This is a genomic window from Rhodopseudomonas palustris, from assembly GCF_003031265.1.
GTDB classification, from domain to species: domain Bacteria; phylum Pseudomonadota; class Alphaproteobacteria; order Rhizobiales; family Xanthobacteraceae; genus Rhodopseudomonas; species Rhodopseudomonas palustris_H.
The window spans coordinates 3,357,222-3,469,375 of sequence record NZ_CP019966.1 but is presented as its reverse complement, the minus strand read 5'-3'; the positions used below and the strand labels follow the sequence as shown (position 1 = coordinate 3,469,375).

Here is a 112,154-nt window from a genome sequence, read left to right as displayed (position 1 = left end):
ATCGCCATCGTTTTGAAGCCGAGGATCTTCATGAATTGAGTTGGGACCGAGCCCTGGCCGCTCATCGCAATGGTGGAGGAGCCGGAGCTGTCCTTCGCCGTATAGGTCGCGGTCACGGTCACGGCGCCGGACTCTTTGTTGGTGTAGAGGCTGTTGAAGTAAGTCTGCGCCTTGCTCGACACCTGGTCGGGGGTGATGGCGCCGACGCCGAGATCGCGGGACAGCATCAGGGCGGCCGAATCGAGCGCGTTTTGCAGCGAGGTGCGGGCGTTGTTGGCGCGCGAATAGTCCACAGCCATGCCGATGAAGCCGAGCAGCGGCACCAGCGCCAGGGCGAAGATCACAGCGATGTTGCCCCCGGTCGCCTGCGGGAAGCGGCGCGTCGCGCGCGTCAGTTGGGCCGCAAGGGAGATAATGGACATAACGGTACCGATCCTGGCTCTTCGCGGAGCAAGATCGGGCGGTATGGATAAACGCCGCGTAAAATGAGTCTCAGAAACTCGCTAAACTGCGCCATAAATGCCGCGAAGCCGGGCGTTTTGCTTGCTGGTCCGTCACCAAGATTGGCGGGATTTGCGGGTTTCTTCTAACGCGGGATTAACCCTGCGGCCTCCAGCGGCGGTGCTCAGCCTGCCGCCAGGCTAGGGTGTGCCTCCGGGATTTCCGCGCTTGCAGCAAAACCGCACTCGACCCATATTTACCGTATTCCGCCGCTGCGTCGTGCCGGGAGCCGCTGCGCTGTGGGCGTGGTCGGCATTTGCGCGCTGACCGCAGGTCGCGGTTCCGGCGCTGGGTTCCCTGGGGATTTAAATACCGAAAGCCATGCTGCAACCTTCTCTAAGCCACCCCGCTGCCGGCCCCGCCGGCGACCGAATGAGCCGGCCGCGCGCGATGGCAGGCGACGGAGGCCGTTCCGGCCCGAGCACGCCGTCGACCTCGGTCATCACCAAGACCAAGCCGCGCACCAAGCGCCCCAATCTCTATCGTGTGCTGATCCTGAACGACGACTACACGCCGATGGAGTTCGTGGTTCACGTGCTGGAGAAGTTCTTCCAGATGGACGTCGAGGCCGCCACCAAGGTGATGCTGCACGTCCATCATCACGGCATCGGGGAGTGCGGCGTTTTCACCTACGAGATCGCCGAGACCAAAGTGACGCAGGTGATGGATTTCGCCCGCAAGCATCAACATCCTCTTCAGTGCGTCATGGAGAAAAAATAGTAGCGGGCGTGTCGCCAAACTCGGAACAGGTTTTGCATTGGTCCAAGCTGGCGGGTTTTCCCGGACTTGCTGGGTGGACGGACTGATACGGAACCAGTCTTTCGCGATCAGGTTTGGACACTATATCTGGAAAGGTTGTTGTTGCGTCACGATGCAGCGGCGATCATGATCAGCGGGGGACACAGAGGACGAGATGCCGACATTTTCCCAAAGCCTTGAGCAATCCCTCCATCGTGCGCTCGCCATCGCCAACGAGCGTCACCACCAGTACGCAACCCTCGAACATCTGCTGTTGTCTCTGGTCGACGATTCCGACGCGGCCGCAGTCATGCGCGCCTGCAGCGTCGATCTCGACAAGCTGCGCACCAGCCTGGTCAACTATCTCGAAACCGAATTCGAGAATTTGGTGACCGACGGATCTGAGGACGCCAAGCCGACCGCCGGCTTCCAGCGCGTGATTCAGCGCGCCGTGATCCATGTGCAATCCTCGGGTCGTGAGGAAGTGACCGGCGCCAACGTGCTGGTTGCGATCTTCGCCGAGCGTGAAAGCCATGCCGCGTATTTCCTGCAGGAGCAGGACATGACGCGCTACGACGCGGTCAACTACATCAGCCACGGCATCGCCAAGCGTCCCGGCGTGTCCGAAGCTCGCCCGGTGCGCGGTGTCGACGAAGAGACCGAGACCAAGGGCGGCGACGACTCCAAGAAGAAGGGCGACGCGCTCGAGACCTATTGCGTCAACCTCAACAAGAAGGCCCGCGACGGTAAGATCGATCCGGTGATCGGGCGCAATGCCGAGATCAGCCGCGCGATCCAGGTGCTGTGCCGCCGGCAGAAGAACAACCCGCTGTTCGTCGGCGAAGCCGGCGTCGGCAAGACGGCCATTGCTGAAGGTCTCGCCAAGCGCATCGTCGATGGCGAGGTGCCGGAGGTGCTGTCTGCCGCCACCGTGTTCTCGCTGGACATGGGCACGCTGTTGGCAGGTACGCGCTATCGCGGTGACTTCGAGGAACGCCTCAAGCAGGTCTTGAAGGAGCTCGAAGCGCATCCGAACGCGATCCTGTTCATCGACGAGATCCACACCGTGATCGGTGCCGGTGCCACTTCCGGTGGCGCGATGGATGCCTCGAATTTGCTCAAGCCTGCCTTGGCTTCGGGCACCATTCGGTGCATGGGCTCGACCACCTATAAGGAATACCGTCAGCACTTCGAGAAGGACCGCGCGCTGGTGCGGCGCTTCCAGAAGATCGACGTCAACGAGCCGACGGTTGAAGATGCGATCGCGATCCTGAAGGGGCTGAAGCCTTACTTCGAGGACTATCACAAGCTGAAGTACACCAACGAGGCGATCGAATCCGCGGTACAGCTGTCGTCGCGCTACATCCATGACCGGAAGCTGCCGGACAAGGCGATCGACGTGATCGACGAGTCGGGCGCGGCGCAAATGCTGCTGTCCGAGAACAAGCGCAAGAAGACGATCGGCATCAAGGAAATCGAAGCCACCGTCGCGACCATGGCGCGGATCCCGCCGAAGAGCGTGTCGAAGGATGACGCCGAGGTGCTCAAACATCTCGAGCAGACCCTGAAGCGCGTGGTGTTCGGTCAGGACAAGGCGATCGAGGCGCTGTCGGCGTCGATCAAGCTGGCGCGTGCCGGCCTGCGTGAACCGGAGAAGCCGATCGGCTGCTACCTGTTCTCGGGCCCGACCGGCGTCGGCAAGACCGAAGTCGCCAAGCAGCTCGCGTCGACGCTCGGCGTCGAACTGCTGCGCTTCGACATGTCGGAGTACATGGAGCGTCATACCGTGTCGCGTCTGATCGGCGCGCCTCCTGGCTATGTCGGTTTCGACCAGGGCGGCCTGCTGACCGACGGCGTCGATCAGCATCCGCACTGCGTGGTGCTGCTCGACGAAATCGAGAAGGCACATCCGGATCTGTACAATGTGCTGCTGCAGATCATGGATCACGGCCGGCTCACCGACCACAACGGCAAGCAGGTCAACTTCCGCAACGTGATCCTGATCATGACCACGAACGCGGGTGCGGCGGATCTGGCTCGGCAGGCGTTCGGCTTCACGCGCAACAAGCGGGAAGGCGACGACCACGAGGCGATCAACCGGCAGTTCGCGCCGGAATTCCGAAACCGTCTCGATGCGATCGTGTCGTTCGCGCATCTCAATGCCGACGTCATCGGCATGGTGGTGGAGAAGTTCGTGCTGCAGCTCGAAGCTCAGCTCGCGGACCGCGACGTCACCATCGAGCTGTCCGAGCCCGCCAAGGCGTGGCTGGTGCAGCACGGCTACGACGAGCAGATGGGTGCCCGGCCGATGGCTCGGGTGATCCAGGAGCACATCAAGAAGCCGCTGGCCGACGAAGTGTTGTTTGGCCGGCTGAAGGGTGGCGGCCACGTCAAGGTCGTGCTGGTCAAGGACGACGCCGTCGCCGGCGTCGAGCTGGAGAAGATCGGCTTCGAATTCCTCGACGGCCCCGTGACGCCGAAGCCGGAAAATCTGCCCGGCAAGAAGCGTGGCGGCTCGGCCCGCAAGGCCAAGGTGAAGGATCAGGTCGAGAAGGCCTGATCTGAAACCGACGATCTCAATCAGCGAGGCCGGCGAGCGATCGCCGGCCTCGTCGTTTGTGGAGCTACCGAGTGCTATTCCGGTGGCCGTGTCGGTGACGGTCCGGCCGGCGACGGCTGCTCGTCGGTCGGCGCCGCGTTAGGCGCTTCCGGCTTTTCCGGTTCGGCCACAGGGGGCGGAGCAGATGGCTCCGTAGGTGCCGTTGCGGTCGGTGCAGCAGGCTCGGCTGCCTCGGGCGGAGCAGGCTGAGGTGCCTCTGGAGCGGCAACAGGCGGGCTAGCTGGGGCTGGCGCAGGGGCAGGTGAGGGCGGTGTCGGCGCTGGTGCCACGGTTGGCGCCGGCGGCGCCGCGGAGGCCGGAGGCGGCAGCACCACGCCCTCCGGCGGGATCATGGCCCAACCGTAGGCCTTCAGTTTGCCGCCGCCGAGCGGCAGCACCATGGTGCCGAATACCGGGGGCGCATTGCCGAGTGCCGTCCGATACGGCGCCGGCAGCTCGTCGGTGCGTTTGAACTCGTCCGTGCTCCACACCACCAGGGTGCCGGAGCGCTTCAGCCGGTCGGCCGTGATCCAGGGGCTCTTGGCAAAATCGGCGTCGATGAACACCGACGGACGCGGCGAAGCGTATGCTGCGACGAAGCCGGCCTCGCGCGTGCTGCCGGTGACGATATCGAGCGGATGGGTGGTCCGGCTCTTCCACACCGACTGCATCGCTTTGGACAGCGCCTTGGCCGGATACAGCTCGGTCGGCACCGGCCCGCTGCGGTAGGCACGGGAGTAGGTCGAGGTCGCGTAGCCGATCGGGACGCCGAACAGCACCAGCATCCAGGCGGCGATCGCAAGGCGCGGCGCGCGGATCGTCAGCCGGGCCGGCAGCAACGCCACCAGAGCCAGACCGGAGAACGCCACCAGCGCGCTGCCGGTGTAGGCGCCGATCGTGAACCAGCCGAACACGCTGCCGAGCCCGACTAGCATCGACGGCAGCACTGCCGCTGCGACCAGCAGCGAGCGATCGAACGCGCTCGGAGCAGTGAGTTCGAGGTCCGCCGGCTCGCCCTGCAGCGGCAGCCGCGGGATGAAAGCGAGGCCGGCGATCACGATCAGTCCGAGGTTGAGTCCGACTTGGCCGAACACGAAAGCGAACGCCGCACTGATCCGCGGCCACAACCCTGTCGCTCCGTCGTCGGCGACAGCCGAGGCGACATGCGCCTGCGCCAGCCACATCAGGTGCGGCAGCAGCACCACGAAACAGGCGCCCGCGGCGACCGCCACGCCACTGGTCGCCAGCCGGCGACGACCATCTGCGGTCAGCACCAAGTGTCCGATCAGCACGAGGACAAGTGCAGCGCCGGCATGGTTAGTGGAGATCAGAATCGCAGCGGCAATGCCGAGCCCGATCCAGCTCGACCGCATGCCGCCGAGTACGGCGCGGCGATAAAGTAACACGACAGCGACCGCAAAGGGCAGGCTGGCGATCGCCGGATCGTAGGCGGTGACCTGCGGGCCGAAGCAGCCGATCAGGATGGTGAGCGCCACAGCGAGCGTCGCTCCGCTGGCGCCAAAGATCGAGGCGCCAAGGCGCCACAGCAGCGCCAGCGTCATCAGCGCGGAGCCCAGCGCGAGCAGAAGCTGTGCGCCGTTCCAGCGTCCGGTGGCGAGCGAAACGAGTTCGGTCAGCCACGGCGCCAGCGGTGGATACTTCCAATAGCCGCCCTGCAGCTCGCTGCCGAACAGCGCCATTTCGTAGCCGACGGCGGGCAGTCCGGGGAAGCTGATGGCGCTGATGAACCACAGCGTGCCGTACAGGCCGAGCACCCACAGCAGCAGCCGCTGCGGACGGTTGCGCAGCATGTCGAAAAGACTGTCGCAGGCGCCGAGCAGCAGCGTCAGCGGCAGGAAGCTGGCGCGCGCGGCGGCGGGAGGCGCCGCCGCCGCAGGAGTCGCGGCCGGCGCCGGTGCAATCTGTCCGGTCCCACGTGCCGGCCTGGGCTGCTTGGTCTGCGGTTGCTTCGGCTTCGGGCCAGGAAGCGGCTTCGGCGCGGTTTGCGGTTTGACCGGTGGCGGCGCAGGCCGGGGCTCCGCGGTGGCCGGTGCCGGCTTGGCGGCCGCAGGCGCGGCGGAGACCTGAGCCTCGTCGGCGCTCGATGCGACAGCGGTCTCATCGTCCGGCGGCAACGCTCGTGCAGCGGCGGCCGGTCGCGGCTGACCGCCGTGATGCTTCTTCTTCGGCCGGCGCTGTTTTGGTTGTTTGCGCTTGATGGTCGTCGTCCCCTGGCGAGTCCGAACCTGCGGTATCGATGCCGCGGTTCGCGCGTGGCGTTTCGAATCGACGTTTTAGTCCAACGGGTCGACCAGGCAATTGCCGGAAAGACGAGGCGACAACGAGGCTTGCGGTATCGCTGCGCCGTTTCGACCCAGACTCTCGCACAGCTTTTGGCATCGGCCGCAGCGCTGGCATTCGGATCAGTTTCGGCCATCATGCGTTCCCGAAACTGCGTCGTTGAATTGCTAGTCCGTTGCCTGGGTGAGTCAAGGAATGCGGCCGTTGAAGGGAAACCGCGCATGATCCGGCCGCCTTGGCTCGCGCCCGTTGCGGCCGCGCTGACCTTGCTCGCCTGCGCTCCGGTGTATGCTGAGGATACGCCACAGCCAAAGACGGACGCCGCCGCACCGCCGGCTGCGGCCGAACCGAGCAAGCCAGCACCTGCCGCGGACCAAGCCAAGCCTGCAGCAGAGCCCAATCAAGCCATACCCGGCGACAAGCCGGCCGATGCCACCGACAAGGGCGGTGATGCGGGTACGCGGGAGTCGATCTGCCTGATGATCGAATCGGCCGCCAAGGCTCACGATTTGCCGCTGGAGTTTTTCGCCCGCGTGATCTGGCAGGAGAGCCGGTTTCAGCCGGATGCCGTGGGCCCGGTGACACGCAGTGGTAAGCGCGCGCAAGGCATCGCCCAGTTCATGCCCGGCACGGCCAACGAGCGCCGGCTGCTCGATCCGTTCGATCCGGTGCAGGCGCTGCCGAAGTCGGCCGAATTCCTCAAGGAGCTGCGCGATCAGTTCGGCAATCTCGGGCTTGCAGCGGCTGCCTATAACGCCGGGCCGCGCCGGGTGCAGGAATGGCTCGCCGGGACTGGCGGTATGCCGCTGCAGACGCGGGACTACGTGTTCGCGATCACCGGTAGTTCGGTCGACGACTGGGCCAAGGCGGGACGTGCCGCAAAGCTGCCGGAGACCAAGGCAGACACCGATTGCCGCACGCTGATGGCGCTGTTGAAGCGGGCGCCGAATCCGTTCGTCGCCGAGCTCGAACAACGTGTGAAGCTCGGCGCCGATCGGCCCTGGGGTGTGCAGCTCGCCGCCGGCTTCAATCGCAACCGCGCGCTGGCGAGCTACGCGCGAGCGATGTCGCGGCTGAGCGGCGTGATCGGCGAGCGCGACCCGACATTGCTGAGCGGCCTGTTCCGCAGCCGCGGCACCCGGCCGTTCTATCAGGTGCGGATTGGCGCCGACACGCGCGGCGAAGCGGACGATCTGTGCAAGCAGATCCGCCGGGCCGGGCAGGCGTGCCTGGTGCTGCGCAATCGAGGCTGACGGCCCGAGGCGGATCAGAATTGGGAGCGCAGGTCGCTGAGCTGCGTGCGGAGCTGCTGATTGACGCGCTCGGTTGCGCGCAGCCGGAGCGCGATGTCGAGTGGCAGCGAATCCACGTGGCGCCGCGGCGTCTCCAGGACGAGGCCGGCCATGTTCTCGAGGCGCCAGACGATCCGGCCGAAATAGGAGATGCCCTGACGGGGGATCATCAACTCGACGGTGTCCGGCACGGCCGCAGGATTGTCGACCTCGACCTGCGCGCCGTTCCCCGAGAAGTTGCGGACGATGCAGTCGAACGTGGATGCGCGAGCCTGAAACACCAGGCGGCCGCCATAGTAAACGCGCTGGCGAGCTGTGCACCTTCGATCGAACATCCCCGTCTCCTGTCGCGATGGTTGTGTTTTGCTATCACAGGTGGTGGCGATTCTCGAATTCGACTGAAGAGAAACCGATGGTTAAGGTAAACGCAGCGCCTTGACCGCAGCGCCCTGGGCAGCGCGTATGGGGCGTAACTCGCAGAGACCGCATGCCCGTTTCCTCCTCGACTTCGCCGCACTGGCACAGCCCCGGCCGTGCCTTTCTCCGCGGCCTGATTGCCGCTAGCGGCAGTGTGCTGACGCTGGTGCTGTTCGCGACCTTCATCGGCATCGGTGCGCTCGCCCATGACAGCCATTTCAGCCTCGGCTGGGTGCTGCTGAGCACCGTGCTGGTGTGGGCCGGCCCGGCACAGATCATCCTGATCTCGTCGCTCGGCTCCGGTGCGACGCCGGTGCAGGCGGCGATCGCCGTCACCGTGTCGGCGATCCGGCTGTTTCCCATGGTGGTGTCGGTGCTGCCGATGCTGAGGACCCCGACTACAAAGTTGCGGCATCTCGTGCTGCCGGCGCACTTCGTCGCGGTGACGATGTGGGTGGAGTGCTTCCGTCTGCTGCCGCAGGTGCCGCGCGAGCGGCGAGTTGCCTTCGCCAATGGTCTCGGCACCGGCCTGGTCTCGGTGTGTCTCGTTGCCAATGTGATCGGCTTTCTGCTCGCGGCGAACCTGCCGCAGTCGTTCGGCGCTGCGATCCTGCTGCTGACCCCGCTGGCGTTTCTGCTATCGACCGCGCGCAACTGCCGCGAACTCGCCGACGTCGTCGCGCTGCTGCTCGGGCTGGCGCTGTTTCCGCTGGTCGCGCTGCTGCATACCGGCGTCGACGTGCTGATCAGCGGCGTCTCGGCCGGGACGATTGCCTACGGCGTGCACTGGATGCGGCGACGGAGGCGGGCGTGAGCGACTTCATCGGCAATTGGCAGGCGCTGATGGTGCTGGTGCTCGCCGGCGTGCTGCCGAACGAAGCCTGGCGGATGCTCGGGTTGTGGCTCGGCGGTGGCATCGACGAAGGCTCGGAGCTTTTGATCTGGGTGCGCGCGGTCGCGACCGCGATCCTGGCGGGCGTGATTGCCCAGATCCTGTTCCTGCCGCCGGGCGCATTGGCGAGCGTGTCGCCGATGCTGCGCTATGGTGCGGTGGCGGCGGGCCTTGCGGTGTTTCTGGCCGCGCGCCGCTCGATCTTCGCCGGCGTGGTGGCGGGCGAGGCGGTGCTGCTGATCGGCCAACTTTGGTGGCGGTGAAACCTGTGCGGTTTCGCGCTACACCGGGCTGTCAGTGAGAAGGCGCATAATGATGGACAGAGGTGAGATCCGCGAAGGCGAGGTCGTGGTCGAGGCGCCGCCGCCGACCGATGCCGGTCTGGTGTTCATCGGCCGCATTCACACGCCCTGGACGTCGCGCGGCGAGACGCCGCGGCAGGGCAGTCACGACGGGCCGGTGTGCCGGCTCGAGATCTTCGAGCCGTGGATTCAGGCGCTCCAAGGACTCGACAAGTTCGCCCATGCCCAGGTGGTGTACTGGCTGCATCTCTCGCGGCGCGATCTGGTGATCCAGCGTGGCCACGGTATCGACGGACCGCGCGGCACCTTCGCGCTGCGCTCGCCGCTGCGACCGAACCCAATCGGGATTTCGTCGGTGGCGGTGGTCGGGATCGAGGGCGCGACCGTCTTGGTGCGCGGCCTCGATTGCCTCGACGGCACGCCGCTGATCGACTTGAAGCCGGATCGCTGCGTGCACTCGATGGTGAAGTAGCCGTCTCAGCTCTGTGACAGCGCCGCCTTCAGTTGTGCGGCGTGTTGTTCGAGCACCGCGGGCTCTTCCTTGCGCGAGGCCGGCGGCAGCAGCGGCACGCCTTCGTGGCGCAGCATCACGTGCATGTGCAGATGATAGACCACCTGGCCGGCGGCCGGTTCGCTGAACTGCTGCACCACGATGCCGTCGGCTTTGAACGCCTTCATCGCCGCGTGTGCGATCTTGTGTGCGCCGCGCGCCACATGGGCGAAATCCTCGGGCGTGATGTCGAGGATGTTGCGCGCCGGTGCTTTCGGGATCACCAGCGTGTGGCCGGTCGAACGCGGCATGATGTCGAGGAAGGCGAAGACGTGATCGTCTTCATAGATTTTGTGACACGGGATTTCGCCGCGCAGGATCTTGGCGAAAATGTTCTCGGGATCGTAAGCGGTCATGGTTGCTCCGGGCTTGGCGGCGCGATTGTCGTCACCGTGCATAGGCGGGTCAAGCCGGATCGGCGATGTTACCTTTTTTAAAAGGACCGGCTTCGGTCAGCTCGCGGCCCATCTCGTCAACATACATTCGTTCGCGCTTGAGATAATCGGCGATCGCGCGGCGCAGCGCCGGGTCTGCGATGAAGTGCGCCGAGTAGGTGGTCTGCGGCAGATAGCCACGTGCGATCTTGTGCTCGCCCTGTGCGCCGGCTTCGACCACCTTGAGGCCGCGCGTGATCGCAAAGTCGATCGCCTGATAGTAGCACACCTCGAAATGCAGAAATGGATGATGCTCGATCGCGCCCCAATGACGGCCGAACAGCGTGTCGCCGCCGATGAAGTTGATCGCGCCGGCGATCCACCGGCCGTTACGCTTCGCCATCACCAGCAGCACGTCCTCGCTCATGCTCTGGCCGATCAGGGAGTAGAATTCCCTGTTCAGGTAGGGCCGTCCCCATTTGCGCGAGCCGGTCTCGATGTAGAACTCGAAGAACGCGTCCCAAGCGTCCTCAGTGATATCCGCGCCGGTGAGGTGATGGATGGTGATGCCATTCGCCACCGCATCGCGCCGCTCGCGCTTGATGCCCTTGCGATGGCGCGAGTTCAGCGTCGCGAGGAAATCGTCGAAGCTTGAATAGCCGGCATTGTGCCAGTGAAACTGCTGATCGGTGCGTTGCAGGAAACCGCGCTCGGCAAGGAAGCGCCACTCGCTCTCTCGCGCGAAGGTGACGTGCACCGACGACGCCTTGCTGAGATCGCACAGCGCCATCAGACCGTTCACCAGCGCGCCGCCGACACGCGCCGGATCGACGCCATCGCGGATCAGCAGGCGCGGCCCGGTTGCAGGGGTAAACGGCACCGAGACTTGAAGCTTGGGATAGTAGCTACCGCCGGCGCGCTCATAGGCGTCGGCCCAGCCGCGGTCGAACACGTATTCGCCCTGCGAATGCGATTTCAGATAGCACGGCACGAGCCCGACGATACGTCCATCCTCGCGGGCGATCAGGTGCCGCGGCCCCCAGCCGGTGCGGGCACTTGCCGACCGCGACTGTTCGAGCGCGGCGAAGAACGCGTGGCTGAGAAACGGATTGTAGGCGGCTGTCGCGGCCGTGCGGGCGCTGCCGGCTCCGCCGGTCCGATCCGGATGAGGGACGATCGTCCCGGAGCGCGCGCAGGCATCCCAATCGGCGGCGGAGATCGCATCCACCGATGACACCGCTTCCAGCGTGATGTCGGATGTTGTCGTCAAACCGCCGAACCGGTGGAAAAAGCGCTGCTGACTGTCATTCCGCAGAGATTGGGCATTTGCCGCGCTTCGTTCAAGACCGGTTGCGGTCACGATTACGGAACAAAGCCCTCGAAGATCATTTGGTCGGCGTAGCGGGCGGCGCGGGCGCGCTGCTCGGGGGTGCGCACCGTCCAGCTCAGCAGTGCGCAGCCGAACAAATTGCGCGCGATCCACGGCGCCGGGGCAGGGAGGTCATCGACCCGGTAGGCGACGAAGTGCGGCTGGGTTCTGAGACCGTGCTTCAGCGCCACCATCGGGTCGCGCTGCGCCTCGTTGAGCTTGGCCCAATAGGCGTCGTCATAGCTACGCTCCGCGGTGATGCCACGCGGCAGCTTCGGCGCAAGCTGGCGGAGCGCCAGCACCTGGTCGGGATCGAACGACATTGCCGCGACCGGGCCCTTGTAGCTGTCCAGCACCTGGAGCAGCCGGCGCGCGAGCTTGCGGTCGCCGTCGAAATGGCTCTTCAGTTCGATCACCAGCGCCGCGCGGCCGGCGACGAGGTCGCACAGCTCGCCGACCGACATCATCCGCTCGGGCGTATCCTTGAACGGCACCTGGCGGAGCTGTGCTGCTGTCATGCCGAGCAGGGCCCCGTCACCGTCGGTCAGTCGGCCGAGATCGTCGTCATGGTGGACCATCGCTTCACCGTCGGCGGTGAGCTGGATGTCCACTTCGATACTGAAATTGCCGGCGATCGCTGCGTTGATCGCGCCGGGCATGTTCTCGACGATGCCGCGGGCGCGGTCGTGCAGGCCGCGATGCGCGACCGGTCGGGCGGTCAGCCAGTCGGGCGCGCGCATCGCTCTGTCTCCCGCGGGGTTACGCGACTTCGAACAGGCCTTCGACCTCGACCGCGGCATTGGCCGGCAGCGAGGCGACGCCGACAGTGGTGCGGGCGTGGCGGCCCTTGTCACCGAACACGGCGACCATCAGGTCGGAAGCGCCGTTCATCACCTTCGGCCCGTCGACGAAGTCCGGCGTCGAGTTGATGAAACCGCCCAGCCGCACCACACGCACCACCTTGTCGAGATCGCCCAGCGCCGCCTTGAGCTGCGCCAGCAGGTTGATCGCGCAAGCGCGCGCTGCGGCGTTGCCCTGTTCGATCGAGACGTCGGCGCCGAGCTTGCCCTGGGCGACCAGCTTGCCTGCGCCGTCGAAGCAAACCTGCCCGGATACCACCAGCAGATTGCCGGTGCGGACGAAGCCCACATAGTTGGCGACCGGGCTCGCCGGCTCGTGCAACACGATGCCCTGCGCGGTCAGTTTCTGCTCGATCACCCCGGTCATGCCGATCCCCATTGCTCGTCGCGTCTCCCGGCGCTCCGTTCGGCCGGGCGGTCTTGTTTGGCCGATTGCGCAGGCTGTGGCAAGCAAGCCGCTGCAACTCGCAAAGCCCGCTCCGCGTGCAGCCGTGTCGGCCGGCAGGTTCCGATCAAATTGCGTTTGAACCAAATTGCTCCGTGATTTCACCGCAATCCGGTGGTCCACGAATCCGGGCCGTTGCGGCGACTCCGGCCGCTGCTTATTTTAATCCGACCGTTATCAGGGAGACGACATGCCCGTGTCACGACAGACGACGCGACCGAGCCGGGGACTGCTGGCAATCGTGGCGGCCTTCGCCATGTCGAGCGGATCGGCAGCCATTGCCGGCCCCGCGATCAACTTCCTGCCGCACCAGGCGCTGTACGACCTCAGCCTGGTGAAGACCCGCAACAACGCCTCGATCAGCACGGTGCGCGGCCGCATCCTGTACAATTTCTCCGGCAACGCCTGCGAAGGCTATACCTCCGATTTCCGCCAGGTCTCGGAGATCCAGAGCGGCGAGGGCAAGAACACGCTCAGCGATCTGCGTTCGTCGAGCTGGGAGGACGCCGCCGGCAAGAGCTACCGGTTCAAGATCGGCACCCGGATGGACGACTCCAAGGAGAGCGACGTCGACGGCATGGCCGAGCGCACCGGCGATCATATCACGGTGAAGCTGAAGCAGCCGGTGCAGAAGACGTTCGAACTCGACGGCTCGACCGTGTTCCCGACCGAGCAGATCGAACGCATCATCGAAGCCGCGCGCGCCGGCAAGTCGCTGCTGAACCTGTCAGTATATGACGGCTCGGACAACGGCGAGAAGGTCTACAATACGCTGACGGTGATCGGCCAGCCGATCAAGGGCAGCGGCGCGGTGGCGTCGCCCGATCCGTCCACCAATGACGATGCGATGAAGGCGCTGACGCGCTGGCCGGTGACGGTGAGCTACTACGATCGCGACGCCAAGTCCGCCACCGGCGAACAGACGCCGGTCTATGCGATGTCGTTCGAACTCTACGAGAACGGCGTATCGCGTTCGCTGGTGCTCGACTACAACGACTTCGTCCTCGCTGGCGCGATGGGCAAGCTCGAGGTCAAGTCCGACAAGCCGTGTAAGTAACAAGGCCCTCGCGATCCGTTATTGCGAGGAGTATCGCGACGAAGCAGTCCATCTGTGCGTGCGTAACGCTCCTGGATGGCTTCGCTGCTCTCGCAATCGCGCGCCTTCGGGCTGATCTCCGTCATCCCTGCGGCTTCTGCACCCGATCGAATGCGATGCCGCGGATCACCGCGGCGTCGCCGAACTTCTTGCGCAGGTCGTCGATCGCGCGTTCGGCGTGGGCGGAGCGGCGGTCGAGCATGTCGTCCTCCGCCGGGCCGGTCTGCTCGGTCAGCGCGCTGACGCCGGTGCCGATCAGCCGGAACGCGGTGCCGTCGACTTCCTTGCTTAGCATCTCGCGCGACACCGAGAAGATCCGGTTGGCCATTTGGGTCGGCGCGTGGATGGTCTGGGCACGGGTGCGCTGGCGGAAATCGGCGGTCTTTAGTTTCAAAGTAATGGTCGAGCCGGAGAGGGCGGCGCTTTTCAGCCGCGACGACACCTTCTCCGACAGCCGCCACAGGATCTTCTCCAGCGTCGCAAGGTCGCGGATGTCGTCCTCGAAGGTGGTCTCGTTGGAAATCGATTTGGCGCCGCGATCAGGCACCACCTTGCGGTCATCGATGCCGCGCGCCAGCCTCCACAACCGCCGACCTTCGTCGCCGAACTGCCGCATCAGCTCGATCTCATCGGCGCGCTGCAGATCGGCGATGGTGCGGAAGCCGCGACTTGCCAGCCGCGACGCGGTGGCCGGGCCGACCCCGAAGATGAAGCCGACCGGCCGCGGCGCCAACATCTCGCGGGCTTCGTCCTGATCGAGCGCGGCGAAGCCACGCGGCTTGTCGAGATCGGACGCGATCTTGGCGAGGAACTTGTTACACGACAGCCCGACCGAGACGGTGACGCCGATGTCGCGCTCGACCTCGCGGGCGAACTTCGCCAGCACCTTGGCGGGGATCATGCCGTGCATCCGCTCGGTGCCGGCCAGGTCGAGGAACGCCTCGTCGATCGACAGCGGCTCGACCAGCGGCGTCAGCGCCCGCATCGCTTGCCGCACCTCGCGGCCGACCCGGACATACTTCGCCATGTCGGGCCGCACCACCGACGCCGAGGGGCACAGCGCCAGCGCCTTGAACATCGGCATCGCCGAGCGCACCCCAAAGGTACGGGCGATGTAGCAGGCCGCCGAGACCACGCCGCGGTTGCCGCCGCCGACGATCACCGGCTTGTCGGCAAGCTCCGGATTGTCGCGCTTCTCCACCGTCGCATAGAACGCGTCGCAGTCGATATGAGCGAGCGACAGAGTTCCGAGCGACTGGTGCCGCAGCAGGCGCGGCGACCCGCAGGCCGTGCAGCGCCGCGCCTCGGCGCGCTGGTCGGCGAGGCAATCCCGGCAGAAGCCGGGCGCAGTCCGTGTGCCTGGGTCGTCGCCGCTCACGGCGTGTCACGCTCCCATGGCTTGTCCTCCAGCACCTGCAGGGCTGCAGCGACGTTGGTGGGGTGAAGCTGGACCGAGTCGGCGAACGCTTTTGCGGTGGCGTCGTCGCGCAGCACGAAGTTGAGCACGCTGATCAGGAACTGCGGATCGGCGGCGGAACTGCGCAGAGTCTCCGGGCCGATCCCGGTCTCAGCGAGAAACAGACCGAGCCGCTCGGGCTCTCCCGCGATGAAGGATAGCGCCTGAATCGCCACGATTTCAGCCGCTTGGCGAGGATCTTGAAGCCGCTTTCGCATCGGTTGTGTTTGCCTTTCCGTAACTTCTCGTCTCTATTTTATTCAATCATGCCCGAGTCTTGCGGCTTGTCGAACGATCGCGGGCCGCCGGCCCGGGCATTTTAGTGCGAGTAGTGGAGGGGCGGGATGGCGAAAACCGTCCTGATCGTCGAAGACAACGAGCTCAATATGAAGCTCTTTCGCGACTTGCTGGAGGCCCATGGCTACCAGACGGCGGGAACGAGCAACGGTTATGAAGCGCTCGACCTGGTTCGCAAGCTGCGCCCCGATCTGATCCTGATGGACATCCAACTGCCGCAGGTGTCCGGGCTCGAAGTCACGCGCTGGATCAAGGACGATGCCGAACTCCGTCACATTCCGGTGGTAGCCGTCACCGCATTCGCGATGAAGGGCGACGAGGAGCGAATCCGCGAAGGCGGCTGCGAAGCCTATTTGTCGAAGCCGATCTCGGTCGGCAAGTTCATCGAGACGGTCCGGCGGTTCATCGGCTAGGAGTGGTATCGTGTCAGCGCGTATCTTGGTGGTCGACGACATCCCGGCGAACGTCAAGCTGCTCGAAGACCGGTTGTCGGCCGAGTATTTCGACGTCATCACCGCATCGAACGGCATTCAGGCGCTGGAGATCTGCCAGCGCGCCGAATGCGACATCGTGCTGCTCGATGTGATGATGCCGGACATGGACGGCTTCGAAGTCTGTCGCCGGCTGAAGTCAAATCCGAAGACGCATTTCATCCCGGTGGTGATGGTGACGGCGCTCGACAGCCCGGCCGATCGCGTGCGCGGCCTCGAGGCGGGCGCCGATGATTTCCTCACCAAGCCGGTGTCCGACGTCGTGCTGATCGCACGGGTGCGGTCGCTGACCCGGCTGAAGATGATGACCGACGAGCTGCGGATGCGGGCGATCACTTCGCTCGAAATCGGCATGCAGGCGCCGGAGCGCGAAGCCGTCGCCGATCAGGGAAAAGGCGGCCGCATTCTGCTGGTCGACGACCGGCCGTCGTCCTACGAGCGGCTGGCGCCGCTGCTCAGCGCCGAGCACGACGTCGACGTCGAGACCAATCCTTCGGAGGCGCTGTTCCACGCCGCCGACGGCAATTACGACCTGCTGATCGTGTCGCTGGGGCTGGAGAATTTCGACGGGCTGCGGCTGTGCAGCCAAGCGCGCTCGCTGGAGCGCACCCGGCATGTGCCGATCCTCGCGATCGCCGATGCCGAGAACAATGCGCGGCTGCTGCGCGGGCTCGAGATCGGCGTGAACGACTATCTGCTGCGGCCGGTCGACAAGAACGAATTGATGGCGCGGGCGCGGACCCAGATCCGCCGCCGCCGCTACACCGATCATCTGCGCGACAATGTGCAGCATTCGATCGAAATGGCGATCACCGACGGTCTCACCGGGCTGCACAATCGGCGCTACATGGAGAGCCATCTGGCGACGCTCGCCGAGCAGGCGGGCGCACGCGGCAAGCCGCTGGCGCTTATGATCCTCGACATCGACTTCTTCAAGTCGATCAACGACAGCTATGGCCACGATGCCGGCGACGACGTGCTGCGCGAGTTCGCGCTGCGGATCAAGAAGTCGATCCGCGGCATCGATCTCGCTTGCCGCTACGGCGGCGAGGAATTCGTGATCGTGATGCCGGAGACCGATCTGCACGTCGCCCAAATGGTGGCCGAGCGGCTGCGCCGCGCCATCGCTGGCGAGCCGTTTGCAGTCGAGAAGGGCGCGCGCCGGATCGAGGTCACGATTTCGATCGGGCTGTCGACGCTGGAGCGCAAGGGCGAGCCGATCCCCGACCTGCTGAAACGCGCCGACACCGCGCTGTACCGGGCCAAGCACGACGGCCGCAATCGCGTGGTCGCCGCGGCGGCGTAATGCCGCCTCTGGCATTGTTCCCAAAATGGGAACGTGCTACTAACGAGGATGCGTCTGATCGCCCGCAACGTGCTGGTCGAGTTCTGGGGCAAACACCCGGAAGCCAAGCCATCTGTCGAGCGTTGGTACGCGTTGATCAGGGCGGCAGGCTGGACCTCAACCGACGACGTTCAGAAGGCCGCGCCCAAGGCCAAAGTGCTCAATCGTGAGCGCGTCAGATTCGAGATCGCTGGCGGCAATTTTCGATTGGTGGCCGCCTTCGATTTCCGTCGTCAGATCGCGTTTGTGAAGTTCATCGGGACGCACGCCGAATACGATCGGATCGATGCGTTGACCGTGTCGCAATTCTGAGGAGATCGCTGTGGACCTTCGCCCGATCCGGACTGACGAGGATCACCGCGCCGCACTGGCCGCGATCGAAGCTTGCTGGGGGGCGCCGGAAGGATCGGAAGAGGGCGATAGGCTCGATGTCCTGTTGGCGCTGGTCGAGCTTTATGAAGCAAAAAGGTGGCCGATCGCGATTGGCGAAGAACAGGACCCGGTCGATGTACTGCAATACGCCATCGACGAACTCGGACATACGCAGACTGAGTTGGCCGAACTTCTCGGCTCGCGGTCGCGAGCGTCCGAGGTGCTGTCGCGTCGTCGCGCACTCACCGTCGAGATGATCCGCAAGATCGCGAACGCCTGGAAAATTCCCGCCGACCTTCTGGTTCGGCCTTACAAAACCGAACACGCAGCCTGAGACCGGCCGCTCCACGTGGAGTTCAACCGCAGCCTCATCCCTGCTGGAGCAGGCAGCAAATAGAAACGGGGCCCGAAGGCCCCGCGGAAGGAATGCCGTCAGCAGGCCGAAGCGGCTTACTTGATCTTGGCTTCCTTGAACTCGACGTGCTTGCGCGCGACCGGGTCGTACTTCTTCTTGACCATCTTGTCGGTCATGGTGCGCGAGTTCTTCTTCGTCACGTAATAGAACCCGGTGTCGGCCGTCGACACGAGCTTGATCTTGATGGTGACCGCCTTGGCCATGATCTCAAACCTCGAATTTCGGAATAAACAGGCGAGGTCGAACGTCAGGACCCGCGTTTGGCCGGCAAACTAGCCACGGCTGCCCGAAAGTCAAGGTTCTCTGCAGGGATAGGCGACCGGGATCGACGAAATCGCCTCCAAGCCCTGAAATTCGCACCCAAAGCGGCCAAAAGCCGGGCAAATCCGACAAGACAGCGTTCCGCGCATCGCAGATCTTCCTACGGCCGCCCTCGATTTCGGAGCGCTGCGACCCATCTTCGGAACCTCGACCCCGATTCTGTCACGAAAGGCCCCAGATGAGCGTCAGTGAGCCGGCCCTGCGCATTGCGGAGAATTCTCAACCCGAACCTCCACCGAAGCCGGGATCCTGCGGGGCAGCGCTGCCGGGTCCGGCGATGAGCGCGGGGCTGACGTTGGCAATGGCCGCTGCCGCGGGCATCAGCGTCTCCAACATCTATTACAACCAGCCGATGCTGGGGGTGATCGAGCGCGACCTCGGCAACCCCGCGCTCACCGGGATGATTCCGACCGCCACCCAGCTCGGTTATGCGGTCGGGCTGTTCCTGCTGGTGCCGCTCGGCGACCTGACCGACCGCCGGCGGCTGATCACCGGGCAGTTCGTGCTCCTGGCGGTCGCGGCCGCGCTGGTGGCGTTGGCGCCGTCAGCCTGGCTGATCATCGCCGCGTCGCTGGCGCTCGGCGCCTGCGCGTCGGTGGCGCAGCAGGTTGTGCCGTTTGCCGCGGCGTTGGCGGCGCCGGAGCGCCGCGGCAAGACCATCGGCCTGGTGATGGCCGGGCTGTTGTGCGGCATCCTGCTCAGCCGGACGGTGGCAGGATTTGTGGCCGGTCACCTCGGCTGGCGGGAGATGTTCTGGCTGGCGGTGCCGGCGGCGCTCGGTACTGCGGCGCTGATGGCGTGGCTGCTGCCGCGCCATCACGGTCACCTCGACATCAGCTATGGAGCGGCTCTGAAGTCGCTGGCTTCGTTATGGCGTCAGCAGCCGGATCTGCGGCGAGGGACCGCGGTGCAGGCGGCGCTGTTCGCGTCCTTCAGCGTGTTCTGGACGGTGCTGGCGCTGCATCTGCAGGAGCCGAAGTTCGGGCTTGGGGCCGAGGCCGCGGGCCTGTTCGGCCTCGTCGGCGTCGTCGGGGTATTCGCGGCGCCGATCTCCGGCCGGATCGCGGATAGAAGCGGGCCGGGCCCGGTGATCGCGCTCGGCGCCGCGCTGGTTTTGGTGGCGTGGATGTTGTTCGGGCTGTGGGGCAGCATCGCCGGACTGCTGATCGGCGTGGTGGTGATGGATTTCGGCCTGCAGGGCGCGCTGATTTCCAACCAGCACATCGTCTACGCGCTGGTGCCGGAAGCGCGAAACCGGCTCAACACCGTGTTCATGACCGGGATGTTCATCGGCGGATCGATCGGCTCGGCCGGCGCGGCCTTCGCCTGGGCGCACGGGGGCTGGACGGTAGTGAGCCTCTACGGCGGCGCGCTGGCGGCGATCGCCTTGCTGCTGGAACTAACGGCACGGTGGTCGCGCCGTTAGTTCGAGTGTGCTGGTGAGATGCAGGCCGGGCGCTCAGCCGCCCGGTAGCATGTCCTTCTGCATCTTGCCGCCGTAGAAGTGGAAGAACGGCAGCGCGGCGTCGTGGCGCAGCGGACCGGTGGCAAGCCGGCGATCGAGTTCGCCGAGCACGTTCTTGGTCATCGGATGCAGATCGGCGAGCGGCTTGGAGCCGAGCTCGACCCACACCAGCTCGACCAGCTCGGCATCCGCATGCACCACGCCCTCGACGCGGTGTGCGATTGCCGAAGCATCGGCGGTGAAGAAGCGGGTGTCGAACCGCTTGATGCGGCCGGGCGGAGTGATCGCGCGCGCGATCAGAAACAGGCCGGACGGATCGGGCAGCAGGCCGGCTTCGGCGAAAGGCTGCCACGGACCGTCCAGCTTCGCTTTGGTTTCAGTCTTGCAGCCGAGGCACAGCCCGGTCTCTTCGCAGGCTTCGCGGATCGCCGCGATCGCCAGCGCGCGGGCGCGGGACGGCGTGGTCTTCGGGCTGCCTTTCAGCAGATTGGCTTCGAGCTCCGGCGGGATCGGCGCTGCGACCGGGACCCGGACGTCGCTTTTGTCGACGCGGCCGCCGGGAAACACGAACTTGCCGGGCATGAACACGACGTTGTCGTGGCGCTTGCCGACCAGCACCTTCGGCGTCGAGCCGCTGCGGTCCACCAGGATCAGCGTCGCGGCGTCCTTGGGGCGGAAATAGGGGTGGTGGCTGGCTTCCTGGTGATCCTGCTCGACCTTCGGTTCGGTCTGTGTCGCGGATTCGGTCATATCGCTCCCGTTGTCGTTTCTTGTTGGTGTTGTTGTTCGTCGTTGTGCCGCCGCGTGGGAATCGCGCCGTCAGTGGTCCGGGTTGGTCTCGTCGAAGCCGTGCATCCGGAATGCCCATTGCAATCCGACCACGGCGCCTTTGACCGGCTGCAGCAATAGCAGCGAAGCCAGCAGGGTGAAAGGCAGGTAGATCGCCAGCTGCAATTCCACCGGCGGCGCGTAATGCGTCTCGATCGACAGCGCGATCGGCACCACGATGTGGCCGACGATGACGATTACAAGATAAGCGGGAAGGTCGTCGGCACGGTGGCCGGTGAAGTCCTGGCCGCACTGTGTGCAGCTGTCAGCGGTCTTGAGGAACGCGCGAAACATCCGGCCTTCGCCGCAGTTCGGGCAGCGGCCGCGGAAGCCACGCCACATCGCCTGCCAGACGTTGCGCTGCTGCGACGGGGCGGATTGCGGAGGCCAGACGATCGGCTCGCGGGTCAGCGTGCTCATCAGCGTTTTCCTCTCCCGGACTTGGTTTTTTGTTTCGGCTTGGCGGTTTTTCGCGGCTTCACCCGTCCGGGCTTGGCGCGCGCCGTCTTGCCGTTCTCGGTTTTCAGCTTGGCCTTGCTCTTCCCCTTGGTCTTGCGTGCAGTCTTGCGGTGCGTGAATTCGACGCTGGCGTTGCTCACCAGCTCGAACCGCAGCGCGCCGGCCACCGGTGCAGCTTCCACCAGCTTGACGTCGACCACATCCCCCAGCCGGTGCATGGCCCCGCTGCGCGAGCCGATGAGCGCATGGCGGGTTTCGTCGTAGTTGTAATACTCGTCGCCGAGCGAGCGGATCGGGATTAGCCCGTCAGCGCCGGTGTCGCTCAGCTTGACGAACAGGCCGGCCTTGGTGACGCCGGAGACGCGGCCCTGGAACGTGGCGCCGATCCGGTCGGCGAGATGATGCGCGATCAGCCGGTCGACCGTCTCGCGCTCGGCCTTCATCGCGCGCCGCTCGGTAAGCGAGATCTGCGCGGCGACTTCCGCCAGCGTCTCGGTGGTCTCGCTCGGCGGCAGCGCGCCGTCGCCGAGATCGAGCGCGCGGATCAGCGCGCGATGCACCACGAGATCGGCGTAGCGGCGGATCGGCGAGGTGAAGTGTGCGTAGCGACGCAGATTGAGGCCGAAGTGGCCATAATTCTCGGCGGCATACTCGGCTTGCGCCTGCGACCGCAGCACCACCTCGTTGACCAGCGGCTCGGAATCCTCGCCTTTGACCATCGCCAGAATGCGGTTGAACTGCGCCGGCCGCAGCGCACCTTGCTTGGCGAACGACAGATCGAGCGTCTTCAGGAAGTCGACGAGGTTGTGGACCTTCTCGACGCTGGGCTCATCGTGAACCCGGTAGATCAGCGGCAGCGCCTTCTTCTCCAACATCTCGGCGGCTGCGACGTTGGCGAGGATCATGAACTCCTCGATCAGCCGGTGCGCGTCGAGCCGCTCCGGCACGATGACGCGGTCGACAGTGCCGTCCGGCTTCAGGATGATCTTGCGCTCGGGCAGATCGAGGTCGAGCGGATCGCGCTCGTCACGGCCGCGCTTCACCACCGCGTAGGCTTCGTAAAGCGGCTTCAGGATGGTTTCGAGCAGCGGGCCGGTGATGTCGTCGGGCTTGCCGTCGATCGCGGCCTGGGCCTGTGCGTAGCTCAGCTTTGCCGCCGAGCGCATCAGCACGCGGTGGAACGAATGCGAGCGCTTGTGCCCCTGCGCGTCGATCACCATGCGGACGGCAAGAGCGCCGCGCGCGTCGCCCGGCTTCAGCGAACACAGATCGTTGGAGATCCGCTCCGGCAGCATCGGCACGACGCGGTCGGGAAAGTACACCGAATTGCCGCGGCGCAGCGCGTCGCGGTCGAGTGCCGAGCCGGGGCGCACGTAGTAAGCGACGTCGGCGATCGCGACATGCAGGATGACGCCGCCTTTGTTGTTCGGATCCGGATCAGGCTCGGCGTGGACGGCGTCGTCGTGGTCCTTGGCGTCGGGCGGATCGATCGTCACCAGTGGCAGATCGCGCCAGTCTTCGCGGCCCTTCAGCGTCGCCGGCTCCGCGGCTTCGGACTCGCGGATCGCGGAGGTAGAGAATTCCTGCGGGATATCGTGGGTGTGGATCGCGATCAGGCTGATCGCCTTTTCGCTGGCCAGCGAACCGAGCCGTTCCTTGACGCGGCCTGAGGCGAGGCCATAGCCGCGGGTGCGGATCAGGTCGACGCTGACGAGATCGCCATCCTGCGCGCCGCCGGCATCGTGCGCCGCGATGTTGAGTTCGCGGCCGGCCTGCTTCTTGTCGACCGGCACCATCCGGCCGCCACCTTGCGGCAGCGCGCGGAAGATGCCGAGGATACGGGCCTTGCCGCGCTCGAGGACACGGATGACACGGCCGACATAAGCGGGGCCGGCCTCGCGCGGATCGGCGGTCTCGACATGCAACAGCGCGCGATCACCAACGCCTGCTGCGGTGCCGGGCTTGATCCGGCGCGGCGTATGGATGCGGATCTTCGGCGCGTCGCCGTCCTGCTCGTCCCATTCGGACGGGGTGGCGATCAGTTCGCCGTCGGCGTCGCGCGAGACGATATCGGCGAGCAGGGTCGGTGGCAGCGTGGCGGGCTCCGACACCTTGCGGCGGCCGCTCTTGCGAATACTGCCGCCGTCGGCGAGCTCGCGCAGCATGCGCTTCAGCTCGGCGCGATCGGCATTCTTCAGGCCGTATTCGCGCGCGATCTCCCGGGTCCCGACCTTGCCGGGGTGGGCACGGATGAAGGCGAGGAGAGTGGCCTTGTCCGGAAACTTCGCGTCGCGCGGCTTGCTCACATCTATCCGTTCTTGGCGGCGCTACCCTTGGCCGCGTCTTTAGGCTCGGCGGCCTTCTTCGCTGCTGTCTTTGCGGCGACAGGCGCGCGCGCCTTGCTGGCGGCGGCGCCTTCAGCTTTCGGCTTGGCCTTCTTGGCAGCCGCCTTTTTCGCGGGCTTGGCTTCACCGTCGGCATCGGCCTTTTTGGCCGCGGCTTTCTTGGCCGGCGCCTTCTTGGCCTTGCCGCCGCCCTTGGCGGCGCGCTCGTCGAGCAGCGCGATCGCTTCGGGCAGGGTGATGGTGTCTTCGGTTTTGTCGGAAGGGATCGTCGCGTTGACGCCGCCGGCGGTGACGTACGCACCGTAGCGGCCCTTCTTCACAGCGACGGCACCGAGGCTCGGATGATCGCCGAGCGCCTTGCCGGGATCGGAGCCGAACCGCCGCTTGCTCGGGCCCTTGGCGATTTTCTCGGCGATCAGCGTCACCGCGCGATTGAGGCCGATGGTGTGCACATCGTCGCCGGCCTCGAGGCTGGCGTAGGTCTTTTCGTGCTGCACATAGGGCCCGAACCGGCCGATGCCGGCCTTGATCGGCTGGCCGGTCTCCGGGTGCTTGCCGACTTCGCGTGGCAACGCGAGCAGCTTCAGCGCCATTTCGAGATCGACGTCGGACGGCGAGGTGCCCTTCGGGATGCCGGCCCGCTTCGGCTTTTCGCCCTCGGCGTAGTCCTTGGCCTCGCCGAGCTGGATGTAGGGGCCGAACCGGCCGGACTTCACCGCGACCTCGAGGCCGCTGTCGGGATCGGTGCCGAGCACACGATCGGCATCCCCGGCGCTGTCGGAAGCGAGCGGCCGGGTGTAGCGGCATTCCGGATAGTTCGAGCAACCGACGAAGGCGCCGAATTTGCCGGCTTTCAGATTGAGCTTGCCGGTGCCGCAGCTCGGGCACTGCCGCGGATCGCCGCCGTCCTCGCGCGCCGGATAGATGTGCGGGCCGAGCATCTCGTCGAGCACGTCGAGCACCTGGGCGACGCGCAGGTCCTTGATCTCGTCGACCGCGCCGATGAAGTCGCGCCAGAAGTCGCTCAGCACCTGTTTCCAGGACACTTCATTATTGGAGATGCGGTCGAGGTCTTCTTCGAGCCCGGCGGTGAAGTCGTATTCGACGTAGCGGGTGAAGAAGCTCTCCAGGAACGCGACCACGACGCGGCCCTTGTCCTCGCCATGTAGCCGCTTCTTTTCCAGCCGGACGTAGCCGCGATCCTTCAGTACCTGCAGAATGGAGGCATAGGTCGAGGGCCGGCCGATTCCGAGCTCTTCCATCCGCTTCACCAGCGAGGCTTCGGAAAACCGCGGCGGCGGTTCGGTGAAATGCTGCGTGACGGCGAGGGTCTCGCGCTTCAGCGCCTCGTTCTCGGTCATCGCGGGGAGGCGGCGGGAATCCTCGTCCTCGGAATCGTCGTCGCGGCCTTCCTGATAGGCGGCGAGGAAGCCATCGAACTTCACCACCTGGCCGGTGGCGCGCAGCTCCAGCAAGCGCGACCCGGCTTTCGCCTCGATGTCGACGGTGGTGCGCTCCAGCTCGGCGGACTCCATCTGGCTGGCGACGGTGCGGATCCAGATCAGTTCGTACAACCGGGCCTGGTCGGAATCGAGGTTGCGGCTGACGTCGGACGGCCGGCGCGACAGGTCGGTTGGGCGGATCGCTTCGTGGGCTTCCTGTGCGTTCTTGGCCTTGGCGGTGTATTGGCGCGGCGCTTCCGGCACATAGGCGCTGCCGAAATCCTCGGCGATCACCTTGCGCGCCTGGGTGATGGCGGACGGATCGATCTGCACACCGTCGGTACGCATATAAGTAATGAGTCCGACGGTCTCGCCGCCGATATCGACACCTTCGTACAGCCGCTGCGCCACCCGCATGGTGTGGGCCGGCGGGAAGCCGAGCTTGCGGCTGGCTTCCTGCTGCAGCGTCGAGGTGGTGAACGGCGCGTAGGGGTTGCGGCGCGCCGGCTTGGCTTCGACGGTGGCGACCCGGAAGTTCGCCGCCTCGATTGCCTTCTTGAAGTCTTCGGCCTCGGCGCCCGTGCCGATGTCGAGCCGCTGGATCTTCCTGCCGTCGGCGCCGACCAGGCGGGCCTCGAAGGTCTCGCCGCGCGGCGTCGCCAGGGTGGCGATCAGCGACCAGTACTCGCGGGGGACGAACTTCTCGATTTCCGTTTCGCGGTCGCACACCAGGCGCAGCGCCACCGACTGCACACGGCCGGCGGACCGCGCGCCCGGCAGCTTGCGCCACAGCACGGGGGAGAGGGTAAAGCCGACCAGATAGTCGAGCGCCCGGCGCGCCATGTAGGCGTCGACCAGAGCGCCGTCGATCTGGCGTGGGTGCTTCATCGCGTCGGTGACCGACTGCTTGGTGATGGCGTTGAACACGACGCGCTCGACCTGTTGGTCCTTGAGCGCACGCTTCTGCTTCATCACCTCCAGCACGTGCCAGGAGATCGCCTCACCCTCGCGATCAGGGTCGGTGGCGAGGATCAGCTTGTCCGCACTCTTCAGAGCTTTGGCGATGTCGTTGAGCCGGCTCGCGGCTTTCGGGTCGACTTCCCAGATCATTTGGAAGTCGGCGTCCGGGTCGACCGATCCGTTCTTCGCCGGCAAGTCGCGCACGTGCCCGAACGAGGCCAGAACCTCGTAGGACGAGCCGAGATATTTGTTGATCGTCTTGGCCTTCGCGGGCGACTCGACAATGACGAGGTTCATCGCATTCCAAGCATCAGATGAAGAGAAAAAGGCCGGTCTGCGAGACTCGCGCCGGCCAGATTGCCCGGAACATGGGTGGTGACAGGGGCGCTGTCAAATCGCCGCTCGGGCAGGACGCCACATCTTCCGACCACCTGGGCCTGAAATTCACAAAACATAAACCTAGAGATGCACAACCTATGCGTGTATATCGCTCTTCATCCATCTATTTTGGAGTGGATCGATTCCGCCAGGAATGGTGCCCCAATGTCACCGCCGTCCGACAGCAAGAAGAGCTCCCGTTACACCCGTCCCGGCGACGGCGGCCCCGTGGAAGCAGCCCAATACCTGTCAGAAGCGACAGGTCAACTGATTCAGGTCGCCCAGGCGCATCGCCTCGACACTCTCTGTTACCTGCTCGACATGGCGCGGATGGAGGCCCGGGCGATCGTTCGCCGGCGGCGCAATTCCAGCACCGAGTGAACAAGTTCCCTGATCCTGCTGATCCGGCGGGGGTCTTCAGTCTGGTCTCAGATCTTAGGTGAGGTTCTGTGGGGGCCGTTCGGCAGTACAGCGTCGGCCAATGCCGACGCTGTCACGAGGCGGTTGCAGTTTACGTCTAATTAACCGAACCAGTTCACGATTCGAACGTCGGAGCGGGCCGGATGTACGTCCGCTCCTGGACAATGGCTCGAGGCTCACCGCTTCGGGCCGTTGGCTTTTTTGGAAGGCGTTTGCCTCAGCTCAGCGACACCAGCCCGCCGCCATGGCGCTCTAGCCTTCCGGCGAGTTCGAGCTCCAGCAGGACGGTGCGCACCGCCGCCGGTGCGATGCCGCTCAATCGGATCAGGTCGTCGATCCCCACAGGACTTGGGCCGAGCAGCGACAGGATGCGGGTACGGTCTCCGGCGTCGGGCTCGCCGGTGGGCGGAGCGTGCTCCGGCTCGCGGCCGGGCATCTCCAGCGGCCGCTCCAGGATTGATGCGACGGCCGCGACGATGTCGGCGGCCGAGGTGATCAGCGTCGCGCCTTGCTTGATCAGGTCGTTGGTGCCGGCAGCGCGCGGGTCGAGCGGGGAGCCGGGGACGGCGAACACCTCGCGGCCTTGATCTGCGGCGCGCCGAGCGGTGATCAGCGAGCCTGAGCGATAGGCGGCCTCGATTACCGCGACGCCGACGGCCGCGCCGGAAATCAGCCGGTTGCGGCGGGGAAAATCCTTGCCGCGCGGGACGTGGCCGAGCGGCATCTCGGAGATCGCCGCGCCGCGTGCCTGGATGATATCGAGCAGCAGATCCTCGTGCTCGGCCGGATAGATCTTATCGTGACCGCCGGCGAGGACCGCGACGGTGCCGCTGGCCAGGCTCGTCCGATGCGACGCCTGATCGATGCCGCGGGCGAGCCCGGAGATCACCACGAAGCCGCTCGCGCCGAGATCGGCGGCGAGCTGCGCGGCGAATTTCAGGCCGGCGCCGGAGGCATTGCGAGAGCCGACGATCGCGATCATCGGCCGCGCCATCACGGCGAGCGCATCGGGCAGGGCATGAACGCCGAGCAGCGGCGGCGCGTCGTCGATTGTGGTGAGGCGCGGCGGGTAGCCGGGCTCGCCCGGCGCGACCAGCTCGACGCCGATCCGCCTTCCGGCCTCAATCTCGCGCCGTGCCTCGTCCTCGGATGGAATCCGGCCCGCGCGCGCGGCGCCACCGCGCCTGGCGAGTTCAGGAAGCCGCTCCAGCGCAGTGCGCGCCGAGCCGAAATGATTGATTAGCGAGCGGAAGGTGCGAGGGCCGACATTGTCGGCCCGGATCAGCCGCAGCCAATCCACTCGCTGCGCTTCGGTGAGGACGGTCGTCCCCTGATCGCTGCTACGCTCGCCCACATCCGCCCCCGCGAGCGGCAGTGTTGCGCAACTTTAACGTGTGTTCAAGGTCGCCGACAGCGCGGCTGGAGGTATTATCTGATCGCGCCCGCTCAGCGCGATCGGGCGCCTTCGGAACAAGAGCGACGCTTACTTCTTCTGGCCGATCTTGCTCTCGGTGCCGGCCTGCAGCCGCATGATGTTTTCACGGTGCATCCAGAACAGCAGCAGCGTCAGCACGGCGAACAGCGAGGCGAGGGCGTCGTGGCCGAACCACCACAGGAAGATCGGGGTGACGAAGCTCGCCACCAGCGCCGACAGTGACGAGTAGCGGGAGGTGAAGGCCGTCGCTAGCCACATGATGCAGAACACCACCGCAGCCGGCCAGAACAGTCCGATCAGTACGCCGATATAGACGGCGACGCCTTTGCCGCCTTTGAACTTCAGCCACACCGGAAACAGATGGCCGAGGAAGGCGCCGAGCGCCGCCAGCATCGCGGCGTTGGCGGCGATCGCATCGGTGCCGGAGGCGAGATAGGCGGCGAGGATGACGGCGGCGGTGCCCTTCAGCGCATCGAGCAGCAGGGTCGCGGCGGCGAGGCCCTTGCGGCCGGTTCGCAGCACGTTTGTGGCGCCGATATTGCCGGAGCCGATCGAGCGCAGATCCTGGGTGCCGGCGATCTTGGTGAGGATCAGGCCGAACGGGATCGAGCCGAACAGATAACCAATCACCAGCGCGGCGATGTAGATCCCGATCATCACAACTCTCCAAACACTCTAGCGCGGCAATAAAGTCAGACGCTCCCGGTCATTGCGAGGAGCGAAGCGACGAAGCAATCCATTTCTGTGCTCGGTATTTCTGGATTGCTTCGCTGCGCTCGCAATGACGGATCGAAAGGCCTAGTTCAAGCGGCTGACTCAACCAGCCTTCAAATCTCACACATGCTCATAGACGGTGCGGCCGCCGACGATGGTGCGGGTCACCCGGCCGGAGAACCGCGCTTCGTCGAACGGCGTATTCTTGCACTTCGATTTCAATTCGTCCGGATCGACCAGCCACGGCACGTCGGGATCGATCACGATCAGGTCGGCGGGCGCACCGGAGCGCAGCGTGCCGCCGGGCAGGCCGAGCAGTTCGGCCGGACGGGTCGACATCGCGCGGATCAGGCTCAGGAAGTCCAGTTCGCCGGCGTGCACCAGCCGCAACCCGGCCGGCAGCATCGTCTCCAGCCCGATCGCGCCGTCGGCGGCTTCGGCGAACGGCAGCCGCTTGACCTCGACGTCCTGCGGATTGTGATCCGACATCACCACGTCGATCAGCCCGGAGGCGATCGCCGCGATCAGCGCCTTGCGGTCGGCTTCGGTGCGCAGCGGCGGCGCCAGCTTGAGGAAGGTACGATACGGCCCGATGTCGTTCTCGTTCAGCGCAACGTGGTTGATCGAAACCGACGCCGACACCGGCAGGCCAAGGTCGCGGGCGCGCTGCAGGATCTCCAGCGACTCGATGCAGCTCAGCGACGCGGCGTGGTAGCGGCCGCCGGTCAGCATCACTAGGCGAATGTCGCGCTCGAGCATCACCGTCTCGGCGGCGTTGGGGATGCCGGCGAGGCCGAGCCGGGTGGCAAACTCCCCCTCGTTCATCACGCCTTCGCCGACCAGGTCGGGGTCCTCGGTGTGGTGCACGATCAGCGCATCGAAATCGCGCGCGTAGGTCAGCGCGCGGCGCATCACCTGCGCGTTGGTGATGCTGAGGTCACCGTCGCTGAACGCCACCGCGCCGGCGGCCTTCAGCAGACCGATCTCTGTCATCTCCGCGCCGGCCAGACCCTTGGTGACGGCCGCCATCGGATGGATGTTGACGATCGCGGTGTCGCGGGCGCGGCGCATCACGAAGTCGACCGTCGCCGAATTGTCGATCACCGGGTTGGTGTTGGGCTGGCAGACGATGGTGGTGATGCCGCCGGCGGCTGCGGCCTGGCTGGCGGATGCGAAGGTCTCGCGGTGGCTCGCGCCGGGTTCGCCGACGAAGGCGCGCATGTCGACCAGACCGGGCGCGACCACCATGCCGGCGCAGTTGATGATGTCGGTGCCCTCAGGAACGCCGGCAGCACCGATGCCGCGACGGGCATCGCGGATCACGCCGTCGGCGATCAGCACGTCGCCGATGCCGTCGAAGTCGCGTGAGGGGTCGATCAGGCGTGCGTTGGCGAGCAGGATCGGGCGGCGATCGGTCAGCATGTTGTTTCCCGTTCCGGCATCAGGCGTTCGGCAGGTTGCGGGCGAGCGCTTCGAGCACCGCCATACGCACCGCCACGCCCATTTCAACTTGTTCGCGGATCACCGACTGGGCGCCGTCGGCGACGATCGAGTCGATCTCGACGCCGCGGTTCATCGGGCCCGGGTGCATCACCAGCGCGTCCGGCTTGGCGTAGGACAGCTTCTTCTGGTCGAGCCCGAAATAGTTGAAGTACTCGGCCGAGGAGGGCACGAACGAGCCGTTCATGCGCTCGCGCTGCAGCCGCAGCATCATCACGATGTCGGCGCCGTCGAGCCCTTCGCGCATGTCGCGCGCCACCTCGACGCCCATCCGTTCGATGCCCGCGGGCAGCAGCGTGGAAGGCGCAACGACGCGGACGCGGGCGCCCATGGTGTTCAGCAGCAGAATGTTGGAGCGGGCGACGCGCGAATGCATCACGTCACCGCAGATCGCCACCACCAGCCCTTCGAGTCGGCCCTTGTTGCGGCGGATCGTCAGCGCGTCGAGCAGCGCCTGGGTCGGATGCTCATGGGCGCCGTCGCCAGCGTTGATCACCGAGCCGTCGACCTTGCGGGCCAGCAGTTCCACGGCGCCTGAGGCGTGATGCCGGACCACCAGGATGTCCGGGTGCATCGCGTTCAGCGTCACCGCGGTGTCCATCAGGGTCTCGCCCTTGCGCATCGACGATGATGACACGCTCATGTTCATCACGTCGGCGCCGAGGCGCTTGCCGGCGATCTCGAACGACGACTGCGTCCGGGTCGAGGCCTCGAAGAACAGATTGACCTGGGTGCGGCCGCGCAAACTGGTGCGCTTTTTGTCGACCTGCCGGTTGAGCTCGACATACTCCTCGGAGAGGTCGAGCAGGCCGGAAATGTCGGCGGCGGAAAGCCCTTCGATTCCCAGCAGATGCCGGTGACCGAGGACGAAAGTCGATTTTGGGGCGGGGGTCATTAAAGCAAGAGCTATAGGGAGAGTTGGAAAGCCGGGCAAGCGCCAACGGGGCGCCGCGCGGAATAATCCCCCGGCGTTGTGGAACAGCCGGCATTTCGGCCTTGCAGCGTGTCACACTGGCGTGCGGTTGGTCGAAAGTCGGAAGCTCTGGTAAAGCGGTCCGGCGCTTTCCGTGCCCAGTCAGGAGCTCCCATGCCGACGCTTGCGACCGCGCTGCTCGACGCCCTCAAGGATCACGGTGCCCGGGAGATCTTCGGCATCCCCGGCGATTTCGTGCTGCCGTTTTTCAAGGTGATCGAGGAAAGCGGCACGCTGCCGTATTTCACGATGAGCCACGAGCCGGCGGTCGGCTTTGCGGCCGATGCGGCGTCGCGCTATCGCGGCAGCATCGGCGTCGCGGTGGTGACCTACGGGGCCGGCGCGTTCAACCTCGTCAACTCGATCGCCGGCGCCTATGCGGAGCGCTCGCCGGTGGTGGTGATCGCCGGTGCGCCCGGCGCGCGCGAACGCACGAGCGGTTATCTGCTGCATCACCAGGTCCGCACCGTCGATTCCCAACTTGCGGTATTCAAGGAAGTCACCTGCGATCAGGCCGTGCTGAGCGATCCGGCGACCGCGCCGGCCGAGATCGCGCGGGTGCTGCGGAGCGCACTCGAATTGTCGCTGCCGGTGTACATCGAGTTTCCGCGCGACATGGTCGACGCCAAGGTCGACCCGGTGCCGAAGCTGCCGCGGCGCGAAGCCGACGCCGGAGCGCGGGACGAATGCGCGCAAGAAATCCTGGATCGGATCGCCAAGGCGAAGTCGCCGGTGATGGTGGTGGACGTCGAAATCCGCCGCTACGGCGTCGAGCAGCAAGTCGCCGCGCTGGCCCGCAAGCTCGGCCTCCCGGTGGTGACGACATTCATGGGCCGCGGCCTGCTGGAGGGTGCCGACGACGTCGTGGCCGGCACCTATCTTGGCGCCGCCGGCGATCCGGACTTGTCGGCCCTGGTCGAGAGCGCCGACCTGGTGCTGATGTTCGGCGTCATCCTGTCGGACACCAATTTCGCGCTGTCCTCGAATATGACCGATCCGCGCCGCACCGTGCTGGCGACCGGACGCGAGGTGCAGATCGGCCACCACGTCTATCGCGATCTTCCGCTGGCTGACCTGATCGCCGGTCTCGACGCCCACGCCTCGCAGCATCCGCCGCGGCCGCGCAATGTCGGGAAGGGGATGTCCTATCCCCGGGGGCTGACCCTCGACGCATCGCCGATCGCGCCATCGGACATCGCCACCGCGATCAACGATCTGTTTGACCGCCACGGCAAGATGCCGATGACCGCCGATATCGGCGATTGCCTGTTCACCGCCATGGAGATCGACAATACCGCGCTGGCGGCCCCGGGATACTACGCGGGCATGGGGTTCGGCGTGCCCGCTGGTATCGGCGTTGCCGCGACCGGCCTGCGGCCGCTGGTGCTGGTCGGCGACGGTGCGTTCCAGATGACCGGCTGGGAGCTTGGCAACTGCAAGCGCTACGGCCTCGATCCGATCGTGGTGCTGTTCAACAATTGCAGCTGGGAAATGCTACGGGTGTTCCAGCCGGAATCGAAGTTCAACGACCTCGACGACTGGCATTTCGCCGATATCGCGCATTCGATCGGCGGCTTCGGCGAGCGGGTCACGACGCGCGCCGAACTCGCCGCGGCGCTGCAGCGCGCGGTCGAGCGGCGCGGGGTATTCTCACTGATCGAAGTGATGCTGCCGCGCGGCGCGACTTCCCATACGCTGGCGCGGTTCGTCACCGGCTTCAAGGCGGCGCGTGAACGAATGAAGTGAGGGCGCGGCGATCCGCCGTGTCCTCGGGGCGGTTTTCTGCGTAACATGCGCGCGAATCCGCATCGTTCCAGGACCGCCATGACGCAGCCTTCCTTCGCCACCCACGAGGTGTTCAACCAGTCGCCGCCGCTTCCGGACCTCGACCTGTTGGGCGCCGACCGGCCGCTGCTCGAGGCGGTCACTTTCAATCAGGGGGCTAACGCTCATATCGAGCTCGAAGCCTTCGGCAAGGCGTGGGGCACCACCGAGATGGCCGAACGCGGCCGTCTCGCCAACGAATACACCCCGAAGCTGAAGACCTTCGACGCCAAGGGCGTGCGCCGCGATCAGGTCGAATTCCATCCGTCCTATCACGAGCTGATGGCGGAGAGCTTCAAGGCCGGCCTGCATAACTCGACCTGGGACGCACACGGCAAGCCCGCCGGCAATGCGTCAGAAGTGGTGCGCGCCGCGAAGTTCTACATGGCCGCTCAGGTCGAGACCGGCCACCTCTGTCCTGTGACGATGACACGCGCGTCGGTCGCGGCGCTCGGCTCGCAGCCGGACCTGCTGGCGCAGGTGATGCCGGTGCTCGGCACCCGTCAATACGATCCAAGCTTCGCGCCATGGACCGCCAAGCGCGGCATGAGCATCGGCATGGGCATGACCGAGAAGCAGGGCGGCACCGATGTGCGCACCAATGCGACGCGCGCGTTCCGCGATGGCGATGCGTACCGCATCGTCGGCCACAAATGGTTCATGTCGGCGCCGATGTGCGACGCCTTCCTGGTGCTGGCGCAGGCCGACGAGGGACTGAGCTGTTTCTTCATGCCGCGGTTTCAGCCTGATGGTTCGGTCAACGAGATCCGTTTTCAGCGGCTGAAGGACAAGCTCGGCAACCGCTCCAACGCATCGTCGGAGGTTGAGTTCACCGGCGCCTACGCGCTGCCGGTCGGCGAGCTCGGCCGTGGCATCCGCACTATCATCCAGATGGTGCAGCTGACGCGGCAGGATTGTGCGACTGCGTCCGCCGGCCTGATGCGATCGTCGCTCGCTCATGCGCTGCATCACACCCGGCATCGTACCGTGTTTCAGAAGCGGCTTGCCGACCACTCGCTGATGATATCAGTTCTCGCCGACATGGCGCTGCAGGTCGAGGCTTCGGTGGCGCTGGTGATGCGGTTGTGCCGCGCGTTCGACGAGGCACCGAACGATCCGCTCGAAGCCGCCTATATGCGGCTGCTGACACCGGCGGTGAAATACTGGATCTGCAAGTCGGCGCCGCCGTTCGTGTATGAAGCGATGGAGTGCCTCGGCGGCAATGGCTACGTCGAGGACGGCATCCTGGCGCGGCACTATCGCGAGGCGCCGGTCAATGCGATCTGGGAAGGCTCGGGCAACGTAATGTGCCTCGACGTGCTGCGGGCGATGTCGCGCGAGAGCGATGCCGGCACCGAAGTGCTACAGGCGCTGATCCAAGATACGTCGGCGCTCACCGGCGGACCGGCGGCGGCCGGCCTGATCGCCCGGGCGCTGCTGCAGGTCGACAACGAGCGCACCGCGCGGCTCGCGGTCGAGATGCTGGCGAAGCTTGCTGCGGCTGCCGCGCTCAACGAAATTCACCCGCCGCATGCCGAACTGTTCGCGCGGACTCGTTTGGTGGCGGAGCCAGCAACGCTCTACGGCGCCGCTGACATTCCGACCGAGATTGCGAAGGGTCTGCTGGGGCGCGTGCTGCCGGAGATGTGAGGCGGGTGCGTCAGTCCCGTCATTGCGAGCGAAGCGAAGCAATCCAGAGGCTTAGTGCAATGAGTTTCTGGATCGCTTCGTCGCTTCGCTCCTCGCGATGACGGGAGCTAGACACTCATTCAACCGACCGCTTCGCCTTCCGAGAAGTACCAGCGGCCGCGGGCTTTGCGAAATTGCGAGCGTTCGTGATGGCTTTGCTCGGGGCCGCCGCCGCGGCGGAAACGGGCGACGAACTCGACGGTGCCGCGGCTGCCTTTCTCGCTGCTGCCGAGCACCCGCAATTCGAGGAAGTCGGACTCCTCCATCCAGGCGCGGTTGACGTCGTGATCGAACAGATCGCGCCGTTCCGGATCGGTGGTCTCGACGATGTAGTCGAAATCCTTCAGCGCGTAAGCTGCATAGCGCGACCGCATCAGCGCTTCCGGCGATGCCGCAGGCCGGGTGCGGGCGAGCAGGGGACCGCAGCAGTCGTCGTAAGTTTTTCCCGAGCCGCACACGCAATTCATCGCATCGATCCTGTTACCTGCTCACTCGGCCCGGCGTAGCGCCGCGAGCCGGTCGAGCGCGCCCTGCAGGATGAAGATCGCCGCGTGCTCGTCAATGACCTTGGCCCGTTTCGCCCGGCTGACATCGTTGGCAATCAGCTCGCGCTCGACCGCGGCGGTCGACAGTCGCTCGTCCCACAGCCCGATCGGCAGTTCGGTGAGCCGAGCGAGACTGCGCGCGAAGGCGCGGGTCGACTGCGCGCGCGGGCCCTCGCTGCCGTCCATGTTGAGGGGCAGGCCGAGCACGAAGCCGCAGGCGGTGCGTTCGGCCGCCAGCGCCAGCAGCCGGGCGGCATCGGCGGTGAACGCCTTGCGGGCGATGGTCTCGACGCCGGTGGCGAGCTTGCGGTCCGGATCGGACGCGGCGACGCCGATTGTCTTGGTGCCGAGGTCGAGGCCGAGCAGGCCACCGCGGGCCGGCCAATGCGCGGCGGCTTCGATCAGAGGAAGGATCAGGGCAGGCATGACGCCCGCATAGCACGCGCGGTCGACTTGCCAAAACATCCATTGGTTCGTCGTGAGGAGGGCGGGGCGCCATAGCGGAGCCACGAGGCGGCGTGTAAAAGGGCCTCGGCGGGCAACGAGGCTGCGCCGCTTCCCCCTACAATCGCGAGAGCCTGATCATGTGGCCGGATCGCCGTCTCCTCGACCTGTTCGCTATCGAATGTCCGATTCTGCTCGCCCCGATGGCGGGTGCGATGGATGCGGAACTCGCTATCGCCGCGGCCCGCAGCGGTGCGCTGGCCTCGCTGCCGTGCGCGATGCTGTCGCCGGATAAAGCGCGCGAGCAGGTCGGTACTTTCCGGGAACAGATTTCGGCGCCGATCAATCTGAACTTCTTCTGCCATCAGGTGGTGACGCCGGATGCTGCGCGCGAACAGGTCTGGCGCAAGCGATTGACGCCGTACTTCACAGAGCTCGGGCTCGATCCGGCGATGCCGGCGCCGGCGGCGAGCCGGGCGCCGTTCGATGCGGCGATGTGTACGTTGGTCGAGGAGCTGAAGCCCGAAGTCGTCAGCTTTCATTTCGGTCTGCCTGAGGCTGCACTACTCGACCGCGTCAAGGCGACCGGTGCCAAGGTGATCGCATCGGCGACGATCGTGCGCGAGGCTATCTGGCTGGAAGAGCACGGCGTCGACGCGGTGATCGTGCAGGGTGCTGAGGCCGGCGGCCATCGCGGCATGTTCATGACCGACGACATTGCGCAGCAGCCGGGATTGTTCGCGCTGCTGCCGCAGGTGGTCGATGCGGTTCGGGTGCCGGTGATCGCGGCGGGCGGCATCGCCGACGGTCGCGGCATCGCGGCGGCGTTCGCGCTCGGTTCGGCCGGCGTGCAGATCGGCACCGCGTATCTGCGCTGCCCGGAATCCCGGACCAGCGCGCTGGTGCGGGCCCAGCTCGCACAGGGCACCGACGAAGCGACCGTGATCACCAATGTGATGACCGGGCGGCCGGCTCGCGGCGTTGCCAATCGCTTGATGCGCGAGGTCGGGCCGGTGTCGCCGGACGCGCCGGCGTTCCCGCACGCGGCCTCGGCCTTAGGCCCGCTGAAGGCGGAAGCGGAGAAGCAGGGGCAAACCGACTTCACCAATCTGTGGGCCGGGCAGGCGGTCCGGCTCGGCCGCGACATGCCGGCGGCCGAACTCACCCGCGCGCTGGCCGCCGCCGCGCTGGCGCGGCTCAGCCAGCTCGCCGGCTGAGGCAGGGCGGTCGGCGCACCGAGGTTGCGACGCGAAACCCGGCTCTGCTATACGGCGCAGGTCGATATCTCGCAGAAAGGCCCTATATTATGTCGGTCGACGCCGCCACTGTCCGCCGCATCGCGCATCTGGCGCGGATCGCCGTGACCGACGACGAGGTGCCGCATCTGCAGGGCGAGCTCAACGCGATGCTGGCCTTCGTCGAGCAGCTCTCGGAGGTCGATGTCGATGGCGTCGAGCCGATGACCTCGGTGACGCCGATGCAGATGAAGAAGCGCGCCGACGTGGTCAACGACGGCGAAATCGCCGATCAGGTGGTGGCGAATGCCCCGTCGACCGAGGATCACTTCTTCCTGGTGCCGAAGGTGGTCGAATAAAGGACACGCCGATGTGCCTGCTGTGCGACGACGAGAAGGCCTACCAAGCCTATCTGGACTACCTCGACGCGATGGGCCGGCAGGGCAAGGTCGTCGATGCCGATAAGGCGATGGATGCGGTGCTCGACCAGTTGCAGGCCGCCGATAAGGCTCGCCGCGATGCGCCCGAGAACGACAAGACGCTGTCGCCGTTCTTCTGCAGCCCGGTCAATAAGTAGGCCTCAGGCCTTCTTCAGCTTCCGCACTCGGCGCAGGTCGGCGTTGATCTGCGACTGCCAGCCGCGACCCAGGGCGCGATAAGCGTCCAGGACGTCGGCGTCCAGCCGCAGCGTCACCGAGCTTTTCGGCTGCGCCCCCAGCGGCGGCCGGCCCCGACGAACGACCTTGCCGTCGATCCGATACTCCGCACGATCAAGCATTTCATCGGTCAATTCCGGTGCATCGTCGGGGTCGATCCAAGGCTTACGTCTGCTTGAATCGCTGGCGGAGCTTTTGCGCTTCTCCGGCATGGCAGTACCTCATCGAAATGATGTGTTGGTCTTCTCCGCGAGCAGTCCAGACCATCATCACAGGTCGTCCATTCAGCCATCCTGCGGTGATCTGCCGTAGCTCGCCATGCCCTTTCTGTTCGCTGTCGAAAGTGGCCGAGTCTCCGGCAAACACCTTCGCTGCATCGATGGCGAAGTCGATCCCGCGTTCCCGCAGGGTGACGTCCCGCTTTGCCGGATCAAACGTGATCGCCATTGAATTATGTAACTACAATAATCTTGTCGTCAATGGTCCGACTGTAACTGGCGGGCAAATCGGTGCAATCGCTTCATTTCCCGGAGGCGCTGTGCTAGCCAGCGCAGCAACAGAGCCGCACGATCCGCGGCGCCCGTGACCGGCCTGTCGCCGGCTTTTATCCAGGCGTGCCCTGAACCATGACCAACCTGACTTCGCTGACGCTGGCCGAGGCCCGCGATGGCCTCGCAAACAAATCCTTCACCGCGGTCGAGCTCACCGATGCCCACCTCGCGGCGATCGAAGCCGCGCGCGTGCTCAATGCCTATGTGCTGGAGACGCCGGACCAGGCGCGGCAAATGGCGAAGGCCGCGGACGCGCAGATCGCCAAGGGCGAGGGCGGGCCGCTGGCGGGCCTCCCGCTTGGCATCAAGGATCTGTTCGCCACCAAGGGCGAACGCACCACCGCGTGTTCCAAGATCCTCGGCGACTTCAAGCCGACCTACGAGTCGACGGTGACGACGCAGCTGTGGCGTGACGGCGCGGTGCTGCTCGGCAAGCTCAACAACGACGAGTTCGCGATGGGCTCGTCGAACGAGACCTCTTGCTTCGGCCCCGTGATCAATCCATGGCGCCGTGCCGGCTCCGACGCCAAGCTGGTGCCGGGTGGTTCGTCCGGCGGCTCGGCGGCCGCCGTTGCGGCCGGCTTGTGCCTCGGCGCCACCGCGACTGACACCGGCGGCTCGATCCGGCAGCCGGCCGCGTTCACCGGCACGGTCGGCATCAAGCCGACCTATGGCCGCTGCTCGCGCTGGGGTATCGTCGCGTTCGCGTCCTCACTGGACCAGGCCGGCCCGATCGCGCGCACGGTGCGCGACAGCGCGATCCTGCTGCGCTCGATGGCCGGTCATGATCCGAAGGACACCACCTCGGTCGATCGGCCTGTGCCCAATTACGAGGCCGCGGTCGGCGGCTCGGTGAAGGGCATGAAGATCGGCATCCCGAAGGAGTATCGGCTCGACGGCATGCCGGCCGAGATCGAGAAACTGTGGAGCCAGGGCGCCGAGTGGCTGAAGGCCGCGGGCGCTGAACTCGTCGAGGTGTCGCTGCCGCACACCAAATACGCGCTACCGGCCTATTATATCGTGGCGCCGGCGGAGGCCTCGTCGAACCTCGCGCGCTATGACGGCGTCCGCTACGGCGCGCGCGTCAATGGCCGCAACATCATCGAGATGTACGAGAACACCCGCGCTGCCGGCTTCGGCGCCGAGGTGAAGCGCCGCATCATGATCGGCACCTACGTGCTGTCGGCCGGCTATTACGACGCTTACTATCTGCGAGCCCAGAAGGTCCGCACGCTGATCAAGCGCGACTTCGAGCAGTGCTTCGATCAGGGCGTCTCGGCGATCCTGACCCCGGCGACGCCGTCGGCGGCATTCGGCATCGGCGAGAAGGGCGGCGCTGATCCGGTCGAGATGTATCTGAACGACATCTTCACCGTGACGGTGAACATGGCCGGCCTGCCGGGCATTGCCGTTCCGGCGGGCAGCGACTCGCAAGGTCTGCCGCTCGGGCTGCAGCTGATCGGCCGGCCGTTCGACGAGGACACCTTGTTCTCGCTCGGCGAGGTGATCGAGCAGTCCGCCGGTCGGTTCACGCCGGCCAAGTGGTGGGCCTGAGGCCGATCGTCCGCACGGGTTTGACGTTGCGTTTGCTGGCGCCGTTGGCCATTGTTGGCCGGGGCAGGGTGTTGCATGAGCGCTGACGACGTCCAAGGTCCACCGCAAGGTGTCGATCAGATCCTCGGATCGCCAAAGCTGGCCGCGGCGATCGAGAGCGACCGCTACAAGCATCTGCTGGACAATGTCCCGGTGGCGATCGCGGTGTCGCGCGGCTGCGGCGCGGATCAGCAGGTGGTCTATATCAACCAGGCGTTCGAGGCGCTGACCTCGCTTTCAAAGCCGGATGCCTGCGGCCAGGGCTGGTCGTGCCTCGATGGCTTCGCCGACCAGGATGACAGCGGCCGCCTGCTCGGTGCCGCGATCCGCGATGGCGAAGATTTCCTCGGCGTGTTCCGGAAAGTTGCGCCGTCCGATCGGCTGCTGATCGTTCAGGCCTATGCGGCGGTGATCGAGAGCGACGACGGCGTCGAGAGCTATCGGATCGTTGCGCTGGTCGACGTCGGCAGCCGCGAGCGGGCGCAGATCGAGCGGTTCGAAGTCCAGATCCGTGAACGCGATACCCTGATGCGCGAGCTGCAGCATCGGGTGAAAAACAATCTGCAATTGATCACCGCGCTGGTCCGCCTCGAAGCGCGGTCGGCTGCGGAAGGCGAGACCGTGGCGCTGGCGCGGCTCGCCAGCCGGATCGAAGCGCTGACCGCGCTCTACCGGGTGCTGTCGGACGAAAGCCCGCATGCCGATGGCGGACAGATCGACCTCGGCCAGTATCTGTCGGACATCGCTAACGCGGTGATCCGCGCGAACGCCAGCTCGGACGTCAACTGCGAGGTCAATGCTGGCTATTGCCCGCTGTCGGTGAACATCGCGATGCCGGCCGGGCTACTGGTCAACGAGATGCTGACCAACGCATTGAAGTACGCCTTCGTCGGTCGCGACGGCGGACGGATCAAGGTGATCTGCGAGACGGACCAGGGCCGCGTCAGGATCATCGTGTCGGACGATGGCGTCGGCCTTCCCGAGGGGCAGAGCTGGCCATCGCCGCGCAAGCTTGGTTCGCTGATCCTGCAGACGCTGAAGGAGAATGCCCGCAACGTCAGCTTTGAAGCGCGCAGCATTCGCGGTCAGGGCGCGTTCTTCACCATCGGCTTCGATGCGCCGTCGTCGCCCGCCGCGAATTGATCGCACAGCGCGCCGCCTTGCTTATGCCACAAGCCGACTGCCAGCTTCCCCCGGTTCCGCAGCGTTAAGTGGACCTGAACCTTTGCAGTCGATGGTCCGCAGCAGCAAACTTGCCGCCCTTTCAACCGGTGTCCTCTCGATGAAGCCGTGGAGAGATCGTCTCCTGTCCGCAGCCGCAGCCTGCCTCGTCCTTGCCGGCTGTGCCTCGGTTTACAACACGCCGGTCAACGTGCCGATCGAAGGAGTGGTCGCCGACAAGGTTGCGTCGGACGTCGGTACGCGCAGCGAAGACGCCATCATCGGCCTCTCGTTCTCGGGCGGCGGCACACGGGCGGCGGCATTCTCGTTCGGCGTGTTGTCGGAGATGGAGCGCCTGCCGCTGCATGGTGCGCGTTCGGCGATGCTCGACCGTGTCGGCTTCGTTTCAGGAGTCTCCGGCGGGTCGGTGACTGCCGCCTATTTCGGACTGAAGGGGCGCGCGGCGCTCGGCGACTTCCGCGAGCGCTTCCTGCTGCGCAATGCGGAGGAGGAGCTCCAGACCACGCTGTCGCTCAACACCATCGGCAAGGCGTTCACCGGCGGCATCAACGACTCCGTCGGGTTCACCCGGTGGCTCGACGCGCATCTGTTCGAGGGCGCGACCTTCGCGCAGCTGCGCGGCGGCGACCGGCCGACAGTGTGGATCAACGCCTCCGATATCTACAATCGCGTGCCGTTCGTGTTCAACAGCACGGCGTTCTCCGCCATCTGCAGCGACCTCGACGCCTATCCGCTGTCGAACGCGGTCGCGGCCTCGGCGGCGGTGCCGCTCGCATTTGCTCCGGCGGTGGTCCAGGCGTTCCCGGGCGCCTGCAATACGCCGCTGCCGCGCTGGGTCCGGCGCGCCGCGACCGAGGGTAACTCGTCGCCGATGCTGAGCTCTTACGCCAAGGCGGTGCTGCGCTATCGCGAGGGCGCGGTGCCCTTCATCAAGCTGCTCGACGGCGGGCTGGTCGACAATTACGGCGTCTCGGCGCTGACGATCGCGCGCGAGTCCTCTGAGACGCCGTACGGTCCGCTGACCCCGCAGCAGGCGGTCAAGCTGCGGCGGCTGATGATGTTGGTGGTCGACGCCAAGACCGGCATCTCGGGCAACTGGGTCGACACCATCGAAGGTCCGAGCGGCGTCGAGCTGATCAAGGCCGCGGTCGACACCACGATGGATGCCAGCGTCGGCGCCAGCTACACGGCGTTCGATCGCACGATTTCGGATTGGCGCGACAAATTGGTGCGCTGGCGCTGCAGCCTGTCGGCAGCGGACCGCGCGCGCTACGGCGCCGGCCCCGGCTGGGACTGCCGAGACCTGCGGTTCTTCGTCGGCCGTCTGGCGTTCGATCAACTCGAGACACAGCGGGCTGCGGCGCTGGAGCGGATCGCCACGCGTTTCGTGCTACCGCCCCAGCAGGTCGACGAGCTGATCTCCGCCGGCCGCGACGTGTTGCGGCAGAGCCCGGTCTTCCGCGCCTTCGCGGCCAGCCTGTAAGACCGTCGCCGGCCGGGCGTTCGGCCGCGCTGGCGCGCGCCTTGCGCCGGTTGCAGGGGTTTTCTCCGCGCCCGGAGCGGAGTAGAAACCGGCTTATGAACGCACCTGTCAAACCTTCGAAGCTCATCAAGGGCGCCACCGGCGATTGGGAAGTCGTGATCGGGCTGGAGATCCACGCCCAGGTCTCTTCCAACGCCAAGCTGTTCTCCGGCGCGGCCACCGCGTTCGGCGGCGATCAGAACACCCACGTGTCGCTGGTCGACGCCGCGATGCCCGGTATGCTGCCGGTGATCAACGAGGAGTGCGTGCGCCAGGCGATCCGCTCCGGGCTCGGGCTGAACGCCAAGATCCATCTGCGCTCGGTGTTCGACCGGAAGAACTATTTCTATCCGGACCTGCCGCAGGGCTACCAGATCAGCCAATACAAATCGCCGATTGTCGGTGAGGGTGAGGTGGTGGTCGACCTGCCGGACGGCGACAGCATCACCGTCGGCATCGAGCGGCTGCATCTCGAGCAGGACGCCGGCAAGCTGCTGCACGACCAGCATCCGACTTCGACATTCGTCGATCTCAACCGCTCCGGCGTCGCGCTGATGGAGATCGTCTCCAAGCCGGACATCCGCTCGTCCGAGCAGGCCAAGGCTTACGTGTCGAAGCTGCGCACGATCCTGCGCTATCTCGGCACCTGCGACGGCGACATGGAGAAGGGCAGCCTGCGCGCCGACGTCAACGTCTCGGTGCGCCGTCCCGGCGAGCCTTACGGCACCCGCTGCGAGATCAAGAACGTCAACTCGATCCGCTTCATCGGTCAGGCGATCGAATACGAAGCGCGCCGCCAGATCGGCATTCTGGAAGACGGCGGAACGATCGACCAGGAGACCCGTCTGTTCGACGCCAACAAGGGCGAGACCCGGTCGATGCGGTCGAAGGAAGAGGCGCACGACTATCGCTACTTCCCCGATCCGGATCTGCTGCCGCTGGAATTCACCCAGGCCTATGTCGACGATCTGAAGGCCGGCCTGCCGGAATTGCCGGACGCCAAGAAGGAGCGGTTCGTCCGCGACTTCGGCCTCTCGGTCGAAGACGCAGGCGTGCTGGTCAGCGAGCGCGAGAGCGCCGAGTTCTACGAGGCGGTGCTGGCGCAGTTGAAGGATCAGGACCGCGACGGCAAGCTCGCCGCCAACTGGGTGATCAACGAGCTGTTCGGCCGCCTCAACAAGGACGGTCAGTCGATCGATGCGTCGCCGGTGTCGGCGGCACAGCTCGCTGCGATCGTCGAGCTGATCGGCGAGGGCACCATCTCGGGCAAGATTGCCAAGGAGCTGTTCGAGATCGTCTGGACCGAAGGCGGTGATCCGCGCACGCTGGTGGAACAGCGCGGCATGAAGCAAGTCACCGATCTGTCGGCGATCGAGAAAGTGGTCGACGATATCGTCGCCGCCAATCCAGATAAGGTGGCACAAGTCGTCGCCAAGCCCGCGATGCTCGGCTGGTTCGTCGGCCAGGTGATGAAATCTTCCGGCGGCAAGGCCAATCCGCAGGCGGTCAACGACCTGCTGAAGCGCAAGCTCGGCCTCTGACGAACGACCTTCGTCGTCGCGCGCGAACCGCCGCGACGACGTTTCGTGCGCCCGCGACGGCGGTGGCGCTCGCGAATCAGCCGCATCTTCTCGTGCAGAAAACCCCTGTGCCGGAGCGTTTGGACGCTCCGGTGCGGCATCGCGCCTGAAAATTTTTTCATTGCCAAAGATTGCGACTCAGAGTCCGCAGACGGCCTCGCGCGACCGACTCGGCGCTCCGCCCGGTTTTGCAAAGTAGTTAGTTAGCTCGATTTGTGAGTTGATGAAATCGCTGCGGCACAGGCGTTTCCTGCGATCTTGACAAGTGCCGATGCAGGTTTTTCGCGCATAACTCGGTTCGCGCGAGCGATCTTCCGACGCCTCGTTCGCTAAGACCGCCTGTGCGCGAGGGACAACTCCCATCAACTCTTCCTTAAGCGGGACACTGTTTTTTTCAAAGCGTTGGTGTATTCGGGAATTAGTGCATCTCGATTCCCGAGTGCACGCAGCAGCAATCAAGCCATCTCACTTATCGGAGGGCAACATGGCCAAGAAAGCAGCGAAGAAGGCGGCGACCAAGAAAGCGGCGCCGAAGAAGGCGAAGACCGCGAAGAGCGCGGTGAAGAAGACCGCGAAGAAGACCACCAAGAAGGTCGCCAAGAAGGCCGCCAAGAAGAAGTAAGCTCGCTTTCGAGCGGGTGCCGGCAGCATCACTGCCGGCCGCGTCACTGGACAGGCTCTTCGCACCGCGACACGAGCGAGGTCCTAGTCGACGAGAGGGTGTCGGCGAGACATCAGGTCAGACGACCGGATCCGATAGCGGCAGGGATCACCAGCCGCCGAAGAGCCCGGTAGAAGAAACGGTTTTTCTTCGAACGGTGCGGACGCAAGGTCCGCAGTTTCATGGGCGGCGAGCCGCGTGTGAGATCTGAACCTGACGTGTTCGCCGACGCCCTCGTTGTTTGTGGGGCCCATCGCCCCGCGCCGGCACGGTCCGGCTTATCCAGTTCCATCCCTCCACATCCACCGAGTTCGATCAGCCCGCGGCAGCCATTTGCGCCCGCGGCCCGACGTGTCGTTTCCCCAGGCGGTTGCGGCGATGGTTATCGGTTCGCCAAACCGGAGGGTAAACCGTCTCTCACCGAATTCGAAAAACCATTGCGGCACAGGCATTTCTTAAAATGCCTCGCGAGGAGTGCCGCGGCGCGTTCAGAAATCGTTCAGTGCAACGCTTAAACTGCTCTTCAAATTTGATCGGCCATGATTGCCCCATAACACGCCGGGTCACGGCGGTGGGGACGACAAACAGAGGACAGGAGCCGCCCTCGGTTCGGCGGCGAAAGATGGAGATCAAAGATGCTGCAGGGACATCTGAATATCGAAACCGCGATGCCGATCGAAGCCGGGGAGAACCCCGATGCGCTGTTCGACCTCGGCCTGCTGTTCGCCTCGGGCCGCGGCGCGCCGGTCGATCTGATCGCCGCTCACAAGTGGTTCAACCTCGCCGCGCTGAAGGGCCGGGCCGACGCGATCGCGTATCGCCGCGAGCTGGCCGAGCTGATGTCGGCCGACGAGATCGCGGTTGCCCAGCGCGAAGCCCGCGCCTGGATCTCCTCGCACTGATGGATCGCTCGCTTCCGCTGACGGAATGCGGCGCTTGGTATCGCCTTATGGTTCGTCCTAAGTCGCGCTGACCGCCGCAACTGACCGCGGATATCTTCTCCTCATGCTCCACAAAGGGAGCTTTCAAAGGAGGAGATGCCCATGAAACTCAAATCAGTATTATGTCTCGTCGCCGGCGCCAGCGTGTTTGCTGCCTCGGCCGCGTTTGCCGGCGAGTTCGGCACGGCCGACGAAGCCAAGGCGATGCTCACCAAGGCCGCTGCTGCGGTGAAGGCCGATAAGGCCAAGGCGCTCGCCGAGTTTGCCAAGGGCGAGGGCGGTTTCAAGGATCGCGACCTGTATCCGTTCTGCGGCGGGCCGGACGGCCTGTTCACCGCGCACCCGACCCTGACCGGCAAGAGTCTCAAGGATCTCAAGGACAAGACCGGCAAGCCGCTGGGCGAAGAGATCTACGCCACCGCCAAGGAAGGCGAGGTCAAGGAAGTCGCCTATATGTGGCCGCGCCCGGGCCAGACCGATCCGGTGCAGAAGGTCAGCTTCGTCACCAAGATCGGCGACCAGACCTGCGCGGTCGGCTACTACAAGTAACCCCTTCGGCAGCGAGACGGCGGCGGTGCGTCAGCCGCCGCCGGATCTTATTGCACCTTGATGCCTGCCGCGCGGATCACGTCCGCCCAGCTCCGCTTCTCGTCGGTGATCTTCTGGCGCAGCGCCTCGGGCGTCGAGGCCTCGGGCATCATCATCTGCGTTTTCAGCTTCGTAATGACGGCCGGATCGGCGAGCGCCACTTCGACCGCGCCGTGGATCGCCGCGATCAGTTCGGGTGAGGTGCCGGCCGGCGCGATCAGCGCGTTCCAGGCGTCTGACTGCACGTCGATGCCGCTCTCCTTCAGCGTCGGCACGTCGGGCAGAAACGGGGAGCGCTCCGGCGTGGTCACCGCCAGGATCTTCACAGTTCCCGCCCCCTGCTGCGGCGCGACCGAGATCGCCGGCAGGCATGCAGCCTGGACGTCGCCGCGCATCAGCGCAGTCATCGCGTTCGGCGAGCCGGCGTAGGGGATGTGCACCATCGCGGCGCCGGCCTTCTGCGCGATCGCTTCCATGCATAGCTGCGACAGCGAGCCGGCGCCGATCGACGCGTAGGCGAAGCCGCTTTTGTCGCTTTTCACCTTGGCGAGAAACTCAGCGACGCTGCCGATGCCTGCGGTCGCCGGCACGGCGAGCACGCTCGGCATCCGTGTCAGCAGCGTCACCGGTGCAAGGTCGCGCTCCGGATCGTAGGGTAGCTTCGGAAACAGCAGCGTGTTGATGGCGAGCGGTCCGGGGATCGAGATGCCGAGCGTGGCGCCATCCGGGGCCGCCTTGGCCACCGCATCGGTGCCGATATTGCCCGAGGCGCCGGGCTTGTTTTCGATCACGAAGGTGGAGCCCGGGTGCTGCGTATGAAGCTGGTCGGCAAGCACCCGGCCGACAAGATCTGGCGTCGATCCCGCGGCAAACGGCACTACAATCCGCACGGTCTTCGGCGGCCACGCGGTCGGCTGCGCCGCGGCCGCGCTGCTGACTGCGCACGCCGCGATGCCGAGCATCGCGAGCGTCGGCGGCAGGGTCCGGCGGAGGAGGTGTCCCAGCATTTGCATCGGTCCCGTAAAGAATGATACCCGGATTTCGCCCGCATGGCGCCGCGCTGCGGCAGGCCGTGCGACGGCGCGGACCATAGGTGGAATTGGCCGGTGCGCAAACCGCCGCATGCGCCGGCCGAGACAGGAGTGACGCGATGGGACTTGCGTTGATGATCGTCGGCCTGGTGCTGTTCATCGGCACCCATGTCGTCACCACCCAGCGCGATCTGCGCAGCCGCCTGATCGGGATCGGCGGCGAGGCGGTCTACAAGCTCGCCTATGCGGTGGTGGCGCTCAGCGGCCTGGCTCTGATCGCTTACGGTTTCGGATCCTATCGCGCGCACGGCTGGATCGACGTCTGGTATCCGCCGCATTGGACCAAGCATCTCACCGCGCTCTTGATGCTGCCGATGGCGATCCTGCTGGCTGCGGCGTATTCGCGCGGCCGTATCTACGCGGCGGTGAAGCATCCGATGCTGACTGCGGTGAAGCTGTGGGCGGTCGGCCACCTGATCGCGAACGGTGATCTCGGCTCGATCATCCTGTTCGGTTCGTTGCTCGCTTGGGCGGTGTTTGACCGTATTTCGCTGAAGCGGCGCAGCGACGCCGGCGGTCCGCCGATCCCGGTCGGCGGCGTCAAGAACGACGTCATCGCCATCGTGGCCGGCGTCGTGCTGTATCTGGCGCTCGCCTTCGTCTTCCATCCCTACGTTATCGGCGTGTCCGTGTTCGGAGCCTAAGCATGTCTGTTCAATCGACGATCCGGCGGAAGACCGCTCCCGACATCCGCGCGCGCAAGGGCGGTGATCCGATCGTGATGCTGACCTCGTATCACGCACACACCGCCTCGCTGGTCGATCGTTACTGCGACGCCATTCTGGTCGGGGACTCGCTCGGCAACGTGATGCACGGCTTCGAGACCACCGTTCCGGTGACGCTCGAGATGATGATCCTGCAGGGCCATGCGGTGATGCGCGGTTCGCAGCACGCGCTGGTCGTGGTCGACATGCCGTTCGGTTCGTATGAAGCGTCGAAGGAGCAGGCCTTCCACTCTGCTGCGCGGATTCTCAAGGAGACGCACTGCGGCGCCGTGAAGCTCGAAGGCGGCGTGCGGATGGCGGAGACGATCAGGTTCCTCACCGAGCGCGGCATTCCGGTGATGGGCCACATTGGTCTGACGCCGCAGTCGATCAACACGCTGGGCTCGTTCCGCGCACAGGGCCGCGAGGAGGGCAGCTGGGCGCCGATCGAGGCCGACGCAAAGGCGGTCGCCGAGGCCGGCGCGTTCTCGGTGGTGGTGGAAGCTGTCGCCGAGCCGCTCGGTCGCAAGATCACCGAGATGATTTCGATCCCGACCATCGGCATCGGCGCCAGCGCCGCCTGCGATGGTCAGGTCTTGGTGCTCGAAGACATGCTCGGCCTGTCGCCGAAGCCGCCGAAATTCGTCAAGCGCTATGGCGACCTCGGCCCCGGCATCGAGGCGGCGATCAAGGGCTATGCCGAGGAGGTCCGTTCGCGGGCGTTCCCCGGGCCTGAGCATGTTTATGGGATGAAGTCGAAGGCGTGAGGCGATCGCCAGGGCGTGCGCGCCGGTCGAGGTATCCCCTTGATCCGGCTCGCTTTGCCTTGCCAGCGCCATAACGCTAGGGTATCGCCCGCGCGGCGGCGAGGGATGGGCTAGCGGCGGCCCTGTTGGGCTGTTGCGCTGTCGGGACAGGAAGAATCTCCAAGTGTCTGAATTATTTAACGAAGTCGACGAGGAGCTGCGTCGCGAGCGGCTCAAGAGGCTGTGGGACAAGTACTCGATCGTTATCGTCGGCGGGGCGCTCCTGATCGTGGTCGGGGTCGGCGCCTGGCGCGGCTATGAATATTACGAGGCCAAGAAGGCGGCTGAAGCCGGCGCGGCGTTCGTCGCCGCTGCGGACCTTGCCGAGCAGAACAAGCACACCGAGGCGGAGGCTGCGTTCGACAAGATCGCGGCGTCGGCGCCTGCCGGCTATCGCACGCTGGCGCGGCTGCGGGCCGCGGCCGAGATCGGCGCGCGAGATCCGCAAGCCGCGGTGAAGCGCTACGACGAGATCGCAGCCGATCGCAGCCTCGCGGCACCGTTCCGTGAACTCGCCAGCATCCGCGCCGCCAACCTGGTGCTGGAGACCGCGAGCTACAACGATCTGGTGCAGCGCCTCGAGCCGGTGGCGTCCGGCAACGGAGCCTTCCGTCATACCGCGCGCGAACTGCTGGCGCTGGCGGCGTGGCGGGCCAACAACGTGGCGGCGACCCGGCAGTGGATCGACAAGATCACCACCGACGCCGAAACCCCCGGCAGCCTGCGCAGCCGGTCCGATGTGCTGCAGGCGCTGCTGCCGCCCACCGCGACCAAGAGCTGACGTCGTTCGAGCGACCGCGACACCAAAGATTGTGAGAGATAATCCATGCGCCTGTCGCACCGCCTGATTCCACTCGCCGTGCTGGTCGCGCTGTCCAGCGCTCTGGCCGGCTGTGGCAGCATGAGCAGCTTCGATCCGACCGACATGTTCGACTTCCTGGATCAGAAGAAGAAGCTCGCCGGCGATCGGAAGCCGGTGTTTCCGGAAGGCGTGCCGGGCCTCGAGCAGGGCGTGCCGAAGAGCCTGTACAAAGACGAGGTCGAGCAGCAGCAGCGCCAGCAGGCCGCCGCCGAGGCCGCGCCAGCGCCGGTTGAAGAGAAGCCGAAGTCCACCGCTCGTTCCAAGAGCCGGCACAATTCCTCGGCGCGCCGCCCGGCCGCGCCGGCCGCTGAGGCCGCCGCCGAACCGGCCGCCGAGGAAGAGGGCGGCGCCGCCGCCGTGCCGCCGGCGCCGAAGCCGGCCAAGCAGTCGCGTCGCCGCGTCACCACCCCGCCGGCCGACGATCAGTCCTCCGCGCCGGCGCCGGCGCAGTCGCAATCCTCCGGAACAGCTCCTTCCTTCCCGGCGCCGCTGCCGAGCGGCAGCTTCCAGCGCTAATTCAGGCTCCGGCCTCGAAGGTCTGACCCGAGCGACATTGACAGGCCGCCGCTTCTCGGCGACGGATCAGCCATGTCTTTCACCCTCGCAATTATCGGCCGGCCCAACGTCGGCAAATCGACGCTGTTCAATCGCCTCGTCGGCCAAAAGCTGGCGCTGGTCGACGACGCGCCCGGCGTGACCCGTGACCGCCGTGAAGGCGAAGGCCGGCTCGGCGATCTCAGCTTCACGCTGATCGACACCGCCGGCCTCGACGAGGGGCCGAAGGGCTCGCTCACCGCCCGGATGCAGGAGCAGACCGAGACCGCGATCGAGCTTGCCGATGCGCTGCTGTTTGTGATCGACGCCCGCGCCGGTCTGACCCCGAACGACCGCGCCTTTGCCGACTTCGCCCGCCGCGCCAACAAGCCGGTGGTGCTGGTCGCCAACAAGAGCGAAGGCAAGCACGGCGAGGTCGGCGCGATGGAGTCCTACGCGCTCGGCCTCGGCGACCCGGTGCAGATCTCCGCCGAGCACGGCGAGGGCCTGGGCGAACTCTACGACGCACTGCGTCCGTTGCTGCCGGAGCCGGTCGAGGACGAGGAGGACGACGAACTCGCCGACCAGAGCGAAGAGGCGATCGCGACGCGGCCGATCCGGGTGGCGATCGTCGGCCGTCCCAACGCCGGCAAGTCGACCTTCATCAACCGGCTGCTCGGCGAGGAGCGGCTGCTGACCAGCCCCGAAGCCGGCACCACCCGCGACTCGATCGCCGTCGAGGTTGAATGGAAGGGCCGCGACTTCCGCGTGTTCGATACTGCCGGGCTGCGCCGCCGCTCGCGGATCGAAGAGAAGCTGGAGAAGCTGTCGGTTGCGGATGCGCTGCGCGCGGTGCGGTTTGCCGAAGTCGTGGTGCTGATGATGGATGCGCAGCACCGCTTCGAGGAGCAGGACCTGCGGATCGCCGACCTCGTCGAGCGCGAGGGCAGGGCCCTGGTGATCGCCGTCAACAAGTGGGACCTGATCGAGCGCCAGGGCGGCCAGATCGCGCAGCTTCGCGCCGATGCCGACCACTGGCTGCCGCAGATCAAGGGCGTGCCGATCGTCGCGACCTCCGGCATGCTGGGCGAGGGCGTCGACCGCCTGATGCAGGCGATCCAGGATGCCTATGCGGTGTGGAACAGGCGTGTGCCGACCGCGGCGCTGAACCGCTGGTTCGAGCAGGCGACTTCGCAGAACCCGCCGCCGGCGGTCTCGGGCCGCCGCCTGAAGCTGAACTACGTCACCCAGACCAAGGCGCGGCCGCCGAGCTTCGTGGTGTTCTGTTCGCGCGCTGATGCGGTGCCGGAATCGTATTTGCGCTATCTCGTGAACAGTCTGCGCGGCGCGTTTGAACTGCCCGGCACGCCGGTGCGGATCACGCTGCGCGAGAAGGCCAATCCGTTCGCGCACAAGCGTAAACGCAAGTCATGACCGAGGAAGCCTCAGCGCAGCAGCCGCCGGTGCCCGGCATGACCGGGCCGCGCCGCGCCGCCGTCGGCTTCATCTTCATCACCATCGCGCTCGACATGCTCAGCGTCGGCATGATCCTGCCGATCCTGCCGAAGCTGATCGAGAGCTTCTCCAACGACAACACCGCGGATGCGGCGCGGATCTACGGTCTGTTCGGCACCGCCTGGGCGCTGATGCAGTTGTTCGCTTCGCCGATCCTTGGCGGGCTGTCGGATCGCTTCGGCCGGCGGCCGGTGATCCTGCTGTCGAATGTCGGGCTCGGCCTCGATTATATCCTGATGGCGCTGGCGCCGTCGCTGTGGTGGTTGTTCGTTGGCCGGGTACTTTCGGGCATCACCTCGGCGAGCATCTCTACCTCGTTCGCCTACATCGCCGACGTGACGCCCGCGGAGAAACGTGCGGCGGTGTTCGGCATGGTCGGTGCCGCGTTCGGGCTCGGCTTCACCTTCGGCCCGGCGATCGGTGGTCTGCTCGGTGGCGTCGATCCGCGGCTGCCGTTCTGGGTGGCGGCGGGGCTGAGCCTGGCGAATGCGCTGTACGGGCTGTTCGTGCTGCCGGAGTCGTTGCCGCGCGATCGGCGCTCGCCGTTCCGCTGGAAGTCCGCCAATCCGATCGGGGCGGTGCGGCTGCTGAGTTCGAACGCGCGGCTGGCTGCGCTCGCCGTCGTCGAGTTCTGTGCCGAGGTGGCGCACGTCGCGCTACCGGCAACCTTCGTGCTCTACACCGGCTATCGCTACGGCTGGGATCAGACCACGATCGGGCTGGCGTTGGCGTTCGTCGGCGTCTGCACCACCATCGTGCAAGGCGGTCTGGTCGGCCCCGCGGTGAAGCTGCTCGGCGAGCGCAATGCGCAGATCATCGGCTATGGCGGCGGCGCGCTCGGCTTTCTGATCTATGCGCTGGCGCCGAGTGGGACGCTGTTCTGGATCGGCATTCCGGTGATGACGCTATGGGGCATCGCCGGGCCGGCAACCTCGGGGATGATGACCCGGCTGGTCTCGCCGTCGCAGCAGGGCCAGTTGCAGGGCGCCACTACCAGCGTCAAGAGCGTCGCCGAACTGATCGGCCCGTTCGTGTTCACGATGATCTTCGCGTATTTCATCGATGGCGGCGCACCGCTGCATCTGCCAGGCGCGCCGTTCCTGGTCGCCGGTGCGCTGCTGGTGGTGTCGGTGGTGATCGTGGCCCTCGCATCGCCCGCGCCCGACAGCAAACAGGCGCCGCAAGCGGCGCCTGAAAGCTGAACGGACGATGGATCGTCGGCTTACTTCTTGACCAGCGGGCACTCGCTGTCCGCCAGCGGACGCGCAGCGTCTTCGGCGGAGATGTCGGCGACCTTCTTGTAGTAGTCCCACGGGCCCTTGGATTCGGCCGGTGACTTCACTTCGAACAGGAACGCCGGCACCATGCGGCGGCCGTCGGCGCGGATCACCGATTTGCCGAACGGCAGATCGTCCGCCGGGATTTCCTTCATCTTGGCGACGACCTTGGCGCCGTCATGCGGGTTGCCGCCCATCGCTTCCAGCGTCTTCAGATAGTGCAGCACCGCGGCATACACGCCGGCCTGAGTCATCGACGGCTTGGCGTTGTTCTTGGCCTGCTTCTGGAAGCGGTCCGCGAACGCACGGGTGTTGTCGTTGAGGTCCCAATAGTAGGACTCGGTGAAGGTCAGGCCTTGCGCCGTCTTCAGCCCGAGCGAGTGCACGTCGTTGATGAACAGCAGCAGCGCGGCCAGCTTCTGACCACCCGCGGTGATGCCGAACTCTGCGGCCTGCTTGATCGAGTTGGTAGTGTCGCCGCCGGCATTGGCGAGGCCGATCACCTTGGCCTTCGACGCCTGCGCCTGCAGCAGGAACGACGAGAAGTCCGGGGTGTTCAGCGGATGCTTGACGCTGCCGACCACCTTGCCGCCATTGGCCTTGATGACCGCAGTGGTGTCGCGCTCGAGCGCGGCGCCGAACGCGTAGTCGGCGGTGAGGAAGAACCAGGTATCACCGCCGGCCTTGGTCAGGGCCTGACCCGTGCCGTGCGCCAGCATGTAGGTGTCGTAAGTCATCGAGATGGTATTGGCGTTGCACGCCTTACCGGTCAGGTCGGCGCTGGCGCCGCCCGAGTTCATCAGGATGCTGTTCTTCTCTTTGACCAGATTGCTGATCGCGAGCGCGACGCCCGAGTTCGGCGTGTCGGTGATCAGGTCGACCTTGTCGACATCGATCCACTGCCGCGCCAGGTTGACGCCGACGTCAGGTTTGTTCTGGTGATCGCCGGAGACCAGTTCGATCTTCCAGCCCTTCGCTTCGAGCCCTGAATCAGCGATCGCCATCTTGGCGGCCACCACTGAGTTCGGGCCGCCGATGTCGGCGTACAGGCTCGACATGTCGTTAAGTACGCCGATCTTGGCGGTTTTGTCGCCGGACTGGGCCGACGCCGGCAGGATCAACGCCGCACTCACCAACGCAGCAGCGATGGCGTGCGAGAACACTCCTCTCATCACTTCCCCCTTTGTATGGATAGCTGATTGACTGCGGATGTTTCCCCGCTTGTAGTCAGTCAATCGCGCTGCCGGGCCGAAGTCAATCGGCCTGGGGGTCTTTCAGGGTGCGAGAGGGGCCGTCGAACAGCTTGCCGGTTTCGGTAAAGGACGGCAGGCACAGCGGTAGCAACAGCTCCGCGGCCTGGTCCGGCGTCGGCAGAGTTTCCGGGTCTTCGCCCGGCATTACGCTGGCGCGCAGCTTGGTCCGGGTCGGACCGGGATCGAACAGGTTGATGCGGATCGGCGTGGTGTTGACCACTTCCTTGGCCCACACCTGAACCAGCGTTTCCAGGGCGGCCTTCGATGCCGCATACGGGCCGCGGTAGCCCGGCGCCTTGCCACCGGCGCGCGAGGTCAGGAACACGGCACGGCCGGCATCGGAGGCTCGCAGCAGCGGTTCCATGCAGCGCACGAGCTGGAAGTTCACATTCAGGTTGATGCCGATGACGTCGAGCCACGGCTTCAACTCGATATGGCCGAGCGGCGAAGACGGGCCGCCGATGCCGGCATTGCCGACCAGGACGTCGAGCTTGCCGTGGCGTTCGTAGATCGTGCCGCCGAGGCGGCCGATCGCCTGATAGTCGGTGAGATCGAGCGGGACCAGCGTCAGCGGATGACCGCCATCCTTACGCACTTCGTCGTCGAGCTCTTCGAGACCGCCCTGGGTGCGAGCGACGGCGATGACATGCGCGCCGGCCTTGGCGAGCGCCTTGGCGGTGGCGTAGCCGATGCCGCGCGAGGCGCCGGTGACGAGAGCGATGCGGGAGGCGAGAGGTTGGGTCATGACAGGTCCGGCTCAAGATATATCGCGCATTGTCATACGCGGACCGGACCCGAGTATCCATCCTCTAAAAGAGGTATCGTGGGCGTCGTCACCGGCGTGGCCGATGACGACGTCAAGGCCGCGGCCTGATCAGCTCGCCTCGGCCAGCAGCGACAATTGCCGCGGCGCCGACTCGGTCTGATTGAGATCGGTGAGGCCGGTCGGATAGTCACCGGTAAAGCAGTGGTCGGTGAACTTCGGCAACGCCGGATCGCGGCCCGGTTCGCCCATCGCGCGATAGATGCCATCGACCGACAGGAACGCCAGCGTGTCGGCGCCGATCAGGTCGCGCATCTCTTCGAGCGAATGCGTTGCGGCCAGCAGGCCGGCGCGATCCGGGGTGTCGATGCCGTAATAGTCCGGGTGGGTGATCGGCGGTGAGGCGATGCGGAAGTGCACCTCGCGGGCGCCGGCATCGCGCATCATCTTCACGATCTTCTTCGACGTGGTGCCGCGGACGAGGCTGTCGTCGATCAGCACGATCCGCTTGCCTTCGATCGCGGCGCGGTTGGCCGAGTGCTTCATCCGGACGCCGAGTTCGCGAACGCTCTGGGTCGGCTGAATGAAGGTGCGGCCGACATAGTGGTTACGGATGATGCCGAGCTCGAACGGCACGCCGGATTGCCGCGAATAACCGATCGCTGCCGGCACGCCGGAATCCGGCACCGGAACGATGACGTCCGACTCGACGTGGCTCTCAAGTGCCAGCTGGGCGCCGAACGCCTTGCGAACGTCGTACACCGAACGGCCGCCGACGATGGAGTCCGGACGGGCGAAGTAGATGTACTCGAAGATGCAGGGGCGGGGCGGCTGCGGCGGGAACGGCTTGTGGCTGGTAACGCCGTGGCGGTCGAACACAATCACTTCGCCGGGCTCGACGTCGCGGACGTAATGCGCGCCGATGATGTCGAGCGCACAGGTCTCCGACGCCAGGATCGGGCAGCCGTCGAGTTCGCCGAGCACCAGCGGACGGATGCCGAGCGGATCGCGGGCGCCGACCAGTTTCTTGTTGGTCAGCGACACCAGCGAATAGGCGCCTTCCAGCGCGCGCAGCGACTCGATGAAGCGCTCGATGAAGCGGGTCTTCTTGGAGTGTGCGACGAGATGCAGGATCACTTCGGTGTCGGTGGTCGACTGCATGATCGCGCCGCTGCGGATCAGCTCACGGCGCAAGGTGAGACCGTTGGTGAGGTTGCCGTTGTGGCCGACCGCGAAGCCGCCGGCGTTGAGCTCGGCGAACAGCGGCTGGACGTTGCGCAGGATGGTTTCGCCGGTGGTCGAATAGCGGACGTGGCCGATCGCCGAATTGCCCGGCAGCCGCGCGATCACGTCGGCGCGGGAGAAGGTGTCACCGACCAGACCGAGGCGACGCTCGGAATGAAACCGGCCGTTGTCGAACGACACGATGCCGGCGGCTTCCTGGCCGCGGTGCTGCAGGGCGTGCAGGCCGAGCGCGGTTATCGCGGCGGCATCGGGGTGCCCGAAAATGCCGAACACGCCGCACTCTTCGCGCAGCGTGTCACCGTCAGTATCGAAAACGGTATCGTCGAGAATGTGTTGGTCGCGAGCGTCCGAAGCGGGCGTTGCGGCGTCGTCGGAAGAGCTGGGCATCGCGTCCATCGCGCCTCTCATGTGGGACACGCTCAGCGCGTGGCCGGTTTGCCCTCTATCAGCTTTTTCAGGCCGTCACGGGCAGGTTTGCTATAGCCGTCATTGGCACCGGGAGCAGCCGAATCCTCGGTCTGCTGCTGGTCTTCTTCCGGCTTGTTCTTCTTGAACCGTTTCAAGATGGTATTTTCAGGGTCGTCCGGCAAGAGCGTCATCAGCCAATCACCGGTTCCTTGCAGAACCGTGCGCGACTTCGCGTTGGTGACCCACTCGGGACGCTGCTTGTCCGGCACCAGCCAGTTGAAGAACAGATACGCCACCACCACGATCAGCAGACCGCGGGCGAGACCGAACAGGAAGCCGAGGGTGCGATCGAGCGCGCCAATGCGCGAATCCAGGATCATGTCCGAGATCCGCACCGTGATGATCGACACGATGATCAGGGTGCCGAGGAAGACGCCGGCGATCACCACCACGGCGGCGACCGTCTCGGACGAGAAATAGGTCCGCGCCGTCGGCATCAGCTTCTGGAATGCGTACAGCGTCACCAGCGCGGCGGCGCCCCAGGCCGCGATCGACAGCACTTCGCGCATGAAGCCGCGCACCATCGCGAGCAGCCCCGACACCAACATCACCGCGAGAACAACGAGATCAAGGATGGTAATCGGCATCGGCAGGTCAGGTCCGCTCGGTCAGCACAACGGCGAATCGGCGTGCACGGGGTCGGCACAGGTGACGGTGGTATGGCACGCGGCGCAAGGCGAGAAAACCACCCCCGTCCGCCTCGCCACAGCAATGTTCCGCTGGGTTAAAGCTTGGTGGCCGGATACGTTCAGCTTGCGCGGGCGTTGTATAGCGGCGTGCTCCCGAAACGTCACGCCGCTTCAACCCTCCTGGCGCCGGAATCGCGCCGGTGTTGCATTTGAGGCAGCTTTCGTCCGCGGCGCACCATCGTCGTCGCCCCGCCGTGTGCCGCGAGCGGCGATGTCCGCCACCAGGCTGGAGAGGCCGCCGACGGATTGCAGCGTCAGCCCCGCATCGCTCGGCGCTTCGCCGCGGGTCTGTTCCGGCAGCACGGCGCGGGCAAAGCCGAGTTTGGCTGCCTCTTTCAGCCGCGCCGGTGTCTGTGCCACCGGGCGCACCGCGCCGGACAGCGAAATCTCGCCGAAATACACCGCATCGGTCGGCAACGGCGCGTTCGCCAGCGACGACACCAGCGCCGCGGCGGCGGCCAGGTCGGCGGCGGGCTCGTTGATGCGCAGGCCGCCGGCAACGTTGAAATAGACGTCGTAGCCACTCAGCTTGACGCCGCAATGCGCCTCGAGCACCGCCAGCACCATCGACAGCCGTGCCGAATCCCATCCGACCACCGCGCGCCGCGGCGTGCCGAGCGTCGAGGGAGCCACCAGTGCCTGTAATTCCACCAGCACCGGCCGGGTGCCTTCGATGCCGGCAAACACCGCGGTGCCCGGCGAGCCGAGGTCCCGCTCGGACAGAAATAGCTCCGATGGGTTGCTGACTTCGCGCAGGCCCAAGCCGGTCATTTCGAACACGCCGATCTCGTCGGTCGGGCCGAAGCGATTCTTGACCGAGCGCAGGATGCGGAACTGCTGCGAGCCTTCGCCTTCGAACGACAGCACGGCGTCGACCATGTGTTCGACCACGCGGGGGCCGGCGATCTGCCCGTCCTTGGTGACGTGGCCGACCAGGATGATCGCCGCGCCGGTTTTCTTGGCGAAGCGGATCAGCGCCTGCGCCGAGGCGCGGACCTGGGTCACCGTGCCGGGTGCGGACTCGACGGTGTCGGTCCACATCGTCTGGATCGAGTCGATCACGATCAGCTTCGGCGTCGCGCCTTCCGACAGCGTTGCGATGATGTCCTCGACGGAGGTCTCGGCCGCGAGCTCGACCGGGGCTGAGGCGAGCCCGAGCCGTTCGGCGCGCAGCCGCACCTGGGCGATCGCTTCTTCGCCGGAGATGTAAACGGTGCGGTGACCGGCCTTGGCCATCAGGCTGGTCGCCTGCGTCAGCAGCGTCGATTTGCCGATGCCCGGATCGCCGCCGACCAGCAGCACCGAGCCGCGCACGAAGCCGCCGCCGGTGACACGGTCGAGCTCAGCCATGCCGGAGGGCAGGCGAGGGGCGTCGTTGCTCTTGCCGGCGAGCGATTCCAGCTTGAACGTCCGGCCACGCCGCTTGGCGCGGATCGACACCGGCACCGCGTTATCACCGGCTTCCTCGACCAGCGTATTCCACTCGCCGCAAGCCTCGCATTTGCCCTGCCAGCGATTGAACGCCGCGCCGCAGTTCTGACAGACGAAGGAAGAGGAAGCTTTGGCCATGACGTCCACGTGGATGGGAAGAAAGCGCCCGACACGCGACGGCCCGGCAGTTGCCGAGTATGTTCGCTTTTTGTTCCAGATGCAAGTCGCCGCGACCGATTGAAGGCGATCGCCAGCCACCTTTCACAGGTTGCATTGACCTGGTGCTAACCCGCGGCCGCGATGATCCGCCGCGAACAGAGACGGGGCGAGGGACTGCGCGTGATGATCAAGGCTGCCGATGCCGCGCCGGGCGGCGGACCGACGCTTGGCTGGTGGGCCGCGGCGGCTGCGCTTCTCGTGGTGCTGCTGGTGCCGTTGCTGATGGTCGATGTGCCGCCGGTGCTCGACTATCCCAATCATCTGGCGCGCTACTTCGTGCTGGCGCATCCGGACGATCCATTCCTGTCGCAGGTGTACGCGCCGCATTGGCGGATCCTGCCCAATCTCGGCATGGACGTGATCGGCGCAGCGCTGCTGAAAGTGTCGAGCGTTCACGTCGGCGGCCGCATCCTGCTGGCGCTCAGCCTGCTGATGCCGGTGATCGGCGCCATCGTGTATCACCGCGTGGTGTTCGGCCGGTTCTCGTATTGGTCGCTCGCTTCCGGCGTCGTTGCCTACAATGCGGTGTTCTTTCTCGGCTTCATGAACTTCCTGCTGTCGCTCGGCCTGGCGCTGATCGGCGCGGCCGCCTGGATCGCGCTGCGCCGGCGTAACCGCAACGTGGCGGCCGTGCTGATCGGCGCTGCCTTCGCTGCTTTGACGTTCTTCTCGCACATCTTCGGCGTGGCGCTGTTCGCGCTTCTGATCGGCAGCGAAGAGATGGCGCGGATCGTGCGCGCCCGGCGGGATGGCGCGCCGGCGTTCCGCGAGATGGTTGTCTCGGCACTGCTGCTGGCGCTCGCGCTCGCTCCCGCGGTTGCGCTGTATCTGGCGAGTCCGCTCTCCGAAGCCGGCGCCGGCGTCGGGCCATGGCGCGGCCTCGCCAAGCTGTGGGACCTGTTTGCGCCGGTGATGACGACCAGTGAAGTCGTGACGATGCTGAGCGTCGCTGCGTTGTTGATCACGCTGGGGCTGGCGATCCGCGGCGCTCGGCTGGCGCCGGCGTTGCCGCTGACTCTGCTGGTGCTGGCGGCGGGATTTGTCATCGTGCCGGCGATGTACAAAGGCGGCAGCTTTCTCGACATTCGCCTCGCGGTGATGGCGGCCGTGCTGCTGTTCGCCGGCATGCTGCCACAGCTCTCGCCGCGTCGCGCCGCGGTGGTGGCGGCGCTGGTGATCGCATTGATTGCCGGGCGCTCGGCCTATGTGGCGCAGGACTGGTACGACCATCGCCGCGATCTCGCCGAGCTGCGCGCTGCGATCGCCCATGTCGAGCCTGGCGAGCGGGTGCTGATTGCCCGCGGCCGCGAGGTCGATATCATTGCCTCGGCTCAGGCCGGGCGCGCGCTGGCCCGCTACTTTCCGCTCGACAACCACGTCGGCGCGCTGCTGACGATCGAGCGGCGCGCGTTCTGGCCGCTGATGTTCGCCGACGCCACGCAGCAGCCGCTGGTGGTGAAGCCGGCCTTCGCCTCCTATGCGGCGCCGCTGTGCGAGCCGGTGGAGCTGGCGCTATTGATGGAGACGGCGTCGCTGCAGGTCGGGCAGGCGGGGCACCGCTGCAAGACGTATCTCGCCGACTGGCCACACCGCTTCGATGCGGTGCTGATGCTGGAGCCGCCCGTCACGGCGCCGTCGCCGGAGCTGTCGCCGGTCTATCGAGGCAATTATGTCGCGTTGTATCGCGTAACGCCGCCGAAGGCCGAGCCGGGTTCCGCTGGCCGCGTTCATGCCGGTGAGGTAAGCTCGCCGGTGCAATGACCCCGCGTCGTCACGATAGCAATTACGAGCGCCGCAAGTGGCGTCAGGTCGCCGGCCATTTCGGCATGGGCGCAGCGTTCGGCGCGCTGTTCGCCGGCCTCGTGCTGTTCAACAATTACTTCGGTCTGTCGAGCGTGATCGCCACCAGCGAGGCGCCGACTTTGGTGCGGATCATCTTTGTGGTGGGCGTCGCCGGATCATTCGCCTTCATGGCGGCGATCACCGGCTTTCTGTTTCTGGTCCACGAGGATTGAAAAGTTAAGCGAGGCCGATCCGTCATTGCGAGCGAAGCGAAGCAATCCAGCGCAGTGCACTGGGCTGGATTGCTTCGTCGCTTCGCTCCTCGCAATGACGGGGAGAGTTTGTAATTGAAACGCGGCCTCAGCTCGCAGGAGCCACCGGCTCGACCGCTGCCGGTTCGGTCGCCGGCTTGGCGTCGCCGCCTTTGTAGATCCGGGTGTAGCGCCGGCCGAGGCTGGTGAGCACCTCGTAGCCGATCGTGCCGAAATGATGGCCGAGTTCGTCGACGGTGATGCCGTCGCCGATCAGGGTCGCCATCATGCCGCGGCGTGCGGCGTTGGCGGGCAGGTCGGTGACGTCGACCGCGAGCAGGTCCATCGAGATCCGGCCGGCGATCGGGCAGCGCTGGCCGGCGATGATCACATCGGCGCCGCGGGTGCCGTCGCTCGAGCCGGCGGCACGGAAGTAACCGTCCGCATAGCCCGCCGACACCACCGCGATCTTGCTCGGGCGCCGTGCGCTCCAGGTCGCGCCGTAGCCGACGGTGTCGCCGCGCTCGACGCTGCGGACCTGGACGATCCGCGCTTTCAGATCGACCACCGGCTGCATCGGATTGTCGGCTTCCGGCGTGGGATTGATGCCGTACAGCGCCGCGCCGGGGCGGACTAGATCGAACGCGAACTGCGGCCCCCGGAAGATACCCGACGACGCCGACAGCGACGCCGGCACGCCGGCGAATTGACCGGCGATCTCGCGAAATGCCGCGGCCTGCTTGGCGTTGAGCTGATGGTTGACGAGATCGGCGCAGGCGAGGTGGCTGATCACCAGCGTGATGCCATGGTCACCGGCGATGATGCGCGGCACGATGCCTTGCGCCTCGACGACGGTCAGGCCGAGCCGGCTCATGCCGGTGTCGATGTGGAGCGCCGCACCGCCTCGCCAGCCGGTGCGGCGGCAGAACACGTCCCATTCGGCGAGTTCGTACAGATCACCGATTACGGGCTGGCAGTTCAGCTTGGCGAATTCGTCGCCGGAGTTCGGGAAGAACCCGTCGAGCACGTACAGCGTCGCCTCGGGGGCGGCTTCGCGCACGATGCGGGCTTCGCTGAGCGTGGCGACAAAGAAGGTCTTGCAGCCGGCCGCGAGCAGCGCCTTGGTGACGGGACCGGCGCCGCAGCCATAGGCGTCACCTTTGACGACGCCGGCGCATTCGGAGGGGATGGCGGTCTTCTCGAGCTTGCGCCAGTTCGCGACCAGCGCGTCGAGATCGACGGTGAGAATGCCGGTTGCTGCCGCGTTGGCCGCGGCGAACTCAGCAGCTTTGCCCGCCTCCGGCGTCAACAACTCGGCGACGGTGGCGTTCGGATCGGGAAGGATATGCATGGCGCACCTTATGCGTTGCCTGCAGCGCGTTCAACGGCGGCCGGCGCGGCTCAGATCCGCTTCGGCATCAAATCCGTTCGGGCAGATGGCTGTCGTCGGTGAGATCGCTGAAGCGGGTGAACTGACCTTCGAACTGCAGATCGACGGTGCCGGTCGGACCGTGGCGCTGCTTGGCGATGATCACTTCGGCCTTGCCGTGCACCAGCTCCATGTCGGTCGCCCACTTCTCGTGCTCGGGCGTACCCGGCCGCGGCTCCTTGTTCTGCAGATAGTATTCCTCGCGGAACACGAAGATCACGACGTCGGCATCCTGTTCGATCGAACCGGATTCACGCAAGTCGGAGAGCTGCGGCCGCTTGTCGTCGCGGGATTCAACCTGACGCGAGAGCTGCGACAGCGCGATGACGGGGACGTTCAATTCCTTCGCCAGCGCCTTCAGGCTGGTGGTGATTTCGGTGACTTCCTGGACGCGGTTGTCGCCCTTCTTGCTGGAGCCCTGCAGCAGCTGGATGTAGTCGACCACGATCATGTCGAGGCCCTTTTGCCGCTTCAGGCGGCGGGCGCGGGCGGTGAGCTGGGCGATCGACAGACCGCCGGTTTCGTCGACGAAGAGCGGCAGCGACTGCAATTCGATCGAGACGTCGCGGAGCTTGTCGAAGTCGGCTTCCGAGATGCCGCCGCGGCGGATCTTGCTCGACGCGATCTCGGCCTGCTCGGCGAGAATACGGGTGGCGAGCTGTTCGGCCGACATTTCGCAACTGAAGAAGCCGACGATGCCGCCATTGACGGTCTTGGTCGAGCCGTCCGGCTGCACTTCGCCGCGATAGGCCTTGGCGACGTTGTAGGCGATGTTGGTGGCGAGTGCGGTCTTGCCCATGCCGGGACGGCCGGCGAGCACGATCAAGTCGGAGTGCTGCAGACCGCCCATCCGGGTGTCTAGGTCGCGCAGTCCGGTGGAGATACCCGACAGTTTTCCGTCGCGCTGGAACGCCTTCGCCGCCATGTCGACGGCGGTGGTCAGCGCCTGGGAGAATTTCTGGAAGCCGCCGTCATAGCGGCCGGATTCCGCCAGTTCGTACAGCCGGCGCTCGGCGTCTTCGATCTGGTTCTTCGGCGCGAAGTCGACCGGCGCGTCGAAGGCGACGTTGACCATGTCGGTGCCGATGCCGATCAGATCGCGGCGCAGCGACAGCTCGTAGATCGTCCGCCCGTAGTCCTGGGCGTTGATGATCGTGGTGGCTTCGGCGGCGAGGCGGGCCAGGTATTGCGCGACCGTCAGGCCGCCGAGATCGAGATCGGCCGCCAGGAACGTTTTCAGCGTGACCGGCGTCGCGATCTTGCCGGCGCGGATGATGCTGGCAGCGGTCTCGAAGATGGTCTGGTGGATCGGCTCGAAGAAGTGCTTCGGCTCGAGGAAGTCCGACACCCGGTAGAACGCGTCATTGTTGACCAGGATCGCGCCCAGCAGGGCCTGTTCGGCCTCGATGTTGTGCGGCGCGGTCCGGAAAGCCGGCGCGCCGGGTTCCGGCGCGAGCTTCAGAACGTTCGAATCAGATGCGGCCATAGCTCTCGAATATCGGGTCGAATTTGTCGTATGCGGGGCGCGACTAAAGCGCCGATTTGCTCGGGAGCGAAAGCCGCAATCGCGCGTTATGCACCAGCGCGACAAGAATGTGGATGACCGCAACAGCCGCCATCACACGTGCTTGACGCGTTCCGGCGTGACCTCCGGCGGCATTGAACCTCTAGCGGCGGTCGGACGACAGTTCAAAATGGACGGTCGAGACAGATCGATCCGCTCCAGTCGGGGATTCGTAAGAATTTTCGGCGATGATAGCGGCAAGACGCGATCACCGAGGCTCCCTGACGGGATGCACTCGAACAAGGTGACGCGGTACAGGGCAAGAGCGTCGAGGACTTCGCAGCGGCTCGCGAGGCGCCTCGGATGATGGACAGAGCAGATGGCGCAGCAGTATTGCCACGACCACTCCGACCGCGATTGGCTGACCTCGCTGATCGATTCTTTCGAGCGCGCCTCGGCTGAAGAGGCCGAGCATCGGCCTTGCGACCGCGAACTGCTGTGCGCTGCCGAGGCTCATCTGGCACGCCCGCTGCCCCTGGCGCCGGACCATGAGGATCCGGTCCGTCTCGTCAGCTGAGAATTCCAACACTGCCCGGCAGGTTTGCTCGCCGGCGCGTTGCAGCCGCGGCTAGCGGCTGCTTTCAATCCCGCGAAGTCGTTTCTCCCCCGCCGCGATGTCGTCGCGAGTGATCGGCTGTTGATCACTACGACACCTACTTCCGCCGCCGTGCCGAATTGCTCAAGGACGACGGCGTGATGCAGCGGCATTCGATCGGCCGCTCCGATGGCCCCGGTTTCACCTATCCTTGGATCGCCAAATACATCTTCCCGGGCGGCTGCCTGCCGGCCCTCTCGAAGGTGTTGCCGCTATCGAACGCGCCGGACTTTTGGTGTGCGACATCGAAATCCTACGGCTGCATGACGCCGAGACGCTCGAAGCCTGGCGCGAGCGCTTCCTGGCGGATCGGGAGGAAGCCGAACGGTCATACGACGCGCAGTTCGGGTGCCGCGTTGGATGAGCGGCCGAGCAGCAGACGAAATACTCCGTCCATCGACTTGCCCCAAAACCGGACGCCGACAGCGAAGCGGCGCCTCGGCTGCATCAACGGCGGCCGTGAAGCTCTGCTCTTATCGCTGTGACCCAGACACGGCCGAAGCGTTCACAGGTAACATCCGCGTCATGACCAACAGGCTGATCAGCTGCCTCATTTCATGCACGGTGATGTTCCATCTCTCCCTTCCAATCATCTCACAATTCGCTAAAAGGTCACCGCCGCTCCAGCGGCGATTGTTTGCATCGGAGGGCTAAATGGTAAGCCGATTGCTCAGTTCGGTAGCGGTACTGCTCGCGCTTGGGATCACCGTCGCGCAGCCCGCCCGGGCCCAGAATTTAGAGGCGGGCAAGAGCTCGGCACAGATCTTCGCGAGCACCTGCTCGGTCTGCCATAAGAGCCCGCGTGGCCTGCTCCGCACCGTGCCGCCGAATGCGGTCGGGTCGTTCCTGAGACAGCACTACACCACCAGCGCCGAAATGGCGTCGGCGCTCGGCGCCTATCTGGTGTCGAACGGTGCGACCGACGCTCGCGGCCGGCAGGATGGACCTGCCGAGCCGAAGCAGCGGCGCCAGCGTCGCGGCGCTCCCGAAGCGGTTGCTCCGGACGAGGCTGCGCCGGCGCCGCAGGCGGAAGAGCCCAAGGTTCAGCGCGGTCGCAAATCCAAGCGCCGTGCCGCTCCAGTCGAGGCTGCGCCTCCGGCGGAGAGCGCGGCTCCGGCTCCGGGTGCCGAAGCAGAACCGACCGCCGCGCCTGAGCCGGAAGCCAAGCCGACCAAGAAGCGCCGCGACAAGAAGCGGCTGCGCGAGAAGCCGGCTCAGCCCGAAGCCGCCAAGCCCGAAGCTGCCAAACCTGAAGCCGCCAAGCCGGAGGCACCTGCGGCTGAGCCCAAGAACGGCGAGGCTGGCGCTGATCCGAAGCATGGAGCTGGCAAGCCCGCTGCGGCGCCGGCGGCCGAAACTCCTGCGCGCACCGATCCGGTGCCAGCCGTGACCCCGGCGCCGAAGGCTGCGGAGCCTGAGCCGGCCAAGCCGGCGGCTCCGTCCGAGACCAAGGCGCCCGAATCTCCTGCGCCGGCCGCCGCGACGCCGAAGCCGGCTGCTCCGCCGCCGTCACCGGCCGGTCCGCCGGCCCGACAGTCGGAAACGCCATCGGCGCCGTCGACCGAAGTGGTTTCGCCGCCCGTGCAGGCGCCGTCCGGATCGGGCGACGTGCCGGCCTCGAAATAAGCACCCAGGTGTTCTGACGATCAAAGGGCCGCGCGATGCGCGGCCCTTTTTCTTTGGCAGGCAGCCAAGGCTTGGTTTTGGAGAGTGCGCTCGGCCAGTGAGCGGGCAACAGAAAGCCCGGCCTGATTGCTCAGGCCGGGCTCCGGAAATGGTCGGCTGCAGGCGAGGCTTACTGCTCGGCCGGCTGCTCTTCGCCGAACTCCGCGTCCGGATCGAAGAACTCGCCGGCGGCGGCCAGCGCCTCGGCGGCAGCATCTTCGTCCTCGCGGCGGGTCGAGATGTCTTCACCGCGGTTGATGCGCTCGGCTTCCTCGGCGCTGCGCGCCACGGTGACCGACACTTCGACTTCGACTTCCGGATGCACCGCGACCTGGATCGAGTGCTTGCCGATGGTCTTGATCGGGGCGTCGAGCAGCACCTGGCTGCGATCGATCTTGACGCCCTGGCCGTCGAAGCTGGCGATGATGTCGCGCACCGACACCGAACCGAACAGCTGGCCGCCTTCCGACGCCTGGCGGATCACCACCACGTTCTGACCTTCGATCTTCTCCGCGACCTTGGTGGCTTCGGCCTTCGCGGCGATGTTACGCGCCTCGAGATCGGCCTTCATGTGCTCGTACTTCTCGCGGTTGGCGGCGGTGGCGCGCAGTGCCTTGCCGCGCGGCAGCAGGAAGTTGCGCGCGAAACCGTCCTTGACGCGGACCAGCTCGCCCATCTGACCGAGCTTGGCGACACGTTCCAGTAGAATGACTTCCATGATGATCTCCTCGTGTGTTTGCGAAAGACGTTGAACTAGTGAGTAGGGGGAGGCGGCATTGAGCGGCGCTCGAAGTAGCGCTGCCGTAGATTGAGGAAGGCGTCGCCGAGGCCGAGTGCGATCAGGCCGACGGCGGGCCACAGGAAGATCAGCATCAACGCGTAGGTCGAGCTGAGCAGAAACAGGCGGCTGCGCGACGCCATCGTCAGCGTGTGCAAGGTCGCCGCACCAGTGAGCCCATAGGCGACGAACAGCGCCGCGCTGGCGGTCTTTCCGAACATCGAGGTCAGGCCGCCGACGAAGCTGAGTGCGAGCGCCAGCGACAACACCGCCAGAGTCATCGGCGGTAGCGTCACAGTCCGCAGATCCGGCCACGGCCGGCCGAGGCGGTTGGAGGCAGAGGTAATCTTTGCAGCCAGCCACAGATTGAGCGTGAGGGTCACCATCGCCACCGTGGCGGCGGCAGGCGGCGCGATCGCGACCAGCGCGTCAACCAGCGCGGCGTCGCTGCCGGGCGTGCTGCGCGGACCGAGCGCGCGCTGCAGGCCGCTACGCAGGCCGTCATTGATGGCGGCGCCGTCGGTGCCGAGCGTGAACAGAGCGGCCATCGTGGTGGTGGCGGCAAAGCCGGCCATCCACACCACCAGGCGGCCGACCGGATACCATTCCAGCGCGGGCGTTTCGCCCTGCGCGGCTTCCGCGGGGCGCGCCAGCAGCGCGAGATGACCGAGCCAGCAGGCCGGCACGGCGATCGTCACGACAAATGCAATGGCGTAGGAGAAGCTGACCAGCGCAGCGAGGCCGATGGCGGCGACCAGACCGCCGATCGCGGCGGCGAGCACGCCCCAGCCGAGCGCGGCCACCATCAGCGGCAGCGGTGCCAGATAGAACAGCAGCAGGGAGATCAGCGCGCCCGAAACGATCGAGACGAACATCAGCGCCGAAGCACAGCCTGCGGCGAGCGCGATCAGAATGTTGATCATCATCAGCTGTCCCGCTCCCTTCGAGCGGTTAGAGGCGTTTTGCCCCAACCATCGGCGACCGGACGACCCGGAAGCCTTATGAGAAAAAAGACGAGAGCCCCGCGGCGCGGACGCCGCGGGGCTGCTTCGATTAGCGGATCACGTAGGGCAGCAGACCGAGGAAGCGGGCGCGCTTGATGGCGCGCGCGAGCTCGCGCTGCTTCTTGGCGGACACGGCGGTGATGCGGCTCGGCACGATCTTGCCGCGCTCCGAGACGTAACGCATCAGCAGCTTGGAGTCCTTGTAATCGATCTTCGGCGCATTCGCTCCCGTGAACGGGCAGGTCTTGCGGCGGCGGAAGAACGGACGGCGTGCACCTGCTTCAGCCATGATGCTTACTCCTCGACTGCTGCTGCGGGGGCGTCGGCGTCTTCACGCGGACGGCGCGGACCACGATCGCCACGGAAACCGTCGCGGTCGCCACGGCCTTCGCGATCACCGCGGAAGCCACCCTCGCGGGGGCCACGGTCGTCGCGTTCGCGATCCCGATCGGCCTTGCGCATCATCGCCGAGGGGCCTTCCTCGTGTTCGTCGACGCGCACCGTCAGATAACGGATGACGTCTTCGTTGATCCGCTCCTGGCGCTCGATCTCGGCGACCACCGCGGCCGGGCCGTCGATGTTCAGCAGCACGAAATGCGCCTTGCGGTTCTTGTTCATGCGGTAGGTCAGGGAGCGCAGGCCCCACGACTCGGTCTTGGTGACCTTGCCGCCGAGACCTTCGATCACGCCGGTGATCTGGGTGGTGAGCTCTTCGACCTGCTGGGCGCTGGCATCCTGGCGCGCCAAAAAGACATGCTCATAAAGAGGCATGGTTGTCCTTTCTCGTGTTAGCGCAGAACCGGCGGCAAGCCCTTCGAACCCTTCGGAAAGGACTCGACTGCTCAGAAGGCGGAAGCACGGGACGACGAGCCGACTGGCCCTGCCGCATCAAAATCGCCAAGGGAGATAAAGCCCAGGGGAGATCATGGTGAGACCGTCCGTTCAGCTCCCGGCCGGGATCTGCGGATGCGCCGTTATACGGATTTCGGTCGCCTTGGCAAGGGACTGAAGCTGCCGTTTCGGCCAGCGGTCGGCCGATTCCAGTGCCCGGCGTCTCGAGGGGAGCGCCAGGTTGGCGGTAGCGGGTGCGGGCGGTCGAGCGGCCGTGCCGGTGAGGCTGGATGCCACGAACCGGCCCTTTCCCTGACGTTTGGCCTGATACATGGCAATATCGGCGGCCCGGAGCAGGTCGTCCACTGTCGCGCCATCGTTCGGGAAGGTTGCCGCGCCGATGCTGACGCCGATGTCGAGCCGGCCGTGGCCCGCCAGTTCGAACGGCTCGGCAATCGCTGCGATGATTCGCTGTGCGACAGGAGCCGCATCGTCCGTCCGTGTTCCGGGCAGCAGCACCACGAATTCGTCGCCGCCGACGCGAAACACCTGATCTTGCTCGCGGACGCTGCTGCGGAGCCGCTCCGCGACCGAAACGAGCACGGCATCGCCGGCGGCATGACCGAACCGGTCGTTGGCGCTCTTGAAGCCGTCGAGGTCCAGACAGAACACGGTGAGCGGCTGGTGGCCGGCCGCATCGGCCCCGCGCAGCAACCGTTCGAACCGCTGCCGCTTCAGCACCCGGTTGGGAAGCCCGGTGAGAGAATCGTAGTTGGCGAGACGGCGATTCTTCCGCTCGGAGAGAAACAGGTTGAGCAGCACCTCGTAATTCTCGAGCAGGACGAGAGCCATGCCCAGGCCCCAGATCGGAACGAGCAGTCCGACGATGTACATATAGGGCAGCGGCGACAGCACCATCGCCACGCTGTAGGGCGTGCCGAGCAGATAGATCAGCGTAATTCCGTAGCGCGGCGTACCCGAGTTGCGGGACGAGATCCCGCCCGCAAGGCCGGAGATGAAGATGCCCGCCATCAAAATCAGCAGCCACTCGCCGGAGATAGCGCAAAGCCCGCAACCAATTCCGTAGCAAATCGCCCAGGACATGCCGAGATAGAGCGGCAGGACCGCATTGCCGGGGCGACCGGCCGCTTCGTCGCGCTGCAATGCAGCAAGCGCGGAGTAGCGTGCCGCGCCGAACCCAAGTTCGACCGCGAGCCAGACCATCGCCCAGATTGCACCGGTGGTGGCAGCGACCACCGCGGCCATCAGAGTTGTGGAGAAGATCGCCAGCACCAGCGTGCGCTTCCTGGTCTGCGTATGCAGCAGCAACTTGCGAACGATCGAGGCGGGCTGCGGCTGCGGGCCGCTGATCAGCCAAGTGATGATCGGACTGGATGGGCCGATTGCGCGCAAAAAGCTCGCATTTGTCGGAGGCAAGTATCGTTCGCTGATCAATCGCATGAGGAATAATCGTCCGCTGTGCTGGTGATAGCGGTAGCCGGGAAAGCGTTGATGGGTTCCTTAAAAGTCGTACGCACCTTCCTGTACGGTAAATGCATTTCGCAGATGCCGGCTGTGCGACCCGGCGAGGCGTTGCCGAGACGATCACAACAAGCCTGTGAGTCACAGGGCTGTTCGAAAGGATGTTAGACAGCAGTCAACTTGACACGACGGGGCCGGGCGGTGTCTTACGGCCCCGACTTCAGAGACAGGTTCAGGAATCCAGATGACCGCAGCATTCACTTTTCCGGGGCAGGGGTCCCAGGCCGTGGGCATGGGCAAGGCGCTCGCCGAAGCCTTCCCGGCGGCACGGGCGGTGTTCGACGAAGTCGACGCGGCGCTCGGCGAAAAGCTGACCTCGATCATCTGGGAAGGCCCGGCCGAAACGCTGCAGCTCACCGAGAACGCACAGCCGGCGCTGATGGCGGTGTCGCTGGCGACGATGCGCGTGCTGGAGGCTGAAGCCGGCGTGTCGGTCGGCAAGGATGCCGCTTTCGTGGCCGGTCATTCGCTCGGCGAATATTCCGCGCTGGCGGCGGCCGGCAGCCTGAGCGTGAGCGACACCGCGCGGCTGCTGCGGATCCGTGGTCAGGCAATGCAGAAGGCGGTGCCGGTCGGCGTCGGCGCGATGGCTGCGCTGCTCGGCCTCGATTACGACACGGCCGTCGCCGTGGCGGCCGAAGCCGCGCAGGGCCAGGTGTGCCAGGCCGCCAATGATAATGGCGGCGGACAGGTCGTGGTCTCCGGTCATAAGGACGCGGTGGAGCGCGCGGTCGAGATCGCCAAGGGCAAGGGTGCCAAGCGTGCGATGCTGCTGCCGGTGTCCGCTCCGTTCCATTGTTCGCTGATGCAGCCGGCGGCCGAAGCCATGGCCGAGGCGCTCGCGGGCGTCACCATCAAGGCACCGGCGGCACCGCTGGTCGCCAACGTTCTGGCGTCGCCGATCACCGATCCGGATGAAATCCGCCGCCGCCTGGTCGAGCAGGTCACTGGCACTGTACGCTGGCGCGAGTCGGTCGCCTTTATGGCTTCGCAGGGCGTGAACCAGTTTCTGGAGATCGGCGCCGGCAAGGTGCTGAGCGGCCTGGTGAAGCGGATTGCGGATGGCGCGACTGGTATTTCCGTAGGTGGCCCCAACGACATCGCGTCGGCGAAAGACGCGCTGGCGGCCGGACGCTCGGCATAAGCCGGCACAAGGAGGCGAGATGTTCGATCTGACAGGCAGAACCGCGCTGGTCACCGGCGCAACCGGCGGCATCGGCGGCGCGATCGCCCAGGCGCTGCACGGCCAGGGTGCCACCGTGGCGATCTCCGGCACGCGGCGCGAGGCGCTCGACGCGCTGGCCGGTAAGCTCGGCGAACGCGTGCACGTGCTGCCTTGCAATCTGTCGGATGCGGCGGACGTCGAGGCGCTGGTGCCGGCTGCGGCCGAGGCCATGGGCGGGCTCGACATCCTGGTATGTAACGCAGGTATCACCCGTGACAATCTGTTCGTGCAATTGCGCGACGAGGATTGGGACGAGGTGATCAAGGTCAACCTGACGGCGACCTTCCGGCTGACGCGCGCCGCCACCAAGCTGATGATGCGCAAGAAGTTCGGCCGCATCATCGCGATCACTTCGGTGGTCGGCGTCACCGGCAATCCGGGGCAGGGCAACTACACGGCCTCGAAGGCGGGCTTGATCGGCATGATCAAGACGATCGGCGCCGAATATGCCAAGCGCAACGTCACGGCGAACTGCATTGCGCCGGGCTTCATCGCGACGCCGATGACCGACGTTCTCAATGACAAGCAGCGCGAGGCGATTCTCGGCAAGGTGCCTGCCGGCCGGCTCGGCACGCCGGACGACATTGCGGCTGCGGCGGTTTATCTCAGTTCAAATGAGGCCGCCTACGTCACCGGTCAGACCATTCACGTCAACGGCGGGATGGCGATGATCTGACAGCAATCTGCGAGCTTGTGGCGGCGCACGCGGTCCCCCGCAGTCGCCGCGGGCTTGTGGTCAATGCATCGGAAGTATGATAACCGAACCACTGGCGGACAAGCAAAGAAGGCCATTGCAGGATGTCCAAACCCTGTATATTGGCGATGGGGAGCTTGCCGCCCGGGTGGTCGGCTTCGACCCGGGGACGGGGGCAAAATCAACACACTTCGCGATGCGACGGGAACTTAGCGAGTTGACGCACCACGATGGCTCGTATCGTCTGTCGGTCGGGTCGAAACGGAACAGCACGGGGTTAAATAGATGAGTGAGATTGGCGAGCGGGTTAAGAAGATCGTGGTCGAACACCTTGGTGTCGAACCCGAGAAAGTTGTCGATAGCGCCAGCTTCATCGACGATCTCGGCGCCGACAGCCTCGACACCGTCGAACTCGTGATGGCGTTCGAAGAAGAGTTCGGCTGCGAAATTCCGGACGATGCCGCCGAGACGATTCTCACCGTCGGCGACGCCACCAAGTTTCTCGAGAAGAACGCAAAGAGCTGACGCTCCGCGCGGTGTGATGGAAGCCGGACGGACCGCACAAAAGCGGTCCACCGGCTTCTTATTTTGCACCGCGCATTCTACGCCGGAGTGCTGGAGATGAGACGGGTTGTCGTCACGGGCCTTGGCATGGTGTCGCCGCTGGGCTGCGGCGTCGAACCAACCTGGAGCCGCGTGCTTGCCGGCGAAAGCGGTGCACGCAAGATCGACGCGTTCGACGTGTCGGATATCGCCAGCCAAATCGCCTGTATCATTCCGCGTGGCGACGGTACCAACGGCACCTTCAATCCTGATCAATGGATGGAGCCGAAAGACCAGCGCAAGGTCGACGACTTCATCGTCTATGCGATGGCGGCGGCGCGTCAGGCGCTTGATGACGCCGGCTGGCGTCCCTCCACCGAAGAAGAGCGCTGCGCCTCGGGCGTGCTGATCGGCTCCGGCATCGGTGGTCTGCAGGGCATCGCCGAGACGGCGCTGCTGCTCGAGCAGCGCGGCCCGCGCAGGATCTCTCCGTTTTTCATTCCCGGCCGCCTGATCAATCTGGCGTCGGGTTATGTCTCGATCGAATTCGGCCTCAAGGGTCCGAACCACGCGGTTGTCACCGCGTGCTCGACCGGCGCGCATGCGATCGGCGATGCGGCGCGGCTGATCGCGCTCGGCGACGCCGACGTGATGGTCGCCGGCGGTACCGAATCTCCGATCAGCCGTCTGGCGATGGCCGGCTTTGCCGCTGCGCGTGCGCTGTCGACCGGTTTCAACGATGCGCCGACCAAGGCTTCGCGGCCCTATGACAAGGATCGCGACGGCTTCGTGATGGGCGAGGGCGCGGGCGTCGTCGTGCTGGAAGAGTACGAGCACGCCAAGGCGCGTGGCGCACGGATCTATGCCGAAGTGATCGGCTACGGTCTGTCGGGCGACGCTCATCACATCACCGCGCCGAGCTCGGATGGTGACGGTGCGTTCCGTTGCATGAGCGCCGCGATCAAGCGTGGCGGCATCGCGGTGTCGGACATCGACTACATCAACGCGCACGGCACCTCGACGCCGCTCGGCGACGAGATCGAACTCGGTGCGGCGCAGCGTCTCCTGGGGAACGCGGCATCGCGCGTGTCGATGTCGTCGACCAAGTCGTCGATCGGCCATCTGCTCGGTGCTGCCGGTGCCGTGGAAGCGATCTTCTGCGTGCTGGCGATTCGCGACAACGTCGCGCCGCCGACGATCAATCTCGACAATCCTTCGGTCGAGACCGCGATCGATCTGGTGCCGTGGAAGCCGCGGTCGCGCGAGATCAACGTTGCGTTGTCGAACTCTTTCGGGTTCGGTGGCACCAATGCGTCGCTGCTGTTGCAGCGCGTGCCGAACTAACGCGCGCGCCTTCATCCACCGTTTCGCCGCAATCGCTGCTAAACCCTACGCGATCCGTTAGTTTCGGAGTATGATCGGTTGCAACCCTCATCCGCCTGGATAGACTCCAGACCGGACATTGCATCGAAGTCGTGATCCCGAATGTCGCCGGTGCAGATTGCGCCGGCCCCAATGCGAGCCGACAGGATTCAGGTTGCACCGATGAGTGAAAGGCCGCCGATTTCGCCGAGAAGCCCGCGTGCGGCGCTTGAGCCCGAGCAGCTTCCGCCGCCGCCGAAGCGGTCCGATCACGCCCGCAATCCGCTGGTGATCATCGGCAACGCGATCATCACCTTCATCGTGGTTGTGATGATCGGTGCCGGCGGCTTGTACGTGTATGGCAAGAACAAGCTCGAAGCGCCAGGCCCGCTGGCACAGGACAAAGTCGTCAACATCCCGCAGCGCGCCGGTCTCGACGACATCGCTCAGATCCTGAAACGCGAAGGCGTGATCGAAGACGGGTGGCTGGTGTTTGCGGGCGGTGTGATGGCGCTGCGCGCCCGCACTGAACTCAAGCCCGGTGAGTATCTGTTTCAGAAGAGCGCCAGCCTGCGCGACGTGATCGGAACCATCGTCGAAGGCAAGGTGGTTCAGCACGCGGTGACGATTCCCGAAGGACTGACTTCGGAGCAGATCGTCGAACGCCTGTCCGACAATCCGATCTTCACCGGCAGCATTCGTGAAATTCCGCGAGAAGGAACGTTGCTGCCGGAAACCTACAAGTTTCCGCGTGGCACGCCGCGCGAGCAGGTGATCCATCGCTTGCAGCAGGCGCAGAAGCGGGTGCTCAGCGAGATCTGGGAGCGCCGCAGTCAAGACCTGCCGATCAAGACGCCCGAGCAACTGGTGACACTGGCGTCGCTGGTGGAGAAAGAGACCGGCAAGCCGGACGAGCGCACGCGCGTGGCCGCGGTGTTCGTCAATCGGCTGCAGAAGAAGATGCGTCTGCAGTCCGACCCGACGATCATCTACGGACTCGTCGGCGGCAAGGGCACGCTCGGCCGTCCGATCAAGCGCAGCGAGATCACGCAGCCGTCCCCGTACAACACCTATGTGATCGACGGACTGCCGCCGGGGCCGATTGCCAATCCGGGGCGCGCGTCACTGGAGGCGGCCGCCAATCCGGCGCGCACCCGCGATCTGTACTTCGTCGCCGACGGCAGCGGTGGTCACGCCTTCAGCGACAATTACGAGGTGCACCAGAAGAACGTCGGCAAGCTCCGCGCCCAGGAAAAGCAGCTCCAGAACGACACCGTCGAGCCTCCGGAAGAAACACCGCCGGCCGCAGCCGCGCCGGCTACTGAGCCGGCTGCCGATCCTGCCGCGTCAGCCGCGCCGGCGGGGGCGCCGAAGGCCGGCAAGAACGGCGCGCAGAAGCGCCGCGCCCGCAACGCGACGCCGAACGGTGCGACCGAGTAACTTGCACGCGCCCGGCAGTTCACATCGCGGCGGAGTTTGCGTTAAGTTCCGCCGGCCGATACGCGGCGATTCTTAAACCTCGAAATCCGGAGACAGTGACGCGATGTCGTTATCGAGCATGACCGGATTTGCGCGCAGCCACGGTGCCAGCGGCCCCTACGTGTTCGAGTGGGAATTGAAGTCGGTGAACGCCAAGGGCTTCGATTTCCGGATGCGGCTGCCGCCCGGCTGGGACGACATCGAGCCGCCGGTCCGCAAGCGTGCCGCCGAGGTGCTGTCCCGCGGCACCGTCTACGCCAATCTCACCGTCAAGCGCGCCAACGCGGTGTCGGGCATCCAGATCAATCAGGATGTACTCGCCTCGGTTTTGAAGGTTGCCAGTGAGATAGCCGGCAAGGTCGACGCGGTCGCGCCGAGCATCGATGGACTGCTCGGCATCAAGGGCGTCATCGAAGTGGTCGAGCCCGAGGCCGACGAGGCCGAGGAGAAGGCCGCACGCGCCGCCGTCGAAACTGCATTCGGTGACGCGCTGAAGAGCCTGATCGAGATGCGCAAGCGCGAGGGCGCGAGCCTCGGCGCGGTGCTGGCTCAACGTCTGGATGAGCTGGAAGCGCTCGCCAAGCAGGCCGAGGCCGCGCCCGGCCGCAAGCCCGATGCGATCAAGGCGCGTCTTGCCGAACAGATCGCGGCGCTGCTCGATACGTCCGACCGTTTCGATCCTGATCGGCTGCATCAGGAAGCCATCATGATGGCAACCAAAGCCGATATTCGGGAAGAGCTCGATCGCATTGCGTCCCACATCGCGCAGAGCCGCGAGATGCTCGCCAAGGGTGGCGCCGTCGGGCGCCGGCTCGATTTCCTCGCGCAGGAATTCAACCGCGAGGTCAACACCTGCTGCTCCAAGTCGATCGATCTGGAGCTGACCAATGCCGGACTGGCGATGAAGAACGTCGTCGAACAGTTCCGCGAGCAGGTTCAGAATCTGGAGTAATCATGAGCGACGGAGCGGCGGGCGGCTACAGCGGTGTCGAGCGGCGCGGGCTGATGTTCGTGCTGTCGTCGCCCTCCGGCGCCGGCAAGACGACGCTGTCGCGGATGCTGGTCGAGCAGATGCCTGGGTTGCAGATGTCGGTGTCGGCAACGACACGGCCGATGCGGCCCGGCGAGGTCGACGGCCGCGACTATTACTTCGTCGATCGGCCGAGATTCGACGAGATGGTCGGCGCCGGGGAATTCCTCGAATGGGCCAACGTGTTCGACAATCGCTATGGCACGCCGCGCGCCCCGGTCGAAGCCGCGCTCGCAGCCGGCCGCGATGTGTTGTTCGACATCGACTGGCAGGGGACGCAGCAGCTCCGCAGTCGCGCTGGAAGCGACGTCGTCAGCGTCTTCATCCTGCCGCCGTCCGTGCAGGCGCTGGAGCATCGGCTGCACACCCGCGCGCAGGATTCCCACGACGTGATCCGCGGCCGGATGAAGAAAGCCGGCGACGAGATGAGCCACTTCGACGCCTACGATTACATCGTGGTCAACGACAATATCGGCGTTGCCTTCGAGTCGGTGCGCTCGATCTTGCGCGCCGAGCAGCTCAAGCGAGAGCGCCAAGTCGGATTGGACGCCTTCGTCCGCGGGATGCGCCAGCAGCTCGAAGGCTGACGATCACGCCGCAGAACGCTTCTGCGCCAGCGCCAGCAACTGTTCGATTTCGTCTGCTGCGGGCGGAGCAGGCTCCGCAACGGATCGGCTCGCCGTCTCCGATGCTGCCCGCGACTGAGCGCTGTTGAGGTCTGAGGCCCCGACCTCCGCCGCACCCGGCCGAATGCTGTCATTGGCGATACGACGCTCGCGGGCCGCCTTGATCCAGGCGGGCGGTTCGACGTCATGCTCCGACGCGACGTGTTCGGCAGGCGGCGGTGCTGCCGGCTTGCGTCGCGGAGCATCGAGGTCGATCGGGCTCGACCGAAAGTCGTTTGTGTAAATGTCAGTTGCAACCGGTTCAGTCCGGCCCGCCCAGAGGTCGGGACGTCCGCCGGGCTCACGCCGGACGATCGGCTCGCTGCGGCCGAATTTCATGAGTGCGGCCGCGATGCCGCCGGCGACCGCGAGGGCTGCGAGCAGGGCGCCGATCAGCGTGGCAAGCGTGCCCGCGCTCATCGATTCCTCGGTGATGGACGCCGGCGCCGACTTGGTCGCCTTTGCGGCCTTGCGCAGCTTGTCGGTGGCATCGGCATTGGCGGGCGCGCTACCGGCCGCTGAATCCGACCAGCGATCGTTCATCGAGGTTGGAGCGGGTGCGCTCGACGGTTCGGCCGCGGGGGCAGGCGTTGCCGCGGCCTGTGTCGCCTCCACCGGCGCTGTGAGCACCGGTGCGGGGAACGGCGAATTGGTCGTCGTGGGAGCGGCGGTCTGCGGCTGCTGAGGCGCTGCGAATTCGGCGCGGGCATCGGCAACGGAGGAGCGCAACGGAGCGGCACTCGATTGCGACGGCGCCGTCGGTAGCGTCATGCTTGGTGCAGAAGCGGACTTGGCTTTGGGAGATGGAGCTGGACTAGTTGCTGCCGCGGCGGGGGAGCTGTCGGCAGTATCGGTCGCCTCGGGCGAGGTCGCTTCCGTAGGATTTGCCGCTGCTGATGCGCCGTCGACCTTGCGCAAGTACCAGCACTTGCGCTTGGCGGCGTGGTCGGCCCGGTAGAACCAATGACTTCCGGCCGGGGTGGGCGCGTTCGGTGCCGACAAGCAGGTGTCGGCCTGCGCCGAAGACAGGGGGCTTGCTGTGATCGCAACGCTCGCGATCGCGCCGGCGCTCACGGCCAACAGCAGTTTCGCGGATCGGTTGTGCATGGCATTCCCCATTCTGACGCGGACAACGGAACTTCTGTTCGCCCGTTTTTTCCGCGACAAATGGGGTCGCAATATGCCGACAATCCGGTGAGGGTGAGACAATTCGGAGCCTGGCATTGCGGGCTTTGGGAACCCGCAATGCCAGGAAGAAGGCGACGATTAGTTCGTCAGCATGATGCGGCCGACGACCTTGCCGGCGCGCAGCTGATCGATCCACTTCTGCGCGTCCTGCATCGGCTCTTCCTTCATCGGCGTCGGCTTGACCTTGCCAGCACGCGCGAGTGCCAGCAGCTCTTTGGTCTCTTCGAGCGTGCCGACCATGAAGCCTTCGACGGTCATGCGCTTGTAGATCCACTGCACCATCGGCAGGCTGAACTGGCCACCCATCAGGCCCGACACCACGATCTTGCCGCCCCGCGCAACCGTGCTGACGGCGAAGTTCATCGACTTGTCGTTGCCGGCGAAATCCACCACGCCATCGAAGCCGCCATCGGTCTCCTTGAAGATGCGCTTGGCAACATCGGGCTCCGATGGATCATAGGCAACGGCCGCGCCGTTCTTCAGCGCCGCTTCGCGCGCTACGGGGCTGAGATCGGCCACCGCGATCGGCTGCTTGAACATCGCCTGAGCCAGCGACAGCCCCATCATGCCGACGCCGCCCAATCCAATCAGTAGCAGATTGCGCTGACGCGGCCGGTCCACCAGACGCTTCAGGGCGCCATAGGCCGTGATACCAGAACACATCAAAGTCGCCGCGACGTTGGTCGGTAGCGGATCGTAGTCGAGCAGGTACTTGGCGTCCGGTACCAGCACGTGGGTCGCGAAGCCGCCGTCGATCGAGACGCCGAGAAAGCGGTTCTTGGCGCACAGGTTTTCGTCGCCGGCGAGGCAGTCACGGCATTTGCCGCAGCCGATCCAGGGAAACACCGCCTTCTTGGTGCCGATCAGATCCTGCGGAGCATCGGGACCGACTTCGGCAACGACACCGGCGATCTCATGGCCCAGGGTGAACGGCAGCGTCATGCCGCGCGTGGTATCAAGCTTTTTGCCGCCGCCGAGATCGGCGTAGCCGTCCTGAATGTGCAGGTCGGAGTGGCACAGGCCGCAGCGCTCGATCTTCACCAGCACTTCGCGCCCCTGCGGCTTCGGCGCATCGATGATGGTCTCGCACAGCGGGGCGTCGAATTTCACCAGAGATTGGCGACGCATTTGCGTCATGTCGGGTTTCTCCCTTTCAGGCTTGTGTTCTTATCGCGCGACTATTGGCCAATTCGTTCGCCATGGCAACAAAACCGGAAACGGGCACGGTCTCGGCACGCCGCGCCGGATCGATTCCGGCGGCCGCTGTGAGCTGTGCCGGATCGACGCCAAGCGATTTGAGGCTCTGGCGCAGCATCTTGCGGCGTTGACCGAAAGCGGCGGCCGCGACTTGCTCAAGCGCTGCGCGATCGCACGGCTCCGGTTGCTGACGAGGCACCAGTCGCACCACAGAGGAGGTCACCTTCGGCGGCGGCACAAAGGCGGACGGCGAAATGTCGAACAGCATCTGCGTCTCGGCGCGCCAGTTCGCCAGCACCGCAAGCCGGCCATAGGCGTCGTCGTCGTGATGCGCGACGATGCGCTGCGCCACTTCGCGCTGAAACATCAGCACCATCATCTCGTACCACGGCGGCCATGGCTCGGCGCACAGCCAGCCGATCAGCAACGGGGTGGCGATGTTGTACGGCAGGTTGGCGACGATCCGGGCGCGATCGCCGTTCAGCAGCGGGCGCGGATCGAACTCCATGGCGTCGCCGCTGATAATCTCGAGGCGGCCAGGATAGTGCGCAGCGATTTCCTCCAGCGCGCCGAGTGCGCGCTCATCTCGCTCGATCGCGATGACACGCTTGGCGCCGGTCGCCAGCAGGGCGCGGGTGAGACCGCCCGGACCGGGCCCGATCTCGACCACCGTGACGTCCTCGAGCGGGCCGGCTGCTCGTGCGATGCGCGCCGTCAGATTGAGATCGAGCAGGAAGTTCTGGCCGAGCGATTTCCGCGCAGCGAGATCATGCCGCCGGATCACCTCGCGCAGCGGCGGCAAATCGTCGATCGCGCTCATGCGGTCTTGGCCGATGCCATTTGTGCGGCGAGCTTCAAGGCCGCGATCAGACTCGAGGGATTGGCGCGTCCGCTGCCAGCAATGTCGAACGCCGTGCCGTGATCGGGTGACGTTCGGATAAAGGGAAGACCAAGGGTGACGTTGACGCCTTCGTCGAATGCAATGGTCTTGATCGGGATCAGCGCCTGATCGTGATACATGCAGATCGCGCAGTCATAGGTTTTGCGTGCGGCCGCATGAAACATCGTGTCGGCCGGCAGCGGTCCGCGCGCATCAATGCCTTCGCCCCGTAGCATCTCGACTGCGGGTGCCACCACGGCGCGGTCCTCATGGCCCAGCGCCCCATCTTCCCCGGCATGGGGATTGAGGCCGGCGAGGGCCAATCGGGGCTGCTTGATCCCCATGCGTTCGCGCAGATCTTTGACGACGATCCGCGCGGTCGACACGATCAAATCGGTGGTGAGTTGGGTGATCGCGTCGCGCAGCGAGACATGGATCGTCACCGGTACGACCGCGAGAGTAGGGCACCACAGCATCATCACCGGCTGCGGCACGATGCCGTCTCGCTTGGCGAGTTCGGCCAGAAACTCGGTGTGGCCGGGATGGTGGAAACCGGCTTGGTACAGCACGCTCTTGGCGATCGGATTGGTCACGACGGCGGCTGCGCGGCCGCTCTGGACGTCTGCCACGGCGTGCTCGATCGAGGCGATCGCAGCCGGCGCACTGGTGTCGTTCGGTTGGCCTGGCTGCGCGGTTGCCATGTGTCCCGTGGAGACGATCGGAAGGGCAGTGGCAAACGCAGCCACGGCGTCTTCGGCTTTGACCTCGGCGAGTGGAACGTCGAGGCCAAGCAGCTTGGAACGGCTGGACAGACAGCCGGCATCACCAAGCAGGTAGAACGGCGGCAGTCCGTGTTGCTCGCGCTGTAGCCACGCTGCCAGGGCGATGTCGGGGCCGATCCCTGCTGGTTCGCCGAGTGTCAGCGCCAGTGGTTTTGCCATTCCGGTCATGATCGACTCCGAGGCGCGGACCGCCGGCACTTGTGCCGCAAGGAAGCTCGCTGGAACGTCTCAGCGATACTCGATCATCGCGGCTTTGCGTACTTCCTGCAGATACTCTTTCGACTTCGCCTGGAACTTCTCGCCGAACAGCTTCTCACGGATTTCGCGCTTGCGCGGCGTGTCGGCTGTCGACTGCTTGCGCTCGCACAGGGCCACCATCTCGATGCCCTGCTTGGTGGCTTCGGGCGGGGTGAGGTGACCTACCGGCGTCTTGTCGAGGATCTCGCGGAGGGCCGGCGGCAGGTCGGCGGAGGTCTTCATCACGATGCCGCGGATCGCCGCATTCGGCATCGCTTTGAAGACGCGATCCGCCTCAGCGCAGCTCGAGATGCGGCCGCGAAGCTGCTCCGCTTCCTTGCGGCGGGATTCCAGTGACTCCGAACCCGAGCCGCGCGAAACGATCATCACCACGGGCCGGAGTTGATACTCGAAACTTTCGACGGCTTTGGAGTCGTCTCCGCCCTTGAGCTGCGCCTGAACTTCGCGCTCGCTGACCTGGAGGCTGTCCTTGAAGCGGCCGCGCACCAGGCTCGCCCAGACCATTTCGGCCCTGATCCGCGACTTCAACGTATCCGGCCGAATGCCTTGAGCGGCCAGCATATTCGTCATCTGCGCGGTGCTCATCCGCATCCGCGACGCCATCGTGGAGAAGGAGGAGTCGATGTCGGAATCGCTGGGATTGACGCCGTACTTCTTGGCTTCCTTGATCTTGACCTTCTCGTCGATCAGATCCTCGAGCACCTGCTGCCGGCTGTCCGCCTTGTGCGACATCCGGTTCAGCTTCAAGCGCTGATCGATGTCGAAATTGGTGATCGGTTCGCCATTGACCATCACCACCACCGACTGAGCCTGGCCCTGCGTCGTTCCAAGACCCAGCGTCGCCGCCGCACAGCACAGCGCCAAGCCAATGATGCGAAGGGAAAGCTTGCTCGTCATGGGTCGCGTTTACCTCACAGCCGATCGGGTTCTGGGTGGTGGCGAGCCGGAAAACGGTTCAGGCCCGCGCGGCGCGCGCTATTGGCCGAACATGCCGCTCGATGCGCCAGACACACTCTGCTGCATCGCAAACATGCCGATGGTGCGGAGTCCGATCTGCACCATGACCGAGTGGTTGAGCGTCGGCGTCGTTCCGTAGTTGGCGTAGGAATAGCCGGTGACGTAGTTCAGCGCCAACACGAAGCAGTCGTCCACGTAACCGGCGCCGACGATGTATTGGTTGATCCTGTTAGCTTCAAGATCCCAACGGGCGCCGCCAGAAACCACCCAGTTAGAAGCAAGCTTCACGGAGCCGGTTCCGAGAATGCCCTGACGACGTGTCAGGAAGCCGAGATCGGGCTGGGCGGCGTAGTTGCCGTAGATCATGCTCACCGACCAGCGATTGAAGCTGGCGCTGGCCTCGGCTTCGAACCGCTCGACGTTGAACGTCGCTTCGTTGAAGCGTGCGCGGGTCGTGAACTTGTAGGTCGAGTTGGGCGAGTACGACACCCGGCCGACATAGTCCGACTTCGGCTTGGCCAAACCGGAGTCGAGGCCGGTGTTGGTGGCGTCCGCCACCGCGAACGAGTTCAGGCCGAACAGCTGATAGGACTGGCCGAACAGCACGTTGACCGAGCCGCCTTGATCGAACTGCGTGGTCGCCTGGACGCCGACATTGGCGCGGCCGCCACCTTCGACGCGGTCGTAGCCGGAGAATTTGTCGACGCTGAACAGATTGCTGGCGTCGAACACCATGGTCTGTGCGTCTTCGTTCGGCAGCTTGCCGGCGTAGGACTCGTTCGGACGGATGATCACCTGCGCGATCGGCTCGATCGTGGTGGTGCCCCACGGCTGAACGTTGATGAACGGATAGCGATATTCCAGGCCGACGGTCGGCATCAGCCGCATCGCCTGAGTGTCGCCCGGCAGCAGATAGTTCGACACGCCCGGCTGGTTCGAAATCGAGGCGTCGATCGCGTCGGCGCGCAGCGAAGCGAACGGGGTCCAGATCTGGCCGTAGGGGTCGGTGAACGACCGCCGCCAGTCGGCCTGCGCGGTCAACCGGGTGTAGGTGCCTGGAACGCCGCGCAGCAAGCAGCTCGACGGCAGCCGCGCCGCCGGATCGGCCGACGTGTTGAGGCAAAGCCCCGTGGTGTTGGCGATGGTGGTGACCGGATCGAACTGCGCCGTCTGGCGGCTCAGGCTGGTCAGGTTGGTCTTGTAGCTGAACTCGCCGCCGAAGATGTTCTGATCGAGCGTCTTCGAATAGTCGAGCACCGGGTGCACGACCGGGATCTGGCCCTGAATATCCGCCGCTGCCCAACCGAGATAGTGGATCGCGCGAATGTCGAAATACGACCGGTTGCCGACGCCAGTCAGATAGATCTGCGACGTCGCTTCGGTCGATTGATTGAGGAACGTGCCCCAGCTGTCGCGATATTGCGCCAGCCGATAGTCCAGGAAGAACGCGCGATCGGACATCAGCACGCCTTCCCAGCCCCAGACCCATTTGTCGTTGAGTGCGAACTGGCCTTTGGTATCGACGGCGCCGCGGAGGTCGCGGTTGCCGGGCGTATTCGCTCCGAAGGCGGCGGGGTCCGACTGGTTGATGCCGTAGGCGCGGACCTCGTAAGCACCGTCCAGCAGGCGCTGCCGGAACTCGCCCTGCATCAACACGCCTTGCTTGGTGGTGATGCGCGGGGTGATCGTGACGTCGTAGTCGGGCGCGAGCGCCCAATAGAATGGGATCTCGAAGCCTGAGCCGAACGTCGTGTTGCTCGTGTAAGCCGGCATCAGGAAGCCGGTCTTGCGCGCGACCGTCGGATCCGGGGTCGACAGATACGGCATGTAGGCGAGCGGCACGCCGAAGAACTCGATCCGAGCATCTTCGAAATACAGCATCTTGTCGGTCTGGTCGTGGATGATCCGTGCACCCTTGACCTGCCACAGCGGCGGCTTTTTCGGATCGTCCTTACAGGGCGCGCACGCGGTGTACACGCCGTTCTGGAACACGTTGTAATTGCCGCCGGTGCGGTCCGCGCGCGACGCCGCGATGCGTGTGTCCTGCGCCGTATCGACCCGCAGCGAGTCGACGAAGCCGTCGCGATAGTCGTCCGACAGATCGAGGAAATTGGCGTAGGTGATTTTGCCGTCCGCATCGGTCATGCGGACGTTGCCCTCGGCACGCAGCCGCTTGGTGTCCTGGTCGTAGACCAGACGATCAGCCTCGACGGTGGTGCCGTTATAATACATCTGCACGTTGCCGACCGCGGCGACGCGCTTGTTATTGTAGTCGTAATTGACCTCGCTGGCCTGAACCAGCATCTGGCCATTGTTGGCGGCCGGCGGCGGAGGCGGCTTCGGCCGGGCAGGGCGCGGATTGTAGGTGTAGCCCTGAGCGGAGGCGGAATCGATCGCGACCGCCTGCATCCCGCCCGCAAGCGCGAGCACAGCAAACGGCGTCAGCAATACAGCCGTCACCACACGCTCGCGGCGCACCTTGGTGCGCCGACGCTTGGTCGACAGCTTTCCATGGAGGGCGGCCATCGCAGCCACTATCCGTCCTCCTGATAGAGCAAGGCTAGAAATCCAGCGAGACCGCCCACGCACACGGGCAACCACGCTGCAGCAAGCGGATGCATCAGTTCAGCCTTACTCAAATCCTCGGTCACTTTCGACAGGATATAGAGCAGAAAGCCTGCGGCCACGCCACTCAAAACCATCTTTTGCACGCCGCCGAAACGGAAGAATCGCAAGCTCACAGAAGCAGCTAGCATGACCATCGCGGCCAGCAAAAACGGCTTTGCCAGCAGCTTGTGATACTGCAGGCGATAGCCAGCGGTCGCAAAACCGGAGTTTTCCGACGACTTGATGTAGGTCGGAAGTTGCCAAAAAGACACACTTTCGGGCGTGGCAAAACTGTTGCGGACCTGCGCGAGTGTGAGTGACGTCGGCAACTCAAGGGTGTCTTGATCTACCGGGGCACCGTTCATTGTATAACGGCGTACGTTTTTAAGCAGCCAATGCCCCGGTTCGAGCACCGCCTCCCGCGCCTCGATTCGGTCCTTGAACTGGAAGTCGGGTTCGAATCGAAACACCGTGATGCCGGTGAGGACCGCGCCTTGTTGCTGGCTGCGTGCGGCGTTGATGATCGCCTGTCCGTCAGGGCTGACCTGGTTCATCCAAAAGCCGTTGGCATCCTGCAGCCCGCCGGTGTTCTCACCGAACATTTCGGCTTCCATCTGCTTGGCGCGCTCCTGCATGTGCGCGGACAGCGGATTGAATACGGTGGTGGCAAAGATGCCGATCGCGATCGCGCTCCACAGGGCGGGTGAGATGAACTCCCAGGCCGAAAGCCCGGCAGCGCGTGCCACCACCAGTTCAAGGCTGCGCGACAACGCCAGGTAGCAGGTCATGCCGCCGATCAGGATGCAGAACGGCAGCAGCCGTTCGAGCAATTGCGGCACGCGGCAGAACGAGGCCTGCGCGACATAGAACGCCGAGACGGCGAGGCCGCCAGCACGGCGCAGCAGGTCGACATAGTCGACGAACACTAGCAGCACGAATAGCCCGAAGAACACCCCGAGCGAGGCGATCACGAAGCGGCGAGCGAAATAGCGTCCGAGCGTGTTGACGACCATCATGCGCCCCGCGTTACGCCGGCACCGGTCGCCGGATCAACCGGGCGATCGACGCATTGAAGGCGTTCAGGGCTTCAGTTACACGCGCCGGCGGTTCGATCACGACGTTGCGGTTGATCAGCCATAGGCACGTCCCGGTGGCGACGAACAGCAGCAGATACTGCAACCCGGCCACGTAAGGCGTCTTGTTGGCGATCACCGACAACGCGAACCCGGCGAGTCGCACGACGAAAGCGACCAGCACCGCGCCGGCCATCGAGAAATTGCGGCTCTGTCGGGTGGTGCGGGCAAGGCCGAGGAAGGCGAAGGCGACCGCGGCGAAGAAGAACGGATAGATCGGCGCCAGCAATCGATCGTGCATTTCCGAGCGGAATTCGGTCGGCAGCCGCGCGAGCAGCGGATCGTTCTCCGCCGGCCACAACAGCTCCCACAGATAGCGTTCGCGAATGCCGTAGGCGACATCGCGGGCACGCGAGAACTTCGACATGTCGAAGGCGTAGCGGCTGAACGCCACTAACGCGGGCTCTTCCTTGCCGGTCTGGAAACGCTCGAGGTGGCCGTCTTCCAGTACCAGGAATGAGCCCTTGTCGTTTTTCACGACGGTGCCGTGGTCGGCGATGATGCTGATGCGCTCGTTGGGCGCGCGGGCGTCGTCGATGAACACGCCGACCAGCAGACCGCCCGGCTGACGTTCGCGAACCCGGATCGTCAGCCCCTGTTCGAGCTGAGCGAACCGGCCGGGCTGCAGCACGTTGGCGAGCACGTCGGCGGTGATCTCGCTGTCCCACCGCGCGATCCGGCGAAGCCCATCAGGGGCGATATAGGCACCGATGATGATCACGAGCGCCGCCACCACCATGGTGGCGTAGAAGAACGGCCGGAACAGCCGAATCGGCGACAGGCCGGCGGCGTTCATCACGATGATTTCGGAATCGGTTGCGAGTCGGTTGAGGGTGTGGGCCACCGCGATCATCAGCGCGATCGGGGCGATCACCAGCACCAGCACCGGTACGGCGAGGCCGGTCAGCCCGAGAAAGGTGATGATGGTCTGGCCCTGGCTGGTCATCAAATCGATGCCGCGCAGCGCCTGGGTGATCCAGATCACACCCGTGAGGCTGCCCATCACGACCGCGAACGACACCAGCGTCGTGCGGAAGATATAGCGGTCGATGGAGCCCATCGCTCAGTACGATCCCCTCGAATCCGGATTCTATGGCCGCCCGGATTCATGATGAATCCTCCCCAGGGCGGAAAGCCCGGCCTTGTCCCAGGTTGCCATTACCATCTGTCTGATCTGTCAACAAAATGGCCGGGACGCGGCGCACTGGGGATATGGTTAATGGTGCGCGACCGGCTCCCGAAGACCACAGATTCCCGTCTCGCGCAATGTAAAGACAGGGCGACTGCCCCGTTGACGGTGACCTCGCCGCCGATCCGCCGGCGGGGCGCCGCGCAATCCACTTTCCTGTGAAAGCTGCGCGGCTTAGCGATGTTGTCTTGACTTGACGCCTCAACGCTCCAAAACAACGGCTTTGGACCCGCGCCTGCCGGATCGTTTCCGCCGACAGCCTGTTTTTGGAGGAATGCCAATGCCCGACGCCGTCAAGGTCGGTTTCGTCCCGTTTTCTACGCCCGCGCGCGGCACGCTGATCGTGTTCTGCGACGACGGTCTGAAGTTCGGCGCGACGGCGACCAAGGCCTTGGGGGCAGCGGTTGCCACCGTCAAGCGCGCGGCTGCCACCGCGCAATTCAAGGGCAAGCCCGGTTCCGCCCTCGATCTGTTGGCCCCTGAAGGCTTGAAGGTCGGCCGCCTGATCGTCGTTGGCGCCGGCAAGGTCGCGTCGATCAATGATTACGATCTGCTCAAGCTCGGCGGCGCCGTTGCCGGCAAGATCGGTGCGGGCGATACGGCCGTGACGGTGATTGCCGATCTCCCGACCGGCGCGATGAAGCCCGAGCAGGCGGCTGCGATCGCCTCCGGCATCCGGCTGCGGGCCTACAAGTTCGATCGCTACAAGACCAAGAAGAAGGACGACGAGACCGGCGCGGCGAATGCCAGCGTTACGCTCGCGGTGGCCGATCCGGCAGCGGTCAAGAAGGCGTTCACGCCCGACAGCCATGTCGTCGATGGTGTCATCCTGGCGCGCGAGCTCGTCAACGAGCCGCCGAACGTGCTGTATCCGGAAGAATTCGCCAAGCGGGCGGCACAGCTCAAGAAGCTCGGCGTCGAGGTCCAGATCCTCGACGTCAAGGCGATGACCCAGCTGAAGATGGGCGCATTGCTCGGCGTGTCGCAGGGCTCGGCACATCCCGGCCGCACCGTGATCATGCGCTGGAACGGCGGCAAGAAGGGCGAGCAGCCGCTCGCCTTCGTCGGCAAGGGCGTGTGCTTCGACACCGGCGGCATCTCGATCAAGCCGTCGGCCAGCATGGAAGACATGAAGGGTGACATGGGCGGCGCGGCCTGCGTCGTCGGCCTGATGCACGCGCTCGCGGCCCGCAAGGCCAAGGTCAATGCGGTCGGCGCAATCGGCCTCGTCGAGAACATGCCGGACGGCAACGCGCAGCGGCCGGGCGACATCGTCACCTCGATGTCGGGCCAGACCATCGAGATCATCAACACCGACGCCGAGGGCCGTTTGGTGTTGGCCGACGTGCTTTGGTACGTGGCTCAGAAGCATAAGCCGAAGTTCATGGTCGATCTGGCGACGCTCACCGGCGCCATCATGGTGGCGCTCGGCACCGAATATGCCGGCCTGTTCTCCAACAACGATCAGCTCGCGGAGCGGCTGACCGCCGTTGGTCAGTCCACCGGCGAGAAGGTTTGGCGGATGCCGCTCGGCCCGGAATACGACAAGCAGATCGATTCCCAGTTCGCCGACATGAAGAACACCGGATCGCGCAACGGCGGTTCGATCACCGCGGCGCAGTTCCTGCAGCGCTTCGTCGACGGCACGCCGTGGGCGCATCTCGACATCGCCGGCACCGCGATGGCCTCGCCGAAGAACGAGATCAATCAGAGCTGGGGCTCGGGCTACGGCGTCCGTCTGCTCAATCAGCTCGTGGCGGAGTACTACGAAGCCAAGAAGTAATCGGCGCGATGACCGAAGTGCTGTTCTATCACCTCCAAGGCAGGACCGTCGAACAGGTGCTGCCGCCGCTGCTCGAGAAATCACTCGCGCGCGGCTGGCGGGTGGTGGTGCAGTCGACGTCCGAGGAGCGGGCCGACGCGCTCGACTCGCATCTTTGGACCTATCGCGACGACTCGTTTCTGCCGCACGCCACCTGGCGTGTGGCAGATGCCGCGCAACAGCCGATCCTGCTGACGACGGGCGAGGGCAATCCGAACGGAGCCAAGGTCCGGTTCCTCGTCGACAACGCAGCGCTGCCCGAGGATTCGGGCAGCTACGAACGGATGGTGCTGCTGTTTAACGGCGATGACGACGAGGCGGTGGCAATGGCGCGCGACGCCTGGAAGCAGTGCAAAGCGAAGGCTTTTGAGGTGACGTACTGGCAGGCCGACGAGGCCGGTCGCTGGCAGCGGCGGGACTAGGCGGGCGAGACCAGGCAACAGGCTGTGGATGCTGAAGACGACCGCAGGGCTACGGCAAGGCCGTCACGGTGGTGCCGTAAATCGGTGATTGGACAAGTGCTTAAGATCTCTATTGGGGCGCGATCGATCGTGTATCAGAAGTTTTCCGTGCGGCCGCTGTTCATCACGCTGGCGCTGACCACGCCCTTGCTTGCGGGCTGTTCCGGCACCCCTGAATTCTTGTCGCGCGATGCCGAGTGGTTCTCGAAGCCGGGCCGGGTGTTCATCAAGAACATCTCGATCGAAACCCCGCCGCTGACGCCGGACAAACCGGTCACCCCGGAAGACCTGATCAGCGCTGACGGCCGCTGCCCTGGCATGGGGCCGGCGCCGGGCGATCCCAACGCACCGCAGGACGGGCAGGCCGCTCCGATGACGGCAGGCGGCACCGTCGCGCTCGGCCACACCGAATGCGACGTCGCGCGCGGCCTCGGTGCGCCGGATCATGTCAGCCTGTCGAACAATGAGCGCGGCGACCGTCTCGCGGTCCTGACCTACAACCGCGGGGCGCGTGCCGGCATCTATACCTTCACGGCGGGCCGGCTCAGCGCGATCGAGCGTGCACCGGACGCTGTTCAGGAACGCAAGCCGACGCGCGCGAAGAAGCGAAGCGCGCGATCGGCGCAGTAGCGCTCAGCTTTGCGCGGCGTCCTGCGCCGCGCTCGCCTCCAGCCACTTCTCTTCCGCAGCTTGCAAGGCCGCCTGCGCGTTGGCGCGCGCGGTGCTGAGTTGAGCGGCCTGTTTCGGATCGCGGGTGAAAAGGTCCGGGATCGCCAGCGCCGCATCGATCTTCTCGATGATCGCGGTGATGCGGTCGATCTCCGCTTCGGCATCGGCGATCTGCTGCTTCAGCGAAACCGTCTTCTTGGGGCGCGGTGCCGACGCCTTGGCGGCGCTGTCATCGGCTTTGCGTTCCTTGGTCTCTGACGACGTCGTTCGGGCGCCACGGGAGGACAGCACGGCCCGGCGATAATCGTCGAGATCGCCGTCGAACGGTTTCACCTTGTGCTCGGCCACCACCCACAATCGATCGGCGCAGGCGTCGATCAGATAGCGGTCGTGCGACACCATGATCACCGCGCCGGGGAAGTCGTTGATTGCCTCCGCCAGCGCCGCGCGGCTGTCGATGTCGAGATGGTTGGTGGGCTCATCGAGGATGATCATGTTCGGACCGTAGAAGGTCGCGAGCCCGAGCAGCAGGCGCGCCTTCTCGCCGCCCGACAGGCTCTTGACCAGGGTGTCGGCCGCCTTGCCGGAGAAGCCCATGGCGCCGGCGCGCGCCCGGATCTTGCTCTCCGGCGCATCCGGCATCAGCCTGCGGACGTGGTCATAGGTCGAGCCGTCCTCGTTCAGCTCATCGAGTTGATGCTGCGCGAAGTACGCGATCGACAGCTTGTCCGCCCGCGTCACGGACCCCGAGAACGGCGCCAACCGGTTCGCCAGCAGCTTCACCAGGGTCGACTTGCCGTTGCCGTTGGAGCCGAGCAGCGCGATGCGGTCGTCCGGATCGATCCGCAGCGTGACGTGGCGCAGCACGGGATGTTTCGGATCGTAGCCGACCGCCACGTTGTCGACCGCGATGATCGGCGGCGACAACGTTTTCTCAGGGGCCGGGAAGTTGATCTCCGGAGTATCGTCCGCGACCAGCGGTGCGATCGGCTTCATCTTCTCCAGCATCTTGACGCGCGATTGCGCCTGCCGCGCCTTGGTGGCCTTGGCTTTGAAGCGGTCGACGAAGTCCTGCAGATGCTTGCGCCGCGCTTCGTCACGCTTCGCGTTCTTGGCGTCGAGCGCCAGCTTGTTGGCGCGGAAATCCGCGTAGGCCGAGTAACTGCCGCGGAAGTGGACCAGCCGGCCGCGGTCGAGATGCAGGATCTCGTTGACCGACGTATCGAGTAGGTCGCGATCGTGGCTGATCACGATCACGGTGCGCGGATAGTTGGCGAGATGATCCTCGAGCCACATCGTGCCTTCGAGGTCGAGATAGTTGGTCGGCTCGTCGAGCAGCAACAGGTCGGGCGCGGCGAACAACGTCGCGGCCAGCGCCACGCGCATCCGCCAGCCGCCGGAGAATTCCGAGCAGGAACGCGCCTGGTCGGCATCGGAGAAGCCGAGGCCGCTGAGAATGGCGCTGGCCCGCGCCGGCGCGGAGTGCGCGTCGATGTCGACCAGCCGGGTCTGAATATCGGCGATGCGGTGCGGGTCCAGGGCGGTTTCGGCTTCGTGCAGCAGCGCGGCGCGCTCGATGTCGGCGGCCAGCACCACCTCCAGCAGCGTCTCAGGCCCGTTCGGGACCTCCTGGGCGAGGCTGCCGATCCGCCATCGCGGCGGCAGGGTGATCCGGCCGGTCTCGGTTGCAAGCTCGCCGCGGATCGCGCGAAACAGGGTGGATTTACCGGCGCCGTTGCGGCCGATGAAGCCGACGCGAGCGCCGGGGGCGATCTGGACCGAACTTTGGTCGATCAACAGCCGTCCGGCGAGCCGGATCGAAATGTCGGTAAGCGTGAGCATGGCGCGTTTTGGCCGGGTCGGGCCGCAAAGGCAACCGGCACGAACAGATCAGTGCCGGATGAATCGCCACCCGCAGCTTGCCCGCGCGCGGCGGCGCCGATATAAGCCCGGCAACTCCTCCCGCCCTTAGCTTTCAAGGACATTCCATGGCGATCGAACGGACTTTCTCGATTCTCAAGCCCGATGCGACCGAGCGCAACATCACCGGCGCGATCAACGCGCTGATCGAAAAGGCCGGTCTGCGGATCGTCGCCCAGAAGCGCATCCGTATGACCCGCGACCAGGCCGAGACCTTCTACGCCGTGCACAAGGAACGCCCGTTCTTCGGCGAGCTGGTCGACTTCATGATCTCCGGCCCGGTGGTGGTTCAAGTGCTCGAAGGCGAGGGCGCGATCGCCAAGTACCGCGACGTGATGGGCGCGACCGATCCGTCGAAGGCGGCTGACGGCACCATCCGCAAGCTGCACGCCAAGTCGATCGGCGAGAACTCGGTGCACGGTTCGGACGCGGCGGAAACGGCCAAGATCGAGATCGCCCAGTTCTTCTCGGGCAACGAAATCGTCGGATAAGCATTACCCGTCGGACGTCCCCGGCCGCTGATCTTCGGCGGCCGCGGGATGCCGGCGCAGTCGGGGAAAGATCGTGGACTGGGTGCTGCACGTCTTTGACCCCGCGACCTTCTGGTCGATCGTCGCCCAATTCAAGAGCGGCGTTCAGCAGCCCGAATTCTGGATTTCCGTCGGCAAGATCATCTGGATCAACGTGCTGTTGTCTGGCGACAACGCGCTGGTGATCGCGCTCGCGTGCCGCGGGCTGAAGCCGAACCATCGATTGTGGGGCATGGTGCTCGGCGCGGGCGCTGCCGTCCTGCTACGCATCGTCTTCACCGGCATCGTCGCCACGCTGATGGAGTGGCCTTATCTCAAGCTGGTCGGCGGCCTGGCGCTGCTGGTGATCGCCGCCAAGCTGGTGGTCCCCGAGAACGAAGACGAAGACAGCGTCCAAGCGGCCTCGCATCTTTTGCACGCCGTTCAGATCGTTGTCGTTGCCGACATCATCATGAGTCTCGACAACGTCATCGCGGTCGCGGCTGCCGCGGATGGCAGCGTGCCGCTGCTGATCCTTGGGCTCGCCATCAGCGTTCCGCTGATCGTGGCGGGCGCGGCACTGATCCTGATGGTTCTGGAGAAACTGCCGATCCTGGTGTGGGCCGGTGCTGCGCTGCTCGGCTGGATCGCCGGGCAGGTGATCGCCACCGATCCGGTCGTGCTGCCTTTGGTGCACAAGCTCGATGCGCCGATCGGCGGTCAGCTCGACGCGCTGTTCGCAATGGTGGGGATGTACACGCACCTCGCCAGCAACGGCGGCGTCGGCGAGCATTTGTTTGCCGTGGTCGGCGCCATCGTGGTGCTGATCGCGGGATCGATCTGGCGAAGCCGGCAATCGGTCGAGCAGGGCGCATAACCGCAGCTTGCCGCTGCCGCACCGGACAAGAAAAAAGCGAGCCGGGCGGCTCGCTTTTTCCATGACCTGAAAGTGGGCTGGTCTCAGGCAGTTCCGGCGACTAAGCCGTGGCTGTGATCGGCCCCATCGTGACCGCAGCACTCGACGGTGCGGGTGCGATCATAGGCTTCGCGCACAATGTGGTAGCAATCGCAGGTGCGGCTTTCCAGCGCCTGGCGATCCACGATCCGCACCGCACCGCGGCGCTTCTCCACCACACCTTCAGCCTCGAGCTGCAGCAGCGCGTTGGTGATGCTCGCACGGCGAACGCCCATGCTGGAGGCGAGCAGTTCGTGTGTGATGTACAGCACGTCGCTTTGAATGCGATCGTTCGCCAGCAGCAGCCAGCGTGCAAGACGCTGATTGATTTCGTGCTTGGCGGCGCAGAGCACGCTCTGTGTATTTTGGGCGATCAGAGCCGGCACGTAGCGCAGCATCTCTTCACGGATCTGCGGCCGGTCGGCCATCACCCGTGCCAGATCGTCGGCCTCAACCCTCAGCGCAGTTCCCGGCATGCACACGACCGAGCGCTGCGACGCGACATCGGCTCCCAGCACCAACGGAACCCCGACGTAGCCGAAATAGCCGACCATGGCCGTTTCAACGAAGTCGGTGCGGGTTCCAGAGAGGTGCGACACCAGGCCGTCCTCGATGAAGTGAACGCATTCGACGCGTCGGTTGGCCTCCTGCAGTACAGCGCGACCGCGAAACTCGACGGGCCGGAGCAATGGTTTAAGCGCTTCGAAATCGTCCGGTGCGAGCTGCGCCAGAATTCGATTTCTCACCGCAGGAGAGCTAGCTTGAAGATCGTTCGCCAAAATATCAACGGCTCCTTGGTGATGGGTGGATGTCCGTGGAACCGGCTGCGCCGATTCAGAAGGGAGCTTACCGGACAGAGGCGGGGGTGGCCACGTCTGGCAGGTGTCCAATATTGTCGCATCCTCGCCGCAGTGACGACGCAGTTCGGCGGTGCAGCAAACGGCATCGCGGCTCGCATGCGCGAAATTGAGTCAGTGCGAGTGAAACAGGCAGCAGCGGTGAGGCGGACGAACTACGCGTGCTGCAGATTGCAGCGTGCGCTGCATCGGAACTGATCAGTTACGCTACGTACTACACGAGATCAGCACGGTGCGTTGCGCGACACTTGCTATACCACAAATTTCGTGTTGCAATTGACCCGCAATCGGATCTGGCCCCTTCGGCTTTATGTTTCGCGACTGGGAAATCGATATCGCATTGGGTTCGCCGTTTGTGGCGTGGCACGCGGGCAGCGTGCCGCGTCTTTTTTGTATCTAGATCGGGAGGCAGGCGATGCAAAAGGGCACCGTCAAATGGTTCAACCCCACAAAAGGGTATGGCTTCATCCGTCCGACCACGGGCGATAAGGACGTTTTCGTCCATATTTCGGCGGTCGAGCGCGCTGGGCTGAGCACGCTCAACGAGAACCAGGCGATCGAGTACGATCTGGTCGAAAATCGCGGTCGTACCTCGGCGGAGAACCTGAAGATCTCCTAATTCAAAGCCGAAGGTTCGTCGGACTGCCCCCGGTCGAAAGCCGGGGGAACTTCGTGCTGCCGCTCAGCTGGCCGCGGGCACGATCAGCGTTCGCTCAGCTGCGCTTCGCGTGGCGGACCGGCAGAGATCGCCGTCGAACCGGAGCAAGCCGGCAGCGAGCAGCCGTAGCGCCTCTGGGTAGATGCGATGCTCGACCGCGAGCACGCGTGCGGCCAGCGTGTCCGGCGTGTCGTCGTCCTGCACCGGGACCGCGCCCTGGACGATGATCGGGCCTGCGTCGGTGTCCGGCGTGACGAAGTGCACTGTGGCGCCGGAGATCTTCACGCCGGCGCGCAACGCCTGGCCATGCGGATCGAGGCCAGGAAACGACGGCAGCAGCGACGGGTGGATGTTCAGCATCCGGCCGTACCAGCGCTGCGCGAACTCGGCCGTGAACAGCCGCATGAAGCCGCCGAGGCAGATCAGCTCGATGCCGCGCGCGTCGAGCTCGGCCTGCAGCTTGGCTTCGAAGCCGGCGCGATCCTTGCCGAACGGCTTGCTTTCGATCACCACGGTGGCAATGCCGCTGCGCTCGGCGATCGCAAGACCGCCCGCCGTTGCTACATTGGAAATCACCACAGCGATCTCGGCCGGAAAGCCGTCTTCAGCCGCGGCTTCGATCAGCGCGGCCATGTTGGAGCCGCGCCCGGAAATCAGGATAGCAACGCGAGGCTTCATCGGTGCGCTCACCAGGCGAGGTCAAGGTGGCCGTCATAGACCACGCGCTGCTCGCCCTTGGCGGCAATCACCTGACCGAGCAGGTGCACGCTTTCGCCGCTGGCGGTGAGGCTCTCAGTGACCTGATCGACGGCGTCGGCCTTAATGATCATGACCATGCCGATGCCGCAGTTGAAGGTGCGCAGCAGCTCGAGTTCGGCAATCTCGCCTTGTTCGGCGAGCCACTTGAACACCGGCAGCACCGGGATCCGCGGCAGGTCGATGCCGACGCCGAGATGTTTCGGCAGCACGCGCGGGATATTCTCGGTGAAGCCGCCGCCGGTGATGTGGGCGAGGCCTTTGACGGCGCCGGTGTCGCGGATCGCCTGCAGGCAGGACTTCACATAGAGCTTGGTCGGCGCCAGCAGCGCACCGCCGAGCGTCATCACCGGCGAGAACGGCGCTGGCGCGTCATAGGGAAGGCCGGATTTCTCGACGATCTTGCGGACCAGCGAGAAGCCGTTGGAGTGCACGCCGGAGGACGCCAGCCCGATCACCGCATCGCCTTCGGCAATGTCCTTCGACGGCAGCAGCGTGCCGCGTTCGGCAGCGCCGACCGAGAAACCGGCGAGGTCGTAGTCGCCGTCCTTGTACAGGCCCGGCATTTCGGCGGTCTCGCCGCCGATCAGCGCGCAGCCGGACTCGCGGCAGGCTTCCGCCACGCCGGCGACGATCTCGGCGGCCGCCTCGGGATCGAGCTTGCCGCAGGCGAAGTAATCGAGAAAGAACAGCGGCTCGGCGCCTTGCACCACGAGGTCGTTGACCGACATCGCCACCAGGTCGATGCCGATGCCGGTGTGCAGGCCGGCGTCGATCGCCACTTTGATCTTGGTGCCGACGCCGTCGGTGGCGGCGACCAGCACCGGATCCTTGAAGCCGGCCGCCTTCAGATCGAACAGGCCGCCGAAGCCGCCGATCTCGGAATCTGCGCCGGCCCGTGCGGTGGCGCGAACCATCGGCTTGATCAGATCGACGAGCCGGTTGCCCGCATCGATGTCGACGCCGGAGTCGGCGTAGGTGAGGCCGTGCTTCCGCTCGGTCATGCCCGGTTTTCCCAATTCAAGCTGTGCGGCACCCGGGCATCCGTCGCCAGGGCGGAGCCCGCCGTCGATTTCGCCGGCGCGACGACGCTAGACCTAAGTCCCGCTTGTCCGCGCCCGGCCGATGTTTTGGGGTGGTTACGTCGGATTCCGCCAGCGTGCAATGGCTCGCAAGGGGACCCAGCATGGTCTATGTAGAAAACCAGCCCGCTCAACCGTCGAAAGTCGAGGTTTTTCGGCGGATTTGGGCCGGAAGCCGGGAACGTTGCGTGAGCATTCCAAACATCATTACGCTTTGCCGCATCCTGTTGGTGCCGGTGATCGTCTGGGCGATTGCGTCCAATGAGATGGAAATCGCCTTCGCGGTGTTCGTGGTGGCCGGGGTCAGCGACGCGGTCGACGGGTTTCTGGCCAAGCGCTTCAACATGTCCAGCGAGCTCGGCGCGCTGCTCGATCCGCTCGCCGACAAGGCGCTGCTGGTCTCGATCTACGTCTCGCTCGGGATCTGGGGGGCGATCCCGCGCTGGCTGGTGATCCTGGTGGTGTCGCGCGACATCATGATCGTCGGCGCGGTGATGATCTCCTGGGTGTTCGGGCGGCCGATCCCGATGAAGCCGCTGATGGTGTCGAAGCTGAACACCGTCGCCCAGGTCTCGTTCGCCGCGCTGATCCTCGGCGCGCTCGCCTTCGGCTTCGAACCGGCGCCTTACGACCTCTTTCTGATGGGCGCGGTGACCGTCTTGACCTTGCTTTCCGTCTCCCTCTATCTCGTCGAGTGGATGCGGCATATGAGCACGATCGAGCCAAGCCGTTGACCGCGTCGGCCGGCCGCGTTTTGGGCCGGCATGGAGCGCCCCGTGCCAGTTCGCGTTGAACCTCGACAATTAGCCCTCGACCTGCCGCATGCCGAAAGCCTGTCGCGCGAGGATTTCCTGGAAGGTTCAGCCAACACCGCGGCGCTGTCTCTGATCGAGAGCTGGCCGGACTGGCCCAACCGTATCATGATGCTGGTTGGCCCCGAGGGCAGCGGCAAGAGCCATCTGGCAGCGATCTGGGCCGAACTGGCGGGCGCGCGGTCGACCGCAGCGCAGGCGCTGAATGCCGCAGCGGTGCCCGGCGCGCTGGCGACCGGCGCGGTGGTGGTGGAAGACCTTGTGCCGGGCAGCTTCGACGAGCGGGCGCTCTTCCACCTGATGAACATGGCGCGGGAAGACGAGGCCTATGTGCTGTTCACCGGCCGGGTCGAGCCGGCAGCCTTGTCGATCGACCTGCGCGACCTGAAGTCGCGGCTGCGGGCCGTGCCGGTGGTGTCCCTGCTGCCGCCTGACGATGCGCTGTTTCGCGCCCTGATCGTCAAGTTCTGCGCCGACCGCCAGATGTGCATCGACGCTGCGCTGGTCGGTTACCTCGCCAACCGGATCGACCGGTCATTCGTGGCCGCGCGCCAGGTGGTGGAAAAGCTCGATACCATGGCGCTCCGGCTGGGCCGCCCGGTGACCCGGGCGCTCGCATCCGAAGTGCTGCGCGCCGACTAGCGCCCGCCCTGCGGCATATGGCGGGAAGGCGGGCCGCTTGACGGTTTCTGCGCCTCGTTTCTCAATGTCATGGAAACGTCATGCAGCGTCAGCATTGTCTCGCGGCGCCGCAGCCGCGGTGCGCCCCATCCTGGTCTGGATCAATTTCTCATGGACTCCGAGCAAGTGATTGCCATCGAAGAGAAAAAAGGCGAGGCCGAGCCGGCGTCGATGATTGCTGCCGGCCCCGAGCGATTCATCAATCGCGAGCTGTCATGGCTTCACTTCAACCGTCGGGTGCTCGAAGAATCGGTCAATCCGCACCACCCGGTGCTGGAGCGGGTGCGGTTTCTGTCGATTTCGGCCAACAACCTCGATGAATTCTTCATGGTCCGCGTCGCCGGTATCAAGGCGCAGATCCGCGAAGGCATCACCGAGCGCAGCCCGGACGGCCTGACGCCGTCTGAACAGCTCGCGCTGATCAACGAGGCGGTCTCCAAACTCGCCAGCGACCAGCAGTCGATCTGGCGGGAGCTGCGCGGCGTGCTTGCCGACTCCGGTATCCTGTTGCTGGACGGCAAGGACGTGACCAAGGCGGAGCGCTCCTGGATTGAGGATCACTTCCTCCACAACATCTTCCCGCTGCTCACGCCGCTGGCGATCGACCCGGCGCATCCGTTCCCGTTCATCCCGAGCCTCGGCTTCACCATCGGCCTGCAGCTGGCACGGGTCTCCGACGGCAAGCCGATGAACGCGCTGATCCGCATGCCGGCGCGGATCGACCGCTTCATTCGTCTGCCTGCGAACGGCCGCGACCAGACCGTCCGGGTGATGACGCTGGAGCAGGCGACCTCGCTGTTCATTGGGCGGCTGTTCCCCGGCTACCACGTCAAGGGGCAAGGCTCGTTCCGGATCATCCGCGACAGCGAACTGGAAATCGAGGAAGAGGCCGAGGATCTGGTGCGGCTGTTCGAGACCGCGCTGAAGCGTCGGCGGCGCGGGTCGGTGATCCGGATGGAGGTTGACGCCTCCATGCCGGAGGAGCTGCGCGTGTTCGTGCAGCGCGCGCTCACCGCGGCCGACGACGAGGTGTTCCTGGTCGACGGCGTGCTGGCGATGAACGAGCTGTCGCAGCTCACCCGGGTCGATCGTCCTGATCTTGAATTCGTGCCTTACGTGCCGCGGCATCCGGAGCGGGTGCGCGACCATGGCGGTGATATCTTCGCGGCAATCCGCCAGAAGGACCTGATCGTCCACCACCCGTATGAATCGTTCGACGTCGTCGTTCAGTTCCTGCAGCAGGCGGCGCGCGATCCCGACGTCGTTGCGATCAAGCAGACGTTGTACCGCACCTCGAACAACTCGCCGATCGTGCGCGCGCTGGCGGAAGCCGCCGAGGCGGGCAAATCGGTGACGGCGCTGGTCGAACTCAAGGCGCGGTTCGACGAGGAAGCCAATATCCGCTGGGCGCGCGACCTCGAGCGCGCCGGCGTGCAGGTAGTATACGGGTTTCTGCAGCTCAAGACCCACGCCAAGCTGTCGCTGGTGGTGCGGCGCGAGGGCGGCAGCCTGACGACGTACATCCACACCGGCACCGGCAACTACCATCCGGTCACGGCGCGTATTTATACGGACCTGTCGTACTTCACCTCCGATCCGATTCTCGGCCGCGACGCTGCGCGGGTGTTCAACTACATCACCGGTTACGCCGAGCCGAGCGACATCGAGAAGATGGCGGTATCGCCGATCACGCTGCGCAAGACCATGCTCGAGCACATCCGCGGCGAGACGACCTTTGCCCGCCACGGCAAGCCGGCAGCGATCTGGCTGAAGATGAATGCACTGGTTGATCCGGAGATCATCGACGCGCTGTACGAAGCCTCGCGGGCAGGGGTCTCGGTCGAACTGGTGGTCCGCGGCATCTGCTGCCTCCGTCCGGGCGTACCCGGTCTGTCGGACAACATCCGGGTCAAGTCGATCATCGGCCGGTTCCTCGAACACGGCCGTATCTATTGCTTCGGCAACGGCTACGGCCTGCCGAGCGCCAAGGCGGCGGTGTACATTTCCTCGGCCGACATGATGCCGCGCAATCTCGACCGCCGGGTCGAAGTGCTGTGCCCGATGCTCAACCCGACCGTGCATCAGCAGGTGCTGGAGCAGATCATGGTCGCCAACCTGAAAGATACCGAGCAAAGCTGGCGGTTGTTGCCGGACGGATCGTCGACGCGTATGAAGGCGGCCAAGGGCGAGGAGCCCTTCAACGTCCACAACTACTTCATGACCAATCCGAGCTTGTCCGGCCGTGGGAAGTCGCTCCAGGAATCCTCACCCCGCCGGCTCACCCGGCGTGCTGAACGTCAGCAGTCCCAGCAGACTTCCTAAGGGACGACGACGTTGAGCAAGCAGCCGCACAGGCGCGAACCCAGCGTCGCCGTCATCGACATCGGCTCGAACTCCGTGCGCCTCGTGGTCTACGAGGCGCTGGCGCGCAGTCTGGTCACCGTCTTCAACGAAAAGGCGCTGTGCGGCCTCGGCCGCGAGGTGCAGACCACCGGGTTGCTGACCAAGGATGCCGTCGGCAAGGCGCTGGTGGCGCTCCGGCGGTTTCGTGCGCTGATCCGGGTGATGAAGGTTGGCAAGGTGTTCGCGATCGCGACCGCCGCATGCCGCGATGCCAAGAACGGCCCCGACTTCATCGCCGAAGCCGAGCGGATCTGCGGCGTCACCATCGAGATCCTGTCGGGACCGCGCGAAGCCAAGCTGTCGGCGCTCGGGGTGATCTCCGGCGTGCACAAGCCGAACGGCGTCGTCGGTGATCTCGGCGGCGGCTCGCTCGAACTGATCGACGTCCGCGGCAACGCGGTGCGCAAGGGCGTGACCCTGCCGCTCGGCAGCCTGGCTCTGCAGGACGCTTCGCAGAAATCACTCAAGCGCGCCGAGCGGATCGCTCAGCAACTGCTGTCCCAGGCGGGACCGCTGAAGACCGCTCGCGGCCGCACGTTCTACGCGGTCGGCGGCACCTGGCGTGCGCTCGCCCGGATCCACATCATCCAGAGCGGCCATTCGCTCAAAGTGATGCACGGCTATTCGATCTCGGCAGCCGAAGCCTTGCGGTTCGCGCAGCGGCTGCGGGTGCTGGCGGCTGCTAATCAGCTCGCCGATATCGAAGTCGTCGCGGATGCGCGGCGGCCGCTGCTCGCTTATGCGGCGGTCGTGCTTGAATACGTCATCCGCATCGCCAAGCCGAAGACGATCGTGTTCTCGACCTATGGCGTGCGCGAAGGACTATTGTACGAGCAGCTGCCGCCGGAGGAGCGCGCCAAGGACGGGCTGCTGTGCGCCGCGCAGAACCTGAACCTGTTGCTGTCGCGGTCGGCGCGGCACGCCGAGGAGCTGATCGAGTGGACCGATCGGCTGTTCCGCGTCGCCAAGGTCAAGGAAACCGATGAGGATCGCCGGCTCCGCCGCGCCGCCTGCCTGATGTCCGACGTCGGCTGGCGCGTGCATCCGGATCATCGCGGCGAGCAGACGCTGTCGCTGATCGCCAATGCCAATTTCGGCGACGTCACCCATCGCGACCGCGCGTTCATGGGGCTGTCGGTGTACTACCGCTACGCCGGTTTCAGCGAACAGAACGAGCCGCCGATGTCGGCGCGTGAGCTGGTGACCGAAGCGCTCGACGAACGCGCCCGGCTGCTCGGGGCCGCGTTCCGGGTGGCGCATCTGATCAGTGCGGCGCGGCCTGGCGTGCTGCCTGCGACGCACTTCCGCACCGAGGGCCGCAAGCTGATGCTGGTGTTCGAGCACAGCCTGGTCGATCTCGTCGCCGACCGCGTCGGCAGCCGGTTCAAGCAGCTCGCCAAGATGGTCGGGCGCTCCGGGACCATCGTGCTGCGCTGAAGCCAGCGCAACTCTTCGCGGCTCACACCAGGATGTGGTTGACCGGCTTCGGCAGAGGCGGCAGGTCGGTTTCGCCGAGCGCCTCGCGCAGGTTGATCTCGATGGTATCGGCCAGCGCAGCGATCGGCAGATCGTTGGGCAGTTGGCCGAACGGCTCTTCCAGCTCGGAGCCGAGCGCGTCGAGGCCGAAGAAGGTGTAGGCCGCCAGCGCCGTGGCGAACGGCGTCAGCCAGCCGAGCGTGTTGGCGAAACCGAACGGCAGTAGGAGGCAGAACACGTAAGCGGTTCGGTGCAGCAGCAGCGAATAGCCGAACGGCACCGGCGTCGAACGGATGCGTTCGCACGCAGCCTGTACCATCGCCATCTGGCCGATGGTGCGATCGATGATCTGGAACGGGATGTCGCGTAGTTCGCCGCTACGATGCAGCGCCGCCAGTTCGGCCTGCATCGCCGAGAGGATGACTTCGGGCGCGTTGCAGCTGGCCTCATAGCGCGCGCGGGTTTCGGCGGTGAGATGGCGCGTCACCTTAGTGGTGTCGCTTCCTGGGCGAAGATGCAGCACCAGTGCTTGGGCGAACGCCATCGCCAGCCTCAGCAGCGTCCGCCGGCTGCGTTCCGGCTCTTCGCCAGAGCAGGGCAGAATCTGCGTCTGCCGCGCCAGATTGCGGCTGAGACAGATCAGCTCGCCCCAATGCCGGCGAGCTTCCCACCAGCGGTCGTAACAGGCGTTGTTGCGGAAGCCCATGAAGATCGACAGCGCGATGCCCAGCACCGTGAACGGCGCGCTGTTGAAATCGGAGACGAGGCCCGGATAGGCGTGGTGCGCCCACACCACCGCCACCGACAAGGCCGCGATCAGCAGGGCCTGCGGAAAGATCCGCTGCACCACCGAGCCTTGAACCAGAAAGAAGAGCTGAAGCAGATTAGGCTGCGGTCGAACGATCATTGTTCGGCGCTTGAGCTCCGAGTGGCTGCGCTGCGGTCGACCTGAATCACCTTGCCGCGTTCGATCGCAAGCGACAGCCGGCCGTGCTTCAGAGCGAGAGCCGCCTCGCCGAACAACTCGCGGCGCCAGCCGCGCAGCGCGCCGACATCGGCATTGTCGTCGGCCGCGATCTGTTCGAGGTCGTCGACGGTTGCGATGACTTTGGCAGCGACCGCGTGGCGCTCGGAGGTCATCCGCAGCAGCACCTTGAGCAGTTCGACGATCGCGGTGCCGTTGGAGTTGTTCCGCGGCTTGTCGATCTTCGGCAGCGACGCCATATCGCGCGCGAGCCCGCGCTGCACCGCTGCGACGATCTCGGTGCCCCATTTCGACCGATCGAACCCCTTCGGCAGCGAGCGTAGGTTGGCGAGCTTTTCCAACGAGGTCGGCGCGTGGGTGGCGATGTCGCCGAGCGCATCGTCCTTGAGCACGCGCGAGCGCGGCACGTCGCGGCTCTGCGCTTCCTGCTCGCGCCAGGCCGCGATCTCCATCAGCACCGCAAGCTCTTTGGGCTTGCGCACGCGGGTCTTCAGCCGCTCCCAGGCGCGCTCGGGGTGGACGTCATACGTATTCGGCGAGGTCAGGACTTCCATTTCCTCGCTGACCCAATCGCTGCGGCCGCGCTTCTTGAGGTCGGCATCGAGTGCGGCGAACACGTCGCGCAGATGGGTGACGTCGGAGACCGCGTAGTGGACCTGCTCCTGGGTGAGAGGGCGGCGCGACCAGTCGGTGAAACGGTGGGTCTTGTCGGGACGGTGACCGGTGATGCGCTCGACCAGCTGGTCGTAGGCGATGCTGTCGCCATAGCCGAGGACCATCGCGGCGACCTGGGTGTCGAAGATCGGGTGCGGTACGATCCCGGCGCGGTGCCAGACGATTTCAATGTCCTGGCGGGCGGCGTGGAAGACCTTCAGCACCTGCTCGTTCGCCATCAGGTCGAAGAACGGCTTCAGGTCGATGCCTTCGGCGAGCGCGTCGATCACCAGCGCTTCGTCGGCGCTCGCCATCTGCACCACGCAGAGCAGCGGATAGAACGTCGTCTCGCGCAGAAACTCGGTGTCGACCGTAATGACGGGATGGCGGGCGAGACGGGCGCAGGCGTCGGCAAGCTGCTCGGAAGTTGAAATCAGGTCCATTAAACTCTGTCGCGTTCGGGGGACGGTTCGGGCGACGATCGGCCGTGCCGGCTGCCCAAAGCCGTCGAATCCGGTCCACTAGACACGCTCGCCCGGCGGCGATCAAGTTCCGCAGAAGGTTTCCAGCACCCGTTCATGGGGCTGCGGCGGCTCCGCATAGCGGGCGAATTCCGCCTTTTCCTCGAAGGGGTTGGCGAGCACCGTCAGGATCTCTTCGAACGGCGTGAAATCGTTTCGGTCGACGGCAGCCCGGATTACCGCCTCGATCCGGTGATTGCGCGGGATATAGGCTGGGTTGACCCGCCGCATCGCGGCTTGGCGGGCCGCGGCATCCTCCGGCTCGGCTGCGATCCGGGCGCGCCACCGCGGGGCCCACTCGTCGAACGCCGCCGGATCGGTGAACAGGGCCCGAACCTCACTAAGATCCGACGGATCGCCGGCGGCATCGCTCAGCCGGCGGAAGGCGAGCGTGAAGTCGGCTTCGCCCTTGGCCAGGGCAGCCACGAATTCCTGCGACAGCTGCTGGTCGTCCGGCTGACTGGTGAACAGGCCGAGCTTGGCCGCCAGCTTGGCGAGATAGGCGGCGTTGAACCGCTCGGCAAAGCCGCCGAGCGCGGTCTGGGCGATTTCGATGCCCTTGTCGTCGTCATCCGCCAGCAGCCGGACCAGGCATTCGGCTAGCCTGGTCAGGTTCCACAGCGCGATCGGCGGCTGGTTGCCGTAGGCATAGCGGCCGAACTGGTCGATCGAGGAATAGACGGTCTTCGGATCGAACGTGTCCATGAAGGCGCAGGGGCCGTAGTCGATAGTCTCGCCGGCAATCGAGCAGTTGTCGGTGTTCATCACCCCGTGGATGAAGCCGATCATCATCCAGCTCGCCACCAGTTCCGCTTGCCGGCCGATCACGCCTTCGAGCAGGGCCAGATAAGGCGAGGGCGCCTGCGCCGCCTCCGGGTAGTGGCGGGCGATGGCATGGTCGGCGAGCGCCCGGACGCTGTCGAGATCGCCCCGGGCGGCAAAATACTGGAACGTGCCGACCCGGATGTGGCTGGAGGCGACCCGCGTCAGCACCGCGCCGGGCTGGATCGGATCGCGCAGCACCGTTTCACCGGTCAGCACCGCAGCGAGCGAGCGCGTCGTGGGGATGCCGAGCGCCGCCATCGCCTCGCTGACGATGTATTCGCGCAGCACGGGACCGAGCGCGGCGCGGCCATCGCCCATCCGGGAAAACGGCGTGCGACCGGCGCCTTTGAGCTGAATGTCGCGGCGGACTCCGTTCCGATCGACCACCTCGCCGAGCAGGATCGCCCGGCCGTCGCCGAGCTGCGGCACGAAGTTGCCGAACTGGTGGCCGGCATAGGCCATCGCGATCGAGGCTGCGGCCTCCGGCATTTGGTTACCGGAGAGGATCGCGGCGCCCTCGGGCGTCTCGAGCAGGTCCGGATCAAGCCCGAGCTGAAACGCAAGCGGGCGGTTCAGCTTGATCAACCGAGGGGCGGCGACCGGCGTCGGCGCAACCCGCGCGAAGAAGTTCGGCGGGAGCGCCACGTAGCTGTTGTCGAACGGAAAATGCGCTGTCATCGATCACCAGTTAAGAACGCTTCGCCGTTTCGACAATCCGCCGGAAACCGGCCGGTTTCAACAGCTTCCGCGGAAAAGCTGCAATCCGGAGGCGGGTAGGCGAAAGGTTGTAAAGGGGACTTGCGGCCTGCTTTGAACGCGGTGGTCCCCCGTTCCGCATTTGGTTGCCGCGGTGGGTTCGCTCGGGTAAACCCTGACGCTCTCCGCAACGGCTTGCGGACACGCGATTCTGCCTAAAGACGGCTTTCCCGGGATTTCCATGCACCGTTATCGAACCCATACCTGCGGCGCGCTCCGCGACAGCCATATCGACCAGACCGTTCGCCTGTCCGGCTGGTGCCATCGCATTCGCGACCATGGCGGCGTGCTGTTCATCGATTTGCGCGACCATTACGGCATTACCCAATGCGTTGCCGATCCGGATTCCCCGGCGTTCAAGGATGCCGAAAAGCTCCGCGCCGAATGGGTGGTGCGGATGGACGGCCGTGTCCGCCGCCGCCCCGAAGGCACCGAGAATCCCGACCTGCCGACCGGCGCGGTCGAAGTGTTCGTGACCGAGATCGAAGTGCTCGGCCCGGCGGGCGAACTGCCGCTGCCGGTGTTCGGCGAGCAGGAATATCCGGAAGACGTGCGGCTGCGTTATCGCTTCCTCGACCTGCGCCGCGAGAAGCTGCACCAGAACATCATGACTCGTGGCGCCATCGTCGACTCGATGCGCCGGCGGATGAAGGAGCAGGGCTTCTTCGAATTCCAGACCCCGATCCTGACGGCGTCGTCGCCGGAAGGCGCGCGCGACTTCCTGGTGCCGAGCCGCATCCATCCCGGCAAATTCTACGCGCTGCCGCAGGCCCCGCAGCAGTACAAGCAGCTGCTGATGATGTCGGGCTTCGACCGTTACTTCCAGATCGCGCCGTGCTTCCGCGACGAAGACCCGCGCGCCGACCGTTTGCCGGGCGAGTTCTATCAGCTCGACGTCGAGATGAGCTTCGTCACTCAGGACGACATCTTCGCCGCGATGGAGCCGGTGATCACCGGCGTGTTCGAAGAATTTGCCAAGGGCAAGCGCGTCACCAAGGGCTGGCCGCGCATCGCGTTCGCGGACTCGATGCGCAAGTACGGCACCGACAAGCCGGACCTGCGCAACCCGATCGAGATGCAGGACGTCTCCGAGCATTTCCGCGGCTCCGGCTTCAAGGTGTTCGCCCGCATGCTCGAAGAGCAGCGCAACCAAGTCTGGGCCATACCGGGTCCCGGCGGCGGCTCGAGAGCGTTCTGCGACCGCATGAACTCGTGGGCGCAGGGTGAAGGTCAGCCCGGTCTCGGCTACATCATGTGGCGCGAAGGCGGCGAGGGCGCCGGTCCTTTGGCGAACAACATCGGACCGGAGCGCACCGAAGCGATCCGCGCCGCGCTCGGCCTCAAGGCCGGCGACGCCGCATTCTTCGTGGCCGGCGATCCGTCCAAGTTCGTCAAGTTCGCCGGGCTCGCGCGCACCAAGGTTGGTGAGGAGCTGAACCTGATCGACAAGGATCAGTTCTCGCTCGCCTGGGTCGTCGACTTCCCGATGTACGAGTACAACGAGGACGACAAGAAGGTCGACTTCTCGCACAACCCGTTCTCGATGCCGCAGGGCGGCATGGATGCGCTGACGTCGCAGGATCCGCTGACCATCAAGGCGTTCCAGTACGACATCACCTGCAACGGCTACGAGATCGCCTCGGGCGGCATCCGTAACCATCGCCCCGAGGCGATGGTGAAGGCGTTCGAGATCGCCGGCTACGGCGAGCAGGAAGTGATCGACCGGTTCGGCGGCATGTACCGCGCCTTCCAGTACGGCGCTCCGCCGCATGGCGGCATGGCGGCCGGCGTCGACCGCATCGTGATGCTGCTGTGCGGCACCACCAACCTGCGCGAAATCTCGCTGTTCCCGATGAACCAGCGTGCCGAAGATCTGCTGATGGGTGCGCCGTCCGAGGTGTCGCCCAAGCAACTTCGCGAACTGCACATCCGGCTCAATCTGCCCGACACTAAGTAAGCGTCAGGCAGCGAGTCGAAACCAACCACAATGGCGGGGGAACGTATGGCGTCGTATTCCGAAGATCTTCAGGCGGCAGCGCTCGGCTATCATCGCCGGCCGAAGCCCGGAAAGCTGGAGATTCAGGCATCGAAGCCGCTCGCCAATCAGCGCGACCTCGCGCTGGCCTATTCCCCCGGCGTTGCCGCAGCCTGTAACGCAATCGCAGCCGATCCGGCGCAGGCCGCCGAACTCACCGTGCGATCCAACCTGGTCGCCGTCGTCACCAACGGCACGGCGGTGCTCGGCCTCGGCAATATCGGGCCGCTCGCTGCCAAGCCGGTGATGGAAGGCAAGGCGGTTCTGTTCAAGAAGTTCGCCGGCATCGACGTGTTCGACATCGAGATCGCGGCCGACACCGTCGATCGCGTGGTCGAAACGGTGGCCGCGCTGGAGCCGACCTTCGGCGGCATCAACCTCGAAGATATCAAGGGGCCGGAGTGCTTCGAGATCGAGGCGATGCTGAAAGACCGGATGAAGATCCCGGTATTTCACGACGATCAGCATGGCACTGCGATCATCGTCGGCGCCGCGGTGAAGAACGCGCTGGCGCTGACCGGCAAGGACATCTCCAAGGTCAAGATCGTCGCGGCCGGCGCTGGCGCAGCGGCGCTCGCCTGCCTCAATCTGCTGGTGTCACTCGGCGCGCAGCGCAAGAACATCTTCGTCTGTGACCTCGAGGGCTTGGTGTACCAAGGCCGCAATGTGCTGATGGACCGCTGGAAAGAGGTCTACGCGCAGAAGACCGACAAGCGGACGCTGGCCGAAGTCATCCCGGGCGCCGACATCTTCCTCGGCCTCTCGGGACCGAACGTGCTGTCGCAAGACATGGTCAAGCAGATGGCGGAGCGGCCGTTGGTGATGGCGCTCGCCAATCCGACGCCCGAGATCATGCCGGAAGACGTCCGCAAAGTGCGGCCCGACGCGATGATCTGCACCGGACGCTCGGACTTCCCGAACCAGGTCAACAACGTCCTGTGCTTCCCTTACATCTTCCGCGGCGCGCTCGATGTCGGCGCCACCGCGATCAACGAGGCGATGAAGCACGCGGCCGTCGATGCCATCGCGCAGCTCGCGCGCGAGGCGCCGGCGGACCCGGTGTCGGTCGGTCTCGATAATGACGAAGCGTTCGGCTTTGGGCCGGGCTCGCTGATCCCGAGCCCGTTCGATCCGCGCCTGATCTTGCGGATCGCGCCGGCGGTGGCGATGGCTGCGATGGATTCCGGCGTCGCGACCCGTCCGATCACCTCGTTCGACGATTACTACGCGCAGCTCGAGCGCTTCGCCTTCCGCTCCGGCCTGGTGATGAAGCCGGTGTTCGCCAAGGCGAAGGGCCAGCCCGTCCGCGTTATTTACGCCGAAGGCGAAGACGAGAAGGTGCTGCACGCGGTGCAGACCATCCTCGAGGAGAAGCTGGCACGGCCGATCCTGGTCGGCCGTCCGTCGGTGGTCGAGGCGCGGATCAAGCGCTCGGGCCTGTCGATCCGTCCCGGCGAGGACTTCGACCTCGTCAATCCGCAGGACGACCCGCGCTATCGCTCCTACGTGCAGTCCTACATCGACATCGCCGGACGCGCCGGCGTGACGCCGGCAGCGGCACGCACGGTGGTGCGGACCAACTCGACGGTGATCGCGGCGCTCGCCGTGGCGCGCGGCGAGGCCGATGCGATGATCTGCGGCCTCGACGGTCGCTACATGAACCATCTGCGCCACGTCCGCGACGTGATCGGCCGTCGTCCCGGCGTGTCGGACTATGCCGCGCTGGCGCTGCTGATCACGAAGAAGGGTCCGATCTTCATCGCCGACACCCAGGTGCGGCCGAATCCGACCGCCGAAGAGCTCGCCGAGTTGGCAGCGCTCGCGGCGGTCCACGTGCAGCGCTTCAATATCAAGCCGAAGATCGCGTTCCTGTCGCATTCGGACTTCGGCAGCTTCCCGACCGACTCGTCGCTGAAGATGCGCCGCGCCACCGCGATCCTGGCCGAGAAGCATCCGGAGATTGAAGCCGACGGCGAAATGCAGGGCGACAGCGCGCTGTCGGAAACGTCGCGTCAGATGATCCTGCCGCATTCGCGGCTGACCGGCGTCGCCAACGTGCTGATCATGCCCAATCTCGATACCGCGAACGTCGCCTATCAGATGATCAAGGTGGTGGGCGAAGCGCTGCCCGTTGGCCCGATCCTGATCGGCCCGGCATTGCCGGCGCACATCCTGACCCCATCTGCGACCGCGCGCGGCATCCTCAACATGACCGCGGTGGCGGTGGTCGAGGCGCAGGAGCGGGCTGGCCGGCATCAGGGAACGCTGTTCGCCTGAGGCGCCAGGTCAGGCCTGTCGTTTTTTGTTCGTTTGAAAACCCCATGCACCGCGCCCATACTGACGGCGCGGTGCGGCGCGTTCGCCGCTGTCGATGGGGATGCACATGCCGGCCTTGATCGCACTCGGGCGCTTTCTGTTCTCCATTCTGTTCATCTATTCCGGCGCGATCAAACTGCTCGATCTGCCTGCCACTACCCAGGCGGCCGGCAAGTTCGTTGTGCCCGAGATGCTGGCCACCTACACGGCGCAGCTCGAACAGGCGGCCGGAATGCCATTCGCCCAGATGTTGGCGCTGGCGGCGGGCGGCATCGAGCTCTTGTGCGGCTTGCTGATCGCGCTGAATTTCGGGGCGCGCTTCTGCGCGCTGGTGCTGATCGTGTTCGTGGCGATCGGAACCTATTACTTCCACGATTTCTGGAACCAGACAGGTGCCGATGCGCAAGCCAATCTGGCGGTCGCGCTGAAGAGCCTGTCGCTGGTCGGCGGACTGCTGATCATTGCCGGGATCGGCAGGGGCGGCGCGGCGTCCGGCGGCCACGCCTGACGCTCGCTTAGCTGCGGCGCCAGGCGGTGACGCTGACCTCATGGTCGGCGTCGAGGATCTGGCGGTCGGCCGGGTGCAGGCCGTGCGCTGACAGGATCTGCTCCGGCGTCCGCTCGGGCACGCCCGGGAAGCAGGGCTCGCCACCGGGGAGCCGGGCCTGCGGAGCCTGCGACAAATAGAACGTGTCGTAGCGATCGAAGAACAGCGCGAACACTTCGGGGCCGCCGATGATCGCCACGGTCCCGGCGGTCACGCCGGCACGGGCGCAGGCCTCCGCGAACGAGGCGCCCGCCGGATTCCACAGCAGCGCTTTCGGGTTCGACGGGTCGGGTGCCAACCCGGCGACTTGCCGGGTCACGATCAGCCGGCGGCGCAGCGGCGAGTTGGGCTGGTCTTCGAACGAATTGCGGCCGTGGACGATCAGGTCGGCGCGGTCCAGCGCTGCGGCGAAGAACGCCTGATCACCTTTGTACTTCAAGGCGTCCGGCATCAGCCGATTAGCGTCGGCGAGGTTGCCCTCGGCCGACACGATGACGTAGCCCTCGATCGTCAACGCCGGCGTCGCCGTCATTGGCGCTTCGCAATCCGCATCTGCAAGGCGATGCGGCTTATTCGGAGATCGTCTGCACGACGGCGCTGACCG

Annotated in this window: 107 protein-coding genes and 1 pseudogene (2 of these 108 cut by a window edge); 56 read left to right on the top strand and 52 right to left on the bottom strand. The window is 65.4% G+C overall.

Annotated elements, in window-relative coordinates; translation table 11 throughout:
* Positions 1-422 carry the start of a pilus assembly protein gene (locus tag RPPS3_RS16190; RefSeq protein ID WP_107345001.1) on the bottom strand. 985 nt of this gene lie to the left of the window's left edge, so the window shows 422 of its 1,407 coding nt (coding positions 1-422); it begins with the start codon at positions 420-422; its stop codon lies beyond the left edge, outside the window.
* A gap of 469 nt (positions 423-891) precedes the next feature.
* On the opposite strand from RPPS3_RS16190, the gene clpS reads away from it, so the two are divergent.
* Positions 892-1,221, top strand: coding sequence for an ATP-dependent Clp protease adapter ClpS (clpS, locus tag RPPS3_RS16185; protein WP_041810535.1), 330 nt, complete (start codon positions 892-894; stop codon positions 1,219-1,221).
* 193 nt (positions 1,222-1,414) lie between these two features.
* Complete coding sequence (clpA, locus tag RPPS3_RS16180; RefSeq protein ID WP_107344999.1) at positions 1,415-3,799, top strand: ATP-dependent Clp protease ATP-binding subunit ClpA; 2,385 nt, start codon at positions 1,415-1,417, stop codon at positions 3,797-3,799.
* 74 nt (positions 3,800-3,873) lie between these two features.
* On the opposite strand, the gene RPPS3_RS16175 is transcribed toward clpA, so the two are convergent.
* A complete protein-coding gene (locus tag RPPS3_RS16175; protein WP_234819966.1) occupies positions 3,874-5,973 on the bottom strand; it encodes an ArnT family glycosyltransferase in 2,100 nt (699 codons plus the stop codon).
* Between the two features lie 387 nt (positions 5,974-6,360).
* Here RPPS3_RS16175 and RPPS3_RS16170 point away from each other — a divergent pair, with 387 nt between their 5' ends.
* Positions 6,361-7,392, top strand: a complete 1,032-nt coding sequence (locus tag RPPS3_RS16170; protein ID WP_107344998.1) for a lytic transglycosylase domain-containing protein — start codon at positions 6,361-6,363, stop codon at positions 7,390-7,392.
* Between the two features lie 14 nt (positions 7,393-7,406).
* Here RPPS3_RS16170 and RPPS3_RS16165 read toward each other — a convergent pair whose 3' ends face one another.
* Positions 7,407-7,766: a PilZ domain-containing protein gene (locus RPPS3_RS16165; protein WP_107344997.1), complete on the bottom strand. Its 360-nt coding sequence runs from the start codon at positions 7,764-7,766 to the stop codon at positions 7,407-7,409.
* A gap of 152 nt (positions 7,767-7,918) precedes the next feature.
* Between RPPS3_RS16165 and RPPS3_RS16160 the strand changes: the two genes are divergently transcribed.
* Genes RPPS3_RS16160 through tsaA form a run of 3 tightly spaced genes read left to right on the top strand, consistent with a single transcriptional unit; the run spans position 7,919 to position 9,514 of the window.
* Positions 7,919-8,662, top strand: a complete 744-nt coding sequence (locus RPPS3_RS16160) for an AzlC family ABC transporter permease (protein WP_107344996.1) — start codon at positions 7,919-7,921, stop codon at positions 8,660-8,662.
* A complete protein-coding gene (locus RPPS3_RS16155; protein WP_107344995.1) occupies positions 8,659-9,003 on the top strand; it encodes an AzlD domain-containing protein in 345 nt (114 codons plus the stop codon). Before RPPS3_RS16160 ends, RPPS3_RS16155 begins: the two co-directional genes overlap by 4 nt.
* A 49-nt stretch (positions 9,004-9,052) precedes the next feature.
* Positions 9,053-9,514: a tRNA (N6-threonylcarbamoyladenosine(37)-N6)-methyltransferase TrmO gene (tsaA, locus tag RPPS3_RS16150; RefSeq protein WP_107344994.1), complete on the top strand. Its 462-nt coding sequence runs from the start codon at positions 9,053-9,055 to the stop codon at positions 9,512-9,514.
* A 5-nt stretch (positions 9,515-9,519) separates the two neighbouring features.
* Here tsaA and RPPS3_RS16145 read toward each other — a convergent pair whose 3' ends face one another.
* The 4 genes from RPPS3_RS16145 to RPPS3_RS16130 form a co-directional block, all read right to left on the bottom strand.
* Entirely contained in the window at positions 9,520-9,948 is a 429-nt protein-coding gene (locus RPPS3_RS16145) for an HIT family protein (protein ID WP_107346639.1), read from the bottom strand.
* Positions 9,949-9,997: 49 nt separating this feature from the next.
* A complete protein-coding gene (locus RPPS3_RS16140; RefSeq protein ID WP_107344993.1) occupies positions 9,998-11,236 on the bottom strand; it encodes a GNAT family N-acetyltransferase in 1,239 nt (412 codons plus the stop codon).
* 92 nt (positions 11,237-11,328) lie between these two features.
* Entirely contained in the window at positions 11,329-12,075 is a 747-nt protein-coding gene (locus RPPS3_RS16135; RefSeq protein ID WP_107344992.1) for a glycerophosphodiester phosphodiesterase, read from the bottom strand.
* Positions 12,076-12,094: 19 nt separating this feature from the next.
* Positions 12,095-12,562: a RidA family protein gene (locus tag RPPS3_RS16130; RefSeq protein WP_042441160.1), complete on the bottom strand. Its 468-nt coding sequence runs from the start codon at positions 12,560-12,562 to the stop codon at positions 12,095-12,097.
* A gap of 268 nt (positions 12,563-12,830) precedes the next feature.
* On the opposite strand from RPPS3_RS16130, the gene RPPS3_RS16125 reads away from it, so the two are divergent.
* On the top strand, positions 12,831-13,697 hold the full coding sequence (locus RPPS3_RS16125; protein WP_107344991.1) for a cell envelope integrity EipB family protein: 867 nt from the start codon (positions 12,831-12,833) through the stop codon (positions 13,695-13,697).
* A gap of 121 nt (positions 13,698-13,818) precedes the next feature.
* On the opposite strand, the gene RPPS3_RS16120 is transcribed toward RPPS3_RS16125, so the two are convergent.
* Both RPPS3_RS16120 and RPPS3_RS16115 read right to left on the bottom strand, forming a co-directional pair.
* Entirely contained in the window at positions 13,819-15,114 is a 1,296-nt protein-coding gene (locus RPPS3_RS16120) for a DNA polymerase IV (protein ID WP_107344990.1), read from the bottom strand.
* Positions 15,111-15,410: a DUF3572 domain-containing protein gene (locus RPPS3_RS16115; protein ID WP_107344989.1), complete on the bottom strand. Its 300-nt coding sequence runs from the start codon at positions 15,408-15,410 to the stop codon at positions 15,111-15,113. The genes RPPS3_RS16120 and RPPS3_RS16115 overlap by 4 nt, the downstream gene beginning before the upstream one ends.
* Before the next feature lie 126 nt (positions 15,411-15,536).
* On the opposite strand from RPPS3_RS16115, the gene RPPS3_RS16110 reads away from it, so the two are divergent.
* The 4 genes from RPPS3_RS16110 to RPPS3_RS16095 are packed head-to-tail and all read left to right on the top strand — an operon-like array spanning position 15,537 to position 18,031.
* Entirely contained in the window at positions 15,537-15,902 is a 366-nt protein-coding gene (locus RPPS3_RS16110; RefSeq protein ID WP_011158678.1) for a response regulator, read from the top strand.
* Positions 15,903-15,912: 10 nt separating this feature from the next.
* Positions 15,913-17,286: a PleD family two-component system response regulator gene (locus RPPS3_RS16105; protein WP_107344988.1), complete on the top strand. Its 1,374-nt coding sequence runs from the start codon at positions 15,913-15,915 to the stop codon at positions 17,284-17,286.
* A 48-nt stretch (positions 17,287-17,334) separates the two neighbouring features.
* A complete protein-coding gene (locus tag RPPS3_RS16100) occupies positions 17,335-17,637 on the top strand; it encodes a type II toxin-antitoxin system HigB family toxin (protein WP_199852147.1) in 303 nt (100 codons plus the stop codon).
* Between the two features lie 10 nt (positions 17,638-17,647).
* The gene (locus RPPS3_RS16095) at positions 17,648-18,031 is read left to right on the top strand and encodes a helix-turn-helix domain-containing protein (RefSeq protein ID WP_107344986.1); all 384 of its coding nucleotides are present in this window, start codon (positions 17,648-17,650) and stop codon (positions 18,029-18,031) included.
* Between the two features lie 116 nt (positions 18,032-18,147).
* On the opposite strand, the gene rpmG is transcribed toward RPPS3_RS16095, so the two are convergent.
* Positions 18,148-18,315 carry a 50S ribosomal protein L33 gene (gene rpmG / locus RPPS3_RS16090; protein WP_011158674.1) on the bottom strand — a complete coding sequence of 56 codons (168 nt, stop codon included), beginning with the start codon at positions 18,313-18,315 and terminating at the stop codon, positions 18,148-18,150.
* 296 nt (positions 18,316-18,611) lie between these two features.
* Here rpmG and RPPS3_RS16085 point away from each other — a divergent pair, with 296 nt between their 5' ends.
* A complete protein-coding gene (locus tag RPPS3_RS16085) occupies positions 18,612-19,859 on the top strand; it encodes an MFS transporter (protein WP_107344985.1) in 1,248 nt (415 codons plus the stop codon).
* Between the two features lie 33 nt (positions 19,860-19,892).
* On the opposite strand, the gene RPPS3_RS16080 is transcribed toward RPPS3_RS16085, so the two are convergent.
* The 4 genes from RPPS3_RS16080 to topA form a co-directional block, all read right to left on the bottom strand.
* Entirely contained in the window at positions 19,893-20,648 is a 756-nt protein-coding gene (locus RPPS3_RS16080) for an NUDIX hydrolase (RefSeq protein ID WP_107344984.1), read from the bottom strand.
* A gap of 69 nt (positions 20,649-20,717) precedes the next feature.
* Entirely contained in the window at positions 20,718-21,146 is a 429-nt protein-coding gene (locus RPPS3_RS16075) for a DUF983 domain-containing protein (protein ID WP_107344983.1), read from the bottom strand.
* On the bottom strand, positions 21,146-23,491 hold the full coding sequence (rnr, locus tag RPPS3_RS16070) for a ribonuclease R (RefSeq protein ID WP_107344982.1): 2,346 nt from the start codon (positions 23,489-23,491) through the stop codon (positions 21,146-21,148). The genes RPPS3_RS16075 and rnr overlap by 1 nt, the downstream gene beginning before the upstream one ends.
* 2 nt (positions 23,492-23,493) lie before the next feature.
* A complete protein-coding gene (topA, locus tag RPPS3_RS16065) occupies positions 23,494-26,229 on the bottom strand; it encodes a type I DNA topoisomerase (protein WP_107344981.1) in 2,736 nt (911 codons plus the stop codon).
* Between the two features lie 246 nt (positions 26,230-26,475).
* Between topA and RPPS3_RS16060 the strand changes: the two genes are divergently transcribed.
* Positions 26,476-26,691 carry a hypothetical protein gene (locus RPPS3_RS16060; RefSeq protein ID WP_107344980.1) on the top strand — a complete coding sequence of 72 codons (216 nt, stop codon included), beginning with the start codon at positions 26,476-26,478 and terminating at the stop codon, positions 26,689-26,691.
* A gap of 256 nt (positions 26,692-26,947) precedes the next feature.
* Here RPPS3_RS16060 and dprA read toward each other — a convergent pair whose 3' ends face one another.
* From dprA to RPPS3_RS16040, 4 genes are all read right to left on the bottom strand, one after another.
* On the bottom strand, positions 26,948-28,084 hold the full coding sequence (gene dprA, locus RPPS3_RS16055; protein ID WP_107344979.1) for a DNA-processing protein DprA: 1,137 nt from the start codon (positions 28,082-28,084) through the stop codon (positions 26,948-26,950).
* Positions 28,085-28,213: 129 nt separating this feature from the next.
* Complete coding sequence (gene plsY / locus RPPS3_RS16050; RefSeq protein ID WP_199852146.1) at positions 28,214-28,825, bottom strand: glycerol-3-phosphate 1-O-acyltransferase PlsY; 612 nt, start codon at positions 28,823-28,825, stop codon at positions 28,214-28,216.
* Between the two features lie 174 nt (positions 28,826-28,999).
* Positions 29,000-30,301, bottom strand: a complete 1,302-nt coding sequence (locus RPPS3_RS16045; RefSeq protein WP_107344977.1) for a dihydroorotase — start codon at positions 30,299-30,301, stop codon at positions 29,000-29,002.
* Between the two features lie 19 nt (positions 30,302-30,320).
* The gene (locus RPPS3_RS16040) at positions 30,321-31,274 is read right to left on the bottom strand and encodes an aspartate carbamoyltransferase catalytic subunit (protein ID WP_011158662.1); all 954 of its coding nucleotides are present in this window, start codon (positions 31,272-31,274) and stop codon (positions 30,321-30,323) included.
* A 192-nt stretch (positions 31,275-31,466) separates the two neighbouring features.
* On the opposite strand from RPPS3_RS16040, the gene ipdC reads away from it, so the two are divergent.
* A complete protein-coding gene (ipdC, locus tag RPPS3_RS16035) occupies positions 31,467-33,098 on the top strand; it encodes an indolepyruvate/phenylpyruvate decarboxylase (protein WP_107344976.1) in 1,632 nt (543 codons plus the stop codon).
* A gap of 78 nt (positions 33,099-33,176) precedes the next feature.
* Complete coding sequence (locus RPPS3_RS16030; RefSeq protein ID WP_107344975.1) at positions 33,177-34,826, top strand: acyl-CoA dehydrogenase family protein; 1,650 nt, start codon at positions 33,177-33,179, stop codon at positions 34,824-34,826.
* A gap of 119 nt (positions 34,827-34,945) precedes the next feature.
* Here RPPS3_RS16030 and RPPS3_RS16025 read toward each other — a convergent pair whose 3' ends face one another.
* Positions 34,946-35,332, bottom strand: a complete 387-nt coding sequence (locus RPPS3_RS16025) for a YchJ family protein (RefSeq protein ID WP_107344974.1) — start codon at positions 35,330-35,332, stop codon at positions 34,946-34,948.
* Between the two features lie 21 nt (positions 35,333-35,353).
* Complete coding sequence (gene ruvX / locus RPPS3_RS16020; protein ID WP_107346638.1) at positions 35,354-35,836, bottom strand: Holliday junction resolvase RuvX; 483 nt, start codon at positions 35,834-35,836, stop codon at positions 35,354-35,356.
* 158 nt (positions 35,837-35,994) lie between these two features.
* On the opposite strand from ruvX, the gene RPPS3_RS16015 reads away from it, so the two are divergent.
* The 3 genes from RPPS3_RS16015 to RPPS3_RS16005 all read left to right on the top strand — a co-directional run bounded on the left by RPPS3_RS16015 (position 35,995) and on the right by RPPS3_RS16005 (position 37,666).
* Positions 35,995-37,071 (top strand): NAD(P)H-dependent flavin oxidoreductase, encoded by a 1,077-nt coding sequence (locus RPPS3_RS16015; protein WP_107344973.1) that lies wholly within the window; start codon positions 35,995-35,997, stop codon positions 37,069-37,071.
* An 89-nt stretch (positions 37,072-37,160) separates the two neighbouring features.
* The gene (gene gatC, locus RPPS3_RS16010) at positions 37,161-37,448 is read left to right on the top strand and encodes an Asp-tRNA(Asn)/Glu-tRNA(Gln) amidotransferase subunit GatC (protein ID WP_107344972.1); all 288 of its coding nucleotides are present in this window, start codon (positions 37,161-37,163) and stop codon (positions 37,446-37,448) included.
* A gap of 11 nt (positions 37,449-37,459) precedes the next feature.
* The gene (locus RPPS3_RS16005) at positions 37,460-37,666 is read left to right on the top strand and encodes a hypothetical protein (protein ID WP_107344971.1); all 207 of its coding nucleotides are present in this window, start codon (positions 37,460-37,462) and stop codon (positions 37,664-37,666) included.
* Positions 37,667-37,669: 3 nt separating this feature from the next.
* Here the strand turns inward: RPPS3_RS16005 and RPPS3_RS16000 are convergent, their stop codons facing one another.
* A complete protein-coding gene (locus RPPS3_RS16000; RefSeq protein WP_107344970.1) occupies positions 37,670-37,957 on the bottom strand; it encodes a BrnA antitoxin family protein in 288 nt (95 codons plus the stop codon).
* Positions 37,911-38,192 (bottom strand): BrnT family toxin, encoded by a 282-nt coding sequence (locus RPPS3_RS15995; RefSeq protein ID WP_107344969.1) that lies wholly within the window; start codon positions 38,190-38,192, stop codon positions 37,911-37,913. Before RPPS3_RS15995 ends, RPPS3_RS16000 begins: the two co-directional genes overlap by 47 nt.
* Before the next feature lie 179 nt (positions 38,193-38,371).
* Between RPPS3_RS15995 and gatA the strand changes: the two genes are divergently transcribed.
* The 7 genes from gatA (at position 38,372) to RPPS3_RS15960 (ending at position 46,324) form a co-directional block, all read left to right on the top strand.
* A complete protein-coding gene (gatA, locus tag RPPS3_RS15990; RefSeq protein WP_107344968.1) occupies positions 38,372-39,850 on the top strand; it encodes an Asp-tRNA(Asn)/Glu-tRNA(Gln) amidotransferase subunit GatA in 1,479 nt (492 codons plus the stop codon).
* A gap of 75 nt (positions 39,851-39,925) precedes the next feature.
* Positions 39,926-41,032: a sensor histidine kinase gene (locus tag RPPS3_RS15985; protein WP_107344967.1), complete on the top strand. Its 1,107-nt coding sequence runs from the start codon at positions 39,926-39,928 to the stop codon at positions 41,030-41,032.
* Positions 41,033-41,171: 139 nt separating this feature from the next.
* Entirely contained in the window at positions 41,172-42,554 is a 1,383-nt protein-coding gene (locus RPPS3_RS15980; protein WP_107344966.1) for a patatin-like phospholipase family protein, read from the top strand.
* 95 nt (positions 42,555-42,649) lie between these two features.
* A complete protein-coding gene (gene gatB, locus RPPS3_RS15975) occupies positions 42,650-44,134 on the top strand; it encodes an Asp-tRNA(Asn)/Glu-tRNA(Gln) amidotransferase subunit GatB (protein ID WP_107344965.1) in 1,485 nt (494 codons plus the stop codon).
* Positions 44,135-44,657: 523 nt separating this feature from the next.
* Entirely contained in the window at positions 44,658-44,795 is a 138-nt protein-coding gene (locus RPPS3_RS15970) for a hypothetical protein (protein ID WP_012496544.1), read from the top strand.
* 674 nt (positions 44,796-45,469) lie between these two features.
* Positions 45,470-45,736, top strand: coding sequence for a sel1 repeat family protein (locus RPPS3_RS15965; protein ID WP_107344964.1), 267 nt, complete (start codon positions 45,470-45,472; stop codon positions 45,734-45,736).
* A gap of 141 nt (positions 45,737-45,877) precedes the next feature.
* Complete coding sequence (locus RPPS3_RS15960; RefSeq protein WP_107344963.1) at positions 45,878-46,324, top strand: cache domain-containing protein; 447 nt, start codon at positions 45,878-45,880, stop codon at positions 46,322-46,324.
* A gap of 47 nt (positions 46,325-46,371) precedes the next feature.
* On the opposite strand, the gene RPPS3_RS15955 is transcribed toward RPPS3_RS15960, so the two are convergent.
* Positions 46,372-47,370: a Bug family tripartite tricarboxylate transporter substrate binding protein gene (locus RPPS3_RS15955; RefSeq protein WP_107344962.1), complete on the bottom strand. Its 999-nt coding sequence runs from the start codon at positions 47,368-47,370 to the stop codon at positions 46,372-46,374.
* Between the two features lie 143 nt (positions 47,371-47,513).
* Here RPPS3_RS15955 and RPPS3_RS15950 point away from each other — a divergent pair, with 143 nt between their 5' ends.
* From RPPS3_RS15950 to RPPS3_RS15925, 6 genes are all read left to right on the top strand, one after another.
* Positions 47,514-48,098, top strand: coding sequence for an NnrU family protein (locus RPPS3_RS15950; RefSeq protein WP_107344961.1), 585 nt, complete (start codon positions 47,514-47,516; stop codon positions 48,096-48,098).
* 2 nt (positions 48,099-48,100) lie between these two features.
* Positions 48,101-48,925: a 3-methyl-2-oxobutanoate hydroxymethyltransferase gene (gene panB / locus RPPS3_RS15945; RefSeq protein ID WP_107344960.1), complete on the top strand. Its 825-nt coding sequence runs from the start codon at positions 48,101-48,103 to the stop codon at positions 48,923-48,925.
* A gap of 163 nt (positions 48,926-49,088) precedes the next feature.
* Positions 49,089-49,745, top strand: a complete 657-nt coding sequence (locus RPPS3_RS15940) for a tetratricopeptide repeat protein (protein WP_107344959.1) — start codon at positions 49,089-49,091, stop codon at positions 49,743-49,745.
* A gap of 45 nt (positions 49,746-49,790) precedes the next feature.
* Positions 49,791-50,342: a hypothetical protein gene (locus tag RPPS3_RS15935; RefSeq protein WP_107344958.1), complete on the top strand. Its 552-nt coding sequence runs from the start codon at positions 49,791-49,793 to the stop codon at positions 50,340-50,342.
* Positions 50,343-50,414: 72 nt separating this feature from the next.
* Entirely contained in the window at positions 50,415-51,794 is a 1,380-nt protein-coding gene (gene der, locus RPPS3_RS15930) for a ribosome biogenesis GTPase Der (RefSeq protein WP_107344957.1), read from the top strand.
* Entirely contained in the window at positions 51,791-53,077 is a 1,287-nt protein-coding gene (locus RPPS3_RS15925; RefSeq protein ID WP_107344956.1) for a TCR/Tet family MFS transporter, read from the top strand. Before der ends, RPPS3_RS15925 begins: the two co-directional genes overlap by 4 nt.
* Positions 53,078-53,097: 20 nt before the next feature.
* Here the strand turns inward: RPPS3_RS15925 and RPPS3_RS15920 are convergent, their stop codons facing one another.
* The 5 genes from RPPS3_RS15920 to radA form a co-directional block, all read right to left on the bottom strand.
* Positions 53,098-54,324 carry an ABC transporter substrate-binding protein gene (locus RPPS3_RS15920; RefSeq protein ID WP_107344955.1) on the bottom strand — a complete coding sequence of 409 codons (1,227 nt, stop codon included), beginning with the start codon at positions 54,322-54,324 and terminating at the stop codon, positions 53,098-53,100.
* Between the two features lie 82 nt (positions 54,325-54,406).
* Positions 54,407-55,150, bottom strand: a complete 744-nt coding sequence (locus tag RPPS3_RS15915; RefSeq protein ID WP_011158637.1) for an SDR family NAD(P)-dependent oxidoreductase — start codon at positions 55,148-55,150, stop codon at positions 54,407-54,409.
* A 129-nt stretch (positions 55,151-55,279) separates the two neighbouring features.
* Entirely contained in the window at positions 55,280-56,809 is a 1,530-nt protein-coding gene (gene purF, locus RPPS3_RS15910; RefSeq protein WP_107344954.1) for an amidophosphoribosyltransferase, read from the bottom strand.
* Between the two features lie 23 nt (positions 56,810-56,832).
* Complete coding sequence (locus tag RPPS3_RS15905) at positions 56,833-57,468, bottom strand: CvpA family protein (RefSeq protein WP_011158635.1); 636 nt, start codon at positions 57,466-57,468, stop codon at positions 56,833-56,835.
* Positions 57,469-57,681: 213 nt separating this feature from the next.
* On the bottom strand, positions 57,682-59,139 hold the full coding sequence (radA, locus tag RPPS3_RS15900; RefSeq protein ID WP_107344953.1) for a DNA repair protein RadA: 1,458 nt from the start codon (positions 59,137-59,139) through the stop codon (positions 57,682-57,684).
* 204 nt (positions 59,140-59,343) lie between these two features.
* Between radA and RPPS3_RS15895 the strand changes: the two genes are divergently transcribed.
* Together RPPS3_RS15895 and RPPS3_RS15890 are read left to right on the top strand one after the other, a co-directional pair.
* Positions 59,344-60,981 (top strand): hypothetical protein, encoded by a 1,638-nt coding sequence (locus RPPS3_RS15895; protein WP_107346637.1) that lies wholly within the window; start codon positions 59,344-59,346, stop codon positions 60,979-60,981.
* Positions 60,978-61,235 carry a hypothetical protein gene (locus RPPS3_RS15890; RefSeq protein WP_107344952.1) on the top strand — a complete coding sequence of 86 codons (258 nt, stop codon included), beginning with the start codon at positions 60,978-60,980 and terminating at the stop codon, positions 61,233-61,235. Before RPPS3_RS15895 ends, RPPS3_RS15890 begins: the two co-directional genes overlap by 4 nt.
* A gap of 127 nt (positions 61,236-61,362) precedes the next feature.
* Here RPPS3_RS15890 and alr read toward each other — a convergent pair whose 3' ends face one another.
* Positions 61,363-62,604 carry an alanine racemase gene (alr, locus tag RPPS3_RS15885; protein ID WP_107344951.1) on the bottom strand — a complete coding sequence of 414 codons (1,242 nt, stop codon included), beginning with the start codon at positions 62,602-62,604 and terminating at the stop codon, positions 61,363-61,365.
* 67 nt (positions 62,605-62,671) lie between these two features.
* The gene (locus RPPS3_RS15880; protein WP_107344950.1) at positions 62,672-64,168 is read right to left on the bottom strand and encodes a replicative DNA helicase; all 1,497 of its coding nucleotides are present in this window, start codon (positions 64,166-64,168) and stop codon (positions 62,672-62,674) included.
* 397 nt (positions 64,169-64,565) lie between these two features.
* On the opposite strand from RPPS3_RS15880, the gene RPPS3_RS15875 reads away from it, so the two are divergent.
* The 3 genes and pseudogenes from RPPS3_RS15875 to RPPS3_RS24825 all read left to right on the top strand — a co-directional run bounded on the left by RPPS3_RS15875 (position 64,566) and on the right by RPPS3_RS24825 (position 66,467).
* Entirely contained in the window at positions 64,566-64,763 is a 198-nt protein-coding gene (locus RPPS3_RS15875) for a hypothetical protein (RefSeq protein WP_107344949.1), read from the top strand.
* 119 nt (positions 64,764-64,882) lie between these two features.
* Positions 64,883-65,187: pseudogene (locus RPPS3_RS15870) on the top strand (class I SAM-dependent methyltransferase); the annotation flags it as partial.
* A 308-nt stretch (positions 65,188-65,495) separates the two neighbouring features.
* Positions 65,496-66,467, top strand: coding sequence for a hypothetical protein (locus RPPS3_RS24825; protein ID WP_107344948.1), 972 nt, complete (start codon positions 65,496-65,498; stop codon positions 66,465-66,467).
* Positions 66,468-66,636: 169 nt separating this feature from the next.
* On the opposite strand, the gene rplI is transcribed toward RPPS3_RS24825, so the two are convergent.
* From rplI to RPPS3_RS15840, 5 genes are all read right to left on the bottom strand, one after another.
* Positions 66,637-67,224 (bottom strand): 50S ribosomal protein L9, encoded by a 588-nt coding sequence (rplI, locus tag RPPS3_RS15860; protein ID WP_107344947.1) that lies wholly within the window; start codon positions 67,222-67,224, stop codon positions 66,637-66,639.
* A gap of 35 nt (positions 67,225-67,259) precedes the next feature.
* Entirely contained in the window at positions 67,260-68,210 is a 951-nt protein-coding gene (locus RPPS3_RS15855; protein WP_107344946.1) for a hypothetical protein, read from the bottom strand.
* A 127-nt stretch (positions 68,211-68,337) separates the two neighbouring features.
* Positions 68,338-68,577, bottom strand: coding sequence for a 30S ribosomal protein S18 (gene rpsR / locus RPPS3_RS15850; RefSeq protein ID WP_011158623.1), 240 nt, complete (start codon positions 68,575-68,577; stop codon positions 68,338-68,340).
* 5 nt (positions 68,578-68,582) lie between these two features.
* Positions 68,583-69,059 carry a 30S ribosomal protein S6 gene (gene rpsF / locus RPPS3_RS15845; protein WP_107344945.1) on the bottom strand — a complete coding sequence of 159 codons (477 nt, stop codon included), beginning with the start codon at positions 69,057-69,059 and terminating at the stop codon, positions 68,583-68,585.
* Between the two features lie 171 nt (positions 69,060-69,230).
* Positions 69,231-70,580: a GGDEF domain-containing protein gene (locus RPPS3_RS15840; protein ID WP_107344944.1), complete on the bottom strand. Its 1,350-nt coding sequence runs from the start codon at positions 70,578-70,580 to the stop codon at positions 69,231-69,233.
* 265 nt (positions 70,581-70,845) lie between these two features.
* On the opposite strand from RPPS3_RS15840, the gene fabD reads away from it, so the two are divergent.
* From fabD to gmk, 7 genes are all read left to right on the top strand, one after another.
* Positions 70,846-71,805, top strand: a complete 960-nt coding sequence (gene fabD / locus RPPS3_RS15835) for an ACP S-malonyltransferase (RefSeq protein WP_107344943.1) — start codon at positions 70,846-70,848, stop codon at positions 71,803-71,805.
* A gap of 19 nt (positions 71,806-71,824) precedes the next feature.
* A complete protein-coding gene (gene fabG / locus RPPS3_RS15830; protein ID WP_107344942.1) occupies positions 71,825-72,562 on the top strand; it encodes a 3-oxoacyl-[acyl-carrier-protein] reductase in 738 nt (245 codons plus the stop codon).
* A gap of 303 nt (positions 72,563-72,865) precedes the next feature.
* Complete coding sequence (locus tag RPPS3_RS15820) at positions 72,866-73,105, top strand: acyl carrier protein (RefSeq protein WP_002716125.1); 240 nt, start codon at positions 72,866-72,868, stop codon at positions 73,103-73,105.
* A 96-nt stretch (positions 73,106-73,201) separates the two neighbouring features.
* On the top strand, positions 73,202-74,467 hold the full coding sequence (gene fabF, locus RPPS3_RS15815; RefSeq protein WP_107346636.1) for a beta-ketoacyl-ACP synthase II: 1,266 nt from the start codon (positions 73,202-73,204) through the stop codon (positions 74,465-74,467).
* A 201-nt stretch (positions 74,468-74,668) separates the two neighbouring features.
* Entirely contained in the window at positions 74,669-75,925 is a 1,257-nt protein-coding gene (gene mltG, locus RPPS3_RS15810; RefSeq protein ID WP_107346635.1) for an endolytic transglycosylase MltG, read from the top strand.
* Between the two features lie 103 nt (positions 75,926-76,028).
* Complete coding sequence (locus RPPS3_RS15805; protein ID WP_107344940.1) at positions 76,029-76,916, top strand: YicC/YloC family endoribonuclease; 888 nt, start codon at positions 76,029-76,031, stop codon at positions 76,914-76,916.
* A 2-nt stretch (positions 76,917-76,918) separates the two neighbouring features.
* Positions 76,919-77,581, top strand: a complete 663-nt coding sequence (gene gmk / locus RPPS3_RS15800) for a guanylate kinase (RefSeq protein ID WP_107344939.1) — start codon at positions 76,919-76,921, stop codon at positions 77,579-77,581.
* A 3-nt stretch (positions 77,582-77,584) separates the two neighbouring features.
* Here the strand turns inward: gmk and RPPS3_RS15795 are convergent, their stop codons facing one another.
* The 8 genes from RPPS3_RS15795 to lptF form a co-directional block, all read right to left on the bottom strand.
* Positions 77,585-78,883, bottom strand: a complete 1,299-nt coding sequence (locus RPPS3_RS15795) for a hypothetical protein (RefSeq protein ID WP_234819965.1) — start codon at positions 78,881-78,883, stop codon at positions 77,585-77,587.
* Between the two features lie 42 nt (positions 78,884-78,925).
* Positions 78,926-79,984, bottom strand: coding sequence for an alcohol dehydrogenase (locus tag RPPS3_RS15790; protein WP_107344937.1), 1,059 nt, complete (start codon positions 79,982-79,984; stop codon positions 78,926-78,928).
* Between the two features lie 16 nt (positions 79,985-80,000).
* Entirely contained in the window at positions 80,001-80,864 is an 864-nt protein-coding gene (gene rsmA / locus RPPS3_RS15785; RefSeq protein WP_107344936.1) for a 16S rRNA (adenine(1518)-N(6)/adenine(1519)-N(6))-dimethyltransferase RsmA, read from the bottom strand.
* Positions 80,861-81,874: a 4-hydroxythreonine-4-phosphate dehydrogenase PdxA gene (pdxA, locus tag RPPS3_RS15780; protein WP_107346634.1), complete on the bottom strand. Its 1,014-nt coding sequence runs from the start codon at positions 81,872-81,874 to the stop codon at positions 80,861-80,863. Before pdxA ends, rsmA begins: the two co-directional genes overlap by 4 nt.
* A 60-nt stretch (positions 81,875-81,934) precedes the next feature.
* The gene (locus RPPS3_RS15775; protein ID WP_107344935.1) at positions 81,935-82,861 is read right to left on the bottom strand and encodes a SurA N-terminal domain-containing protein; all 927 of its coding nucleotides are present in this window, start codon (positions 82,859-82,861) and stop codon (positions 81,935-81,937) included.
* Positions 82,862-82,939: 78 nt separating this feature from the next.
* The gene (locus tag RPPS3_RS15770) at positions 82,940-85,447 is read right to left on the bottom strand and encodes an LPS-assembly protein LptD (RefSeq protein ID WP_199852145.1); all 2,508 of its coding nucleotides are present in this window, start codon (positions 85,445-85,447) and stop codon (positions 82,940-82,942) included.
* 8 nt (positions 85,448-85,455) lie between these two features.
* On the bottom strand, positions 85,456-86,541 hold the full coding sequence (lptG, locus tag RPPS3_RS15765) for an LPS export ABC transporter permease LptG (protein WP_107346633.1): 1,086 nt from the start codon (positions 86,539-86,541) through the stop codon (positions 85,456-85,458).
* Between the two features lie 13 nt (positions 86,542-86,554).
* On the bottom strand, positions 86,555-87,721 hold the full coding sequence (gene lptF, locus RPPS3_RS15760; protein WP_107344933.1) for an LPS export ABC transporter permease LptF: 1,167 nt from the start codon (positions 87,719-87,721) through the stop codon (positions 86,555-86,557).
* Positions 87,722-88,130: 409 nt separating this feature from the next.
* On the opposite strand from lptF, the gene RPPS3_RS15755 reads away from it, so the two are divergent.
* From RPPS3_RS15755 to RPPS3_RS15745, 3 genes are all read left to right on the top strand, one after another.
* Entirely contained in the window at positions 88,131-89,633 is a 1,503-nt protein-coding gene (locus RPPS3_RS15755) for a leucyl aminopeptidase (protein WP_107344932.1), read from the top strand.
* Positions 89,634-89,641: 8 nt separating this feature from the next.
* On the top strand, positions 89,642-90,094 hold the full coding sequence (locus RPPS3_RS15750) for a DNA polymerase III subunit chi (RefSeq protein WP_107344931.1): 453 nt from the start codon (positions 89,642-89,644) through the stop codon (positions 90,092-90,094).
* 129 nt (positions 90,095-90,223) lie between these two features.
* Positions 90,224-90,763, top strand: coding sequence for a hypothetical protein (locus RPPS3_RS15745; protein ID WP_107344930.1), 540 nt, complete (start codon positions 90,224-90,226; stop codon positions 90,761-90,763).
* 3 nt (positions 90,764-90,766) lie between these two features.
* Here the strand turns inward: RPPS3_RS15745 and RPPS3_RS15740 are convergent, their stop codons facing one another.
* Positions 90,767-92,644, bottom strand: coding sequence for an ABC-F family ATP-binding cassette domain-containing protein (locus tag RPPS3_RS15740; RefSeq protein ID WP_107344929.1), 1,878 nt, complete (start codon positions 92,642-92,644; stop codon positions 90,767-90,769).
* 146 nt (positions 92,645-92,790) lie between these two features.
* On the opposite strand from RPPS3_RS15740, the gene ndk reads away from it, so the two are divergent.
* Both ndk and RPPS3_RS15730 read left to right on the top strand, forming a co-directional pair.
* Positions 92,791-93,213, top strand: coding sequence for a nucleoside-diphosphate kinase (gene ndk, locus RPPS3_RS15735; RefSeq protein ID WP_011158602.1), 423 nt, complete (start codon positions 92,791-92,793; stop codon positions 93,211-93,213).
* A gap of 73 nt (positions 93,214-93,286) precedes the next feature.
* On the top strand, positions 93,287-94,108 hold the full coding sequence (locus RPPS3_RS15730; protein ID WP_107344928.1) for a TerC family protein: 822 nt from the start codon (positions 93,287-93,289) through the stop codon (positions 94,106-94,108).
* Between the two features lie 83 nt (positions 94,109-94,191).
* On the opposite strand, the gene RPPS3_RS15725 is transcribed toward RPPS3_RS15730, so the two are convergent.
* Positions 94,192-94,965 (bottom strand): Crp/Fnr family transcriptional regulator, encoded by a 774-nt coding sequence (locus RPPS3_RS15725; RefSeq protein ID WP_107344927.1) that lies wholly within the window; start codon positions 94,963-94,965, stop codon positions 94,192-94,194.
* A 493-nt stretch (positions 94,966-95,458) separates the two neighbouring features.
* On the opposite strand from RPPS3_RS15725, the gene RPPS3_RS15720 reads away from it, so the two are divergent.
* On the top strand, positions 95,459-95,662 hold the full coding sequence (locus tag RPPS3_RS15720) for a cold-shock protein (protein ID WP_013502093.1): 204 nt from the start codon (positions 95,459-95,461) through the stop codon (positions 95,660-95,662).
* A 63-nt stretch (positions 95,663-95,725) separates the two neighbouring features.
* On the opposite strand, the gene purN is transcribed toward RPPS3_RS15720, so the two are convergent.
* Both purN and purM read right to left on the bottom strand, forming a co-directional pair.
* Positions 95,726-96,379 carry a phosphoribosylglycinamide formyltransferase gene (gene purN / locus RPPS3_RS15715; RefSeq protein ID WP_107344926.1) on the bottom strand — a complete coding sequence of 218 codons (654 nt, stop codon included), beginning with the start codon at positions 96,377-96,379 and terminating at the stop codon, positions 95,726-95,728.
* 8 nt (positions 96,380-96,387) lie between these two features.
* Positions 96,388-97,461 carry a phosphoribosylformylglycinamidine cyclo-ligase gene (gene purM / locus RPPS3_RS15710; protein WP_107344925.1) on the bottom strand — a complete coding sequence of 358 codons (1,074 nt, stop codon included), beginning with the start codon at positions 97,459-97,461 and terminating at the stop codon, positions 96,388-96,390.
* 266 nt (positions 97,462-97,727) lie between these two features.
* On the opposite strand from purM, the gene RPPS3_RS15705 reads away from it, so the two are divergent.
* The 4 genes from RPPS3_RS15705 (at position 97,728) to ppx (ending at position 102,872) form a co-directional block, all read left to right on the top strand.
* Positions 97,728-98,273, top strand: coding sequence for a CDP-alcohol phosphatidyltransferase family protein (locus RPPS3_RS15705; RefSeq protein ID WP_107344924.1), 546 nt, complete (start codon positions 97,728-97,730; stop codon positions 98,271-98,273).
* A gap of 30 nt (positions 98,274-98,303) precedes the next feature.
* Positions 98,304-98,993: a DnaA/Hda family protein gene (locus RPPS3_RS15700; protein WP_205502614.1), complete on the top strand. Its 690-nt coding sequence runs from the start codon at positions 98,304-98,306 to the stop codon at positions 98,991-98,993.
* Between the two features lie 150 nt (positions 98,994-99,143).
* Positions 99,144-101,354, top strand: a complete 2,211-nt coding sequence (locus RPPS3_RS15695) for an RNA degradosome polyphosphate kinase (protein WP_107344923.1) — start codon at positions 99,144-99,146, stop codon at positions 101,352-101,354.
* A gap of 12 nt (positions 101,355-101,366) precedes the next feature.
* Positions 101,367-102,872 carry an exopolyphosphatase gene (gene ppx / locus RPPS3_RS15690; RefSeq protein ID WP_107344922.1) on the top strand — a complete coding sequence of 502 codons (1,506 nt, stop codon included), beginning with the start codon at positions 101,367-101,369 and terminating at the stop codon, positions 102,870-102,872.
* 22 nt (positions 102,873-102,894) lie between these two features.
* On the opposite strand, the gene RPPS3_RS15685 is transcribed toward ppx, so the two are convergent.
* From RPPS3_RS15685 to RPPS3_RS15675, 3 genes are all read right to left on the bottom strand, one after another.
* A complete protein-coding gene (locus tag RPPS3_RS15685) occupies positions 102,895-103,818 on the bottom strand; it encodes a bestrophin family protein (protein WP_107344921.1) in 924 nt (307 codons plus the stop codon).
* Positions 103,815-104,993, bottom strand: coding sequence for a ribonuclease D (gene rnd, locus RPPS3_RS15680; protein WP_107344920.1), 1,179 nt, complete (start codon positions 104,991-104,993; stop codon positions 103,815-103,817). Before rnd ends, RPPS3_RS15685 begins: the two co-directional genes overlap by 4 nt.
* Positions 104,994-105,095: 102 nt before the next feature.
* Positions 105,096-106,574, bottom strand: coding sequence for a protein adenylyltransferase SelO (locus RPPS3_RS15675; protein WP_107344919.1), 1,479 nt, complete (start codon positions 106,572-106,574; stop codon positions 105,096-105,098).
* Positions 106,575-106,833: 259 nt separating this feature from the next.
* Here RPPS3_RS15675 and aspS point away from each other — a divergent pair, with 259 nt between their 5' ends.
* From aspS to RPPS3_RS15660, 3 genes are all read left to right on the top strand, one after another.
* Positions 106,834-108,609: an aspartate--tRNA ligase gene (gene aspS / locus RPPS3_RS15670; RefSeq protein ID WP_107344918.1), complete on the top strand. Its 1,776-nt coding sequence runs from the start codon at positions 106,834-106,836 to the stop codon at positions 108,607-108,609.
* 45 nt (positions 108,610-108,654) lie between these two features.
* Positions 108,655-110,964, top strand: a complete 2,310-nt coding sequence (locus RPPS3_RS15665; protein ID WP_107344917.1) for an NADP-dependent malic enzyme — start codon at positions 108,655-108,657, stop codon at positions 110,962-110,964.
* Positions 110,965-111,070: 106 nt separating this feature from the next.
* Positions 111,071-111,511 (top strand): DoxX family protein, encoded by a 441-nt coding sequence (locus tag RPPS3_RS15660; RefSeq protein ID WP_107346631.1) that lies wholly within the window; start codon positions 111,071-111,073, stop codon positions 111,509-111,511.
* Positions 111,512-111,518: 7 nt separating this feature from the next.
* On the opposite strand, the gene RPPS3_RS15655 is transcribed toward RPPS3_RS15660, so the two are convergent.
* Together RPPS3_RS15655 and RPPS3_RS15650 are read right to left on the bottom strand one after the other, a co-directional pair.
* Positions 111,519-112,082, bottom strand: a complete 564-nt coding sequence (locus RPPS3_RS15655) for a dihydrofolate reductase (protein ID WP_107344916.1) — start codon at positions 112,080-112,082, stop codon at positions 111,519-111,521.
* A 37-nt stretch (positions 112,083-112,119) separates the two neighbouring features.
* Positions 112,120-112,154: the 3' portion of a polysaccharide deacetylase family protein gene (locus tag RPPS3_RS15650; protein ID WP_107346630.1), read on the bottom strand. The gene runs 904 nt beyond the window's last position; 35 of the gene's 939 nt are visible here — the last part of the coding sequence; its start codon lies beyond the right edge, outside the window — the gene reads right to left on this strand; it ends in the stop codon at positions 112,120-112,122.

Coding starts and splice junctions, on each gene's coding strand:
- clpS (WP_041810535.1), top strand. CDS start 892: ATGGCAGGCGACGGAGGCCGTTCCGGCCCGAGCACGCCGTCGACCTCG.
- clpA (WP_107344999.1), top strand. CDS start 1,415: ATGCCGACATTTTCCCAAAGCCTTGAGCAATCCCTCCATCGTGCGCTC.
- RPPS3_RS16170 (WP_107344998.1), top strand. CDS start 6,361: ATGATCCGGCCGCCTTGGCTCGCGCCCGTTGCGGCCGCGCTGACCTTG.
- RPPS3_RS16165 (WP_107344997.1), bottom strand. CDS start 7,766: ATGTTCGATCGAAGGTGCACAGCTCGCCAGCGCGTTTACTATGGCGGC.
- RPPS3_RS16160 (WP_107344996.1), top strand. CDS start 7,919: ATGCCCGTTTCCTCCTCGACTTCGCCGCACTGGCACAGCCCCGGCCGT.
- tsaA (WP_107344994.1), top strand. CDS start 9,053: ATGATGGACAGAGGTGAGATCCGCGAAGGCGAGGTCGTGGTCGAGGCG.
- RPPS3_RS16145 (WP_107346639.1), bottom strand. CDS start 9,948: ATGACCGCTTACGATCCCGAGAACATTTTCGCCAAGATCCTGCGCGGC.
- RPPS3_RS16135 (WP_107344992.1), bottom strand. CDS start 12,075: ATGCGCGCGCCCGACTGGCTGACCGCCCGACCGGTCGCGCATCGCGGC.
- RPPS3_RS16130 (WP_042441160.1), bottom strand. CDS start 12,562: ATGACCGGGGTGATCGAGCAGAAACTGACCGCGCAGGGCATCGTGTTG.
- RPPS3_RS16125 (WP_107344991.1), top strand. CDS start 12,831: ATGCCCGTGTCACGACAGACGACGCGACCGAGCCGGGGACTGCTGGCA.
- RPPS3_RS16115 (WP_107344989.1), bottom strand. CDS start 15,410: ATGCGAAAGCGGCTTCAAGATCCTCGCCAAGCGGCTGAAATCGTGGCG.
- RPPS3_RS16110 (WP_011158678.1), top strand. CDS start 15,537: ATGGCGAAAACCGTCCTGATCGTCGAAGACAACGAGCTCAATATGAAG.
- RPPS3_RS16100 (WP_199852147.1), top strand. CDS start 17,335: ATGCGTCTGATCGCCCGCAACGTGCTGGTCGAGTTCTGGGGCAAACAC.
- rpmG (WP_011158674.1), bottom strand. CDS start 18,315: ATGGCCAAGGCGGTCACCATCAAGATCAAGCTCGTGTCGACGGCCGAC.
- RPPS3_RS16085 (WP_107344985.1), top strand. CDS start 18,612: ATGAGCGTCAGTGAGCCGGCCCTGCGCATTGCGGAGAATTCTCAACCC.
- RPPS3_RS16080 (WP_107344984.1), bottom strand. CDS start 20,648: ATGACCGAATCCGCGACACAGACCGAACCGAAGGTCGAGCAGGATCAC.
- RPPS3_RS16075 (WP_107344983.1), bottom strand. CDS start 21,146: ATGAGCACGCTGACCCGCGAGCCGATCGTCTGGCCTCCGCAATCCGCC.
- topA (WP_107344981.1), bottom strand. CDS start 26,229: ATGAACCTCGTCATTGTCGAGTCGCCCGCGAAGGCCAAGACGATCAAC.
- RPPS3_RS16060 (WP_107344980.1), top strand. CDS start 26,476: ATGTCACCGCCGTCCGACAGCAAGAAGAGCTCCCGTTACACCCGTCCC.
- RPPS3_RS16045 (WP_107344977.1), bottom strand. CDS start 30,301: ATGCTGACCGATCGCCGCCCGATCCTGCTCGCCAACGCACGCCTGATC.
- RPPS3_RS16040 (WP_011158662.1), bottom strand. CDS start 31,274: ATGACCCCCGCCCCAAAATCGACTTTCGTCCTCGGTCACCGGCATCTG.
- ipdC (WP_107344976.1), top strand. CDS start 31,467: ATGCCGACGCTTGCGACCGCGCTGCTCGACGCCCTCAAGGATCACGGT.
- RPPS3_RS16030 (WP_107344975.1), top strand. CDS start 33,177: ATGACGCAGCCTTCCTTCGCCACCCACGAGGTGTTCAACCAGTCGCCG.
- RPPS3_RS16025 (WP_107344974.1), bottom strand. CDS start 35,332: ATGAATTGCGTGTGCGGCTCGGGAAAAACTTACGACGACTGCTGCGGT.
- ruvX (WP_107346638.1), bottom strand. CDS start 35,836: ATGCCTGCCCTGATCCTTCCTCTGATCGAAGCCGCCGCGCATTGGCCG.
- RPPS3_RS16015 (WP_107344973.1), top strand. CDS start 35,995: ATGTGGCCGGATCGCCGTCTCCTCGACCTGTTCGCTATCGAATGTCCG.
- gatC (WP_107344972.1), top strand. CDS start 37,161: ATGTCGGTCGACGCCGCCACTGTCCGCCGCATCGCGCATCTGGCGCGG.
- RPPS3_RS16005 (WP_107344971.1), top strand. CDS start 37,460: ATGTGCCTGCTGTGCGACGACGAGAAGGCCTACCAAGCCTATCTGGAC.
- RPPS3_RS16000 (WP_107344970.1), bottom strand. CDS start 37,957: ATGCCGGAGAAGCGCAAAAGCTCCGCCAGCGATTCAAGCAGACGTAAG.
- RPPS3_RS15995 (WP_107344969.1), bottom strand. CDS start 38,192: ATGGCGATCACGTTTGATCCGGCAAAGCGGGACGTCACCCTGCGGGAA.
- gatA (WP_107344968.1), top strand. CDS start 38,372: ATGACCAACCTGACTTCGCTGACGCTGGCCGAGGCCCGCGATGGCCTC.
- RPPS3_RS15985 (WP_107344967.1), top strand. CDS start 39,926: ATGAGCGCTGACGACGTCCAAGGTCCACCGCAAGGTGTCGATCAGATC.
- RPPS3_RS15980 (WP_107344966.1), top strand. CDS start 41,172: ATGAAGCCGTGGAGAGATCGTCTCCTGTCCGCAGCCGCAGCCTGCCTC.
- gatB (WP_107344965.1), top strand. CDS start 42,650: ATGAACGCACCTGTCAAACCTTCGAAGCTCATCAAGGGCGCCACCGGC.
- RPPS3_RS15970 (WP_012496544.1), top strand. CDS start 44,658: ATGGCCAAGAAAGCAGCGAAGAAGGCGGCGACCAAGAAAGCGGCGCCG.
- RPPS3_RS15965 (WP_107344964.1), top strand. CDS start 45,470: ATGCTGCAGGGACATCTGAATATCGAAACCGCGATGCCGATCGAAGCC.
- RPPS3_RS15960 (WP_107344963.1), top strand. CDS start 45,878: ATGAAACTCAAATCAGTATTATGTCTCGTCGCCGGCGCCAGCGTGTTT.
- RPPS3_RS15955 (WP_107344962.1), bottom strand. CDS start 47,370: ATGCTGGGACACCTCCTCCGCCGGACCCTGCCGCCGACGCTCGCGATG.
- RPPS3_RS15950 (WP_107344961.1), top strand. CDS start 47,514: ATGGGACTTGCGTTGATGATCGTCGGCCTGGTGCTGTTCATCGGCACC.
- panB (WP_107344960.1), top strand. CDS start 48,101: ATGTCTGTTCAATCGACGATCCGGCGGAAGACCGCTCCCGACATCCGC.
- RPPS3_RS15935 (WP_107344958.1), top strand. CDS start 49,791: ATGCGCCTGTCGCACCGCCTGATTCCACTCGCCGTGCTGGTCGCGCTG.
- der (WP_107344957.1), top strand. CDS start 50,415: ATGTCTTTCACCCTCGCAATTATCGGCCGGCCCAACGTCGGCAAATCG.
- RPPS3_RS15925 (WP_107344956.1), top strand. CDS start 51,791: ATGACCGAGGAAGCCTCAGCGCAGCAGCCGCCGGTGCCCGGCATGACC.
- RPPS3_RS15920 (WP_107344955.1), bottom strand. CDS start 54,324: ATGAGAGGAGTGTTCTCGCACGCCATCGCTGCTGCGTTGGTGAGTGCG.
- RPPS3_RS15915 (WP_011158637.1), bottom strand. CDS start 55,150: ATGACCCAACCTCTCGCCTCCCGCATCGCTCTCGTCACCGGCGCCTCG.
- purF (WP_107344954.1), bottom strand. CDS start 56,809: ATGGACGCGATGCCCAGCTCTTCCGACGACGCCGCAACGCCCGCTTCG.
- RPPS3_RS15905 (WP_011158635.1), bottom strand. CDS start 57,468: ATGCCGATTACCATCCTTGATCTCGTTGTTCTCGCGGTGATGTTGGTG.
- radA (WP_107344953.1), bottom strand. CDS start 59,139: ATGGCCAAAGCTTCCTCTTCCTTCGTCTGTCAGAACTGCGGCGCGGCG.
- RPPS3_RS15895 (WP_107346637.1), top strand. CDS start 59,344: ATGATCAAGGCTGCCGATGCCGCGCCGGGCGGCGGACCGACGCTTGGC.
- RPPS3_RS15890 (WP_107344952.1), top strand. CDS start 60,978: ATGACCCCGCGTCGTCACGATAGCAATTACGAGCGCCGCAAGTGGCGT.
- alr (WP_107344951.1), bottom strand. CDS start 62,604: ATGCATATCCTTCCCGATCCGAACGCCACCGTCGCCGAGTTGTTGACG.
- RPPS3_RS15880 (WP_107344950.1), bottom strand. CDS start 64,168: ATGGCCGCATCTGATTCGAACGTTCTGAAGCTCGCGCCGGAACCCGGC.
- RPPS3_RS15875 (WP_107344949.1), top strand. CDS start 64,566: ATGGCGCAGCAGTATTGCCACGACCACTCCGACCGCGATTGGCTGACC.
- RPPS3_RS24825 (WP_107344948.1), top strand. CDS start 65,496: ATGGTAAGCCGATTGCTCAGTTCGGTAGCGGTACTGCTCGCGCTTGGG.
- rplI (WP_107344947.1), bottom strand. CDS start 67,224: ATGGAAGTCATTCTACTGGAACGTGTCGCCAAGCTCGGTCAGATGGGC.
- RPPS3_RS15855 (WP_107344946.1), bottom strand. CDS start 68,210: ATGATGATCAACATTCTGATCGCGCTCGCCGCAGGCTGTGCTTCGGCG.
- rpsR (WP_011158623.1), bottom strand. CDS start 68,577: ATGGCTGAAGCAGGTGCACGCCGTCCGTTCTTCCGCCGCCGCAAGACC.
- rpsF (WP_107344945.1), bottom strand. CDS start 69,059: ATGCCTCTTTATGAGCATGTCTTTTTGGCGCGCCAGGATGCCAGCGCC.
- RPPS3_RS15840 (WP_107344944.1), bottom strand. CDS start 70,580: ATGCGATTGATCAGCGAACGATACTTGCCTCCGACAAATGCGAGCTTT.
- fabD (WP_107344943.1), top strand. CDS start 70,846: ATGACCGCAGCATTCACTTTTCCGGGGCAGGGGTCCCAGGCCGTGGGC.
- fabG (WP_107344942.1), top strand. CDS start 71,825: ATGTTCGATCTGACAGGCAGAACCGCGCTGGTCACCGGCGCAACCGGC.
- RPPS3_RS15820 (WP_002716125.1), top strand. CDS start 72,866: ATGAGTGAGATTGGCGAGCGGGTTAAGAAGATCGTGGTCGAACACCTT.
- fabF (WP_107346636.1), top strand. CDS start 73,202: ATGAGACGGGTTGTCGTCACGGGCCTTGGCATGGTGTCGCCGCTGGGC.
- mltG (WP_107346635.1), top strand. CDS start 74,669: ATGAGTGAAAGGCCGCCGATTTCGCCGAGAAGCCCGCGTGCGGCGCTT.
- RPPS3_RS15805 (WP_107344940.1), top strand. CDS start 76,029: ATGTCGTTATCGAGCATGACCGGATTTGCGCGCAGCCACGGTGCCAGC.
- gmk (WP_107344939.1), top strand. CDS start 76,919: ATGAGCGACGGAGCGGCGGGCGGCTACAGCGGTGTCGAGCGGCGCGGG.
- RPPS3_RS15795 (WP_234819965.1), bottom strand. CDS start 78,883: ATGCCAGGCTCCGAATTGTCTCACCCTCACCGGATTGTCGGCATATTG.
- RPPS3_RS15790 (WP_107344937.1), bottom strand. CDS start 79,984: ATGACGCAAATGCGTCGCCAATCTCTGGTGAAATTCGACGCCCCGCTG.
- rsmA (WP_107344936.1), bottom strand. CDS start 80,864: ATGAGCGCGATCGACGATTTGCCGCCGCTGCGCGAGGTGATCCGGCGG.
- pdxA (WP_107346634.1), bottom strand. CDS start 81,874: ATGACCGGAATGGCAAAACCACTGGCGCTGACACTCGGCGAACCAGCA.
- RPPS3_RS15775 (WP_107344935.1), bottom strand. CDS start 82,861: ATGACGAGCAAGCTTTCCCTTCGCATCATTGGCTTGGCGCTGTGCTGT.
- RPPS3_RS15770 (WP_199852145.1), bottom strand. CDS start 85,447: ATGGCCGCCCTCCATGGAAAGCTGTCGACCAAGCGTCGGCGCACCAAG.
- lptG (WP_107346633.1), bottom strand. CDS start 86,541: ATGGTCGTCAACACGCTCGGACGCTATTTCGCTCGCCGCTTCGTGATC.
- lptF (WP_107344933.1), bottom strand. CDS start 87,721: ATGGGCTCCATCGACCGCTATATCTTCCGCACGACGCTGGTGTCGTTC.
- RPPS3_RS15755 (WP_107344932.1), top strand. CDS start 88,131: ATGCCCGACGCCGTCAAGGTCGGTTTCGTCCCGTTTTCTACGCCCGCG.
- RPPS3_RS15750 (WP_107344931.1), top strand. CDS start 89,642: ATGACCGAAGTGCTGTTCTATCACCTCCAAGGCAGGACCGTCGAACAG.
- RPPS3_RS15740 (WP_107344929.1), bottom strand. CDS start 92,644: ATGCTCACGCTTACCGACATTTCGATCCGGCTCGCCGGACGGCTGTTG.
- ndk (WP_011158602.1), top strand. CDS start 92,791: ATGGCGATCGAACGGACTTTCTCGATTCTCAAGCCCGATGCGACCGAG.
- RPPS3_RS15720 (WP_013502093.1), top strand. CDS start 95,459: ATGCAAAAGGGCACCGTCAAATGGTTCAACCCCACAAAAGGGTATGGC.
- purN (WP_107344926.1), bottom strand. CDS start 96,379: ATGAAGCCTCGCGTTGCTATCCTGATTTCCGGGCGCGGCTCCAACATG.
- purM (WP_107344925.1), bottom strand. CDS start 97,461: ATGACCGAGCGGAAGCACGGCCTCACCTACGCCGACTCCGGCGTCGAC.
- RPPS3_RS15700 (WP_205502614.1), top strand. CDS start 98,304: ATGGAGCGCCCCGTGCCAGTTCGCGTTGAACCTCGACAATTAGCCCTC.
- RPPS3_RS15695 (WP_107344923.1), top strand. CDS start 99,144: ATGGACTCCGAGCAAGTGATTGCCATCGAAGAGAAAAAAGGCGAGGCC.
- RPPS3_RS15685 (WP_107344921.1), bottom strand. CDS start 103,818: ATGATCGTTCGACCGCAGCCTAATCTGCTTCAGCTCTTCTTTCTGGTT.
- rnd (WP_107344920.1), bottom strand. CDS start 104,993: ATGGACCTGATTTCAACTTCCGAGCAGCTTGCCGACGCCTGCGCCCGT.
- RPPS3_RS15675 (WP_107344919.1), bottom strand. CDS start 106,574: ATGACAGCGCATTTTCCGTTCGACAACAGCTACGTGGCGCTCCCGCCG.
- aspS (WP_107344918.1), top strand. CDS start 106,834: ATGCACCGTTATCGAACCCATACCTGCGGCGCGCTCCGCGACAGCCAT.
- RPPS3_RS15665 (WP_107344917.1), top strand. CDS start 108,655: ATGGCGTCGTATTCCGAAGATCTTCAGGCGGCAGCGCTCGGCTATCAT.
- RPPS3_RS15660 (WP_107346631.1), top strand. CDS start 111,071: ATGCCGGCCTTGATCGCACTCGGGCGCTTTCTGTTCTCCATTCTGTTC.
- RPPS3_RS15655 (WP_107344916.1), bottom strand. CDS start 112,082: ATGACGGCGACGCCGGCGTTGACGATCGAGGGCTACGTCATCGTGTCG.